The sequence below is a fragment of the Streptomyces sp. WMMC940 genome, assembly GCF_027460265.1.
GTDB lineage: Bacteria > Actinomycetota > Actinomycetes > Streptomycetales > Streptomycetaceae > Streptomyces.
The window spans coordinates 5378084-5490388 of record NZ_JAPZBC010000001.1; the positions used below are offsets into that span (position 1 = coordinate 5378084).

The following is a 112305-nucleotide window of genomic DNA, read 5'->3' on the forward strand; positions in this document are numbered from 1 at the left end:
GGCCGACGGGGAGGGGTTGGGGGCGGCCGTCGCTGCCGGAGCAGCGGCCACGCAGAACACGGCGGAAGCGGCGGCGAGCGCTGCTGCGCTGCGGCGAACGGACATGGCGGACTGGGCCTCTCCTGCGGGGAGCCGGGCACAGGCACGCTGAGGTACCAGGCTCCGGCCCCGTATTCCTCGACGGTGCCTGCCAGCGGGCCGGTCCCGATGGCACGAGCCGGTCACGGCCGGTCCGGGGCATTCCGACTCGCCGCCTGTGACGGCGGCTCACGGCTGCGGGTCAGTGCCGGATTCGCACCGGCTTCCCCCCGTACGGGTGTGATGACGACTCGCACACTCTACCGGCCCGTAATCCCGGCCCCTCGGGACGGGCGGCCGGGTACGGAGAGAGGCCCTCAGTGCGGCCCCGCCCACCGGGCCTCGCGCGGATCTCGGAGGGGCCGGGTGGCTTGTGCGGGGGTCCGGCTCGGGTGTCGGCGGGGCCGGGTGGCTTGTGCGGGGGTCCGGCTCGGGTGTCGGCGGGGCTGGGGGGTGGCTTGTGCGGGGGTCCGGCTCGGGTGTCGGCGGGGCCGGGTGGCTTGTGCGGGGGTCCGGCTCGGGTGTCGGCGGGGCTGGGGGGTGGCTTGTGCGGGGGTCCGGCTCGGGTGTCGGCGGGGCCGGGTGGCTTGTGCGGGGGTCCGGCTCGGGCGGGCATCGGCGGCGCGAACCGTGCTCACCGCCGTCCGCGCACCCCGGCTCAGCCCACCGCGGCGTACGCCACCGGGTCGCTGCCCGGCACCGCCTCCACGCGGCCCAGTTTCACCAGGCGGCGCAGATGGGCCTCGGCCTCCGAGACGGCGATGGTGCGGGAGCCGTACGCGATCTCGTCCCACGGCCGGTTCCACTCCATGCGCTCGGCCAGCTGCCACGGCGTGAGCGGTGCGGCGAGGAGGGACAGCAGCCCGGTCAGCCGCTCCTCGTGGTGGGTGAGGAGTTCCCGGACCCGGGCCGGGGCGTCGGTGAAGGCGTGCTGGTGAGCCGGGAGCACTTCGGCGGCACCGAGACGGCCGACGCGTTCCAGGGAGTCCAGGTAGTCGCCGAGGGGGTCGGTGACCGTGGAGTCGTCGGGGTCCTCGTACAGGCCGATGTGGGGACTGATGCCGGGGAGCAGATGGTCGCCGGAGAAGAGGCGGCCGTGGCCGGGGAGGTTCGCCGGATGCTCCTCCTCCAGGTGCAGGCACACATGGCCGGGCGTGTGGCCGGGGGTCCAGATCGCCCGCAGCCGCCGTCCGGCGAGGTCCAGGAGTTCGCCGGGTGCGATCTCGCGGTCGGGCAGGGCCGCCCGCAGCCCGGGAAGGGTCCGCATCCGGCCGCTCTCGCGGGCCGCGAGCAGCGGGGCGAGGTGCTCCTCCGGCGCGCCGACGGCGGCGAGCTTCCCGGCCAGGTAGTCGAGCCAGGCCCCGGGTCGGGCCTCCCGGGTGCGGCGGACGACGGCGATGTCGGCCGCGTGCATCGCGATCCACGCGCCGGACGTCTCGCGGACCCTGCCGGACAGCCCGTGGTGGTCCGGGTGGTGGTGGGTGACGAGCACTCCGTGGACGTCGGCCACCGCGAGGCCCAGTTCGGCGAGGCCGTCCGAGAGCGCCGTCCAGGACGCGGGGTCGTCCCATCCGGTGTCGACGAGGACGGGTCCGCGGCCGGTGTCGAGGACATGGACCAGCGTGTGGCCCAGGGGGTTGTCCGGGATGGGGACCTTGAGGGACCAGACACCGCCGCCGTGCTCCGTCACCCGCGTCATCGGCTCCCCATCCTCCCGGCCCGGGCCCGAACGAGAACCCGTTCCAATGGTCGCCCAAGTCGACTTCCTTGCAAAGGGCTCGGCGGTGTGCGGGGCCGGGGCCCGAGGCGTCGGTCCACGTCCGCGGCCGCCTCCCGGGACCGGGCCGGCGTCCGCGCGGCTGCCTCCCGGGAGCGGGTTCCGGCCGTGGACTCCTCCGGCGAGAACTGGTATCTGTTCAGGCGGTCGGCGTATCTGAAATGCCGTCAGAAAACTGGAGTGCTCGGAGAGCCGGGGCCGCGGGAGGCAGTCGTCATGTCCGAACTGGTGGAGCACGGGAAACTCTTCGTCGGCGGGGAGCTGGTCGATCCCCTCGGCACGGACACCATCGAGGTGGTCTCGCCGCACACCGAGCAGGTCATCGGGCGCGTCCCGCACGCCTCGCGGGCCGATGTGGACCGGGCGGTCGCGGCCGCGCGAGCCGCCTTCGACCACGGGCCCTGGCCGCGGACGCCGCTCGAGGAGCGCATCGAGGTGGTCGGCAGGATCAAGGACGCGATCGCCGTACGGCACGAGGAGATCGCCCGCTCGATCAGCTCCCAGAACGGATCGCCGTACTCCTGGAGCGTCCTGGCCCAGGCGCTCGGCGCCATGATGGTCTGGGACGCGGCCATCACCGTGGCCCGCGACTTCACCTACGAGGAGCGGCGCGCCGGAGTCCTCGCCCCCCTCCTCGTCCTGCGTGAACCGGTCGGCGTGGTCGCGGCCGTGGTCCCCTGGAACGTCCCGCAGTTCGTCGCCGCGGCCAAGCTCGCGCCCGCCCTGCTCGCCGGCTGCGGAGTGGTCCTGAAGCCCTCGCCCGAGTCCCCGCTGGACGCCTACATCCTGGCCGACATCGTCCGCGAGGCCGGCCTGCCCGAGGGAGTGCTGTCGATCCTCCCCGCCGACCGCGAGGTCAGCGAGTACCTCGTCGGGCATCCCGGCGTCGACAGGGTCTCCTTCACCGGCTCGGTCCCGGCCGGCCGGCGCGTGATGGAGGTCGCCGCCCGCAACCTCACCCGCCTCACACTCGAACTCGGCGGCAAGTCCGCCGCGGTGATCCTGCCGGACGCGGACCTGGAGACGGCCGTCCAGGGCATCGTCCCGGCGGCCTGGATGAACAACGGCCAGGCGTGTGTGGCCCAGACCCGCATCCTCGTCCCGCGCACCCGCTACGACGAGTTCGCCGACGCCTTCGCCGCCGCGGCCGGGGCGCTGGTGACCGGCGACCCGCTGGACCCGGCGACCCAGGTCGGTCCGCTCGTCGCCCGCCGCCAGCAGCAGAGGTCGCTCGGCTACATCGCGCTCGGCCAGGAGGAGGGCGCCAAGGTCCTCGCCGGCGGCGGCCGCCCGGCCGGCCTCGACCGCGGCTGGTACGTCGAGCCGACCCTCTTCGGCGGTGTGGACAACGCCATGCGGATCGCCCGTGAGGAGATCTTCGGACCCGTCGTCTGCCTGCTGCCGTACGGCGACGAGGGCGAGGCCGCCGCGATCGCGAACGACTCCGAGTACGGGCTCAGCGGCAGTGTCTGGACGGCCGACGTCGAGCACGGCATCGACTTCGCGCGGCGCGTCAGGACCGGGACGTACAACGTCAACACGTTCAGCCTCGACATGCTTGGCCCGTTCGGCGGATACAAGAACTCCGGGCTGGGGCGGGAGTTCGGTCCCGAGGGATACGGCGAGTACTTTGAGCACAAAATGGTTCATTTGCCGTCGGGATACGGGAGCGAGAGCTGATGGGTGACCGCTGGCAGGTCGAGGTCGACCGTGGTGTGTGCATCGGTTCGGGGATGTGTGTCAACAGTGCGCCGGACGGCTTCAAGCTGGACGCGGCCCGCCAGTCGCACCCCACCGAACCGGAGACCGACGCGAACGAGGACATCCTCAGCGCGGCGGAGGGCTGCCCGGTCGAGGCCATCTCGATCCGGCTGCCGGGGAGCGGAGAGGCGGTGTTCCCGCCCGAGGAGTAGCCTCCTGCGTCCGGTACCGGGAGGCGCACGGTCGCGGCGGTCCGCGACCGTGCGGAGTCGGCCCGGGGCTTCACACGGTGGGCCGGCGCTCCGGGGCCGTGAGGTCGATCAGGCGGCAGACCGTCTCGATGTCGATCTTCACCTGGGCGATCGAGGCGCGGCCGGACAGCCAGGTGATCAGGGCCGAGTGCCAGGTGTGCTCGATGACCCGGACGGCGGAGAGCTGTTCGGGCGTCGGGTCCTCCAGGCCCATCGCGTCCAGGATGATCGCCGTGGTCTGGCGGGAGACCGTGTCCACCTCGGGGCTGACGCTGCGGTCGGCGAAGGTCAGCGCACGCACCATCGCGTCCGCCAGGTGCGGTTCGCGCTGCAGCGCGCGGAACGCCCGCATCAGGGTCTCGGCCACCCGCTGCGCCGCGCTGTCCGCGACCGGCGGGCGCTTGCGCAGGGTGGTGTGCAGATGCTGCAGCTGGTCCTGCATCGTGGCCACGAGCAGGTGCACCTTGGAAGGGAAGTAGCGGTACAGCGTGCCGAGGGCTACGCCGGCGGCCTCGGCGACCTCACGCATCTGCACGGCGTCGAAGCCGCCCCGGCTGGCCAGCTGCGCGCTGGCGTGCAGGATGCGGCGGCGCCTGGCCTCCTGGCGCTCCGTCAGGGGCGGGGCCGCCGGAACGGCCGGCCTGGCTTCCGCGCTCATCTCTTTCGTCCCCGTCCCCGTCCCCGATCCAGGGGCCCTTCCCGGCCCGCTGTCCGGATCCGTGCTGCGTTCCCGTTCCGGGAGCTGCCGGAGGGCCAGCATGGCAGGGCTCCGCGCCGTGGCGCGAATCACCTGATCCAGGCCTTACAGCAGCGCTACCTGCCGGTAGATTCGATGCTCCTTGAGCGATCAAGAACGATCAAGTGTGGAACTTGTTCTAGATTAGCGCGAGCGGTTACGCTCCGGCGAAAGTGGAGTGAGAAGGGGGCCGTAGGTGACCGCTGAGGCCATAGCGGCCGGGCCCCGTCGGGGTGCGTCCGGTGCCGATGACCGACCGCTGCGCATCGCGCTCCTCACCTACAAGGGCAACCCGTTCTGCGGGGGCCAGGGCGTCTACGTACGCCATCTGTCCCGGGAGCTCGCCCGCCTCGGCCACAGCGTCGAGGTGATCGGCGCCCAGCCCTTCCCCGTGCTCGACGAGGGCGTGCCGCTCACCGAGCTGCCCAGCCTCGACCTGTACCGGCAGCCCGACCCCTTCCGCACCCCCGGGCGCGGCGAGTACCGCGACTGGATCGACGGGGTCGAGGTCGCCACGATGTGGACGGGGGGCTTCCCGGAGCCGCTGACGTTCTCGCTGCGCGCTCGGCGCCATCTGCTGGCGCGCCGGGGCGAGTTCGACGTCGTCCACGACAACCAGACCCTCGGGTACGGACTGCTCGGCGACCTCGGCGCACCGCTGGTCACCACCATCCACCACCCGATCACCGTCGACCGGCAGCTCGAACTCGACGCCGCGCACAACTGGCGCCGCCGGGCGTCGGTGCGCCGCTGGTACGGCTTCACCCGGATGCAGAAGCGGGTCGCGCGCCGGCTGCCGTCCGTCCTCACCGTCTCCGGCTCGTCCGAGCAGGAGATCGTGGAGCACCTGGGTGTCCGTCCGGAGCGGCTGAGGGTCGTGCACATCGGCGCGGACACCGATCTCTTCTCGCCGGACCCGTCGGTCGCCGAGGTGCCCGGCCGGATCGTGACGACGTCGAGCGCCGACGTGCCCCTCAAGGGCCTGGTGTTCCTCGTGGAGGCGCTCGCCAAGCTCCGTACGGAGCAGCCCGACGCGCATCTCGTCGTCGTCGGCAAGCGCGCCGAGGACGGACCCGTGGCCCGGATGATCGGGCGGTACGGCCTCGAGGACGCCGTGCGGTTCGTGAAGGGCATCTCCGACCAGGAGCTGGTGGACCTCGTACGCAGCGCCCAGGTGGCCTGCGTCCCTTCGCTGTACGAGGGGTTCTCGCTGCCGGCGGCCGAGGCGATGGCCACCGGTACCCCGCTGGTCGCCACGACCGGCGGCGCCATCCCGGAGGTCACCGGCCCCGACGGCGAGACCTGCCTCGCCGTGCCGCCCGGCGACGCCCACGCCCTCGCCGGCGCGCTCGGCCGGCTTCTCGGGGACGCGGGACTGCGCCGCCGTATCGGCACGGCCGGACGGGACCGCGTCCTGTCCCGGTTCACCTGGACCCGCGCGGCCCAGGGCACGGCGGAGCTCTACCGCGAGGCCATCGCGGCACGCGCGGCCGCGGCCGGTGCCCGATGAACACCCGGCGTTCCGCACCGCGGGCGAGGACCCGCTCCGCGGGTGCGGACGGCGGGTCCGCACCATCTGCAAGGCGCGCCCCCAGCGAGGGCGCCGTGACCCATCCGGAAGGGCAGACCTCGTGCTGACCGTCGACTTCACCCGCTTTCCGCTCGCCCCGGGCGACCGTGTGCTCGATCTCGGCTGCGGTGCCGGGCGGCACGCGTTCGAGTGCTACCGGCGCGGAGCCCGGGTCGTGGCCCTCGACCAGAACGGTGAGGAGATCCGCGAGGTCGCCAGGTGGTTCGCGGCGATGAAGGAGGCCGGCGAGGCGCCCGAGGGCGCGAGCGCCACCGCGATGGAGGGCGACGCGCTCAACCTGCCCTTCCCCGACGAGTCGTTCGACGTCGTCATCATCTCCGAGGTGATGGAGCACATCCCGGACGACAAGGGCGTCCTCGCCGAGATGGTCCGGGTGCTCAAGCCCGGCGGCCGGATCGCCGTCACCGTGCCCCGCTACGGCCCCGAGAAGATCTGCTGGGCGCTGTCCGACGAGTACCACGAGGTGGAGGGCGGCCACATCCGCATCTACCGGGCCGACGAACTCCTCGGCAGGATCCGCGAGGCGGGCCTCGAACCGTACGGAACCCACCACGCCCACGCGTTGCACTCGCCGTACTGGTGGCTGAAGTGCGCGTTCGGCGTCGACAACGACAAGGCGCTGCCGGTGCGCGCGTACCACAAGCTCCTCGTCTGGGACATCATGAAGAAGCCCCTGCTCACCAGGGTCGCCGAGCAGGCGCTGAACCCGCTCGTCGGCAAGAGCTTCGTGGTGTACGCGACCAAGCCGCACCTGCCCGGGGCCGACGCGTGACCGTGCCCTGGCGCCGTCAGGGGCGTACCGAGCACCTCGTCCTGCCCGGGGTCCTCACGGCCGAGCAGGCCGCCGAGACCGTCGCCGGCATCCTCGCCGTCCAGCGCGAGGACGGGGCGATCCCCTGGTTCCGCGGACACCATCTGGACCCGTGGGACCACACCGAGGCCGCCATGGCGCTGGACGCGGCGGGCGAGCACTCCGCGGCGGCCCGCGCCTACGAGTGGCTGGCACGCCATCAGAACGAGGACGGCTCCTGGTACGCCGCCTACCACGACGGCGAGGCCGACCGGCCCACCGACCGGGGGCGTGAGACCAACTTCTGCGCCTACCTGGCCGTCGGGGTCTGGCACCACTACCTGGCGACCGGCGACGACGTGTTCCTGGACCGGATGTGGCCGTCCGTGCACGCGGCGATCGAGTTCGTGCTCCGCCTCCAGCAGCCCGGCGGCCAGATCGGCTGGAAGCGCGAGGCGCCGGAGGACGGCGGGGCGGCGGTCGACGACGCGCTGCTGACCGGGAGTTCGTCCGTCTTCCACGCGCTGCGCTGCGCACTCGCCATCGCCGAGGAGCGCGAGGAGCCGCAGCCGGACTGGGAGCTGGCGACCGGAGCCCTCGGGCACGCCATCCGCCGCCACCCGGAGCGCTTCCTCGACAAGTCCCGCTACTCGATGGACTGGTACTACCCCGTCCTCGGCGGCGCCGTCACCGGCGACGAGGCGAAGGCCAGGATCGACGCGAGCTGGGACGCGTTCGTGGTCCCCGGGCTCGGCGTGCGGTGCGTACTGCCCAACCCGTGGGTGACGGGCGGGGAGAGCTGCGAACTGGCCCTGGCGCTCTGGGCGGTGGGGGAGTCCGACCGGGCGCTGGAGATCCTGCAGTCCGTCCAGCACCTGCGCGCCGAGGGCGGCATGTACTGGACGGGCTACGTCTTCGAGGGCGACCGCGCCGTGTGGCCGGAGGAGCTCACCACCTGGACGGCGGGTTCGCTGCTGCTCGCGGTGGCCGCCCTGGGGGGCGACGAGGCGACCACCGCGGTGTTCGGCGGGGAGCGGTTGCCGCGCGGCCTCGAACCGGAGTGCTGCCGATAGGTCCGTCACCGGCCGCGGGGGCGCCGCCGGCCGCGCGGGGAGAGGGGTCAGCCGTGGCGGCGCAGCCGGCCCGCCACGGCGTGTCCGACGAAGAGGTACACGACCGCGGCGAGACCGTAGCCCGCCACGACCCGTGCCCACGCCTCGTCGAACGTGAACAGATCGTGCGACCAGCCGGCGAGCCAGCCGGCCACGTCCCGGATCAGGATGACCAGGTCGTTGGCGCGGTTCGCGTCCAGCAGGTACATCAGGATCCACAGGCCGATGATGACGGCCATCACATCGGCGACCACCATGATGATCGTCGCCGCCTGGTTGCTACCACTTCTGCGGGGAGACATGGCAACCGGATTGCCGTTCTCCGTTGAACCAAACCCGGGCGGGATTCGCCCGAGTGGCGCAACGGACGCTACTGGGTGACGCTGGCGCGAGAGGCCTCCGGGCGGGGCGGTCCGGGGAGGCGAGGCGCGGGGGAGCCGGCTCGGGGAGGTCAGGGAGGACTGCCATGCCCACTCCGGGAACGACGACCGCCCGCCGGGCGCCCACCAGGGCGGGCCGGCGGCCGCGCCGGGCGGCCGTCGCCCTGCTGCTGTGCTGCGCGCTGCTGGGCGGGACCGCGGCGTGCGGCGGCGACGGCGAGGCGGGCGCCGCGGCCACGCCGACGGATGCGGTGGAGGCGCAGAAGTTCGCCAAGACCCGTTTCGTGGCGAACGCCGGGCTCGCGGCGGGCGCGGTCTACCAGTGGATCGTCAAGCCGTACCGCGCGGGGAAGTTCCAGAAGGGCGCCGAGGGCCGCAGGACCGCTTTCGTGAAGGCCGGTCTGGCGAGTGCGTTCGCGTACAACAGGCTCAAGGCGGCGGCGACCAACGCCAAGGGCGACCCGCTGCTGGCGAAGGCGATCGCGCCGGTCAGCGTGGGCATCGAGTCCCTGAAGGGCATCGGCTCCAAGATCCGCAAGGGGCAGGTGGGCGACGCCGACATCGGTGCCTTCGAGGACGTCGTCAACCAGGTCAAGGACGCCGGCCGGAGCGCCGGGGCGGTGGTGGAGGAGAAGGTCCCGTCGGCCACCCAGCTGAGCGGCGGCTGACGCGCGGCGGACCGGCTGCGGGGCCTGCGGACGAGCCCCCCGGTCGTGCCCGGTGACGGACGGGCGCGGCCCCGGCCGAACGGGGCCCGGTCCACGGTCCGTTCGGCGCCGCCCCGTTTGTGCCCGGCAGAAGCGGCAATTCGAACGCCATGACCAACTCAAGCGCGAACAACAACGGCAGCGGCACGACGACCCGTGCCACCAAGACGACCAAGGCGACCGCCGCCAAGGCCAAGGAGTCCTCGGCGAAGGCGGCGCAGAGCACCGCGTCGAAGGCGGAATCGGCGGGCAGCACGGCCGGCCGGGCCGCGGAGACCGCGGGCAGCGGCACGGCGCGTGCCGTCAAGTCGGCGGGCGACGGCGTCGGACGCGCCGCGACCACGGCGGGCTCCGTGGCCTCCAGCGCCCTCAAGGGGGCCGGTTCTGCCGCCGGGCAGGTGGCGTCCGTCGCCACGACCGCCTGGACGGTCCTGAAGGCCCGCAAGCTCATCGCGGCGGGTGCCACGGCCGGTGCCACGGCCCTGGGCGCGGTCTCCTACCTCGCGGGCCGGCGCTCGGAGCGCAGCAGCCACGGCCCGGTCACCCGGATGACCGGCGGGCGCTTCTAGCGCCGCGTCAGGCCGGGTTCGCCGTCGAGGAGCGGCGTCCGGTGCGCGCGGTCTCCCCCGGCCGTCCGGTGCGAGCACGGCCCGGGGCGTCCGGCACGCCCGTTCGCCGAGTCGTCGGGCCCGTCCGGTCACGCCCGGTAGGAGGGGGACCCTCCGAGAGCGATCATTTCGAGGCGGCTCCAGGCACTCCCGGGCGCTTCCGCCTCGCGAGCGCAGGTGCCCCGGAGGCGGCGCGCCCCGCCCTGCCGGCGGACGGAACCGCTCCGCGGGCAGCGGGCTCAGCCGTTCAGCTCCGCCAGGACCCTCAGGGTGCGGGGATCCGGCGCCGTCACCAGCAGGTCGGTGACCGGGCCCTTGCGCCATGACTCCAGCCGCTCGGCGATGCGTGCCCGTGGTCCGACGAGCGAGATCTCGTCGGCGAAGGCGTCGGGGACGGCGAGCACCGCCTCCTCGCGGCGGCCCTCGGCGAACAGCCGCTGGATGTGCCGGGCTTCGGTCTCGTAGCCCATGCGCGCCATCAGATCGGCGTGGAAGTTGCGGGCGGTGTGGCCCATCCCGCCGATGTAGAAGCCCAGCATCGCCTTGACCGGGAGCAGCCCTTCGGCGACGTCGTCGCAGACGTGGGCACGGGCCATCGGCGCGATCATGAAGCCCTCGGGCAGCTCGGTGAGCGACGCCTCGTAGACGTCCGTCCGCAACGGCGACCAGTACAGCGGCAGCCAGCCGTCCGCGATCCGGGTCGTCTGCGCGATGTTCTTCGGGCCCTCGGCCCCCAGCAGCAACGGCAGCCCGGCCCGCAGGGGGTGGGTGATCGGCTTGAGCGCCTTGCCGAGGCCGGTGCCGTCCTCCCCGGCGTAGGGGAGGGTGTGGAAGCGGCCGTCGAGTTCCACGGGGCCCTCGCGGCGCAGGACCTGGCGGACGACGTCCACGTACTCCCGGGTCGCCGTCAGCGGGCTCCTCGGGAACGGCCGTCCGTACCAGCCCTCGACGACCTGCGGCCCCGACAGCCCGAGCCCCAGGAGCATGCGCCCGCCCGAGAGGTGGTCGAGCGTGAGGGCGTGCATGGCCGTGGCGGTGGGGGTACGGGCCGCCATCTGCGCCACCGCCGTACCGAGCCGGATCCGGGTCGTGCGCGCGGCGATCCAGGTGAGCGGGGTGAACGCGTCCGAGCCCCATGCCTCGGCCGTCCACACGGAGTCGTATCCGAGCCGCTCCGCCTCCACGGCGAGGTCGGTCTGCGCGGGGTCCGGGCCGCGCCCCCAGTAGCCGAGTGCGAGTCCGAGCCGCACGACCCCAGCCCCCTCCCACAGTGCTGACGTCCCGTCAGTTCGCTCTTCGGGGGGACTGTACGGCAATGGCCCCCCGCCCGGAAGGGCGAGGGGCCGAGCTGTGCGCCGGGTGGACGGCGGGTCAGCCGCGCTGGATGCCCGTGGTGTCCTGCAGCACCCCGCGCCGGCCGTCCTGCGTCTGCGCCACCAGGGCCGGGCCGCGCTGGTCGACCGCGAGGTACCAGGTGCCGGGCGCCAGTTCGGCGATCGGCGTCGGGGAGCCGTCCTCCGCGTACAGCGGCCGGGCCACCGGCACCGCGAACCAGAACGGCGAGAAGTCCTGCGCCGGGTCGCCCTGCGGCTGTCCCTGCGCGGGGCCGGGCTGCCGGCCCCCGTACGGCTGCTGCTGCCCCGGCTGGCCGCCGTAGGGCTGCTGCTGGGCGCCGGGGTAGCCGTAACCGCCCTGCGGCTGCGCGCCGTAGGGCTGCGGGGTCTGCGGCCTGGGCGCGCCGACCAGGGGGGCCTTGAGAGCGGGGACGAGCGGAGTGGCGATCGCACCCGCGGCCAGCAGCAGGGTGCCGAGCAGGCCGAGGATCGCGCCCGCGCCCGCGTCGCCGTTGATGTCGAGGATCGTCCAGAACATCGTCCAGAGGGCGAAGACGCTCAGGGCGACGCCGAGCTGCGCGACGTCCAGGCCCACGACCTTGCGCCCCGGCATGGCGCGGCCGACGATGATCAGCCCCGCGGCGATGATCCCGCCGAGGTAGATGGACATCACCGTGCCCAGCGAGTCCCAGGCGTTGGGCAGGTCCGCCGAGGAGCAGTCGACGCCGCTCGGGCAGTCGACGCTGACGAAGTCGAGGAACGAGGCGATGAACAGCACCACCGCTGCTCCGATCACCACGCCATCGCCTCGAGTGAGGGAGCGGATGTTCACGTGTAGTCCTTAGTCGGTTGCGTCTCGTCGTGGCGGTCGTCGGTGCCGCCGGTCGGCGGTGCACGCGCGGAGGCTCGGGGGTGGCCCCATGGTACGGGTGCCGGCGAGAGCCGGTGTGAGACCCCCGTCCTCGGCGGAGACGAATCTATCGCCTGCCCCGTCCGCCCCGGGCAGTAGGTCCTGACGCCCTGGTCTACCCCAGCAGAAAGGTGCTGATGCCTTCCGCGATCCCCTGCGCCGCCCTCTGGCGCCACTGCGAACTCCTCAGCAGGGCAGCGTCCTTCGCGTCGCGCATGTTCCCGCACTCGACGAACACCTTGGGAACGGTCGACAGATTCAGCCCGCCGAGATCCCCGCGTTCGTCCAACCCCGTGGCACCGCCGACGTAGTTGGCGGGCGCGCTGCCGGTGGCCCGCACGAACTTCCCGGCGATGCGCTCCGCCAGTTCGCGGGACGGGCCGACGATCCCCGTGGTGTCGGCGGCACCGCGCTTCACCAGGGCGGGGTGGATCACGTGGAAGCCGCGGTTGCCGCTGCCCGAGCCGTCGGCATGGATCGAGACCGCCGCGTCGGCTCCGGCCTCGTTGCCGATACGGGCCCGCTCGTCCACACAGGGGCCGAAGGCCCGGTCGTCGTCCTGGGTGAATCGCACCGTCGCACCCTGCTTCTGCAGCAGGGTGCGAAGACGGTGTGAAACATCGAGGGTGAATGCGGCCTCGGTGTAACCGTCGTTGGTGGCCGTGCCCGTGGTGTCGCACTCCTTGCGGTTCGTCCCGATGTCCACGGGCCGGTTGATCTCGCGGGTGTGCCGGAAGTTCCCGGGGTTGTGACCGGGGTCGATCACGACGACCCGGCCCGCGAGCGGACCCCTGCCCGGAGTGGAGGGCTTGGCGTCCCCGGACGGCGTCTGCGGGGTGTCCGAGCCCCGGGGTGCCGGGGCGGCACCGGACGGCGCGGCGCCGGTCTCCTTCGGGCCTCCGGGGGCGGGCGCGGCCCCGGGCCCGCCCGAACCGCCGCAGCCGGTGAGCGTCACCGCCGACAGCGCGGCGACGGCGAGGACGGCTCCGCAGCGGGCTCCGGTTCGGGACGCGAGGAGGCGGGGCCGGGGCGAGGACGGCTGGTTCGGGTCGTACGGCACGTCGCGATGCTAGGGGATGACGAGGGCGGTACCTCAGATTCCGGCACCAGTGCGCCGCAGCACCCGCAGCGAGCCGGTGGCCGACACCTCGGTGAACGCGCCGGAGGCGAGCGCCCTGAGATAGATCCGGTAGGGCGCCTGGCCGGTCCACTCGTCGACCGGGTCGGGGAAGACGTCGTGGATGACCAGCAGGCCGCTCTCGGCCACGTGCGGGGCCCAGCCCTCGTAGTCGTTCGCGGCGTGCTCGTCGGTGTGCCCGCCGTCGACGAAGACCAGGCCCACCTCGCGCCCCCACACCTTCGCCACCTGGGGCGACCGTCCCACGACGGCGATCACGTGGTCCTCCAGCCCGGCCGCGTGCACGGTGCGGCGGTAGGTGGGGAGGGTGTCCATCCGCCCGACCTCGGGGTCCACGAGTTCCGGGTCGTGGTAGTCCCAGCCCGGCTGCTGTTCCTCGCTGCCGCGGTGGTGGTCGACGGTGACGGCCACGGTGCCGGCCTCGCGTGCGGCGTCCGCCAGCAGGATCGTGGACCGGCCGCAGTACGTCCCGACCTCCAGCAGCGGCAGCCCGAGCGCCCCGGCCTCCACGGCCGCCGCGTACAGGGCGAGGCCCTCGCCGACGGGCATGAAGCCCTTGGCGGCCTCGAACGCGGCGAGGATCTCCGGCTTGGGGGCGGCGGGGGCCATGGGACTCCTCCGGCGGCGGGGGCGGGCCTGACGTGGATGGGGCTGACGTGGGGCGAGAGCGAACGGGCCGGACGGCACGGGCTGCCCGGACGTCACATCGTAGGGTCCGCGGCGGGCCTCCGTCCGGTCGGGGGGCGGCGGTGCCGTTCCGGCCGTTCCCGGGTGAGGCCGGCGCGGGAGACCTGGGCGAGAGCCGGGGCGCGGGCTCCCGCCTCGGCCGCATGGAGGGTCATGCGGTGACGGACATGTCCATCCAGGGCGAGGGCTCCTTCCGCAGGCGCCCGCCGCCCCGGCGGGCTTCACCGCCACGTCGCACGTGTTCGTCGGGAAGTGGGCCGCGACCCCGGGCCACCCCGCGCCGGGCCTGTTCGCCGTGGGATGCCGACGACTGCTCGACGTGGGACGGCGTCGCCCTCCGCTGCTCGCGGCGGCGTTCGTGGTGGGCCTCCTGCGTACGGGAGGGCCGGCGGCGCCCCGACCGGCTGGGCGGGCCCCGTGTGCGGCGGCCGGGCGCCGGCGGGTGCTCGCGCCGGATTGGGGACACGATGGACACACGCACGAGAGCTGCCCGGCGACCGCCCGGGACGACGACTGCTGCGGAGGCGCCATGGACACCTGGGCGACGTGGACCACTCAGGGGATCATCGCAGGCACCGGCGGGGTCATGACCACGGAGGGTGGTCCGATCACGGGAGACGTGACCGTGCACACCACGTGGATCGACGGCCTGGCCCAGGTGACCGTGCAGCACACCGGGGCGACCGACTGGTACGCCGTGCAGGGCAGCCCCGTGCCCGCCGACGACGAGGACGCGGGCCGGGCCGTGCACCAGGCGGCCGTGGAGGCGGTCAAGGAGGGCGGCGGCAGGGCGTTCTCGTTCCCCGTCTGAGGTGCCGGCCGCTCGGCGCCGGTGGTCGGCACCTCGGACCCGGGGTGCCCGCGCCCGGCGCAGGTGGCCGCCCGCCGCGCCGGTGGCGCCGAGCGGGCGGCGACGTTCGAGCCGTCCGTTGGAACGCGCACGGAGGCGCTCGCTCCCGTCCGGTGCTTCCCGCACGGCGCCGTCGTCGCCGGCCGGATGCGGCACCGTCCTTCCGGCCGTACACCGGATTCCATCCCGCTTCTGACCTTCCGTCAGATTGGAACGTGTTCTACTCTCCGGCTCCATGGGGAGCGGAAGCATCGCGATCACTCATGAACAGCGCGCCCTCGCGGACTCCGTGCGCCGCTGGCTCGCACGCGCCGTACCGCCCGAAGCGGTGCGCACGCTGCTCGACGCGCCCGGGTCCGGCGGGGGGAGGCCGGCCTACTGGGACGGTGCCGCCGAACAGGGACTGCTCGGCGTGCATCTGCCGGAGGCGTACGGCGGCGGGGGCGGCACGCTCCTCGATCTCGCCGTCGTCCTGGAGGAGACCGGACGCGCCGCCCTGCCCGGTCCCTACCTGCCGAACGTGCTGACCTCCGCCGTACTGGATCGCGTCGGGCGTCCCGACCTGGCGGCGGCGCTCGCCGACGGCCGCCGCATCGGCGCCGTGGCACTCGGCCCCGGCGGCCTCACCGCGACCGCCGCCGCCGGGGGCGCCCTCCTTCTCGACGGGACCGCGCCCCCCGTACTCGGCGGTGCCGACGCCGATCTGTTCGTCCTCGCCGCCGGCCCGGGCCCGCTCCTGCTCGCCGTGGACGCCGCCGACCTCGCCGTACGCGGCCATCAGAGCGCCGACCCGACCCGGCCCACCGCCGAGGTCACCGCGCACGGGGTCCTCGTCCCCGCGGACCGCGTCCTCGGCGCCCGACCCGGGATCGTGCCGGACCTGGCGGCCGTGCTGTTCGCCGCGGAGGCCTGCGGCACGGCCGGGTGGGCGCTGCACACCGCCACCGAGCACGCGAAGGTCCGCGAACAGTTCGGGCGGCCCATCGGGCGGTTCCAGGCCGTCAAGCACCTGTGCGCGGACATGCTCGTCCGCGTCGAACAGGCCCGGGCCCTCGCCTGGGACGCCGCTCGCGCCGCCGGGGGCACCGGAGGCGGCACCGGAGGCGGCACCGGCAGCAGCCCCGGGGGCGGCCTCCGCGGAAGCCGCGGGGATGGGTTGGCCGCCGCGCTCGCCGCGGCCACCGCACTCGACGCCGCGTACGGCTGCGCCAAGGACTGCATACAGATCCTCGGCGGCATCGGGTTCACCTGGGAACACGACGCCCACCTCCATCTGCGCCGCGCCCTCGTCGCCCGGCAGCTCCTCGGGCCGGGCGACGCCCACCGCCTGCGCGCGGTACGGCTCGCCGTCGACGGCGTACGCCGTGAGCTGCGGCTCGAACTCCCCCCGGAGGCCGCGCCGTTCCGGGTAGGGGCCCGGCGGGCCGTCGCCCCCGCGCGAGGTCTGGACCCGGCGGCGGCCCGACGGCTCCTCACCTCCACCGGCCATACCGCCCCCCACCTCCCGCCCCCGTACGGCCTCGGGGCCGGCCCGCTCCAGCAACTCGCCGTCCAGGAGGAGCTGCGGGCCGCCGGGGTCAGCGTCGGGGACCTCGGCATCGCCACCTGGGTGGTGCCGTCCCTCGTCGCCCACGGCACCGAAGAGCAGAAGGCCCGCTATCTGCTGCCGACCCTGCGCGGCGAGCTCCGCTGGTGCCAGCTCTTCAGCGAGCCCGCCGCGGGCTCCGACCTCGCGGGCCTGCGCACGCGTGCCGAGCGCCTGCCCGACGGGCGCTGGCGGATCACGGGCCAGAAGGTGTGGACCAGTGCCGCGCGGAGCGCCGACCACGGCATCCTCCTCGCCCGTACGAATCCGGAGGCGCCCCGGCACAAGGGACTCACGTACTTCATCGTCGACATGAAGGGCACCACCGGCATCGACGTCCGGCCGCTGCGGGAGATCACCGGCGAAACACTGTTCAACGAGGTCTGGTTCGACGGCGCCGTGCTGCCCGCCGACGCCGTCGTCGGCGAGGTGGACGACGGCTGGCGCGTCGCCCGCAACACCCTCGGCAACGAACGCGTGCACATGGCCGACCAGTTGACCTTCGGCACGGGCCTCGAGGAGCTGATCGCGCGGAGTCCCGGCCTCGACGACGCCTCCCGCGCCCGGATCGGCGCCCTCGCCGCCGAGGCCCACGCGCTCGGCTGCATGGGACTGCGCACCGCACTGCGGCAGATCGACGGCCTGGAGCCGGGACCCGGCGCGTCGGTGCGCAAGCTCGTGCAGACCTCGCACCAGCAGAAGGTCGCCGAGCTGGCCCTCGAACTGCTCGGCCCCGAGGGCGCGGTCCGAGAGGGCCCGGGCGAACGGGCCGTCCACGAACTGCTGATGTCCCGCTGTCTGACGATCGCGGGCGGCACCACCCAGGTCCAGTTGAACGTCGTCGCCGAGCGCCTGCTCGGCCTGCCCCGGGACTGACGGCCCGGGACGGAGCTGCGAGACCGGCCGTCCTCGGGCCGGCGGCCCTGGGGCCGGCCGTCCTGAGACCCTGAGACTGAAGGAGTGCTTCCGGTGAAGAGCTACATCGTCGGTGTGGGGATGACGAAGTTCGAGAAGCCCGAGTCGAGGGACTGGCGATACCCGGACATGGCGAAGGAGGCCGGCACCGCGGCCCTCGCCGACGCCGGCATCCCGTACGAACTCGTCCAGCAGGTCCCCGTCGGCTACTGCTTCCAGCCCTCCACGGCCGGGCAGCGCGCCGTGTACGAACTCGGCCTCACCGGCGTCCCCGTCTACAACGTCAGCAACAACTGCGCCACCGGTGCCACGGCGCTGATGCTGGCGCGGCAGCTCGTCGCGGGCGGGCTGAGCGACTGCGTACTGGCGCTGGGTTTCGAGCAGATGAGGAAGGGAGCGCTCGGCGGGGGCGCGGACGGAGGGGACCTCGCCGGCTCACCGGTGGCTCGGCACTACGGGATCATGGCCGCGACCCACGGCTTCGAGCGGACCCCTCCCACCGCCCAGATCTTCGGGAACGCGGCCCGCGAGCACATGGAACGCCACGGCACCACCGAGCGGCAGCTCGCCGCCGTCGCCGCCAAGAACCACCGGCACTCCGCCGCCAACCCCTACGCCCAGTTCCGCGCGGTCCACGAGGTGGACGAGATCCTCGCCGACAAGCCGGTCCACCCCCCGCTCACCCGCCTCCAGTGCTCACCCACCTCCGACGGGGCCGCCGCGGCCGTCGTCGTGTCCGAACGGTTCCTCGTCGAACACGACCTCCACGACAAGGCCGTCGAGATCGCCGGACAGGCGATGGCCACCGACACCGCCGACTCCTTCACCTCGGGCTCCTGCGTCGACGTCGTCGGCACGCCCGTGTCCCGGGCCGCGGCCCGGGGGGCCTTCGAGGCGTCCGGACTCGGCATCGAGGACATCGACGTCATCGAGCTGCACGACTGCTTCTCGATCAACGAGTTGCTGACGTACGAGGCGCTCGGCATGTGCCCGGACGGCGAGTCCGGCAAGCTCGTCGAGTCCGGGGCGACGACGTACGGCGGACGGTGGGTGGTCAACCCCTCGGGCGGCCTCATCTCCAAGGGCCACCCCCTGGGCGCCACCGGCCTCGCCCAGGCCGTGGAACTGACCTGGCAGCTGCGCGGCGAGGCGGGCCCCCGCCAGGTCCCCGGCGCGCGCACGGGGCTCGCCCACAACATCGGCCTGGGCGGTGCGGCGGTGGTGACGATGCTGCGGAAGGCGTGAGGGGGCCGGGGCGGATCCGCGTTCCGTCAGGTGCCGCAGGGCGGTGTCCGCGGCGTGGCGTGCGACCTGCGGGGTTCACGCCCCGGGGCGCAGCACGCACTCCGGTGCGGCGCGCCGGGGCAGCGGCGGACTCACGGCCGTGCCGGCAGGGCCAGTAGCCGCTCCAGGACGGCCTCCCGCTCCGGCGGCTTCGGGCCGGGGCGGGAATCGGCGGACGCCCACCAGTCCGTGAGCACGGACGGGCGCAGCTCGCCCGCGACGAACCGGGCCAGAAGCCGGTGGGAGAGCTCGACTTCCCGCTCGGTGTAGGCGGGTGCTGCGGCCGAGAGAACGGCGTACTCGCTCCGCCCGCCGGTGTGGGTGACGGACACCGTCATCCGGTGCCCGCTGTCCGGGCCGCCGAAGCCCGCCATGCTCGTCGCCACGTCGATCGCGGTACGCAGGCCCCGCCGGAAGCCCGAGCGGGCGGGGGCGTCGGGCACGGTCACCCGCTCCATCCCGGTCCAGCTCAGCGCGCCGGCCGCCGGTGTGCCGACGGGCGTCAGCCCTTCGTCGGTCAGGCGCATGCCGGTTCCCTCCGCACCGGCCGGGGCGCCGAGCCAGCAGCCGTCCCGGTCGATCCAGAAGAGCCCGACCATCGTGCCCTCGACCGGTGACGCGTGAGGGGTCGTGCCGTCGACCGGTGACGCGTGAGGCTGTCCGTGCGGTGTCGTGGTCGGCCTGCTCCGTGTTGCCACTGATCGAACCCGTCTTCTCGGCGGTGTGTGTCAAGACCCCAGTGTCGCCGGTGTGATCGGCTGCGGTGGGTGGGGGGCGTCCCTTTCCGGCCACGCCGTCCGGTCCCGTAGGGCGCGGTCCAGCCGCCGTCCGGTCCGCACGGGCGGCCGTGGTCGCCGTAGTCGCCCGCCTCGGCCCGCCGGGGCAGCGCGGCCCGGTGCGGGACCGGAGGTCCAGGACCGGAGTCCCGGTCCCGTCCGTCGAAATCAGGATGTACGGATGAACAGGTGCCTGGGAGCATGACGCTCATGACCCACGCCCACCGTGCCCCGTCCGGCATCTCAGGCCCCGCCATAGCGGTCGCGGGGCGCACCGACCACACCGAGCAGCGGATGTGGGCGGTGGTGCTGGCGGCCTGCGCCGGGCAGTTCCTCGTCGTGCTGGACGTGTCCGTCGTCAACACGGCGCTGCCGTCGATGCGAGGCGACCTGGGGCTGAGCAGCGCGGGGCTGCAGTGGGTCGTCAACGCGTACTCGATCGTCCTCGCCGGGTTCATGCTGCTCGGCGGACGAGCCGGGGATCTCTACGGCCGCAAGCGGATGTTCCTGGTGGGGCTGGGGGTGTTCACCGTCGCGTCGCTGGCGGGCGGGCTCGCGCAGGAGGGCTGGCAACTGCTCGCCGCACGCGCCGGGCAGGGTCTGGGCGCGGCCGTCCTCGCCCCCTCGACGCTGACACTGCTCACCTCGGCCGTGCCGGAGGGCCCCGCACGGGCCCGGGCCATCGCCACCTGGACCGCTGTCGGCGCCGGCGGCGGGGCGGCGGGCGGACTCGTCGGCGGGGTGCTCACCGAGACCCTCTCCTGGCGCTGGACCCTGCTGATCAACGTGCCCGTGGGCGCGGCCGTCGTCGCCCTCGGCGCGTGGTGGCTCACCGAGTCCCGCGCGGGGGAGCATCGCCGGCTGGACCTGCCGGGCGCCGTGCTCGTCACGGCGGGACTCGCGACGCTCGCCTACGGCATCGTGCAGACCGAGCAGGACGGCTGGACCGCTCCCGCGACCCTGCTGCCTTTGCTCGCCGGACCGGCGCTGCTCGGCGCCTTCGTCGCGGTCGAGGCCCGGACGAGGACGCCCCTGATGCCGCTGAAGCTGTTCCGGATGCGGGCGGTGTCGGCGGCGAACGCCGCGATGTTCAGCTGTGGCGCGGCGATGTTCTGCATGTGGTACTTCATGACGCTCTACGCCCAGAACGTGCTGCACTACAGCCCGCTGGCCGCCGGACTCGCCCTCATGCCCAGTTCGCTCGCGGTCGTCCTCGGATCCAAGCTCGCCCCGCGGCTGATGCGCGTCGCCGGCGCGCGCCATGTCGCCGTCCTCGGGGTGCTGGTGTCCGCGGCCGGATTCGGGTGGCAGTCCACGATGGAGGCGCACGGCTCGTACCTGACCGCGATCATGCTTCCGGGCATCGTGATGATGGCCGGCGGGGGTCTGGCGGGCACACCGCTCGCCTCGCTCGCCACCTCGGGCGCCGCACCGGGCGACGCGGGCCTCGTCTCCGGCCTGATCAACACCTCACGGGTGATGGGCGGGGCGTTCGGCCTCGCCGTGCTCGCGACGGTGGCGGCGGCCCGTACGGGCGGCTCGACGACCCCCGAGGCGCTGACGGCAGGGTACGCCCTGGCCTTCCGGACCGGGACGGGCATCCTGCTGGGCGGTGTGCTGATGATGCTGCTGTGGCTGCCGAAGGACCGTGTGCGGCACGCCTGATCACCGAGTGGCGCGGGGACGCGGGCCGGCGCGGGGTGCCGCCCGCGGAGGCGCATGCGCGCTCGGGGCACGGGAACACGGGGATGCGGGCGTACGGGGGCGCACCCCGCAAGGGCCACGGCTCCCCTGCCGGTTCGTTCCGGTTCGGGCTTCGTGCGGTCGCCCCCTCAGGGGCAGCCGCGCACATCCCTCTCCCGCGGGGGTTGCGGAGTCGGCTCCGCGCCCGCCGCCGCGAGGGCCGGATCGACGACGGTCTCCCCGCGCAGCACCCGGCGGATCGCGTCCGCCAGTTCCTCCACCGGTCCGTCCTTGACGAGGAATCCCGCCGCCCCGGCCTCCATCGCCCGCCGCAGCGCGCCGGGGCGCGCGAACGTCGTCAGTATCAGCACCCGGCAGTCCGGCACCTCGTCCCGGAGGAGCGCCGCCGCGTCCAGCCCGCCGAGGCCGGGCAGTTCGATGTCCAGCAGCGCCACGTCGGGCCGGGTGACGAGAGCCGAGTCGACGATCGCGTCGCCCGCGGCCACCTGCGCCACGACCTCGATGTCCGCTTCCATCCCGAGCAGCAGCGCGAGGCCGCCGCTCATCCCCTGGTCCTCCGCGAGCAGAACTCTGACGGACTTGCCGGACCGCCGTTCGTGGGGCATTTCGTCCATCGCATCAGGATATGGCCGAAGTGCCCGTCGAGCGCCGGGTGTGGGCGTTCGGGTTCCGGTGGATGCGGGTGGGCTCCGTCCGGTGGGGCCCCGGAGGTCCCCGCGGGTGCGCCGCAGGGCGGTCCGAGGTTCCGGACGGCGACCTCGCGGACGCCCCCGTGAGCGGCCGGACACACCGATCTGACGCTGTGTCAGCAGGCTTCACAAGTGATGGGGCGTGCGTTATACATAGGGGCCAACCGGCCTAGAACGCGTTCTAGAACAGCCTCGTGCAGCGGCCGGCCCCGTACGGCCTCGGTGCGGCCGACGGTGCGGACGGCCGCACCGAGGTCTTCCACTCCCTCCCCGGGGAGCCAAGGAACCAAGGAGCAGCATCCCCATGCCCATCGATGCCGCCAAGGCGATCGCCGCGGAGCCCCGCAGTGCCGAGATCAGCTGGGACCACAAGGACGTCCAGCTCTACCACCTCGGGCTCGGCGCCGGCGTCCCCGCCGACGACCCCGACGAACTGCGCTACACCCTCGAGTCCCGGCTGCACGTGCTGCCCAGCTTCGCCACCGTCGCGGGAGCGGGTATGAGCGTGGTCGGCGGGCTCTCCGCCCCCGGCATCGACGTCGACCTCGCCGCCGTGCTGCACGGCGGACAGTCGGTCACGCTCCACCGCCCGATCCCCGTCGAGGGCCGGGCCACCAGCACCTCCCGCGTCGCCGCCGTCTACGACAAGGGCAAGGCCGCGGTTCTGGTGCTGCGCACCGAGGCGGCCGACGCGGACGGCCCCCTGTGGACGAGCGACGCCCAGATCTTCGTCCGCGGGGAGGGCGGTTTCGGCGGCGAACGCGGCCCCTCCGTCGGCACCGGGCAGCCGGACCGCGAGCCGGACCGGACCGTCGAACGGACCGTACGCGAGGACCAGGCGCTCCTCTACCGGCTCTCCGGCGACTGGAACCCGCTGCACGCCGACCCGGAGTTCGCGAAGCTCGCGGGCTTCGACCGGCCCATCCTGCACGGCCTGTGCACATACGGCATGACGCTCAAGGCGGTCGTCGACACCCTCCTCGGCGGGGACGTCACCCGCGTCCGCTCGTACGCCACGCGCTTCGCCGGAGTGGTGTTCCCCGGGGAGACGCTGCGCATCCGCACGTGGGCCGGGGAGGGGCGCGTCCAGGCGACGGTGACGGCCGTGGAGCGGGACGACGCACCCGTGCTCTCGGACACCGTCGTCGACCACATCTGACCCGTCGACCCGGCCCCGGCCTCCGTGCACGGGCCCCGGCCCTCGGCGTACCGGCCCCGGCCCTCCGTGCACGGGCCCCGGCCCTCCGCGCACCGGTCCCGTGAACAGCGAAAGCCCGAACCCGAAGCCCGACTCCCGAAGGGGGCGCACATGCGCGCTGCCGTACTGCACGAGATCGGCCAGGACAAGCTCGACGTCCTCGACGACGTCGAGGCGGTGGGCTTCGGCCCCGGCAAGGTGAGGATCCGGATCAGGGCGACCGGGTTGTGCCATTCGGACGTCTCCGCGATGAGCGGGGTGCTGCCGCAACCGGCGCCGTTCATCCCGGGCCACGAGGGCGCCGGGGAGGTGCTCGACGTCGGCGACGGCGTGACCGCCGTCAAGCAGGGCGACCGGGTGCTGATGTGCTGGCTGCCCGCCTGCGGGAGCTGCCCGGCCTGCCGGCGGGGTCAGTCCCAGCTCTGCCTCGCCGGGTTCATGAACGCGGGCACGCCCAACTTCAGGCGTCCCGGCGGTGATGTCTTCGGCTTCGCCGGGACCGGCACCTTCGTGGAGGAGGTCGTCGTCGACGCCGGCTGCGCGGTGCCGATTCCCGACGACGTCCCGTACGAGATCGCGGCGCTCATCGGCTGCGGCGTCACCACGGGGCTCGGCGCGGCCATCAACACCGCCCGGGTGGAGGCCGGCTCGTCGGTCGCCGTCATCGGCTGCGGCGGCGTCGGCATCTCCACCGTCCAGGGCGCCCGGGTGCAGGGCGCCGCCCAGATCGTCGCCGTCGACCCGGTGGCCTCACGGCGCGAGGCGGCGCTGGCCTTCGGCGCCACCGAGGCCGTCGCGCCGGACGCGCTCGGCGACGCCGGGCAGCGGATCACCGGCGGCGAGGGCTTCGACTACGTCTTCGAGGTCGTCGGCAAGTCGGCCACGGCGAGGACGGCGTACGAGACGACCCGGCGCGGCGGGACCCTGTGCATCGTCGGGGCCGGGGCCATGGACGACTTCCTCCAGCTCAATATGTTCGAGCTGTTCTTCGACGAGAAGCGGATCCTGCCGTCGATGTACGGAGGCGGCGATGTGCTCCGCTCCTACGAACGGGCCATCGCGCTCTGGCGCGCCGGCCGGATCGACCTGGAGTCGCTCATCACCCACCGGGTGCAGCTCGCGGAGATCAACGAGGCCCTGACCCAGATGCGTACGGGCGAGGCGCTGCGCACCTGCATCGAGATCTGAGGGGGACCGCGATGCCACTCCCACTGCAGGGCCTGTCCGCGATCGTCACGGGCGCGGGCCGCGGCCTCGGCCGGGCCGAGGCGCTCGAACTCGCACGGCTGGGCGCGGCGGTCGTCGTCAACGACTACGGGCAGCCGGGCCGCGACGGCTCGGGCGAGGCGTCCAGCGCGCCTGCCGAGCAGGTCGCGGAGGAGATACGGGCGGCGGGCGGGCGGGCGGTCGCCCACACCGGAGACGTCTCGGACTTCGAGGCGGCCGGGGCCCTCGTCGCGCTGGCCACCGGCATGTACGGCAAGCTCGACATCCTGGTGAACAACGCGGGTATCCTCCGGGACCGGATGGTCTTCTCGATGAGCGAGGACGAGTGGGACTCGGTGATCCGGGTCCACCTCAAGGGCCACTTCAACACCACCCGCTTCGCCTCGGCACACTGGCGCGAACGGTCCAAGGCGTCGGGCGGCCCGGTCTACGGCCGGGTCGTCAACACCTCCTCCGAGGCGTTCCTCGCGGGCTCGGCGGGCCAGCCCAACTACGCGGCGGCCAAGGGCGGCATCGTCGGCCTGACCACGTCGACGGCGTCGGCACTGCGGAAGTACGGCGTCACGGCGAACGCGATCTGCCCCCGGGCCCGTACGCGCATGACCGAGGACGTCTTCACGGGATTCGGCGAACCGGCCCCCGGCGAACTCGATCCGCTCGCCCCCGAGCACGTCGCCCCGCTCGTCGGCTACCTCGCCTCCCCGGCCGCGTCCCGCGTCACAGGACAGCTCCTCGTCGTCCACGGGGGCATGGTCGCGATCCTCGACCGCCCGAGGGTCGCGGCACAGTTCGACTCGGCCAAGGAGACCTTCTCGTACGAGGAGTTGGCGGGCGTCCTCGGCCCGTACTACGGGGACCGGTCGCCGGACGAGACCTTCGCGGCGACGGAGGTGCTGTCGCTGAAGCGGGCGTAGTGCCCGGACCGCCGCCCACCGGCACGGCCGGCGCTCAAGCCGCCCACCGGCACGGCCGGCGCCCCAGGGCCGGCCCCATCCGGCCCGGCCGATGCCACTCGGTGCGCCGGCCGGCAGTGCCGGCGCCGCCTGGTTCCCCGGCGCGGCCACCGGACCCCGAACCGAGCAGCGGCCTCGGTCATCGCCGTCGCGGAGATGGCCGGTGGACGTGAGCGAGGCCCCGCGGAGGCGGCAACGCGGGCCGGGTCATCCCCGCCCGCGGAGCGGCCGGTGGACGTGAGCGAGGGCGCCCCGCGGAGGCGGCCGTTGGTGTGGGTGAGGGCCGCCACGGGCTTCCCGCGGCGGCCCTCACCCACCCATGCGCCTCGCAGCGCTGCTATGCCGCCTCGCCCTTCGTCGGGCGGCGGTGGCGGCCGTGCGCCGGAGACTTCGTGTCTTCCGAAGCAGCGGCACCGCCCCGGTGCTTGCCGGAGCCGACGGCCTCGGCCTGGTTCGCGCCCGCTCCCTGCGGACGCGCCTGGGTCGTGTCGGTTCGGGCCTCAGACATGTGGGAAATTCACCCCGTTGTTCCATCGCCGATGTGGTGTCACCGGGGTAGCCGTCACCGTCGGCATCCACACGGTGCGGCTGTGTATCCCCCGGCCGCAGAGTCTAACCACGTGCCGCGCGCCCCGTGAGAGGCGCCTGCTGCAGGGGCACGGGCCTGCACGGGACAGGACTTCCCGTATCCCCGCACGGTTCCCCACCTGCGCGTTCCGGTTGTGCCGTCTCCGTGGCGGGTGCCGGTGGAAGGGGGTCCTGGGGAGGCTCCAGCCGCGCCACCCCGCATGCCACCGCCTCCGTCGTGCAGGGCAGTTGCAGCACCCCCTCCCGGCTCCACAGTCCGGAACCAGCCAACCACCCCTCCGGTGGCGGGAGTTGGTGCAGACGTCGCCCGGCAGGCCGCCAGACCCCCACCCATGTGCCCGCCGCCGCGTCGATCCGCAGCGCCACCGCGCAGCTCTCCGGTATCAGGACCCGGCCCGGCTCGATCGCGAAAGGCGTCACCGCCGCGTCGGGCAGACGCAGACACTCCGGGAACCGAGCCGGCCGCAGGCTTCCCAGCACACCCCACCCCAGCCGGTCGTGGCCCGCCGCGTCCGACCGGATCATCAGCAGCCCGCTCTCCGTGTCGGCGAGCAGCAGTCGGTCGTTGCTGTCCTCCGTGATCTGCAGCAGCGGCGTCACCTCGCCGCCCCGCTCCAGGTCGACGACCACCGCCTTGGTGATCCCGTCCCGCTCGCGGTCCAGTGCCAGCATCCGGCCCGTGCGGTCCAGCCACACCCCGCCCGAGCAGCGGCCGGGCACCTCCGCGACCCGCTCGGGCCCGAACGCCCCGCCCGTCACCAGCCACACGGCCGTCGAGCTCTCGCCCGGCGCCAGCGCATAGGCGCGGGTGCCGTCCGGCGACGGCGGGAGCAGTCGCAGCTCGGCCGACTCCACGGAGCCCAGCGGCAGTTCACCCGTGCCCGGACCCGTCGGGTAGAGCAGGGAGAACGAGCGGAGCCCCGCCACGCGCCGGTGGACCAGCACCCGTCCGTCGGCGAGCGGGGCCACCTCCGTGTCGGCCTCCTCGGGCTGGCCGAGCGGCAGCGGCACCGCGTACGGCTCCGGACCGTCGAGCGTCCAGCGCTCGGCGAACAGGGCGTCTCCGCGACCCGCGAGGCGCGCCGCATAGCTGCCGCCCGCGCCGACCGTGAGCGCCGCCCGCGGTGCGGGCCGTACGGCCTCGTGCTCCGCGGCTTCCTCGATGGCACACGCTGTCATCGGATGGTCACCTCCGGCCACCGAAGCTAGTTTTCGCACTTCCAGCCGAACACCGCGAGCCGGTTCACTTCACACATAAGGATGGCCGAATCCGGATTTGCCTGAGGGAGCGGTGGCGGTTGTGCTCCAGGGGGCGAGGGCCGAGGCGAGGAGCCCGGGCCGGACCTCCGCGGACCGCTCGTACGCCCGCCGCCCCGGGAGGCCCTCTCCCGGATCAGAAGCCACCTGGTCGTGTGCGTCAGGGGCCACCCGGTCACGTGGGTCCCCGTGGCACCCACGACGGACGTCGGGACACGGAGGGCAGGTAGCCTTGCCCCCGTGCCCCGTCTGTCTGAAGTCATCGCCGAGCTCGACGCCCTCTGGCCGCCCGAGCGGGCGGAGGAATGGGACGCCGTCGGCACGGTCTGCGGTGAGCCCGACGCCGAGATCACCCGCGTCCTCTTCGCCGTCGATCCCGTCCTGGAGATCGCCGAGGAGGCCGTCGCGCTCGGTGCGGACCTGGTCGTCACCCATCACCCGCTCTATCTGCGCGGCACCACGACCGTCGCCGCCTCCCACTTCAAGGGTCGGGTCGTCCACACCCTCATCAAGCACGACATCGCCCTGCACGTCGCGCACACCAACGCCGACACCGCCGACCCCGGCGTCTCCGACGCCCTCGCCGGCGCTCTCGACCTCCGCGTCACCGGTCCCCTCGTGCCCGAGAACGGCCTGGGCCGGATCTGTGAACTCGACCGCCCCGAGACGCTGCGCGAGTTCGCCGCCCGCGCCGCCGCGCGGCTGCCCGCCACCGCCCAGGGCGTCCGCGTCGCGGGAGACCCGGACGCGACCGTCCGCCGCGTCGCCGTCAGCGGCGGCTCCGGCGACAGCCTCTTCGGGGCCGCCCGGGCCGCCGGCGTCGACGCGTTCCTCACCGCCGACCTGCGGCACCACCCCGTGTCCGAGGCCGTTCAGCAGGCGCCACTCGGGCTGGTCGACGCCGCCCACTGGGCCACCGAGTGGCCCTGGTGCGAACAGGCCGCCGCCCAGCTCGACGAGATCTCCGACCGCCACGGCTGGAACCTGCGGGTCCATGTCTCCAAGACGGTCACCGACCCCTGGTCCTCCCACCACACCTCTGGAGCCCCCAACTGAACGCCGCGCCCGCCGACCAGATCCGACTCCTCGACGTCCAGGCCCTGGACGTGCGTTTGTCGCAGATCGCGCACAAGCGCAAGTCCCTGCCCGAGCACGCCGAACTGGAGTCGCTGAACAAGGACCTCTCGCAGCTGCGCGACCTGCTCGTCGCCGCGCAGACGGAGGAGAGCGACTGCGCCCGCGAGCAGACCAAGGCCGAGCAGGACGTCGACCAGGTCCGCCAGCGCTCCGTGCGCGACCAGCAGCGTCTCGACTCCGGCGCGATCACCTCTCCCAAGGACCTCGAGAACCTCCAGAAGGAGATCGCCTCGCTCGCCAAGCGCCAGGGCGACCTGGAGGACGTCGTCCTCGAGGTCATGGAGCGCCGTGAGTCCGCGCAGGAGCGCGTCGCCGAACTGACCGAGCGCGTCTCCTCCGTCCAGGCGAAGGTCGACGACGCGACGGCCCGCCGGGACGCGGCGTTCGAGCAACTCGACGGCGAGTCCGCGTCGGTCGGCAAGGAGCGCGAGGTCGTCGCCGGCTCCGTGCCCGCCGACCTGATGAAGCTGTACGAGAAGCTCCGCGAGCAGCAGGGCGGGGTGGGCGCGGCCCGGCTGTACCAGCGCCGTTGCGAGGGCTGCCACATCGAGCTCAACATCACCGAGCTGAACGAGGTCCGAGCCGCAGCCCCGGACGCGGTCGTGCGCTGCGAGAACTGCCGCCGCATCCTGGTCCGCACGTCGGAGTCCGGTCTCTGATGCGCGAGCTGGTCGTCGAGGCCGACGGAGGTTCCCGGGGCAACCCGGGACCGGCGGGGTACGGGGCCGTCGTCCGCGACGCGTCGAGCGGGGAACCGCTGGTGGAGCGGGCCGAGTACATCGGTGTCGCCACGAACAACGTCGCCGAGTACCGGGGCCTCATCGCCGGTCTGAGGGCGGCGAGGGAACTCGACCCCGACGCCCGGGTGCACGCCCGTATGGACTCCAAGCTCGTCGTGGAGCAGATGTCGGGCCGCTGGAAGATCAAGCACCCGGACATGAAGCCGCTCGCCGCCGAGGCCGCGGGGATCTTCCCGTCGGGACGGGTCACCTACGAGTGGATCCCGCGCGAGCGCAACAAGCACGCGGACCGGCTGGCCAACGAGGCCATGGACGCGGGGCGCCGCGGCGAGCAGTGGGAGCCGTCGGCGTCCTCGGCGGCGCTGTCGTCCTCCGCCGAGGACGTACGGGCGGCCCGGGTCGTCGGCGACGCGGCGGCGGGCGCGGCGAAGGCACGGGCGGCACTGGCCTCCCGCCCGGGGAACGCCGGGTCCGAGACGGGCGGGTCCGGTGCCCCGGCGCGCGCGGTGGCCGCGCAGGCGACGCTGCCCAAGAGCACCGAGGTGGAGGGCGCCGGCTGGGGCCCGGACCTCGGGCCGCCGGCGACGTTCGTCCTGCTGCGGCACGGAGAGACCGCGCTGACCCCGGAGAAGCGATTCTCCGGCAGCGGCGACCACGAGCTGTCCGAGGTCGGTCGGCGGCAGGCCGAGGCCGTGGCGGCGGCGCTGGCCGCGCGCGGCACGATCCAGGCGATCGTCTCCTCGCCGCTCAAGCGCTGCCGGCAGACCGCGGAGGCCGTCGCGACCCGCCTCGGGCTCGACGTCCGGATCGACGAGGGGCTGCGCGAGACGGACTTCGGCGCGTGGGAAGGCCTGACCTTCGCCGAGGTCCGGGAGCGGTACGGCGACGACCTCGACGCCTGGCTCGCGTCCCCGAAGGCGGAGCCCACGGGCGGCGGCGAGAGCTTCGCGACGGTGGCGCGGCGGGTCGCGGCGACGCGGGACCGGCTGGTGCGGGAGTACCAGGGGCGCACGGTGCTCGTGGTCACCCACGTCACCCCGATCAAGACCCTGGTCCGCCTGGCCATCGGCGCGCCCCCGGAGTCCCTGTTCCGCATGGAGCTCTCGGCGGCGTCGGTGTCGGCGGTGGCGTACTACGCGGACGGCAACGCCTCGCTGCGACTGCTGAACGACACGAGCCACTTGCGCTGACCACGGCGCCGCGCGGCCGCGGGCGTGGACCCCGGCCCTTCGGCACGGGACGGTGCCGGGGCCGGGGAACGTGTCCAGTGCGGGGCGTGATCGGGGCACGGGACGGGATTCATTGCGCCTCCCGCTCCGTGGCATCCCGCCAGTGCAGACACTCTGTGTCCCATGGGGTGCACTGTGTGCGATACAGGGTCGGTCGACGCACAGGGCCACCGGCGGACGCACGCCGGCCGACGCGACCGAGGCGGCGGGCGCGTCACCGGCGGACGGTCAGTGGATCTCCGTCACCACCACGTCGAGCGCCCACGCCTTCCCCGGTCGGCCCGGCGCCTCCGCCTCGACCGTGTATCCGAGGTCGCGCAGCACCCCGACCAGTCCGGCCGGGTCCTTCGGCGCGGCGCCGGCCTCCAGCAGACCGCGCACGATGCGGCCCTTGGTCGCCTTGTTGAAGTGGGAGACCACGGAGCGCTTCTCGACGCCGTCGACGGTCTGCGAGTGCAGCACCCGCACCGTGGCCGTACGGCCCGCGATCTCGCCCTTCGGCCGCCACGCCGCCGCGTACGCCGACGAGCGGAGGTCCAGGACCAGCCCGTCCCCGGCGGCCTCGGGGAGCGCGGTCGCCATCGGCGCCCGCCAGTGCGCGCCCAGCGCCCCGAGCCCGGGCAGCTTCACGCCCATCGAGCAGCGGTACGAGGGGATCCGGTCGTCGATGCGGACCGCACCCCAGAGCCCGGAGAACACCAGCAGCGACTTCCGGGCCCGCCGACGCGCGGCGGCGTCGAGCGTGGCCAGTCCGAGCGCGTCGTACAGCACGCCCGTGTAGATCTCGCCGGCCGGGCGCGCCCCGGCAGTGCGCAGCCCGGCGTTCTTCGCGACCTCGTCGCGCAGCCCCTCGCTCAGCCCGAGCACGTCGCGGGCCTTCTCCTCGTCCGCCAGGCAGAGTTCCACGAGCTCGTCGAGCACCTGCGTGCGCGCCTCGGCCAGGGCGGGCAGCGACAGGCCCTCCGGCTTGAGCGGCGCCCCCCGCCCCGAAGCGGCTTTGCCCTCGGACGGCGGCAACAGCACGAGCACGGCGTTTCTCCTCTGCGACGTACGGACACGGGGGTGCGGCCCCTCGCCAGCGTAGTCGGCCGCATCGGCGCACCGCCCCGGCCGTCCGGAGCCCGCCACGCCGACCGGAGCGAACAGCGGACGCCGCCGCCACGCCCGCCGTCGTCGCGGTGCGCATTCGTTCACCGGTCGTCGTCGCGGTGCGCCGTGGTCCATCGGCGGATCGGGCACGGTGTGCGGGACCGCGCCAGGGACCTCTGCCGACAGGGCTCGGGCATGGTCCCGGCCGGTCTGCGGGCGGGACCGGTCTGTGGCGAGGCTCGGGTACGGTCCCCGGCCGGTCTGCGGGCGGGACCGGTCTGTGGCGAGGCTCGGGTACGGTCCCCGGCCGGTCTGCGGCGGCGCCGCAGGTGTGCGACCGGGGCACGCAAACGCCCCGGTCGCACCCTCGTCGCCCGGGCCATACGCTCGGCACATGCCACGCCGTCGTATGCACGTGACCTGCGCGGCCGACGACCCGCTGCTGGTCTGTCTGTGCGCCCTGCGCGCCCGGCTCGGCGTGCCCGTCGGGTTCCCGGTCGAGGTGCTCGTCGAGGCGGAGCGGACGGCTCGGGACCCGCGGCTGCCGGAACGGGACGCGACGGATGTCCCGTTCTTCACCGTCGACCCGCCGGCGTCCGCCGACCTGGACCAGGCGATGCATCTGGAACGGCGGCCGGGCGGCGGCTACCGGGTGCGGTACGCCATCGCCGACATGGCCGCGTTCGTGCCGCCCGGCGGCGCGCTCGACACCGAGGCGCACCGGCGGACGCAGACGCTCTACTTCCCCGACGAGAAGGTCCCGTTGCACCCCCCGGTGCTCTCCGAGGGCGCGGCCAGTCTGCTGCCGGGCGGGACCGCGCCCGCGCTGCTGTGGACCCTCGACCTGGACGCGGACGGCCGGACCGTCGCCACCGACGTACGGCGGGCCCTGGTCCGCAGCCGGGCCAAGCTGGACTACGCGGGCGTGCAGCGGCAGATCGACGCGGGCGCGGCGGAGGAGCCGGTGGCCCTGCTCAAGGAGATCGGGCTGCTGCGCGAGCGGCTGGAAGTGGAGCGGGGCGGCATCTCTCTCAACCTGCCCGAGCAGGAGATCGTCACCCGGGACCACTCGTACGCACTGGAGTTCCGCGCCCCGTACCCCGTGGAGCGCTGGAACGCCCAGATCTCGCTGCTGACCGGCATGGCCGCGGCCGGGCTGATGGTCACCTCCGGGACCGGCATCCTGCGCACCCTGCCGACCGCGCCGGACGGAGCCGTCGCCCGGCTGCGCAGGACCGCGCGGGCGCTGCGCGTCCCCTGGCCGCACCATGTCCCGTACGCGCAGGTCGTCCGGTCGCTCGACCCGTCGAACCGCCGGCACGCCGCGTTCCTCCAGGAGTGCACGGCGCTGCTGCGCGGCGCCGGCTACAGCGCGTTCAGCGGCGGACGGCTGCCCGATCCCTCGGTGCACGCGGCCGTCGCCGACGTGTACACGCACTGCACCGCCCCGCTGCGCAGGCTCGTCGACCGGTACACGGGCGAGCTGTGCCTGGCCGCGTCCGAGGGCCGGGAGCCCCCGGAGTGGGTACGGGAGTCCCTGGACGTCGTCCCGCGGGAGATGGCGGAGGGGAACCGGCGCGCGAACACCGTCGAGCGCCAGAGCGTCGACACCGTCGAGGCGGCCCTGCTGACGGGCCGGATCGGCGATGTCTTCGACGGGTTCGTGGTGGATGTGCGGGAGCGTGAACCGGATCTCGGCACCGTCCAGTTGGACGATCCGGCGGTCGTCGCCCCGGTCGACGGCGACGGGGCTGAGCTCCCGCTGGGCGAGGCGCTGCGGGTGCGGCTCACGCTGGCCGACCCGGGGGCGGCGCAAGTGCGGTTCGCGCCCGCGTGACCGCCCGCAGCAGGTCGCGGGCGTCGTCGGCGTGGCAGCGAACGGTGTGAACCAGGCGCGTTCTGCCCAGCAGCCCCACCGCCTCGACGGGTTCCGACAGCGTGAGGGTGAGCGACGTCTGCGCACCGACGGGCAGGTTGAGCACGCCTTCCTCCTTCTTGTCGTGCGTGAACACCAACTCGTAGGAGGCGGAGGCGATCCGCTCCAGCGGGATCCGCAGGTCCACATGGGCGGCCTGGCGCAGCCGCAGCGTGTCCCCGGACAGCGTGTGCGGCCGGGTCGCGGACGCCGCATGCAGACCGACGACGAAGAGGACGGTGTAGACGTCGAGGACGAGCACCACGGCGTGGAGCACCGGCCAGGGGCTGAGCAGGTACGACATCCCGACGGCCTCGACGACGCAGACGAAGCCGAAGCCGAAGAGGAGCGCGGCCTGGTCCCGGGCGTGCCCGAAGGCCCGGTCGCCCGGCCCGACGCCGCTGCGCCGCCGGGCCACCCAGAGCAGCAGGCTCCACATGAGCCGCAGTTCGTGCCCGGCCAGCCGGAGCACCGGTTCCGGCACCAGCTCCCGCAGCGCCTCGCGCGGTGTCAGCCCCTCCCCACGCCACAGCCGCAGGAAGACGGACGCCTCGGCCAGCAGCAGAAGCAGGACGGCTGCCTCGGCGGCGGCCATCACCGGCGCGGGCGGCCGTAGCCCCGCCATCAGGCAGACCAGGAGCGCCAGTTCACCGGGCAGTACGAGATAGGCGACGCCTCTGAGCAGTCGCTTCACCCGCGTCACCGTGCCCGCTCCGCGACCAGGCGCAGCGCGCGGCGCACGGCCTCGGCCTGGGCCGGGGGGAACTCGGCGAAGAAGGCGTCCATGAACGTGCTCCCGCCCTCTCCCGCAGGTGAGCCGTTCTCCCCGAGTCCCTCCGCCACCTCGTCGGGCATGCAGTCGGCCAGCGCCCGGGCCGCCTCCTCGACGCGGGGATCGCCGGTGTCGGCGCCCTCGAGCGCGTCGAGCAGCCCGTACACCTCGTACGCGCGCTCCACCGCACCCGGAGCCTCGGTCATCCGCCGCATCGCGCCGAGCAGCCGGTCGCGCTCCCCGGCCGGGACGACCGTGTCCAGCAGGGCGAGCACCTCGCGGTCCTTCGCTGCCGTCGCTGACTCGGGCCGCCCGGCGGTCTCCGCGGTGAGACTGCCGAACAGCGCCGCCAGCTCCGGCGACACCGGCCCCTCGGCGGGCAGCCGCCCGCAGCGCGCCTGCTCCAGCACCGCACCCAGCCGTTCGCGCCGTTCGCGGAGCAGCTCCTGCTGCCGGGCGAGATCGTCGTCCAGCTCCTCCAGGACCTCCACGAGCTCCCGTCCCGCGTCGTCGGCGAGCACATCCCTGACCTCGTCGAGGCCGAGCCCGAGCTCCGTCAGCCGCCGGATGCGGGCGAGCAGCACGGCGTCGCGCACCGAGTAGTCCCGGTAGCCGTTGGCCCGGCGGGTGGGCTCGGGCAGCAGGCCCTGATGGTGGTAGTGCCGCACGGCACGCGGGGTGACCCCGACGAGTGCGGCGATCTCTCCGATCCGCATGGCCTCAGTAGAAACCCTGACGCTGCGGCAAGGTCAAGCGGGAACGAGCGGGCGGGTGGGGCGGCGGGGAGAGCGGACTCCGGCGAGGTCCGGGAGTAGCCGGGAGGGCCGGCGGGTTTGCGGGCTCGGCGGGAGCCGGTACGGCGGTGCCAGGGACCCGGACGCGCCGGGTAGCATGGTCATCACGGCAGACGAGCCGGGCGGACGGCCGCGTGGGGACCCCCAGGGTGCTCCCGAGGAACGTCCGGGCTCCACAGGGCAGGGTGGTGGGTAACGCCCACCCGGGGTGACCCGCGGGACAGTGCCACAGAGAACAGACCGCCGGGGACCTCGGTCCCCGGTAAGGGTGAAACGGTGGTGTAAGAGACCACCAGCGCCTGAGGTGACTCAGGCGGCTCGGTAAACCCCACCCGGAGCAAGGTCAAGAGGGGCCGCCGCCCGAAAGGGACGGTGGCCCTGCGCGGACGACCGAGGGCTGCCCGCCCGAGTCCGCGGGTAGACCGCAGGAGGCCGGTGGCAACACCGGTCCTAGATGGATGGCCGTCTCCCCGGCGACCGCGAGGTCACCGGGCGACAGAACCCGGCGTACAGCCCGACTCGTCTGCCCCCACCTGCGGCTTTGCCACGGAAAGGGCCTCTGACCTGCGTCGGAGGCCCTTTCCGGTCTTTCGGAGGCTTGCCGCGTTAGGCGGCGGAAAGTCCCTCGGAAGTCCCTCGGACAGCACTGAAAGTCCCTGACAAATCCCTGATGCGGAGGCGCGAAGGACGCCTCCGACCTGGGGTAATCAGTTTTCTCCTGGCCTCAGCGCGCGGCCTGGGGAGCTCGGCGGGAATGTACCGATGATGCGGCAGGTCGCAACGCTCGTCGAGATCACTGAGCCCCGGAGTCCTCGCGCCGGCCGAGCTCGTCGAGAGCGAACAGGACGCCATCCTCGGCACCGTCCCCGTCGTCCGGGTGGACGAGATCTTCCCGCCGCCCCCGGCCGCGCTCGCGGTCTGACACTCCAGCAGGTTGTCCTACGATCGGCCTCGGTCGCCATTCGGTGGCCGGGGCCCTCGTCGTCTCGGAAGGAACGCGCATTGACCACGCACACCCTCACCATCAACGGCGAGAAGGTGACCGTCACCCAGGAGGGTGTCCTTCTGGCCGCCGCCGACGCTCGCCCGAACGTTCGTCCCCGACGCCACGGCGTCCTCATCGGCTCCGTGCTCTGGGCGCCTAAGGACCTGCTGCGGACCGTCATCGGCAACGACGACCTCGGGAACGTCGACTCCCCGCGCGCCATGAAGGCGTTCGACAACCTCGGATTCCAGACCTTCACCGAGACCGTCTACACCGCGGACGGCCTTCCCTTCGTCCACCCTGAGAAACAGCTCCGCACACAGGAGGGCGTTCGATCGTGACCAGCCCAACCACCACGTCCGTCTCGCCTCCCTGGTGGCCGCGATCGAGGAGAAGAACGGAGTCCTCCAGGTCGACGTCCGCCGCCTGCGGGACATCCTCGGAGCCGGCCGCACCGGCAGCACGGTCGCCCGCACCATCGAACCGAGCTCGCCCGCGCGGGCATCCTGCACTTCCCGCCGACCATCCCCACCAGCCAGGACCGGCGCGTCGTCCTGTGCACCAACCCGATGGTGAAGCTGGTGATCGAGAACCTCCGTGCTGCTGACGCCGACGAACCGACAGACCCGCACATCACGAAGGCGCAGGTAACGCTCGAGCTCGTAGCAGCCGCGCTTAGCCCCGGCCAGAAGACTGAGGAGGCATGATGACCGACCTGAACACCGGCACCTGCCCCATCCCGGTGGATGCGAACCGCACCTGCGGCGCCACCCTCCGCTGGGAGGTCACCCCCGAGCGCGCCGTCGAGCCCTACGTCGCCTGCGGCCAGCACATCACCGCGCCCATCATGCGCTCGGGCGAGCTTGTGCCGTTCACCGCCCGGCCAATCTGAGCACCGCAGCTGGCCGTTGCAGCGCACGCGACCAACGAGATGCTCGTCAACGGCTGCTCCGCCATGCTTGCGGCGTCGAGGCCGTATCCGTCGACGGCCTGGCCCGCGGTCGAGACACCGCAGGGCTACGTAGTGGGCGAGGCAGCCATGCCATAAGTCACCGTCCATGAACACTGGCACGTCTTCGACGTCTACCTCGAGAAGAACTTCACCGGATCCACCGTGTGGAACGGGCCCGACGTCCCCGTTCATGCGCAGAGCTGCAATGTTCGCGGTTCGTCGCACAGACGGAGAGCAAGTCCGTGGAAGTGGACTAGCTCGGCGTGTTCGACTGATCGCTACCTGTAGCGGTAGTCGCCCGAGTTGTCAGGTGGGCATGCGTATCCTCGCCTCAAGCGAGTCGGGCACGACAAACGGAGAGCCCCACTGAGGCACCGATGCTTTCGCGGGCGCGGTGCAGCAGGGGGCTCGCCGGGATGGTGCAGCCGGGCTCATGTCCAGGGATGTGGAGGATGAATGGCAGCACCAGAGCACGAACGTACACCCTCGACGAGCGATACGCGCGATCGCGACGGTCTTCGAGGCGGTGATGCCGTAGGTCCCCTGCTCAGCATGCACGCCGCCCTCGTGCTCATGACCTCGGCGTTCATCGGCGTGGTCGTCGGCGGGCTGACGTACCTGAGTACCAGCGACGCGGCGGCGGCACTCACCGCTGGCCTAGTACTCCAGCAGCACTTTGACGTTTTCCCTGTTCAGGGGCGGTTTGGGTGAGTGTAGTGGGCTGCGTTCCGGCCCGTGTTCTCTTTCCCGGACTGCCCCTCGATCGTGTGCAGCCGCCGCTGATAGTGGCAGCAGTCCGGGCAGCCTCCTGACGTGATCGACGAGCGTGCAGTTGAGATCTGGAACGACGAACTCGAGGAACTGTTCCTGCGCACCGGCCATCGCTTCAGGCGCGTCGAGCCGCGTCGCAGGATGCGTGACTACATCCGTGGACTGCTGGGCCCGGTCGGCCGGAAGAACGGCTGGCAGCTGGCCGAATACGCCGGACACCGCACACCCGACCGACTTCAGCGACTCCTCAACGGCGCCCGCTGGGACGCCGATGAGGTCCGCGACGACCTCCAGCACTACGTAGCCGAACGACTCGGCGAGCCCGACGGAATCCTCATCCTCGACGACACCGGCTTCCTCAAGAAGGGCACCACCTCGGCCGGCGTGCAACGCCAGTACTCCGGCACCGCCGGCCGCACCGAGAATTGCCAGATCGGCGTGTTCGCCGCCTACGCCACCACGCAAGGACGCGCCCTGGTGGACCGAGAGCTGTATCTGCCCAAGTCCTGGACCGACGACCGCGACCGCTGCCGCGCCGCACACATCCCGGACGAGCGGACCTTCGCCACCAAACCCGACCTGGCCAAGGCCATGGTCCTGCGGGCGATCGCCTCGCCCCTGCCGATCGCCTGGGTGACCGCGGACGCGGCATACGGCCAGGAATGGCGGCTGCGCCGCATGCTGGAAGAGACCGGCCTGGGGTACGTGCTCGCAGTCCCCAAGTCCCAGCAGGTGCCGCACTTCGGACGCATCGACCACCTCTTCTCCCAAGCTCCCGACGAGGCATGGGAGAGACGTTCGTGCGGTGACGGCGCAAAGGGCCCGCGCGTTTACCACTGGGCCGCCCTGCAGATCACCGCCGCCGAGGACTTCGACGGCGAACTGCCCACCCACCAGCGGTGGGCACTGGCACGCCGCAGCATCAGCAGGCCCCAGGAGATCGCTTACTACCTCGCCTACGCACCGCTCGGCACCAGCGTCGAGCACCTGGTCCGCGTTGCCGGAACACGTTGGGCCATCGAGGAAGCCTTCCAGGCCGCCAAGAACGAGTGCGGGCTTGACCAGTACGAAGTCCGCCGCTACACTGGCTGGACGCGGCACATCACCCTGGCCATGCTGGCGCACGCCTTCCTGGCGGTCATGGCCGCCGACGCTGCAGCAAAAGGGGCAGCAGAAACGGTTCCTGCCTCGCGCCCCTCACCGTGGCTGAAGTTCGGCGGCTCCTGGCAACTGGCCACCCACCCGTCACACGCGCTCATCAGTCCCTCACCAGGTCACGCGCACTGAGATGGTCACACTGGCGCAGACGACGCCAAGCCGCCGCCCGCCGCTGCCACTATCAGCGGCGGCTGCACACGATCGAGGGGCAGTCCGGGAAAGAGAACACGGGCCGGAACGCAGCCCACTACACTCACCCAAACCGCCCCTGAACAGGGAAAACGTCAAAGTGCTGCTGGAGTACTAGGCCGTTTCTGATGGCTCTTGGTCGGCTGGGTGGATCTCGTGGTTGGCCGGGCAGGAGGCCCGTATGGTGCGGCGACACGAACTCACGGACGCGCAGTGGCAGAAGATTGAGCCCCTCCTGCCCGGCAACGGCAAACCGGGTGGGCAATGGGCCGATCACCGCAGAGTGATCAACGGCGTGCTGTTCCGGGCCCGGACCGGGGTGCCCTGGCCTGACCTGCCCGAACGGTACGGTCCCTGGCAGACCGTCTACGAGCGTCATCGCCGCTGGTCGGCCGACGGCACCTGGCAGGCCGTCCTTGAGGAGTTGCAGATCGAGGCGGATGCCGGCGACCCGGACGGGACGCTCGCCCGCCAGGCGGAGCGTCAGGAGTGGGCCGTGAACATCGACTCCACGTCCTGCCGGGCGCATCAGCACGCGGCCGGGGCGCCCCGCAAGCCCCCGGCCGACCACCCGCAAAAGGGGGCGGGGTGCGTGAGGAAGCAGATGGGCGCGAGGCGTTGGGGCGCTCACGGGGCGGGCTGACCAGCAAGGTCCATCTGCTCTCCGACGACCGGGCCCGCCCGCTGCACTGGCTGACCTCGCCCGGTCAGCGGGGTGACAGCCCGATGTTCGCCCCGGTGCTGGAGGGCTTACGCATCCGACGCCGCGGCACGGGCCGCCCGCGAAGCCGGCCGGACCGGGTGCGCGGAGACAAGGCGTACTCCAGCCGCGAGAACCGCGCCTACCTGCGACGACGCGGGATCAAGGCCACCATCGCGCAACCCGACGATCAGCGGGCTCGACGCAAGCGCCGAGGACGAGCCGGAGGCCGGCCCCCGGCCTTCGACAAGGCCCAGTACCGCCGTCGCAACGCAGTCGAGCGGTGCGTGAACAAGTGGAAGCAGTTCCGGGCGGTGGCCACCCGGTACGACAAGCGCGACTACATCTTCAACGGCACCCTGACCATCACCGCAATCGTCATCTGGCTCCGCGACACCGTCCAAGAGCCATCAGAAACGGCCTAGTCGCGGGAGGGGGGAGCGTGGTGGCCCTGCACCAGCTCGTCGGCTTCTGACGCGCTGCAGGACTTGCAGGACTGCAGCCCCGGACCGATCTGGTCCGGGGCTGCAGCACAACCTCTTCCGGCTGTCCTCCGACGCGTACGCCGAGGGCTGGCTGCAGAAGTGGCCCCGGATGGACAAGGAGACCATCGCCCAGTGGTCCGAGGGCCTGATCGCCTCCACCGGCTGCCCCTCCGGCGAGCTGCAGACCCGGCTGCGCCTCGGCCAGTTCGACGAGGCCCTGAAGTCCGCCTCCGAGTACCAGGACATCTTCGGCAAGGACCGGTACTTCCTGGAGCTGATGGACCACGGCATCGAGATCGAGCGCCGGGTCCGCGACGGGCTCCTGGAGATCGGCAAGAAGCTCGGCATCCCGCCGCTGGTCACCAACGACTCGCACTACACGTACGCGCACGAGGCCGGCGCCCACGACGCCCTGCTCTGCATCCAGACCGGCAAGAACCTCTCCGACCCGGACCGCTTCCGGTTCGACGGCACCGGCTACTACCTGAAGTTCACGGACGAGATGTACGCCATCGACTCCTCGGACGCCTGGCAGGAGGGCTGCGCCAACACGCGGCTGGTCGCCGAGCAGGTCTCCACCGAGGGCATGTTCGTCGAGCGCAACCTGATGCCGAAGTTCGACATCCCCGAGGGCTACACCGAGGTCACCTGGTTCCGTGAGGATACCCTGCGCGGCATGCACCGCCGCTTCCCCGGGGGCATCCCCGAGGACCGGATGAAGCAGGTCGAGTACGAGATGGACACCATCATCTCGATGGGCTTCCCGGGGTACTTCCTCGTGGTCGCGGACTTCATCATGTGGGCCAAGAAGCAGGGCATCGCGGTCGGTCCCGGCCGTGGCTCGGCGGCCGGTTCGATCGTCGCGTACGCCATGGGCATCACCGACCTCGACCCCATCCCGCACGGCCTGATCTTCGAGCGGTTCCTCAACCCCGAGCGCATCTCGATGCCCGATGTCGACATCGACTTCGACGAGCGTCGGCGCGTCGAGGTGATCAGGTACGTGACGGAGAAGTACGGCTCCGACAAGGTCGCCATGATCGGCACCTACGGCAAGATCAAGGCGAAGAACGCGATCAAGGACTCCGCGCGCGTCCTGGGCTACCCGTACGCCATGGGCGACCGGCTCACCAAGGCCATGCCCGCCGACGTCCTCGGCAAGGGCATCGACCTCGACGGCATCACCAACCCCTCGCACCCGCGCTACAGCGAGGCCGGCGAGATCCGGGGGGATGTACGAGAACGAGCCGGACGTGAAGAAGGTCATCGACACCGCCAAGGGTGTGGAGGGCCTGGTCCGGCAGATGGGCGTGCACGCGGCCGGCGTGATCATGTCCAGCGAGCCGATCGTGGACCACGCCCGATCTGGGTGCGGCACACCGACGGCGTGACCATCACGCAGTGGGACTATCCGCAGTGCGAGTCGCTCGGCCTGCTGAAGATGGACTTCCTCGGCCTCGGCCAGGCGGTCGAGGAGGTTGACGATGATCTCGTCGAGCCGGTGGGGCCTTCCCCCGGGAGCGGCCGTGGTGGTGAGCACGGCGATCTGGCTGAAGGACGGCACGCCGAGATCGACTGCGGTGCAATGCCGGGCAACCTCGGCGTCGAACTGCACCCAGGGGTGGGAGTGCTCGGATAAGCCCCCGGAGTTACGCCGATTCGACGGCCTTGCCTACGGCACGGCTGACGCGATCGCGGAGCGCGTCAGCGGAGACATACGAGAGTGCCTGGGCCAGCGAATCGATTGCGGAGGCGAACTGGCCCTCCTGCTGGCGCAGATGGGCGTCAAGAAAGGAGGCCACGGCCCCCGTGGCGCCGCGGCGGGCCTGCCGTGCGTACAGCACGGTGAGAGAGAAGGCCCAGCAGGCGTGAAGGAAGCCGTATACGGGGCGAGGAGTTCCCCGCCAGGGGGAGAAGAAGGTGACGTCGGCGGGAAGGCCCACGTCTTGCGCGGCCAGGGCGTCGTTGAGCCAGTTGTGGGCGGCCTCGTGGATCAGGTCGCGGGCCAGGACCTCGGGGTGGGCGGTGTAGTCGGTGAAGACGGTGCCGGGCAGGCGGGTGAGCGCCCAGCTGTGGAGGGTCTCGTCCAGTCGGCGGCGGTTGAGCAGGCAGACGACGGGGGCGTGCTGGGTGAGCAGTGTGCCGAACCCGTGCTCGGCGGCGGATGCAAGCGCGGCGCGCACGAGCGCTTGGGCTTCGGGCAGGGCAGGGCTGGTGTCGGGACGGATGAGGTAGTACGCGGTTTCGGAGATCTCCGAACGGAGCAGGTTCTCGGGTCGCGGGCTGAGCAGGATGTGCGGGCCGGTGGACAGGTGGGTCAGGTCTCGCGTCGTCGTCTTCCGGTACCAGGCGAGGAGGTCCGTGTTCCGGGCGCGCGCTGCGTGCTCGGCGCCTTCGAGCAGGTGGTGGGCCACGGCGTGGTCGAGGGCGGACGAGCCGATGCCGTTGCCGAGTACGGAGGCGATGCGGCTGGTCCGGAGGTGCTGGTGGCCGGCGATGCCATCGAGGGTGACCAGGGCTTCCGGGGACAGGGTGCTCATCTGGACTCCAGGTGTGGACCGGGGCCGGACCCCGGCTGGGTCCGGCCCCGGTAGAGGGTCAGGCCGTGGTGGTGGGCTCGGTGGCGTCGGGCTCCACCGTGGCGGCGAGCCAGGTCTCGGTGGCCGCGTTGGAGGTGTGCGCGGTCGTGCGCACTGTGTCGCTGTCACGCAGGGACGCGACGGCCTCCAGGAACTCGTCGAACGTCTTGTCGTCTGCCACTGCTCGCTCTCTCCTCTGATCGGGGCCGTGGGTTGGCGGTGAGGGGGCGGGAGGGACGGCGGACCACGGGGTCCGTTCATGGCGGGTTACCTGCTCACTCGGAGACGAAGAGCGTGAGGAACTTGCGCACACGGCCGGTTCGGACCGGCTCCGTGCCGTGGACGAGTTGGCTGCCGAAGACCACGAGCGTTCCCGGAGACGGGGCGACGTTCCATCGAGTGCGCGGCATGCTGCGGAACCAGGGGGAGGACATGTCCGTCCCCTCGTGTGCGAAGCGCATCCCCGGGGCGTAACCCGACCCGGTCGGCGCCTTGTCCGCGGTCCAGACGGCGTCGCTACCCGTGGTCTCCACGTAGAACGCGCCGCCGGTGTCCTGGATGTCCGTGAGTGTGACCGTCGCGGCGGCGATCTGGCGGGGACGGGTGAGGGGATCGGGGGCGATGCCGTCGGCATGGGGGGTGATGTACTGGTCGGAGCCGTACTCGAGGTAGATCCACGGCCGGTGGCCGGTGACCGATGGCAGGGTGCGCGTGATGGCGGCCATGCACAGTTCAAGGGCCTGGTCGAGCAGGGCGGTCGCCTCGTGCGGGATCTCGGTCATCTCGATTCGGCCGGCCGGCTCGTAGACGCCCTGTGCCTCGGCGGGGGAGTGACCGGGGATCTCGTGGATGGTGGTGTGGCGGCTGGCGCCGTAGCGGTCGCGTCCGAGGGGGCCGAGCGTGTCGTCCATGACGAGGTTGAGTCGCTCGATCTCGTCCGGCTTGATGAAGCCCTCCACAGTGCGGATGGACAGGGTCTCGGCGATGTGGATCACTGCTCGCCTCCGCACGCGCAGGGGGTGGACGGCGGGGCAGTGGCGGCTTCGGCCAGGGCCACCGTGAGTACACGCACCGCCTGGGCTAGGTCCTCGAAGTACTCGGCAGGCGTGGTGCCGGCCGAGGGTACGAGGTGGAGGTCGAGCGTCGGATACACCCGGCCGGTGGTGCGGCACGTGAGCTCGCTGCGACCGAGGACCAGCGAACACGCCTCGGGCAGGGAGGACTCGGCTCGGCTGGCGGTACGGCACAGGCGCGCCGCTGTGCGCGCGTACTCGGCGCGGTCGCGCGGCAGGATGCCGACCGAGAGGAAGCGGGGCTCGGCTCGGGGGAGGTCGGCGTAGGCGTGGCCCTGGCAGCTGTCGTAGGTGACGGCGTTCCAGCCCGCGGTGAGCGCGTCGACGACCGGGTGGACGCCGGGCTCGATGCCCTCGTGCCACTGGGGGTGGTGGGGGTCGAGATCGTCTGCCTCGTGGACGCCGGGGAGACCGACCGTGTTGATGTTCCCGCTGGCGCTGACCTGGAGACGCGCGGGCGTGCGGGGCACGGTGGGGTCGTCCCAGCGGGCCAGGAAGGCGGCGACCTGGTGCATGTCGTTGGGCCGGACGGGACGCCAGCGCAGCCGGGAACAGGAGGCACCGGGCGTGAGGTCCGGCTGGGCGAGCAGGGCGGCGACGCCGTCGATCAGGCGCATGCGGTGGTCGCAGTAGGCGTCTTCGTCGCCTGCGGCGGCGAAGCGGAGGCGGACCGCCGGGCAGCCCGCGCCGCAGGTGTCGCGGTAGTCGCAGGTCGTGCACTTCGCGACCAGGGAGCGTGCCTGCCGAAGCAGGGGAGAGCTGCTCTGGGCGCCGGCCACGTCCGTCTCAGCGTGTACGTCGCCGAGCGCGGCCAGGCCAGCCTGCGGCCAGGGCAGTTCGTCGCAGCTTCCCAGGCGGTCATCGGGATAGAGGGTGAGGACGTGGTCGCACTTCAAGTCGGAGAAGTGACAGGAGCGGGTCCGCAGACCCCTCAGACGGCGGATGACGGAGACGACGGGCTCCAGCTTGACGCGGCGGAACAGGCCGCTGGCGACCCAGTGGTGGGCGGCCTCCAGCACGAAGTCGGCGTACTGACGCGGCGTGACGGCCCAGGTCGGGCCGGTGGGGCCGATGGCCCGTCGCTGGAGTGCCCGGCTGGTCGGCGTACGGGATCCGGCCACCGTGGTCGACTGGGTGACCGCCGCGTCGAAGCACGGCACCAGGCTGACCGTCGTCACGGCGGGAAAGGAGGCGAGGTGCTCCATGACCTCGGAGGCCCGGCCGAGGACGTACGGGGTGACGGCGCAGATGACGCCGACGCGGCGTTCCCGACGCCCGAGGAGTTCCAGGGCTTCGACCACTCGCGGGTACGTGGGGCGGCCGTCGTAGCCGACGCGCCACGAGTTCCCGAGTGCGTCCCCGTCGAGGGAGATGCCGATCTCCAGCTCCGGGTAGTGCCGCTCGAACAGGTCTAGCCAGGCGTCGTCGAGCTGGAGCCCGTTGGTCTGGAGGCTCACGCGGATGACGTTCGGCTGTGCGGCGAGCGCGTCAAGGATCTCCGCGATCCGTTCCCGGCCGGCGGTCAGGGGCTCCCCGCCGTGGAGTTCGATGCTGAGCGGACGCCCGGAGAAGATTGAACCGAGGCGGTGGACCTGTTCCGCGCTGATCCGGGCGCCGCCCGGTGACTCCTTGCGCTTCTCGAAGCAGTACAGGCAGTCGATGTCGCAGGTCTCTCCCCGGAGTTTGAGGATGACAGAGACCGCCGTGTCCGGCCCGGTGTTCGACAGCGGGGCGTAGAGACTCTCCAGGTCCGTGGGGGCGGTGCGGGTGACGGGCATCAGAGGACTCCCGAGGAGGAGAGGCGCGGTCTACGCGCCATCGGTGGAGACCGTGGACAGCCACCCGAGGAGTTGGCCGCCGGTGACGGGGATGTGGACGTCGCCGCGGCGAAGGAACCATCCGTCGGCGTATCGCTGGGGCAGCCAGCCGGCGTCAGGGGCACCCAGGTTGGGAGGCGTCCGCAGCGGGTCATTGACGGGCCAGCAGTCCAGGAGCGCTCTGGTCACGCGCCGCTGAACCGGACGGAACCACTCCCACGTCTCCGCGTGGGCCGCGTCGATCGGTAGACGGGACGGAGCGCCGGCAAGAAGCGGCAGCCACTTGTCGCCCAGGATCGGATGCCCGGCCGCCGCGCACTCGAGCGCGGTGAGGCAGGTCTCCAGCTTCCGGCAGACGACGCCGACGGGTTCGGCCAGGCCGTCCGCGACGAGGCCGGTCAGGTCTTCGGCGAGGCTCGCCGCGACCTCCGCCTGGTCGGCGACCGCCCAGCGTCGGTAGCCCTGGCGCTCCTCGGGATCGAGCACCGGGCCCCAGCGTCCGGAGCCGTACGAGAGAGCGGTGCGCAGGCACATGAGGTCGTGCATCGAGGCGCGTACCCGTCGGAACGATCCGAGGTCGTCGCGGTGGACGTCGAAGGAGCGGAGCAGGTACCGGAGTTCCTCCGCCCGCTGCGGCGCTGTCGCTTGGAGGTCGACACGGACGCCATCCACGATGCGTGACTCCCACGCCGGCAGGGTGCCTTCCACGATGCCACGCAGGTCGATGTCGCTCGCCGCGTGGGCGAAGCCGCAGGCGAGGGCTCCCTCCAGCCAGACCTCGCGGGCCTCGCCGGACGCGACCAGCGCTCGGGCGACTCTGTCGGCGATCTCCCGGCGCAGTCGTGTCGATGGGTTCACCGGTGGCCTCCCTCGATCAGGATCTTGTTGTCAGTGGTGATCTCCCTGAGGAGATCTGTGGCCCATATGTCGAGCGCGCCGCGCACGTCGGACCGCTGGGCACCTATGTGAGGTGAGGCCAGGAGGTTGAGCGGCGTCGTGGAGTCGGTGAGGAGCGGCAGATGCTTCCGCTCGACCGGGTCGAGGGCGAGGCCCGAGAGCCTCCCGTCCGCCAGCGCCCGCAGGCAGGCGGCGACGTCGAGGGTCTCCAGCCGACCGGCGCAGATCAGCAGAGGCCGCTGCGGAGCGACGCGTGCGAGGAAGTCCTCGCCGATGAGCTGTTCGGTCGTGGGGCGCAGCGGCAGAGCGATCACGTGTACCTGCGACTGCTCCATGAGGGCTGTCGGCGACAGCTCCCGCAGACCGGGAGGGTTCGACGGCCACGCGGCGAAGGCCGTGTGGCTCATGAAGGGGGCGAGGGCCCAATCTGCGGCCAGCCCCACCGGACCCGCGCCCCAGATACCTGCGGCCAGGGTGCCGAGTGACGCACCCATGCATGCCTGCTTCTCGTGCCGGCCCAGCAGCAGCGCGTGCTGCCCCAAGGGGATCCGCCGGGCCAGGGCGAGAGCGGCGGCGAGCACCCACTCGCCCACGGCGTCCGCGCCGGCCTCGGCGTTGCGGTGCAGCGTGATCCCACGGTGCCGGAGGGTGCTCACGTCGATGTGATCGATGCCGGAGCCGGTCCGTACGACGTGCCGCAGGCGAGGAAGCGCGTCGAGCTCCCGCTCGCCCAGACGGACGCCGGAACGCAGGACGAGCACGGCCGTGTCGGCGGTCGGAGGCGAGTCCAGGTCCGGCAACTCGTGTACGAGGACATCGGGCAGGGCGCGGCGGATCGCGCTCGCGTCCGCCGCACCGCGTAACACCAGGACAGCGCTCATCGGATGAACTCCGGCTTCTCGTACCGGCCGAAGGCGAGATCGCCTTCGCCGACGATGACGGTCACCGGCGACGGCACGCCGAAGTACGCGTCGCAGGCGCGCTTCACCCCTGGGAGCCCGTCCCAGGCCCGAGGATTGACCACCGTGTCCGCGTAGTCGTCGACGAGCAAAACGCCCGTCGGCACCAGGCGGGTGACGCAGTGCGTGAGCCCCGTGAGGGTGGAGTCGTAGAAGTCGCCGTCCAGGTAGGCGAACGCGATCTCGTCGGGCAGCTCCTTGGGAAGGGTCTCGTCAAACCATCCCGGATGGATGACCGGCGCCGGCCTGCCCCAGGCCGCGTGCGTGGCGCGCACGTCGTCCGGGGACGACCGGAGCTCGCCCGCCGCCAGGTGGTCCGAGTCCTCGGCGCCGGGCGCGGGCATGCCCTGGAAGGAGTCGTAGACGTGGATCTCGCGGTCGCGGTCGCCCAGTGAGTCGAGCACGCTACGGATCCAGAGGGCCATCGCGCCCCTGTAGCAGCCGAGTTCCACCACAGGGCCCGGCAAACCGCGGGCGGTCAGGTCGGTGAGCTCGTCGGCGATCACGTGGAGCCGGTCGGCACAGACCGTTCCGGAGTGCTCCCGCAGCAGCCACTCCCGTAGATCCTTCAGTGTCGGATCCATGAAGGTCACCACCTGTCCACGAAGGGGTCGGCGAGCTCACCGCTCAGCGCCGCTGATAATGGGCGGTTGATCCGGGGCAGCAGGTACACGTCGCCGAGACGTTCCAGCGGAACCCACTCGAAGCCCACCTGGATGGGGTCCGGCGGCTCCGGCATGCGCGGCTCGGCGTCGTCCACCTGCTCGGCGAGGAAGTTGAACTGAACCTTCTGCACGTCCCCGAACTCGCCCTGCCACGACTCGGGGACGTACTCGACGACACACAGCAAACGCCGGGCCACGACCTGGAGGCCGGTCTCCTGCGCGACCTTGCGGTTCACGGCCTGGCGCAGGTCCTCGCCGACCTGGGCCTTGCCACCCGGGAGGTTGTAGTGGAACCCGGCCTCGTCGTCGTACGACAGCAGCAGGACGGCGCCCTCGCGTACGATCGTCGCCTTCACGGAGACACTGATCCGAGGCAGTTCGGGCGTCAGAGGCACGACAGCGCCTCCGGTTCGCCGACGCGCATCAGGTCTCCGACTTCCGCGAGGGACCCCGCGACGGTGGAGCGGAAACTCCCTCCGCGCCGGAACTGACGGGCGGCGGTGCGCATACCCGCGAGGGCGGCACGGCTGAGCTGGTTCGCGTAGATGCAGAGGCGGAAGCCGGCCTCGCCGAGTTCGGCGGCGCTCAGGTCGGGGAACGCCGTGGGCACGCTGACCAGCGGCACGCCGTGGTTCCACGTACGTCCGATGGCCCGCGCCTGGTCACCGGTCGCGTCCTTGGAGTGGATGAGTACCGCATCAGCCCCGGCCTCGGCGTACGCCTCGGCGCGGGCGATCGCCGTGGCCATGTCCTCGCCGGCGATCAGGGCCTCGGTGCGGGCCACGACCACGAGGCCGTCACCGGCGACCTTCCGTATGCGCCCCACCTGCTCGCACAGCAGGTCCCGGTCGGCGAGGTTCTGGGCCCGGTGGGCCGCGAAGCTGTTGCACTTCGGGTACGCGCTGTCCTCGACACACACCGCCGCGGCTCCGGCGCGCATCAGGTCGTACGCGAACCGCTCCGCTGTGCGCCCCGAGCCGCCCGCGTTGTCGATGTCCACGATGACGGGCAGTTCGGTGACACGACCGAGCGAGGCGACCACGTCGGACAGGTCCCGGGGGCCCAGGACGTTGGCGTCCGGTAGTCCGGAGGCCGCGGACACCTCCAGACCGCTCACCCACAGGGCGTCGAAGCCCGCCTCCGCCGCGACGTGCGCGGCGAGTGCGTTCACCGCACCGATCGCCAGGAGCGGGTGTTTCCGCTCACTGTCGTCGAGGGCCTCGCGCAGATGCATCGCCTTCGTGACGTCAGCCATGGGTCTCTCTTCCTTCCGCGTGGGCGGCGGGCGACGGCACCAGCTGCCGTTCGCGCAGTACGTCCCAGGCGGCGAGCAGCACCTCGGACCGGGGACGACGGGCGTCCAGACGGACCACGTCGCCGAGGAGCGGGAACTCGTCGGGCTTCGTGACCACGGCCTCGTAGGTCTCGCGAACCCGGCTCTGGACGTCGTGCACGTCCCAGTCGGCCCGGACGGCGTCGCCCTGCCGGGCCTGCGCCCGGCTCATCGAGGCGTCCGTCTCCAGGTCCAGGACGAGGGTGAGATCGGGGGCCACGGTGAGGTGCGCGGCCAGCATCTCGTACGTCTCCGATGCCCTCACGCCGTGCTTCACCGCGAAGAAGGCCAGCTCGCTGAGGAGCCAGCGATCCGCGATCACAGGCCGGGCCGACCGCTGGGGGAGCACGAGGCGATCCAGCGTGGCCCGCTTGTCCGCGGCGATCGCGGACAGGTAGGCGTCGCGGTTCCCGGCGTTCGGCTGGTACTTGCCGGTGACGATGGCGGCGGCCTGGTCGGCGGCGAGGAAGTTGGTGGTGAGCATGCACAGCGGGGTGACGCCGTAGAGCCCTTCCCAGAGCCGGAACAGACCCTTGCGCAGCGTCGTCTTGCCGGTGCCGTCGAGCCCCTCGATGACGACGAACGGATAGCGGTGGTTCATTCGACCTGCCCCGCTCCCGTGCCGCCGGCGTACTTGGTGAAGCGGCCCCGCCAGCGGGCCGTGGTGGATACCAGGTCCACGAGCCGGAGCTCCGCCAACTCGTCGATGAGGCAGGGCAGCTCGGGCTCCGTGCAGATGCCGGCCTCGATGGCCCGGCAGTACGCGGCGCGGAGGGCCGGGTCGTCGTCGGAGTCACGCAGTGCTGCCTCCAGCACCCGCGTGGCCAGGCCGTGGGCCACGACGCCCACTGCCGTGCCCAGGGCCTGCTCATGGAGCGGGCTCGGGTGCGGCTCCAGCGTGACGTGGTGCACCCCGCGGTGGCGGATGACCGTGAAGAAGCCCACCCACCACGCGGCGGCGGCGCTGACGGCGGTCACGGCGTCGGACCAGGCCGCCCCGGACTGCTCCGCGAGGATGCTCTGGGCAGCGGTGTCGGCGGCGCGGTGAAGCTCCCCGCGCTGGTTCCGCGACTCCGCTCCGTGTCGCTGGGGCAGCTCCCACCAGAAGCCGAGCCCGGCGTCCTCCAGCAACGCCATCGCGGACTCGTCGCCTGCCGGCAGCGGAGACGGGCGCTGGGCCAGCACGGAGACATCGGCGCCCGGCACGTCCGGCAGCGTCTTCCCCTCGGTGACGGCAGCCCGCCATTCGTCGAGATGGAGATGGAGCCGCTGGGTCAGCAGCCCGTCCGCCAGCGTCTGCCAGGCATGGGCCAGCGGCGGCGAACCGGGGGGCCGGGGTGGCAGGGTCAAGGAGGTCACAGGTCGGATCCTCACGTCCGGGGAGTCGCGGCACGCGGCTCCGGTCGGTGGTGCTCCACCACGATGGCCGCCACGAAGGCCCACGCTCATGAGTGTTTATGAGCGCCACCAGCGGAACGTGTCCGGGTGGTCGCAGAGCGAGGGAGAATGCCGACCATGGTCGACAGCGGACAGCGGCGGTGTACGCGCTGCGGTGCACTTCTCAGTCGCTTCAACGCCGGTACGAGATGCGCCTCGTGTCAGGACGGGCCCGCCGCCCGACGGGCCGACCCGGCCTTCTGGCGTGACCCGACGGTCCGGCGAGCCGTGGCCGCGTGGGAACTCGGCACCGTCGTCAAGCTGTTCAGGAAGCACACGGGCCTCTCCCAGGCGGGCGTGGCGCGGATGGTCAGCATCGACCAGGCCGAGGTCAGCAGACTGGAACGTGGGCTCAAACAGATCCGTGACCGGCGGCAGTTCGTCCAGTGGACCGATGCGCTGGGAGTTCCGGAGGAACTGCTCGGGCTCCTCCCCACGGCCGATCCGCACATCCCGGACTCCACGGGCCACCCGGGGACGGCGGACACCGGAGCCCGTGGATATGCGGCGCTTCCCGAAGGTCCGGGCCAGCTTCTGTTACCCGCCGGCAGGTCCGTCTCAACGACGGCGCTTCCTGTGCTGACCCTTCCAGCGGCCTCGTTCCTCGGGGACAGCCTGCGACTCGACTCCCGCCCGGAGCTGGACGCCTGGCGCACCATGCCGATGCGCGCGCTCGTCGTCGCGAACCGCACAGTGGGCGGGGCGGTACGGCAGTTCGTCACCGACGCCCGACCGAGCGGCGTAGGCGGCACCGCCTCCGACCCGGTCGACATCCCCGCCGCGTACGAACTGGACGACCTGACCTACGGCATCCTGTGGGCCGTGTCGGGATTCGAGGCGGCACTGCTCGGCGACGACCAGACCCTGCACACCTCGCTGGCGTCGCTCACTGCTTCCCCAGGCTCGCCGCTCGCCACCGACCACGGCCTGACCGAAGTCTCCCGGATGCTGATCGGCTCGGAGACCGCAGCCCGGTACATCCTGGGGAACCGTGACCACCTGGGCGACGCGCCCGTCTTCTGGACCAGGGAACAGCGCGGTGAGGAGGCCGCCACATGGCTGTTCTTCCGGCACAAGTACCGCTACCTCGAACGAATGGCCCCGCGACGTCCGGCCGGTACCAGCGGCCGGGGGTTCTGCGTCCCCGAGGCGGCGATCGCCTCCTCGCCGGCGTACGAGCGCGTTCTGCTGTTCCTCGCCATCGCACTCATGGAGTCCTTCGGCATTCGCACTTGGGTGACCGACGACGGAGGCTTCGCGCACACTGACGGTTTCGCCCTCTCTCCCGGGCGCCGGGCTGTCATCGCCTCTTGGGTACGGACCGAGGGGGCGTCCCACCTCGCGGTCACCGCGCGGCCGGGAGCCCTGCGGACGTTCGCCGATGTGACCGGCCACGTCAGCCACCACTCGGCCACAGCGGCTGAGCAGGCCGGACAGCGCCTCGCGGCGACGGCGGAGTACCTCGGCCTCGACGCCTCCTGGCTCGGTCGGCGGTGCGCACAGCTGTCGGCGGTCGGCACGGAGCGGCTCGCCCGGCCGCGCAGCCGGTTGCTCGGCCTCGAAGGGCTGGAGGCAGCCTGCCGGTTCGTGGCCGAGCAGCTGGTGATCATTCCGCGTACCCGGACGGCGCCGACCCGATAGCCTGCGTGAACCACTCGTGAGGCCGCGCTCGGCGGTGTCCGGACAGGGGAGCAGGGGATATGACGGAGTCGGTCAGGAACGTGGCGGTCTTCTCCCTCGGCGGCACGATCGCCATGACCACCGATCCCACCACCGGAGGCGTCGTACCCGCGCTCTCGGCCCACGAGCTCCTCGCCGCGGTACCCGCTCTGGCGACGAGCGGCATCGGCCTCAAGGTGCGCGACTTCCGGCGTTTGCCCGGTGCCTCCCTGACCTTCGAGGACCTCACCGCACTGTCGGCCGCGATCACGGCGGAGCTGGAGGCTGGTGACATCGACGGCGTCGTCATCACCCAGGGCACCGACACCATCGAGGAGACCGCCTTCCTCCTCGACCTCTACCACGACCACGAGCAGCCGGTCGTCGTCACTGGCGCGATGCGCAATCCCACCCTGCCGGGCGCTGACGGTCCGGCCAACCTCCACGCTGCCGTCCTGGCCGCCGCCGATCCCGGACTCAGCGGCGCTGGCTGCCTCGTCGTACTCGGCGACGAGGTCCACTCGGCACGCACCGTCCGCAAGTCCCACACCACCAGCCCAGCCGCCTTCACCTCACCGTCGTGCGGACCGATCGCGCGGGTCGCGGAGAACCGGGTGCGGATGGCGGGCGGGCTGCCGCGCCGCGGACCGCTGGTCGGCGCCCCCGACCGTGAAGCGCGCGTCGGGCTCTACGTCGTCACCCTCGGCGACGACGGTGCACTGCTCGACCTGTGGGACGGCAACTGCTGCGGGCTCGTCGTCGCGGCCTTCGGCGTCGGCCACGTCCCGGAGCGTCTCGTCGAAGGGCTCACCAAGCTCGCGTCCCGCATCCCTGTGGTCCTCGCCTCCCGCATCGGCAACGGCCCGGTCCTCTCGGACACGTACGGCTTCCCCGGCTCCGAGAAGGACCTCCTCGGACGAGGACTCATCGGTGCTGGAGACCTCGGCCCGTACCAGGCGCGGCTCCTGCTGCAGGCCCTGCTCGCCCAGGGCGCCGACGGGGCGGCGGTCCGCGAGACCTTCACCACCGCCTCCGCCCGCTGACCCCACCTCATCAGGAGACACCCGCACATGCGTGCTCACGAGCTGACCGTCGGCCGTACCTTCGGCGTCACCTTCGACCACGGAGAGGACTTCTTCGAGGCGCTGTCCACCTTCTGCCGGGACAACGGTGTACGACAGGGCTACATCCCCTCGTTCATCGGGGCCTTCGCGGAGGCCGAGATCGTGGGCGCCTGCGAGAAGCTCGCCGACCCGGACGCACCGGTCTGGGCGAAGACGTACGTCACCAACGTCGAGGCGTTCGGAGCGGGCACGCTTGCCCACGATCCCGCCACCGGCGGGATACTTCCGCACATCCATGTCTCCGCCGGCCTCAAGGCCCAGTCGGCCGACGGCAGGACGAGCCATCTCCTCAGCGCCAAGGTCCAGTTCCTCAGCGAGCTGTTGATCGTGGAGGTCACGTCGCCCACGATGACGCGGCCCCGGAACCCCGACCTCTACGACGTCCCGCTGCTCACTTTCGGCTGACCGGCAGGAGCCGCCGGAGCCAGGGGTGATCGGGCGCGATCACGCTGATCGCGTCCGCCAGCCAGGCGCGTGCCGAAGCGTCGAGGAGCGGCAGCACCGCTTCGAAGTCGGTCTCGTCCTTCTCCCGGGGTGCCTTCGCCTTGTAGAAGAGCTGCACCTCGGGCGCGAGATACGGAATGCCCGTCTCGCTCGTGCGCCCGAGCCGGTTGATCGGGAGCCGGATCTCCGGTGTGCGCCGCGTAACCCACTGGGTGCCCTCGGCCTCGTCCAGCATGAGCTGCACAGACCAGGGCGCCTCCGGCGTGCGGCGGCACCAGATGTCGTGGAGCGGTGGCCGAAGGACCTCTCCAGGACGCCACGGTCGCAACTCCCCCTGACCGGGCGGATCCGCCACGTACAGGTCCCAGTCGACCAGGAGATCCTGTACGCGGGCCTGGTCACGCCGGAGGACGAGGACGTCGAGATCGCCGTGTGCCCGTAGCTCGCGGCCGACCGCGAGTTCGATCGCGTAGCCACCGGCGATCCACCACGGGAAGTCCGCCTTGGCGAAGACCGCGGCCACATCCTCGGGACGATCCGGCACCCAGCGTCCCAACACGTCATCACTCACCTGCCCATACTCCCAGTGATCAGAGGGGCGGAGGCGAAGGCCGGCGGCGGGTCGGCGGTCTCGCTGGAGGGCCCTGCCGCCCGCTCGCACCCCCTGCTCTCATAAACGCCCATGAGTATCAGGGACACCGGCATCCATCGTTGAGTGCGTGACTCGTGACCGGCCTCGTGGCTGGTGCCTGAGCACGATCCTCCCGGGGTCGCGCCCGAAGCCAGGGTGATTCCTGCTGCCGTACGCCTCTCAGCGGCGTACTTGCCGCACTTCCACGACTACGTCGCAGCCCCGGGAGAAGGCCATCGCTGTCACCCACAGGAGGTCTGTCGCCCGATGATCAGCGCGCCATCCGCCGCTCTCGGCCTTGTGTACCGCTGGACCGACCACACCCTCAACCCGACCGGCGAAGTCCGCGCGGTTCTGCGACGTGTCCTCAAGGACCTGGGTCTGTCCGGGGACGTCGTCAGTGACGGGGTCCTGGCCATCTCAGAGCTCGTGGCGAACGCGCACGAGCACGCGTGTGGCCCGTACGAGGTGCACGTCCGCTCGGCCGCCGGGAGGTACATCTGTGAGATCCATGACGGGGATCCTTTGCTCCCCACGGGCCTCTACCGCGGTGCCACGTCGTCGCCGGATGCCGAACCAGCCGAGGGGGAGAGCGGGTTGCTCGTCGAGCGTGGACGGGGCCTGCGCATCGTGAACGAGTTGGCTCAGGGACAGTGGGGGTTCCACGTGACGGACCGCGGGAACAAAGCCGCGTGGGTCGTGCTGGCCGCGGCTTCGGGGCCGATGGCGACTCGCTGCAGCCAGACCTGATGGAGTGAGCTGTCTCGGCCACATCCGCGCCGCCTACGGCTACAAGAGCTCGGACAGCAGCTTGGATCCCTACGCCTCGGCGTTCGCGACCTTGGGCTTGCGCACAACGACCTGCCCCATGGCCCGGTCGATCGAGATCTCGATGACCACCCGCTCCGGGTCCGGTGCCGGCGTTCGCCCGTATCGCTTTCCGTAGCGAGCCACAGCATCGTCCACTGCGGCTGCGTCCGTGCGCACTTCGGCCGTGCCTTCCAGCGTCGCCCAGCGTCCTCCGTCCACCTGGCAGACGGCGACGCGCGCTTGGCCGGGAAGCGCCGCCTGCACGTTGGCGACTTTCCTGCTCGATTCGCGGGTGATAATCCGCGCGATGCCGGCGTCGGCGTCCAGGGTGACTCCGACGGGTACGACATGTGGGCGGCCGCCTGGGCGGAGCGTGGTCAGAGTGCACAGATGGTACTCATTCCAGAACTCCAGGTAGGCGGTTCCGTTGCGGCGTATCTCGGCGTGCATGCCCGGAAGCCTAATCGCGGATGATGTCCCGACTGTCCGAAAGTGGTCGGGGCCACACCCCTCCTCCCGCCATAAGGGGCAGGGTTTTTGGTGGTGGATATGCCTATTTGTCACATTTGCTCGCGATGAAGGTATCTCGGATCGGTAACGAAGGTGCCCATTCTCGAGGCGCTTGGCGCGGTCGCGTCGCTCGCGAGAACTGCCAGCTCAAAAGCATGATCTACAACTCCGTGTGCTGATTTAGTGCGATTTGGTGCGTCGGTGTAGCTGTGGCCCGGTAGGAGATTTCCAGCCGGATCTTGATGTGGCTTCGCGTAGTGTCCAATGAAGTCCCCAGAGCCTGCCCGGGGTGCTTTGCGTCGTGTCATTGCTCGTTCGCGTCAGTGACTTCGGTGTCTGAGGCGTCTTGGGCGCGCGCCTGTGTGGTTCACGGATCAGGTCCTTCGCGGCCTGGATCGACGTACTGCCTTCGATGCCGTGATCACTTTCGGCTGCGCCGTGCAGCGGGACTGGACATGGTCGGAACGGGCGCGGCCGTCGCCCGGCTTCGTGTCGGAGCAATCCACGGTTGGCGCGAAGGGGATTACTGATGTGGCCGGGAAGAACTGACCGCGGCGCGGCTGAACACAAGGTGCCTGTGCAGGGCGGACTGAGCCGCCGGCGCTTGGTGCGGTGGCGTACCGCGCAGAAGCGGACGGTGGAACGAGACCTGCACCGTCGACTGCGTCGCGAACTTCGGGACCTCGGCGTCCAGCCGCCGCTGGACGTGAAGGAGCTGTGCCGGGCGCTCGGCGAGAGGCGAGGTCGGCCGATTGTCCTGCGGCCCTTCCCGCTGGAGAAGCCCGGACCGTCGGGGTTGTGGGTCGACACGCCTCAGATGGATGTGGTGCTCTACCAGCAGGAAACGACCCCTCTGCATCAGGACCACATCATCCTGCACGAGGTGTTCCACATCATCGTGGCGGAGGACGAGCAGGTCGAGGAGGAGCAGGAAGCTCCGGACGACTTCGTCGAGGGCTGGGCCACGATGATCCCGGTGCTCGATCCCGCGCTGATCCGGCGTGTGGCCCGCCGATGCTCGTACGACGACGGGGAGGAGTGCGCCGTCGAGCTGGCGGCCACGATCATCCTGGAGTGGTCGTCGGTGCTCGACCATGTCGCCCCGATGACCGAGGACCCCACGGTGCAGCGAGTGCAGGCGGCCCTCGGCGACCGCCGAGGATGGCTGTAACCCATGACCGAACTGATCCTCCTGGGCCTCGCCGCTGCCGTGGCGTGGAAGCTCTACCAGTGGTCACGCGCCCCGCAGGACGCGCCGCTGCGTTCTGTCACCCTGTGCCTGCTCACCGCCCTGCTGTCCTACCCCCTGGCCATGCCGGGTGGTGCTTCGGGCGTCGACACCGTGGCCGGGCATGGCACGGCGAAGCTCATGCAGAACGTGCTGCTCCTGCTGACGGTCTATTTCCTGATGTGCTTTTACCTGTACTCCGCCGACGGGCCGACCGCCCGTCGACGGGCCCGACGAGAGGCCGTCGTCGTCGCGCTGGTGGCCGTGGCCATCGTCGTGGCCGCGGAGACGGTTCCCCATGACGTCTTCGCCGGCTCCTTCAGCACCGCGGACATGACGATCCCGCAGATCGCCTTCTTCTACGGCGTCACCGGCCTGTACCTCATGTACGCCCTCGGCGTCACCGGTCGGTGGACCCGCCAGTACGCCCGTATGTCGCGGCGCCCGCACGCGACGGGATTGTGGATGGCCGCTGTGGGCCTGAGCGCGATGGCGGTGGCCTGCGCAGTCCGCGCGGTCTTCGTGGCCGTCCGTTGGAGCGGCGGGACCGTACCGCATCCGCTCATGGCCGGCGTCGCGGTGTTCCTCGTCGTGTCCATCCTGCTCTTCGTCGCCGGTGTCACCTACGCGGGAGCCCGCGCGAGGGTCACCTCGGCGCGGCTCTGGCTGCGGCGACGCCGTGACCACCGACGCCTGGCCCCGCTGTGGCAGCTGCTCACCGACGCGTACCCCGAGAACGTGCTGCGGCCGGCCTCTCCAGCTCTTTGGGATCGTTGGAGGGCGCGTGGCGTGCACCGGCGCTACCACCGGCGGATAGTGGAATGCCGGGACGGGTTGGTTGACATCAGCCCGTATCTGGCTCACGAGGGTGAGGGCGCAGAAGTCCTTTCCCTCCCCCCTGCCGTGCTGGCGGACCGCCTTCGCCAAGCCGTGACCACGATCGGGAGGGACGCCCGTCCAGCGCGTCAGGCTGTACCCCTGGCAATGCCCCAGGCTGATGACCGGGAGGCGGACGTGCGTCAGCTGATCGCGGTATCGGACGCGCTGCGCCTGTCCGCCTGACCGTCGACGATCAAGGAGCCCAAGATGCTGATCACCGCCCGCCGAGTCCTCGTGGGCCCCGGAACGTATCTGGACGATGGTGCGGTCCTCGTCGAGGGGGACTCGATCACGGCGGTGGGGCCGCGCGCGCAGATCGCGTCGCGGGTCGGTTCGGACGACACGCACCTCGCGTTCGCCGAGGGCACGGTGGTGCCCGGTCTCATCGACGCCCACGTGCACCTGGTGTTCGACGGCGGCGCGGACCCGGTGGTCACGCTCCACGATTCGAGCGACGAGACCCTGCTGAAGGGCATGCGCCGCCGCGCGGAACAGCTTCTCTCCAGCGGCGTGACGACGGCGCGTGACCTGGGAGACCGCAACGGCCTCACCCTCCAGCTGGACGCGGAGATCGCCAGCGGCAGCACTACCGGTCCCCGGATCGTCTCCGCCGGCACACCCGCGACCCCGCCTGGAGGCCACTGCCACTTCCTCGGCGGTGAGGTCACCGGGGAAGCCGAGGTCCGCGACCTCGTACGGCGCAACGTGGAGGCGGGCGCCACCGTGATCAAGGCGATGGTGACCGGAGGCGGTCTGACCAAGGGCGGGCCGAAGAGCTGGCAGAGCCAGTTCTCCCCGGAAGAGCTCCAGGCTCTGGTGGACGAGGCCCACCAGGCCGGCCTGCCGGTGGCCGCCCACGCGCACGGTACGGACGGCATCACCGCGGCCGTCGAGGCCGGGGTGGACACGATCGAGCACTGTACGTGGATGACGAGCGACGGCTTCGACCTGCGGCAGGACGTCCTGAAGCAGATCATCGATCGGGGCATCGCGGTCTGCCCGGCTGTGAGTCCCCACTGGCAGATGCTCCCTCGCTTCTTCGGCGAGGAGCGGGCAGCGGCCATGTTCGACCTCGTACGGCAGATGGCGGAGGCCGGAGCCAAGCTCATCGCGGGAACCGACGCGGGAGTCCAGCGCACAGGGTTCGACGGACTGGTGCCCGCCCTGTCGTTCTACGCGCACCTCGGGCTGCCGAACGGCAGGATCCTCGACATGGCGACTGCCGACGCGGCCGATGCGCTCGGACTGGGCGGGACGACAGGTCGGATCGCTCCGGGGTTCCGCGCGGACCTGCTGGTGGTTGACGGGGACCCCCTCGAAGACCTCAGTGCCCTGAAGGCGGTCCGGGCAGTCGTCGCCGAGGGGCGTCTGCGCGAGCCGGGCAAGACGCCGGAGCATGAGTAGCCACGCCGCCTGCCCGCGACGCAGGAGCTGCGGACAGGCGCTTACTCGCCGGCGTCCGCTTCCTTCTCCTCAAGCTCCGCCACCAACTCGTTGACCAGCGCCATCGCCTTCGGTGACAGCCCCTGAGAGCCCAGCCCACGAGCCCTCACCCGGCCCACGGCCCCCTTTTTCGCGGCTGCGAGGAGTTGAAGACCCTCATAGACCTGAGCAGCCACGGCGGCGTCTGGCTCGAAGTACATCCGCGAGACGCCGACGACGGCTGAGAGCGCGTCCAGAACCGCTGGCGACGCGGTACTGGTGACGCCTGTACGGAGATCGCGGAAGCCCTCCTCGGTGATGATCTGCGCTCCGGCGTGAGCGTTCACCGCGCTCGCCATCTCCGCATTCGAGGGTGGTCCTTGGGGGCCGGGATACGAGCTGTTGAGGAGCAAGGTGATCTTCTGGGCCAGCGATTCGGGAGGGGTGCCGAGGGCCGAGGCGCTCCCGGTTCCCGACGGCGCGGGTTCGTCAACCTGCACACCCTGCGCCTTGGCGATCGACCGGGCTTCCGCTCGCCGCAGCTCCTCCGGGCTGACCCCGTACGCCGCCGCCAAGGCCGGGACGTACTTGTCCTTGAGGCGTCGCTCTCCGCGTTCGGCCGCCGCTACTGGTCCCGCGCTCTTGGTTCCGATCAGCTCAGCCGTCTCGTACTGGTAGTAGCCGGCATCGCAGCGCAGGTCAGTCAGATCGGGCGGCCCAGACCGCGGGAACAGGTCGTCTACGTCCCGTCCAAGCGCGCGCGCCAGCGCGGGCAGTTTCTCCGGATCGGGAGTCTGCGCGCCGGTCTCCCAGCCGGCGACCGCCGAGTCGGACACTCCCAGCGCCTCACCAACGGCAACCTGGTAGATCTCGGCGGCTCGCCGTACCGCGCGCAGTCGACCTCGATCGAAGTGACGAGCAGGCATCGGACCTCGATTTTTTGTGCAAACTGGAGTCGATCCAGTGCGTTGACTTTTTCTTCGGTCGGGAATAGTTTCAGCTTAGCGAAGAGCGGGGCGCGTTGCACGCTTGCTCGATCTTCGTCTTCGAACCCTTCCAAGGCTCTGGGTCGCGGGAGGGAGAGATCGGAGTCCCCTGCGACATCCAGTGCGCGGAGAACTCTCAGAACGGGATCGGTGTCGGGACTCGCCTCTCGGACTTTGGGAAGTGCTCGGCTTCGGCCCGGAGGGGCACGGAGCCCTCTTGAGCAGCCTGGGCGCCGAGCGGGGGTGCAGTGCCAGGGTGTGCCGTGAGTCACGAACCGCCCACCGACCTAGCGACATATGTCGAGTTGGCGTCGAATCGGCCCAGCACCCGCTGCCAGCTGGAGTGTTGACCGCCGTCTGCATATGTTGCTGGTCCCTCGGCGGGAAACGCCGACGTCAGGTCAACACGTGGGAGGGAAGTAGGAACCACCCCAAGCGCCACGGACGCGCTTCCTCGAGGGGAAATGAAACCGGCGCCCAGAAGTTAGCCGCTTCCGGACGCCGAGCCCGCCACCCGAAGGGGGCGGATCCATAACTGGAGCGGGTCGGCTGACCTTTTCGACGAGAACGGCCGTCTCACTTCACCTACGAGTGAGGAATTCTCGCATGCCCGAGTCACGGAACGGAAGGGCACACACCGCCCAGCCCGTCCAGGTCACCGACCCTGCCACCGGATCCCGCCGGCGTCGCCTGGCCACCCTCCTCGCGGACATGGTGCCCGGTGCTCGCACCATCCGCGTCTCGCAGCGTGAACCTGAGCGGACCTGGCCCAGCCCCCATGCTCGCGCCTACGACGAGCAGAGGCGCCCTGTCGCCCTCAACCGGGCCCAGGGTCTGACGGCCGCACGCTGCGTGATGCGCACCCACCCCGATGTGAACTGGAACGAGGCATACGACCTCGACCTCACCAACGGTGTCCTGCGTCCCGCCGCCGAGGCGTACGCGGTCGCGGACGGGAGGCGCTGACCGTGGCGAGGATCCGAACCTTCAAGCCCGAAGCCTTCACGTCCGAGTCCCTGGCGCAGGTGAGCGTCTATGCGGAGCGCACCTTCTTCGGACTGATCAGCCGCGCCGACGACCACGGCCGCCTCCGTGACCAGCCCGCCGCGCTCTGCGGAGAGCTCTGGGCAGTCCGGGGCGGGCGAACGCCGGTCGACGTCGAGGACGACCTGATCCAGCTCGCCGCCGCCAACCTGATCTGCCGCTACGAGGACGACGAAGGCAAGCGGTACTTGCACATCGTCACCTGGCACCGGCACCAGAAGATCAACCGCGCGAGCCGCAGCCGACTCCCCGAGTGTCCGAAACACGCCGCTGGGAAGCCGAAGCCGGATGCGCCGCAGACTCACGGAGACGTCCCGGAGTCTTCAGCGAAGGCTCACGGAGGACTCACTGAGGACGCACGAATCCCCGCCGAATTCTCCGGAGCGCACGAAACCGCAGGTCGCGATGCATTCAGTGAGTCCTCACTGAACACTCACGGAGGGCGCGCTGAACCCGACGTGAGCCCTCACGCCCTGGATCTTGGACCTAGGAACCTGGACCTAGGAACTTCCCCTTCGGGGGGCGCGAGCGCCCCTGCACCGGAGACCACCTCGGCCCAGCAGCTCATCGCCGAGTACGCCGCCGCCTGCGCACACCGCCCGCCCAGCGGCGTCCTCGGCCACCTCGGCCGCGAGACGGCCAGGCTCCTCGCTGAGGGCATCGACCCCGGCCACATCCGCGCCGGTCTGGCCCTCCACCGCGCCAAGGGGCTGCACCCCAGCACCCTGCCGAGCCTGGTCCACGAGGCCATGAACGCCAGCCGCGCCGGTTTGGTCCGGCCGGAATCCCGGCCTAGCGTGCCCGGTCACCGGGCCTGGGCGAATCCCGCCGACCCTGCCGCCGCCTACGCCGAGGAGCTGTGATGCGCGACTACGACGCCCAGCCCGTCGGGGGCATCGCCCGCCGACTGGCGCACATCCTCACCTCCCGGGGCATCGACCCGAACAGCAAGCTCACGGACGCGGTCGAGCCCGTCCCCGCCCTCCAGGCGGCGCAGGCCCGCATCCCGGCCCGGTACCGAGCCGCAGTCGCCGACCACCCGGCCGTCGCTGCCTGGGTCCGCGAGGTCGCCGAGCGGGGACGCCCCGGGCCCGAAGGCGCCCCGGGACTCGCCGAGGGCCGCTCGCTGCTGATCGTCGGCACCACGGGGACCGGTAAGACGTACCAGGCGTACGGGGCGGTCCGCTCACTCCTGATCGCCGGGGTCCGGCTGCGCTGGAAGGCGATCACGGCCGCCGACCTGTACGCCGAGCTGCGGCCCCGCCCGGGACACGACGGCGAGCGCGAGCTGATGGACCTGGCCCGCTGCCCGCTGCTGATCATCGACGACCTCGGAGCGGCGAAGAACAGCGAGTGGACCGAGGAGATCACGATGCGGCTCATCAACCGCCGCTACAACGCGATGCTCCCGACGCTGGTCACCACCAACCTCGGCATGGCCGACCTGCGGGCCCACATCGGCGACCGCGTCGCCTCCCGTCTCACCGAGATGACCGACCGGGTCATCCTCGACGGCCCCGACCGCAGACGAGCCCTCGCGGCCGAGCGACGCGCTCTCGCCGCCGCCAGCGCCTGACCCTGCCCCGTGACGGCCGACACCGGCCCGTTCTCATACCTGTACCAACCCCCAGGTCGCCCCTGCCCAAACGCGGCCCGGGGGGATACGGAGACACCCCCATGCATCGCACTGACACCGCGCAGCCCCGAGCCCTCGGCGACCACACCTGGCGCGACCGGGCCGCCTGCCGCTCGACCCCGCACCACCGGGTCGACCCCGAACTCTTCTTCCCCGAGCCCGACGAGGTAGACCGCATCGCCGCCGCCAAGGCCCTGTGCGCGCAGTGCCCGGTCCGCAGCACCTGCCTCGACGCCGCCCTCGAGAACGGCGACCGCGACGGCATCCGGGGCGGCATGACCGAAGAGGAGCGAGAGGCCCTGCACAGCAAGTTGGGGGGCCGTCTCAGCTACTCCCGTGTCAACGAAGCCCTGGCCGGCCGCGACATCCACCTCACCAGGGCCGAGCGCAAGGCAGTCGTCCGCGCCGCCTACCAGGCCGACATCCCCGCCGAGCAGCTCGCCCGGATGCTCAAGGTCACCGAGGCACACGCCGGGAAGCTCTACCGCCGCACCCGCCGCGAGATCCGCAACCGCGCCGTCGACCAGCAGAAGAAGGCGAACGAGGCAGCGAAGACACCCGACAACGCCCACCATGTCCTGAAGAATCCTGCCGCCAAACTCCCGGACCGCGACGACCTCGGGACGGCGGCGTGAACCACCTCGCGCCCGTACCGGCGCGGATCAACGGCTGGGACCGGGCCGCCGTCGTCGCCCTCGGAGGCGCGGGATGCGCGCTCTCGTACGACGCCCTGCAGCAGATGGCCACCGCCATCCACGTCCGAGGACTCCTGACCTTCGTCTTCCCCCTGGTCATCGACGGATTCATCGCCTACGGAGTGCGAGCCCTCCTGGTCCTGCGCACCGCCCCGCTCGCGGCCCGATGCTACGTGTGGACGCTGTTCGGAACGGCGACCGCCGCGAGTATCTGGGCCAACGCCCTGCACGCCGTGCGTCTCAACCAGCAGCGGCACGACGGTGCGGGCCTCCGGCTCGGCGACGTCACCGTCGGTGTCCTGTCCACCCTGGCCCCGCTCGCCTTGGCCGGTGCCGTCCACCTGTACATCCTGATCGCCCGGCGGGCCACCGAGGCCGACCTGTCCGGACACCAGGAGACTTCCGGTGTCCGGACGGAGCGGGTCACCGGTGACCGTCCGGATACCCACCTCGGCTGGGGCGTACGAGGTACAGCCCAGGTCGTGTCCGGACACCCGGCCGAGTTGCCCGGCCCGGACACCGGCCGCCCGGCGGTCACCCAGCGGCCGGAGACCTCGGAGACCACCCCGGACACCGTGTCCGGAGCGCGGGAGAAGCCGGTCGAACCGGAGCCCGAGCACGGTGACCGCGACGCTGACCAGGGCGGACACCCCGCTCCCAGACCCCGCCCGGTCACCCACCCCGCCGATCCGGCCAAGCGTCCGGACCCTACTTCGGGCCCGTCCCCGAAGGCCGGGCCCACCGACCCTCCGGACGCCGAACCCCGCAAGTCGGCCCCGGTCACCGACGAACAACTCCTCGCGATCGCCCGACCGGCGGTCACCGAGGCTGGCGACCTGACCCGCAAGGTCGTCGCGGACGCCATCCGCGGTCACGGACACGGTCTCGGCAATGACCGGTTGACCGTCCTGATGCAGCACCTCCGCAAGGAAGCGGACAAGGCTCCGGACACCCGGACCGGCTGACCGGACAGCCTGCTCGGCGGGTGTCCCGGCCCGGACATCCGGACCGGGACACCCGCCGAGCACACGACTCCCTCCCACCTCGCACACGCACCGGAGCCGCCACATGCGCACCACCACGGCCACCCGAGCCGAAGCCGACGCCTGGATCACTGTGCTCGGCCGGTACGGACACCTCCATCACGCCGAGCCCGGTCCCGGCGGAGCCTGGACCGTCCAGCGCACACCCACGAGCACACCCCGCACCCTCCACCACCCCGTCCTCGCCCTCGACTTCGTCGCCGAAGTTCTGCGCGACGTACGCCGGGACGTCACCGGACTGCCCCGATGACGCTCCCCGATCCGCTCGGCACACCCCCTGAACTGGGCGAAGACCACTGCCCGGCACGAGGCCGAGCAAGTTGTCGCATACGACGGTCCTACGGCCCGTCGTACGCACTTGCCCCCGCCCAGGGGAGCGGGGGAAGCCCGACTGGTCCCCGAGCGAGGGCGCACGGTGACCAACCGGACTCCCGGCACCAGGGGGCGCCAGTCGTGGGAGGAGAAGCAGACGACCGCGCCCCGCGCGAGCAGCAGAGCCAGGGCCAACCCGCGTTCCCCGACCGTAAGCCGCGCCGACGCACCCGCAACCCGAGCCAGCGCACCCACAAGACGACCACCCGCCTGTCCGACACCGAGAAGACCGAGATCACCGCCGCTGCCAGGCAGCGCGCCGTCACCGTCGCCCGTTTCCTCGCCGCCGCCGGCCTCGCCGTCGCCCGCGGTTCGACCACCGTGCACACCAACGAACAGCTCGACGCCGCCATCGACGAGCTGGCCGCCCTGCGCACCGCCATCTCCCGTGTCGGCAACAACATCAACCAGATCGCCTTCGTCTACAACGCCGGAGGACAGCCCCTCCCCGGCGAACTCGACCGCGCCCTGACGACCGTGAACCGCGTCCTGACCCGCGTGGACGACGCGGCCGACACCCTGGTGAAGAAGCGCCTCTGATGGTCCCCAAGATCCGACGCGGCTCGCGCACCCACGGCCTGCTCGTCTACCTGTACGGCCCCGGCAAGCGCGACGAGCACACCGCCCCCCACCTCGTCGGCAGTTGGGACGGCTTCGCCCCCGACCCCGGCCGCGACACCAGCCCCGACCCCGACCCCAAGGTCACCCTCGCCCGGCTCGCCGCCGCCCTGGACCTGCGGGTCAAACAGGCTGGCGACAAGGCCCCGGCCCAGCACGTCTGGCACTGCTCGGTCCGCACCGACCCCGGAGACCGGACCCTGACCGACGACGAGTGGAACACCGTCGCCCGCCGCCTGGTCCACGCCGTCAACCTCGCCCCCGAGGGCGATCCCGACGGCTGCCGCTGGGTCGCGGTACGCCACGCCGACGACCACATCCACATCCTCGCCACCATGGTCCGAGGCGACCTGCGCCGCCCGAGGATGAACTACGATTTCAAGAAGGCCCAGGCCGAATGCCGTCGCATCGAACAGGAGATGGGCCTGCGTCGGCTCAAGCCCGGCGACGGAACCGGAGCCAAGACACCCACCAGTGCCGAGCGCTTCAAAGCGGAGCGGGTCGGTCGACCCGAGACACCGCGCGAGACGCTTCGCGAAGCCGTCCGCCAGGCCGTCGCCGGAGCCGCCAGCGAAGCCGAGTTCTTCACCCGCCTTCGCGAGGCGGGCCTGCGCGTAAAGCTCCGGCACGCCCCCTCCGGGGACGTCCTCGGCTACACGGTCGCACTGCCCGGCGACCGCAACCGCGACCGCGAGCCGGTCTGGTTCGCGGGCTCGACCCTGGCCCCCGACCTCTCCTATCCCAGGATCCAGCGCCGCCTCGCCGACGGAACCCCCGACGAGGCCCCGCTGCCGGAAGCAGACAGCGGCCGGTCGAACTGGTCGCCTCCCGCACGGGGGCGACGCAACGCGACCGGGATCGCCGAGCGAGCCGCAGTCCTCTTGAACAGCGACGACGACGAAGCCGCAGCCCAACTCGTCGAAGTCGGCGAACTCCTGGACGCCGTCGCCCAGACCTCCCCGGCCGCCACCCGCGCCGAACTCGGCGCCGCCGCCCGCTCCTTCGAACGCGCCACCCGCAGCCACGTCCGAGCCGAACGCGCCGACACCCGGGCGATCCGCTCGGCAGCCCGGGGCATCATCCAGGCCGGAGGCGCGCTCGGCCGAGGAGAAGACGGCGGCACCACCGCCATGCTCGTCTCCACCCTCGTCCTGGTGGCGCTGGCCGCAGCACGCTGGCACTCCGCACGCGGTCACGCCCAGCAGGCCGAAGCCTCCCGACAGGCCGCCGAGCACCTTCGCGCCGCCTACAGCCAGGCCGCCGCCGCACCCATGCAGGCCCTGCGCGACCAGGGCCGAGCCTTGCCCGAAGCCCAGCGCCGCACCTACGAGACCACCATCCGCACCGCCCTGCCCGAGAACCACACCCGACCCGGCACGAGCACGAAGAACGACGCCCTGGCCGCCACCCTCGCTCAGGCCGAGCAGGCAGGCCACGACCCGAAGGCCCTCCTGCAGGAGGCCATCGCCATGCGCGAACTCGACACGGCCGAGGACATCAACGACGTCTTGGTCTGGCGACTGCGTCGCCTTGCCCAGCTCCCCGCGTACCCGGGCCAAGCCGCTCGACGCCCGCAGGCCGGCACCGGCCGCGCCGAGTCTGCGGTCAACCGGACCGGCGTTCGGACCGGACCTTCGGCAGCGACTCGGCCCGCCGTACCGGACCCGCGCAGCCGCCCGCCACGCCGTTGACCAGCAGTCCGGCACGCCCGCCACCGGCGTGCCGGACTGCTTGGAACCCCTGGACAACCGGCTCCACCGGCTGTTGCGGATGAACAGAGAAGGACCTCGACCGGGAGATGACGCTCGTGCTCAGAACGACCGACCACCACGTAGAGCCGCTCCCCGTCCTGCCCGCCGGAAGCGATCCGCTGCTGCAACTCCAGTACGAGACGCAGCCACCCAACGGACCCGGCGCGACGCGCTGCCTCAGCCACCCGCCGGAGTTGTCCCTGCGTGGGATCCCTGTGATGTGCTCGACCTGCCGGGCCCGGCGCGACTGGTTGCTCATCAACCACGGCCGCAACGTCTGGGTCCGCTGCCGCTGCGGCAACCAGTGGCTCGAGCCCGAGATCAGCCGCCCCGACTTCGACGCCATGATCGCCATCCCGGATGGGACGACGTACCCCAGCGTCGAACAGGGCCTGATCGCACTCGGTTTCGACGGCGCCTTCGCCGGCACCTACTTGGAGTAGGGCAGTGCAGCGCCGGTCTATTCATGAGTGGCGCGCGTTGTTTACGTAGCATGTGGTCGGCCCCCTGGAAGTATCCGATGAAGCCGACCGGCGCGGTGAAAGGGCAGCAACCTAGAGCTCATTGGTGCACAGGCGGAGCCGCCCGATAAGCAGGGGTATGAGGACTCAGTGGTCCCTCAGGGAGTGTCGCCGGGGTTGTCTGCCAGGGCGTTGCGAAGCCACTCGCGAGCCGTGTGGGCGGCGTCCTGGACGCCCGCCTCCTCAAAGGCGTCGATTGCCTCGCGGAAGCAGTCCACCGCCTGCGCGCGCCCGTTCAGCTGATGATGGGTGAGCCCGAGGTTTATCAGGGTCTCGCCCTCTCGGAACCGGTCTCCTTGGGCACGCTGAACCTCCAGGGCCTCCTCGTACAGTGCAAAGGCCTCGTCGAACTGCGCCAGTTCGGCGCACGTGTTCGCAAGGTTCTTTAGGCAGTGCCCCTCCAGCACGAGATCCCGGAACTCCCGGGCGACGGCCAGGCCCTTACGGAAGGCCGCTGCGGCTTCCTCGTACCGGCGCAGTTCGAAATACACGGAACCGAGAGTGTTCAGCGTACCGCCCTCGCCTGCCCGGTCGCCGAACTCACCGCAGATGGCGAGATCCCGCTCCAGGTGCTCCAGGGCACGCTCCGGGGTGTCGTTCCTGAGGAATAGGGAGGCGATGTTGTGGTGCATCATCCCTTCGCCCTGCTTGTTGCCCTCCTTGCGGAACACGGCCATGGCCAGCTGCATGGTGGAAAGCGCTTCTTGCAAGTTCCCCAGCTCCATCAGCGCTCCGGCAATGGAGTTGAGCACGGATGCCTCGCTGGGGTGTCCGCCGAGTTCCTCGATGAGTCCGATGGCTCGTGAAAGGAAGGAGAGGGCTCGCTCCGGCTGATGGGCAGTCCCGTACAGGACTCCGATGTTGCCCAGCACCTCCACGTCGAGTCGCGGATCCGCGATCCTGCCTGCGGCCTTCTCCGCCGTATCGAAGATATCGCGCCAGTCCATATGGGCCCGCTGCTCGAAACAGCCGACCATGTTCATGGCCAGGGACACGGACAACCGGTCGAACCCAGCACGGTACGCGGTGGCGACGGCCGCCATGAGGGTGCGGTGTTCGGCGTCGAACCAGTCCCACGCCTCGCCGCTTGATGCGAAGCGTTCGCTCTCCGGGAAACCAGCCCTCCATCGGATGCGCCGATCGGCCTCCCGCGAGCTCTGCTGTAGATGGAGCAAGATCCGCTCTAGGCTTTCCCTCCCCTCCTCACCATGCTGCGGCTCCTCCGCCTTCTCCTGCGCATAGAGCCGGATGAGGTCGTGCATCATCCAGCGGTCGGGAACCTGGCCGTCAAGGAGGTGGGCCCCCACGAGCCGACGTACGATCTGCCGGGTCTCAAGGGGAGTGGCACTGAGTAGGACACCAGCCGTCTCCATTGAGAAGTCGGCTCCCGGTGCCAGGGCGAGCAGCCGGAAGGCGCGGACATCCGCCGGTGCGAGCCGTCGGTAGGAGAGGTCGAAGGCGGCCCGTACGGCCATGGGGTTGCCCAGGGTGTCGACGTCTTCGTAGGCGAGACCATCGAGTCGGCTGCGGGTGTCCGCCAGCTCCTCGACGACGCCGACCAGCGGACGGTGAGGCTCCGTCTTCAGAATGGCGGCGACGATCTGGACGGCGAGCGGCAATCCACCACAGAGGTCGCCGATGCGCTCAGCGTGCTCGGGTGCATCGGCGATCCGGGAGTCCTCCGGGCGGGCGATGCGCAGGGTCTGGTCGAGGATCTGTGCCGAGCTCGACCGGGACAGTTCACTCAGATCGATGTGGCGACCCGGTACGGACGCCAGGATGTGCCGGGACGTGACGACGATCCGGTGGTGCGGACGGGCCGGAACGAGCGGCAGGATCTGACCTGCGGACGAGACGTTGTCCAGGACGACCAGCAGCGGTCGCCCGTGACCGGCCAGTTGGTCCGCCCGGGCCCGCCACAGTGCCAGGATGTCGTCGCTGTCGGGCGGGATGTCCCCCTCTACCGTGCCGAGATGTCTGAGCAGGAGCGTGGCCGCGTTTACGGGCCCGAGGTCGGCGCCGTCCCCGCTGTAGCCGCGCATGTCGACGAAGAACGTCCCGCCGGTGAACCAACCGAGATCCCTGGCGCGATGGGCTGCCTCGACGGCCAGCGTGGTCTTCCCTACGCCCCCCATGCCGGACACGAGGGTGACCACGGAGGACGGGAACGCCGTGTCCTGAGGCGCGAGCCGGGCGAGCAGGTTGTCCAGCGAGTCGTCACGGCCGACGAAGGTCACCGGGCGGGGCGGCACCCGGTCCACGATGGACGCGGTCTGCGGCATTTCGTGCCGATCGCTCCCGGTCGAGCCGGCCGCCGTACGCGGTCTGCCACCGCGGCGGACACTCCGTTCCTCGCGAGCAGTCTTGAGGAGGGCCGCCCAGGCGCCCTCGGGCCGCGTGGGATGTCCGCTCTTCGCTGCCAACCGGTTCAAGTACGCGACGAGCACGAGGAAGTACCTCTCCTTCGTGCCAGGCCCCGGCACGTGCCCCGCGTTCAGCCAGGCACTGAGCGTGGAGTCCGAGATCCGGAGCGGGGGGACCTGGTCCAGGCCGAGCCGGACGAGCCGACTCAGGGTTGGTTCACCCGCCGCCTCGTAAAGACTGCGCAGCTCAGCGCCGAACCGGTCGACCACCCCGCCCAAGGTTGTTCCCCCACCTGTCTTCCTGATTCATCGTGCGCCGGAATACTCGCATCTCCTGCCCCCACCAGCTTACTTGTGCCTTCCGGGCGCCGCCGGAGATCGATGGAAACCCTCTGGAAGGCGGAGATCTGGGGTGCGCCGGACGAACCACGGCCGGCATCCGACAGGAGGCACCCATGACGAAGAAGTCCGCTCCGAAGCGCCACCCGGCGGGCGACGGCGGGTCCATCGGGAAGGCGGTCCCGAACACCTCGCGCACCCGCTGGGCGCGGCTCGCTCGCACCTTGATTGAGGGCGTCTGTAAGGTCATCTGGGCGGCGGTCGCCCGCTCCGCGATCGAGACGCTGTGGTCATGGCTCTCCCCGTGACAGCGCGGCGGACCCTCTGGCGAGCCGAGCGCCGCAACCCTGGCAAGATCCGGAAGACACGACCAAAGCGGATGCGGTGAAGCGCGCCGCTGCTCACCCGCCGGTCGGCCTCGTAGAAGGTTCGGACGCCGAGAAAGATCAGCACTTGGCTTCGCCGTAGTCGCTTATCTCGCTCAGTCGCGGTTGCTGTGTTTGCGCAGCTCGCCCCGGAAGTCGCAGCCAGGGCACTCGTCCTCGCCCTGGACGTGGCCCTCGTACCAGCCGTGAACGGCTGCGTGGAGGATCGCCTCCTCCACCGAGGCTTCACCGCTGCGGACCGATGCGATGGCGTTGCCGACGACCACCCGAAGCACGGCGTTGTCGGGCGAAGGGAACGGCGGGGACGGCATCGGCGAGTCGGTCGTCATGGCCGCAGCCTATGGGCGGACCCGACCGCCAGTCAGCCGGATGCGGTGCTGTCGTGCTGAGTGGTGCCGTGCAGGTCGCTGCGGAATCCCCGGCCGACGGGCTGCCAGCCCTGGAAGGTGGCCGGCCTCCATCGCGGCCGGTCCGGCACGCTGGTGTCGTCGGGCTCGGGCAGGCTGCCCCGACTCTTGCGGCTACGGGCTGCTCGGACACTGATGCCCAGGTGAGCGGCGACCTCCGGGTACCCCCAGAGCTGCTGGTCGTCGGCCAACGTGTCCTCCTCGTTCATCGGTGATGAGGGTACGCAACGCGCCGGTGGGCGTACGGCAAGGCCGCCCCTGCCTGGTCGGCGTGGGGCGGCCTTCTGCGGTTGCGGTCAGACCTAGGCGAGGCGATTGGAGAGGTTGAGGGCGGCGGTGGCCACTGCGAGGGCGGCGCACAGGCCGTGTACCTCATGGATGGTCGGGCGGACCAGGTACGGCCAGTCGTCGGGGGCGGCGGGCCAGGAGGCGAGATGGACCTCGGTGTTGGCCAACCCGAGGTGGGCGGTGACGTCCCAGCCCGACAGGGAGGCGGGCTCCAGCGGAGGCGGATGCGGCCGAGAGGGAGTCGGGGGGCGTCGGCCGGGAGCCAGGAGACATCGAGCGGTCCGTTGGGAAGGGCGGAGACGCGGTGGACGAGTGCGCCGCGCACTCCGGACGGCATGGGCTGCAGAGCGAGGCCTTGCAGCGGGCGGGCGGCGAAAGGGTGGGGTCGCGGTGAGATGGGAACCTCCTGCCGGGACGAGAGAGCCGGGGTCAGGACCAGGCGAGGGCATCGCGGACCGCTCGCGGGAGGTAGTCCTCCTGACCGTCGTCGGCGATGAACGCGACGCCATCGCGCACGACGACGTCGGTGGCGAGGTAGTGGGTGAAGGGCCAGTCGGGGTTGACGGCGAGGCGGATTGGCAGGTCGGGGTCGAGGTTCTGAAGCTGGTGGAGCAGGTGGCCGACGGTCAGGTTGTGGGGCACGGGAACCTCCGAGCGTGAGATGGGTGGGTGAAGCGGTGCCGGAGGTGGAGCGTCAGTGGGCGTCGAGGCGGAGCAGGTCGCGCAAGACCTTCGGGCCGGTCGGGTTCGGCTTGGGGTGGCTCGCGAGGTGCCGCCTGCGGCACTCGTTGACGTAGCCCTTGCCGGGGTTCTTCATCTGCCAGTCGCCGCACGAGCAGGTGGCCTGGGTGTAGGCGCGGCCGGTGCAGCCGGAGTGAAGCGGCTTGCCGGAGCTGGTGTGCTTGTGCTCGGCTGGGCAGTCGGTGCCGTCGGCGTGATGGTTGGTCAGCGGTGCGCGGTGCTGCAACGGGTCTCTCCTGGTGGGGGCTTGCTTGCGGGGGTCAGGGGGTGCGGAGTTGTCGCCTCTCGGCGTGCCGTTGGGCGCGGTGGCGCAGGACCTTCGCTTTCGATCCGGTGGTGAAGGGGTAGAGGTAGCAAGTGCAGCCTCTCCGGGCGTAGCGGCAGGCCCGGCGGAAGTTGGGGCGGGCGGCGCTGAGCATGCGCGCCACGATGACTCCTTCGCGACTACTGAACGGTACGAGGAAGGGCCGCGACGAGCGCGGTGAGGAAACCGGCCACGGCCTCGGAAGGAGTGTCGGGACCGAACTCCTGGACCCAGGACGTGGCGTCGGCGGGGATGACCCGGACTTGCCAGACGACGCCGCGCTTCCAGGCGGCGGTGTCCTCGGGGAGCCAGCCGACGTAGACGCGTCCGTCCGGGCTGGTGCAGTGCACGTTGGCCTCCGGGGTGTCGACGATCGCCCAGCCGAGTGCGCCGAGTAGTTCGAGCACTGGACCCGCGCAATGGTCGCTGGAGAGCCAGGCGCGTTCCTCCACGGCGGGGCGGACGACAGCGGGCAGGAGGGTGCTGGAGGCGTTCATGGGTGGACGATCCCTTCGTTGACCTGCGGTTTTGCCGACCTCCGTACGTTGACATGCCGTGTGCCGAAGTACGTAGTCGTTTCCGGGAAGGTGGTGTCTGCCCTGGGCGAACTGGCCGCCGAGGGTGAGAGACCGGTGGGCCGGGGAATGGATCGGCGCGGCCGGTTGTAGTAGCCGGGTTACGGCGTCGGGCCGTACGGAGCCGGAGGGGGGAACAGGGGCGGCGGAGTCGAGCAGGCACTGGGACGGTGCCGGGCTGGAGCGCAAGATCCGTAGCGCCGGGCGGCCGTGGACGGTGGGCGACATCGCGATGGTGGCCGACGGCCAATGGACCGTGGGCACTCAGGCCGAGGGGCAGCGTGACGGGGAAGCCGTGGTGGAGCACCGGATCGCGGACGGGCAGCGGGTCGAGCTGACGGTGCAGGAGTTGGCCCGCGCGGTGGGCTCCTGGTACGGGGACGCCCACCGCGGCGAAGACGCGGACTGACCGATTACCGTCGGGGCCCAGTCACGGCCACCACCGGGCCGGCAGCGGCCGACGGAGCGGGCTGGTCGGGTTAGTTGGCCCAGGGCGCGCGGTGCGTGCGCGGAGCGGGCGACAGCGGCCTGGGCCAGGCGCAGCGCCGGTGCTCGGTCCGCGGTCACGGAGGTTTCGCGGGCCTCGATAACGTGGCTGATCGCCTGCAGGGCCGTGCGGCTCTCGGCTTGCGCGACCCGCAGGGCCACCGCCGAGCTGGTGATCCGGTCCAGGTCGTAGAAGGCTGGCACATGGTTGGACCGGGTAAGGGCGTGCAGACGGTCCTGGTGGACGGCGACCGCGTTGTTCGAGACGACGAGGTTCGATCGGATATGCATCGCCGAGCGCAGGAGCGGGTCCTCGACGGGGCGGCGGACCGCGAGGGTTTCCAGCGCGTCGATGGGGCGGCCCCAGGCTTTCTCGATCATCGCGTCGGCCTGGTTGAGGGCAGTGGCGTCGGACACGGGTGGCTCCGGAGGGTGAGAAGGGGAACGGTGGTCAGCGGCTGTGCCCCGGGCGCGGTATCTGCGGAGCCGACGGCGGGTGCGGTCCCGGGATGAACGGCCGTGCGCCGACAGGCGAAGGCGCCACGGTGGAACACGAGTTGGCAGCCTGGGTACGACGGACATCCAGAGGAGTCGGCACCGGGGGCTTGACCGGGGTCGCCGTTGCCTGCGGGGGAAGGCGGCGCAAGTCGTCGCCGTAGCGGATGACCGGTGCCGGATCAGTGAGCGCGGTGTTCATCGCGGCCACCAGGGCCTCCGGGGTGAAGGACGAGGCGGTCGCGTATCACTGGTTTCCAGGCGGTCCGGCCAGCATGAGCCACCGCTCTTGGTGGCCCGTCATCTCGGCGGTGTGGTCGAGGCGGGTCCGGCGGAGGTGGACCTCGGCCAGGCCGTCCGGAGAGTGGAAGGAGATGTCTGCCGCGCCGTAGCGGTGGCTCCAGCCAGCTGCCGCCAGCGGTGTGCCGACGTCGCGCGCCGCCAGGTTGCTGTTGCCGTAGTAGAGGTAGGAGTCGGGGCCCTCGGTGTAGGCGGCGGCGAGCGCGGTGGTGAATCCGGCGACGATCTCGGTCGGGGTGCTTTCCTGGAAGGTGACCAGCCAGCGGGGCATCGCGAAGGGGTCGGAGTACGCCGTGATTTTCCACAGCGCATCGTCCTCGCCTTCGGGCAGGTACCCCAGGCGGATGGTCTGCTCGGGTGCGTTGACGTACACATTGCCCATCTCGTCGTGATTCAGCTTCCAGCCCACGTCGAGGAGAGGCTGGAGGGCAGGATCGCCGGTGAAGGTCGATCCGGCCAGGTATCGCGGGGTGACGTGGTACTCGCGCCACCGCTCGTCGTTCAGGTCGTACAGCACGGCTTCTCCAAGGGCGTGGTCAGCGGCGGGGCGAGGGGCCAGGCGCGGGCATGCCGACGGTGGCTGAGGCAACGCGTGGAGTCGCTCCGGCCTGCGAGGTGTTGGGTGTGCGGGCGAGCGCGGCCGACTGGCGCGGGTTGGCGCTCGCGTGGGTGGGCGTGACGGTGACGTACGGCAGATTCCGTTCGGGGATGCCCGACAGTGGACGCTCGACGGGCTCGGTGCTGCTGAGCGCGAGCACGGCCTCGTGCACCAGGTAGAGCGGGGTGGCGCTGGTGAAGTCGGCGTGCCAGCGATCGCCGTTGACGTGGTCCACGCAGCCGTACATGGTCCACTGCGTCGGCCCTTCGCCCTCCAACTCCATGGAGTCGTCGAGGTGGCCCTTGCGCAGAGCGAAATAGGCGTGCCCGTCCGGGGAGCGCTGGTAGAGGTACATGGCGGTGTCGTCGGTCTTCCACTCGCGGTCTGCCAACGCCCCGGCGGGGCTGCTGGGTTGGTGGTGGGGGCCGCCGTGCAGGAAGTCGCGATGGTTGCTGGGCAGGCCCTCGGTGAGCGCGGTGGTGAAAGCGGAAGTGATCTCTGCTGGGGTGTTCCTGCTGAAGGTGGCCCACCAGAGAGGTGTGCCGAGTGGCTCGCGGTACTGGATGGCCTTCCATCCGCCGTACCGGCTCTTGGGCAGGTAGGCGACCTGCGCGTCCTGGCGCGGGCTGGTGAACATCAGGCCGGTGGCGGTGGTCGCCTTGCCCCAGCCCCGGGCGTCGCACAGAGCGTCGTAGACGGCGGCGGTGTCGCCTCGCCCGGCGAGATAGACGGGACGGACCAGCAGATCGGTGTCGGGCGCGAGGTCGCCCGGAGGAGAGGTCGCAATCACGGAGCGGCTCCTGGAGGAGGTGGGGAACGGGCCCGCGCGCGGCCGGAAGCGGACTGCTCGGGAGCGCGCGGGCACGGGGCGGCGGTGACGTGGATCAGTGAGGATCGCGATCGGCGCGGAGACGCTGGAGTACCGTGCCGAGGCGGCGGTTGCTGACGTGGATGCCGCGGGCGCGCAGGCCTTGCCGCAGGGCTTCGCGGTTGAGCCGGGGCAGACGGGCGGCGACCTGGCGGGCTACGGCTATAAGGTCCTCATCACCCGGCGCGGGGCCGGATCGCCGGGCGGCCGAAGGCCGACGGGCCGGCAGGCTGGTCCAGGAGGAGACGGACGTCCAGCAGGTCCCAGACCGCCTCGGCTTCCGACTGCTCCCGGCGTTCGAGGTCCACGACCTCGGCCGCGTACCGCAGCACGAGGTCGTCGAGGGTGTGTTCGCCGGAGCGGCAGCGCTGCCAGGCAGCGTCGAGATTGCGGCGGGCGGCACGGGCATGGGCGTTCGTCTCGGCCAGACCACCGAGCCGCCGCAGCACGATCGGCAGAACGGGATCGCCCGAGCCGCCGTGCGCGCCGTCGCGCCGGAGGTCCTCCAGCGGGCGGCCGTACCGGTGCTCGACCAAGTGGCGGGTGTAGATCGCGGTGGACATAGGGGACGTCCTTTCCGGGGGGAGAATCAGCGGGAAGGGGAAGGCTTGGTGGCAGCGCCTGTAGCGGGTGCTGCAACTGAATCGGCGACGACACCGGAGATCGCCGCAGTGTTGCTGCGGTTGAGGGCGGCGGATACGCGCGGCGTGGCCGTACGTGCATCTCGAAGGGCGGCCTCGCCCTGCGGCGTGAGCGAGAGGAGCTGTCCGGGCCGGTACAGTCCCTCGCTGGTGTCCTGGTCCAATAGCCCGTCGGCGACCAGCCGTCGGACGGTTTCGGGCCAGACCTCCGGGTTGGGGCGTTGGCCCCGTCCGTCGGAGAGATAGATGTAGCCGTAGGCCCCGCTCTGGTGAAATCGAAGCCCGCCCGCCTCTACGGCTTCAAGGGCTCCGAGCTGGCGATCACCCGCGACGGCCCAGTCATCGTCCGGCCCCGGCGCCTGCTCCGGGGCCGGGCCCAGGCCCTGGAGCGGTGCCTTCGAGGCCGGCTCGGCGTCGGACTCGGGCAGAAGACGGTGGTACCTGGACACGGCCCGGGTCAGTTGCTCGTAAGCCGCACCCCGGCGGGGGACGAGCAGCTCGATCTGCGGACCCGTGGTGCCGAGGATGCCGTACCAGCCGCGCATGCCGGCGTGATCGCCCCGTCCGACGGGCTCAAGAAGTTCGATCGCGGACTGGGCGGCGCGGGTCAACCGGCCGTGCAGCTCGTCGACATCGCGGGCGGCCTCGGCGACCATCCTGCCGACGAGGTAAAGCGGGTCGCGGGGCGGATGGTCGTCGCTCAGAGCCCAGGGGTCCTCGACGCCGAACTCCTCGGCGACCAGGTGCGCGCCGGGCCGTTTCGTCATGTCATGGGGGTTCATTCGGCAGCGTCCATCCGGGCGAGCAGGGAGCGCACCAGGGTGGGCAGGCTGTCGGGGCCCTCGCCGATGCAGACGTGATCGGTTACCTCGCCGAGGACGTACGCGGCGTCTTCGAGCAGGCCGCTGGAGATCTCCATGCAGGCGTCGGTGATCCGGGAGGCGGCGAGCAGGGACCGGGAGAGCACCTCGACGTAGTCGCCGGGGCTGAGGTCGGCAGCCTCGGCGGCTGTGCGGATGGCGGCCAACTCCAGCGCGCTGAAGGCGAAGTCGAACGCGTCGTCCTGGTCCGTTGGCGATGGCGCGACGAGGGCCGGGGCCGGCGGCTCGGCGGGGAGGCCGACGCGCGTGCAGATCTGGTCCACGGAGGCGGTCAGCTCGGCGAGGGACTCGGTGAGCCAGCCGAGCGCGGAAGCGTAGGACGCCAGGGTGAACAGACCGGCGGGGGTGGAAGGCAGCGGCTCCTCGACGACGAACTCTTCGAGCCGGTCGTTCAGTTCGCGGACCACCCGGGGGCCGGCGGAGAGCGCGCCGAGGACGGGATGCAGGTAGGAGCGGCCGGCGGAGGTGGGGTACTCGGTCGTGAGGACCTCCGAGACGCTCCGCGCGGCGTCGGTGAGCAGCCCGGCCAGTTCGGTGCGGTCGAGGGACGCACGGTCGGCGGTCATCGCATGGAGGCCTTTCGGGAGGCGGCCGGGGCGGCGGGGCTGGCTGCCGCCGGTGCGGTGGCCGGGATGGATGCGGTCGGGTCGATCGCGTGGGGGGATCGGGACCGGGCCGCCTGGACTCGGGCCTCGGCCGCCGCGTCGGTGCCCTCCTGCCGGTTGAGGCCGATGCGGTTGGTGCGGAGCTGGGCCGTGCGGTAGACCGCGTAGTCCTCCCGGGCACCGGCCGCTACGAGGTAGATCTCGCGCTTGTGGGTCGAGGTGGGCGGGGCCGGGCGGAACTGGATGACCATCCGGTAGGAGACGGCCGGGTCGACGTAGACCTTGTGGAAGCCCGCGAGGCGGCCGGTCAGCGGCAGGCAGTCGTCGCTGCCGTGGACCAGATTCTGCAGTTCAAGCAGCGCCAGGTCGCGGATCTCGTCGGGGAGTTGACCCAGGTCCGCGATGGCGTCCGGGTGGGCGGCGAAGGCGAAGCGGGCGCGGCTCACATCGGCCTCTGAGGGGTCGGGCGCTGGGCCGTTCCCGCCGACGGCGCGATGCTCGTGTCGAGGCCGGCTTTCGGGATCGCGGAGGCACCCGCTAACCGGGTGAGGGCGGCGAGGGTCAGCCGGGCGGCGGCCTCACCGCGGTAGTCCGGCGGCTGCGGCAGCGGACTGCCGCGGTGCTCCAGCCAGTGGCGGGCGGCGGCCTCGTCGGCGAAGGCGCCCTCGCGCATCGTGTATGTGTGGGCGTCGGGGTTCCCCTCTTCGAGGAAGACGCGAATCGGTGCCTGGGCGGCGCTGGAGTCACGGGTCAACGTCCACGTCTCGCACGGGGCGAAGTCCGAGGTCCGGCTGTCGAGGACCTTGTAACGAGAGCCCGACTCCCGGATCTGCCGCTCGACCCAGAGGGTGAGATCGTCGGCGGGCTTCAGAAAGTCCCCCTTGGCCTGGGCGATCCGCTCGGGCGGGCAGCCATGCTCGATCAGCCAGTTCTGGGCGAACGGCAGGCTGGCGTGGTTCGCGGTCTCGAAGGTGAACGTGCGCTTGCGTAGGTCCCGCGTGATCTTGATGGCAACGAGCGCCGGATCACCGGGAACGCCCCAGGTCATCGACCTGTCGTGGGCGACGAGGTAGCTGTGCGTCCCCTCCGGGGTGGTGTGGTGCTCGGCCAGCACGGTCAGGTCTCCGGCCCAGATGCTGCTCTCGGCCAGTTCGGAGGCGGCGTCGGCAGGCTCGAAGTCGGCGAGGCGGAAGTCGGGTTCGGCGATCACCGGGTGGCTCCCGTCAGCTCGAGTGCCGGGGTGGCCAGCACGCGGTGGTTGGGCCGGGTCGGGCTCGTCGTGCATGCGGCGAAGGGGCCGTCGGGGGCACGGAGATGAACCAGGGCCTGGTCGAGGTGGTCGCGGTGCCACGTCGAGGGACCGGACAGGCCGGCCTCGGCGTCGGTGAGCTGCTGCCACGCGAGCCAGAGCGCGTGCAGCCGGGCAACGGCCTCGGGGTGTTCGTGCCACTGGTCGCACCACGGTCGGGTGGTGCTGATCTCCCGTCCGTAGACGGGCAGGAACAGGTAGTTCACCCAGTCACTGAGCGCGGCCAGCTCGACGGCGTACGCCTCGCCGCCCAGTGCGAGGATGAACACCGAGGCCGGGGCGGCTGCCTTGTCGGCGTCGGCGGCGGCTGCGGTGGAGGTGCCCGCGGTGGGCTGAGGGGTGGGGACGGGCTCGGAGCCGAGGCGGTCGAGGATGACGCCGTGCTGGCGTACCTCCGCCATGGTCTTGGCGAGGGTGCTCGCGAGATCGTCGAGGTCGCCGTCGGGGACGCGGAACGGCTCGGGCTCGGGGGTGGCCTTGCTGGGGTCGGACATGGCGGATCCAAGGGAGTGAGCGAGCAGGGCGGGGGCGAGGTGCGGCGCGCTCTTCTGGAGGTCACGGCGGTGCTCCCTTCGCAGGTCGGCATGGGCAGGAGGATGCGGAGATTCCGCGATTTGGCGCGGCCGGGGAAACCGGGTAATGGGGCGCTACGGCGCGGTGCAGCGGGGATAGCTCGGGAAGGGAGGTGCCAGCAACTGCATGGCTCGGGTAGCCTGTTGGGGAACCACGCCGTTGCCGAGCGCGGTGAGCTGAGCCGGTCGGCCGAGTCCCGGAGTGGCGGTCACCCAGCCGGGGGCCAGGCCCTGCATCCACTCCACGAAGTCGGAGCGCAGGCGTCCGGCGGCGTCGGTGGGCGGCGGCGCGGGGCGGGTGACGTTCTCCCATCGGGCGATGGCGGAGGCGTACGCTCCCCATCGCCCGTCGGTCCCTCCGCCCACAGCGGCAGGACCACCGCCGACAGGGGCGGGCGCCAGCCCTTGCCCGGACGGCGGCCCGGGGTACCGGTGTCGCTCGCCCCCGGGGTGGGCAGCAGCGACGCTGCCGCGCTCGACAGCGTCATGTCCCCGTTGCCATGCCGCTGGTTCGGCGAGCCCTTGATCCCGTCCGACGCCTTCGGTGTGGGCAGCAGCCACTCCACCTCGTCGGCCAGGTTCGGGCCGTGGCCGCCGCTCTTCCTCTTCGAGGGATGCTGGGAGCTGCCGTTCTTGCCGATGTTGCTCGTCGGGGTCTTGAGCAGGGTGCTCGGCGGGCCAGGCGACGGAAGGTGCGCTCGCGACGATGGGGGGCTCCGACGTCGGAGGCACGAAGCACGAGCCACCTCGCGTCGTACCGGAGATCGGCCAGGGATCCGAGTACGGCACCAAGTGCCCGCACAGGAGGCTGGGTTGGGTCGTCTCCCAGACACCACGGACAGAATTCCACGTCGCCAGGGGAACCGGCGGGCGAGGTGAGGAGACCTCGGACATTCTCGATCACCACCAAGCAGGGGCGGAGGGCCTCGACCGCACGGGCGACGTGCAGCCACAGCCCCGAGCGGGTGTGGGGGTTGAGTCCGGCGCGGCGGCCGGCGACGGAGACGTCTTGGACAGGGGAAACGACTCTGCTGCTCAATTCGGCTGAGCAGCAGAGTCATGCCGGGAAGGCCGCAACGGTCACCGCGTTGTCGCAGGTCATGGTCCGCGTGTCGGAGTTGCCCCGGAATTGGGCAGCAGAGGTACGTCCAGCAGCTCGGGCGTCCGTAGAGGATCGAGGAGGTTGAAGGGATGTAACCGAGTGTCAAGCTCAGGGCAGCCAGCCGGTGGAAGTCCGGTCCGGGGAGACGCCAGGGTCCCCGGTAGCTGAGTCCCGGCGCCGATTGAGAGGCCGGCGTCGAAGTGGAGTGACAAGCGCCCTTCGGGGGCGTGCAACCGGCCGGTCCGCAGCATGAAGCGAAGCCTGCAGCGTCGTGACTTAATCCCGCCCGAGGGCGGCCAAGGAGGTGCCGAGCCCGTCTCTGTTGGGCGAAGGCCATGGAAGGCGTCCGGGAACCTGGAGCGGGCGCCGAGGAACCTCCCGGCGTAAGGGGCGTGGAACGGTTGGAGGGTTGTCCTGGGAACTGGAGAGATCCTCCTCGGCCCCGGGGGTTTGCGGCCCGGGAAGCGTGGCTCGCCTATAACCGGCGGAACCGGGAAGTGGCGGGCTGCCGAGAGGAAGTCGGAGGGGGCAGTAGTAGTGCCGATCGGCGGGACAACACAACCCGCCGGGAGCGAAGGGCCCCTGCTTCATCGATGCGTGACACGAACAAGGAGGTGCCCGGATGAGTGCCGTACCGGCTAGTTCCATCCGCCGGGAGGAAGGCGTCGCACGACCGGACAGCCGGCCTCTGGACAAGGTCCGAGCCTTGCAGTGGACGCTCTACCGCTGTGCCGAGCAAGAACCCGAACGACGGTTTCATGCCCTGTATGGCCACGTCCACCGTATGGACGTCTTGTGGCGGGCCTGGTCTGTCGTGTGTACGAACCGGGGTGCCCCCGGCGTGGATGGTGTGTCCGTCGACGCGGTGGCCGATGCCGGGGTGGAAGAGTTCCTCCAGGACCTGGCCGAGCGGCTGCGGACGCATACGTATTGTCCGTCAGCCCTGCGGCGGGTCATGATCCCCAAGCCGGGGCGGCCGGGGGAGTCTCGGCCGCTTTCGATCCCCACCGTGGCAGATCGGGTGGTGATGACGGCTGCGAAACTGGTGCTTGAGCCGGTGCTTGAAGCCGACTTCACCGAGGCGAGCTATGGGTTCCGGCCCAGGAGGTCCGCGATCGACGCGTGCGAGGCTGTGCGCATCGGCGTGAACCAGGGGCGGGAGTGGGTGTTCGAGGCCGGCATCCGGGACTGCTTCGGGACGATCGGGCACGATGCCCTGACCGCTCAGCTTGAGCGGCGGGTGGCGGACCGGTCGATGTTGAAGCTGATCCGGGTGTGGCTACGGATGGGAGTACTGGAGGGTGGGGTGACGTCCATGACCGGGGCGGGAACCCCACAGGGTTCACCGATTTCCCCTTTGCTCGCCAATATCGCCCTGCACGTTCTCGACGAGGCGTGGCAGGAACGCGGCGGGCGGCTGGGGAGGCTGGTGCGCTACTGCGATGACTTCGTGGTCCTGTCGCCGACCAGGCAGCGGGCCGACCAGGCGCGTGAGCTGGCGGCGGAGGTGCTGGGCGAGCTCGGGATGCGGTTGCATCCGGAGAAGTCCGGCATCGTCTGTCTCACCCGGGGCGGACAGGGCTTTGAGTTCCTCGGCTTCCACCACCGCAAGGTGGAGTCGTGGAAGTGGCGCGGCAAGTTCTACTTGCAACGCTGGCCATCGGCACGGGCATTGGGGGTGCTGCGGGACAAGATCCGCGCGGCGACCTCCCGGTCCCGGACCGAGCGGTCGGTGGCTGCCGTGGTGGCCGATCTCAACCCCGTCCTGCGGGGCTGGACCGGGTACTTCCGAAACGGGCATTCCAGTCGGAAGTTCAACGCGGTGGACCGCTACGTCCACGAGCGGCTGGCGATCTTCGCCAGCCGCAAACACGGCATGAAGGGCCGCAACTGGGCCACCCGCTACAACGGGGACTGGCTGACGCGGCTCGGGGTCTTCCGCCTCAGCGGGAACGTGCACTGGGTCAGAGCGCATGCCAGCCGGTGAACGATGTCGGAAAGCCGTGTGCGGGAGAACCGCATGCACGGATTGATGTGGCGGGGGCTGGAAACGGAGCGTCATACGCCACCGCGCCAGTCCCCGACCCTACTCGGAAACCGGCCGTCAGGACGCACACCCGAGGCACATCGGCCCAGTCGACGGCGGTGATGTCCCGCAGATTGGGCACGCCGGGCCAGCGCCGGGCCAGGATGCGCGCGGCGTCGGGGTTGATCTCGGCGTGCCAGGCCAAGGTGCCGCCGAGCGCGGTCTGGACCCCGAGGTCCAGACCGCCGTAACCCGAGCAGATCGAGCCGATCAACGGCGTTCGCGCGGTGGTGGGTTCCATGTCACCGGCCCAGCTTGTTGCTACACAGACCGTGTCCCCCGCAGGTCGTGTCGCATTACTTGGGGCCTGGCCGCCGTATCTGCTACGCCGCTATGGCGGGCGGCGCGTCTCTTTCAGCACGAGACATGGTGACGTAAGTCACGTCCTGGCGTGGTTCAGCTCAGGTCCTCAAGAACCTGGGACAGTGGCACTCTCCAGGTGGCCCATTCTTCCAGGTGGCGCGAGCCGATGAGGGCGATGCCCTGGGAGCGGGCGAATTCCTTCGCTGGTGCGGAGTAGTAGCCGTTGGTGATGGTGACGACCACATCGGCAGGGCTCCGTCAAGTTCCCCGGATGCGCGGGTGGTTGACGATCAGGGCTGGTAGAGGCGGGTAGCAGTGCAGGCACGGGGGTTCGTGATCATTGTGGTGACTAAGCCAGATGATCACGAGGATGTCCCGTGCCTGCCGTTGCATCTTCCCCTATCCCTGCCGTGCTGGAGAAGCTGGGTCCGCTGGATGCGGACCGGATCGCTGACCTGCGCCCCTACCTCGCGTCGGTGCCCGATCCGCGTTCACGCCGGGGCCGCTGGTACTCACTGGTGTCGGTCCTGCTGGTGTGTGCCTGCGCGGCCGTGTCCGGCGCGAAGAGCCTGGAGGAGATCGCCGAGTTCACCGAGCGGGCCACGAACACCCTGCTGGCAACCCTCGGGATCCGCCGTCACCTGCTCGGCTGGCGGCGCGGCCCGAAACCGGTCACCATCGGACGCGTCCTCATGGCGCTCGACGGCGACGCCTTGGACCAGGCCGTGGGCGCCTACCTCGCTGACCAGCACCGCAAGTCCGCGTGCGTGGATACGCCGACTGTCCGACGGCGGCGGGTCATCGCCGTGGACGGCAAGGCGCTGAGGGGCTCGGCCCGCCTCGATGCGCCGCGCCGGCACCTGCTCGCGGCGGTCACGCACCACCCCGTCGCCACACTCGCACAGGTCGAGGTCGGCGCGAAGACCAACGAGACGCGGCATTTCAAGCCCCTGCTGGCACCGCTCCACCTCGCTGACGCCGTGGTCACCTTCGATGCCCTGCACTCGGTGAAGGCCAACATCGCCTGGCTGGTCGAGACGAAGAAGGCCCACTACATCGCGGTCATCAAGACCAACCAGCCCACTGCGTACGCCCAGCTCGCCGCCCTGCCCCGGGCATCGATCACCGTCCAGCACACCGCCTCCCGCGCCGCCCACGGACGGCGCGAGTCCCGGTCGATCAAGACCTGTTCCATCGCCGACAGCCTCGGCGGGATCGCCTTCCCGCACGCCCGCCTTGCCATCCGCGTCCACCGCCGCCGCAAGCCCACCGGCAAGCCCGAGAGCCGCGAGAGCGTCTACGCCGTCACCAGCCTGGATATCCACCAGACCAGCCCCGCCGACCTCGCCGCCGCCATTCGCGGGCACTGGGGAATCGAAAATTCCTCCCACTACATCCGAGATGTCACCTTCGCCGAGGACGCCTCGACCGTCCACGCCGGCAACGCGCCCCGCGCCATGGCCACCTTCCGCAACCTCGCCATCGGCACCCTGAAGCTCCTCGGAGCCGACAACATCGCCAAGACCACCCGCGCCATCCGGCACGAACCCGAACGAGCACTCGCCATCCTGGGCATTACCAACAACCCCGGCACTCACGGAACTTGATCAAGCCCTGCCACATCGGCGAAGTGGACTTGTCGGGCCGGGCCGTTGAGCCGTTGAAGGGCAGGCGATCCGACCGTTGCGTTGCTGCGGGTGTGCTTGCACTGGATGACGACCCGGGTCTTGCCGTCCGGCTACAGTAGGTGAGCCCATTGAGTGGCATAGCGAATCCGCGCAGAGAGGGGCAGTGGGGAATGGGTGTGGTGGAGAGCTGGTCTCGTGTAATGAATCTCCTCCGGGAGCATGCTCCGGCCGATCACGCGGACCTGCCCGGCCCGGCCCCGGAGCGGATACTCGCGGCCGCCGAGGAGCGCATGGGTGTCTCATTGCCTCAGGAACTGCGGGCGTGGCTGCTGCAGAACAACCTGGATCTTCCCGAGGACGATGTGGACGACGACGTCGCCTGCTGCGGTTACGCCGGGTTCCCGGACGAGGGGAGCTTCTTTCTGGGCATCCGGGCGATGGAGAAGCTCTACGCGAATCACCCCTTGTCCGGTGGGGGCGAATGGCGCGAGGAGTGGATCCCGTTCCAGTCGGATCGGGACGGCTGGATGGGACAGTTCATCGACGCGAGGGACGGACGTATCGGCAGATGGTTCGTGGGTGCGCCCACGGTCACCGGCGAGTACGCGTCACTGGCTGACTACTTCGACTCCGTGGCGGAGATGCTGACGAGGATCGGCGCGGGGGACTATCCGGTCTGTTCCGTTGCCGAAGGGCGACTTGTCTGGTCGTGAGGCTGTGAGGTCGCGAAACGGAAGTGCCCCCCGGAACCGAAGAACGGCCGGGGGGCACTGCTCATTGTCCGGTTACGGAGTGGGTGCGGTGAATCCGTCGAGGTCGACCCAGTAGTCGTCGTCCTCCATCAGGCGCTGTTCCTTCATGAACTCGCCGAACGGCCGCATCGACTGGGTGTTCTGCCAGTTCGACATCGAAGACCGGCCGCAGAGCTCCTTCCACGTCGGTGCCGGGGCATCCGGGCGCAGGTGGAGCGTCATGGTGTCGTCGGCGTTGCGCCGGACATAGGTCTGCACGCATTCCGCGCCGCTGTAGGCGACGTGGGGGCTGGTGGTGCTGTAGAGGTTTCCGGCGCTCTGGTAGGCGTTGGCGAAGGCGAACTCGTCGCAGCTTTCCACGTCGGTACGCGGCTCGCCCGCGTCCAGGGTCCACATGTCACTGAACAGGCCGGTGCCCAGGTACTTCGTCCACTTTCTGCCGCAGATGACCTGACGGTTGCGGTACTGCTGCGTCTTGCCGGTGCCGTCGGCGGACAGCTTGTTGTCCAGGAAGGTGAGCGGATTTCCGCCGTTGCGGTTGCCCCACTTGACGTTGGTCTTGCGCCACATCATGTCGATGTGTGCCGCGGCCCCGGGGAACTTCTTGGAGTTCATGACGTACGTCGGCTTGTAGCCGGAGAACACACAGCCGGTACCCGCGTTGACGACCTCGGTGTCGCAGCGGATGTCCAGCTTGGCGCTCTCGAACTCGGACGGATTGATGACCGAAGAGCTGTTGACCCTACCGCCGAGGGACAAGTAGGGGGTGATCTTGTTCTTGGTGGTGCCGCTGGGCGTCCACTTGAACCGTGTGGTGACGGTCCGCTGGAGCGTGTCGCCCTTGGTGAAGGTCTTCGACCCGCTCCAGTCGGTGCTGGTGACGCTGCAGTAACCGCGGCACTTGGCCTCGTAGTCGAAGGTGGCGGTGTTCACCGCACCGTCCATCGCCTTCAGCCGGATCGTGGCGATCTGCGAGAACTCGGCACTCTTCGGGTCGAGGTGGTACGTGATGTAGAGGTCGAAGGCCGCGTTTCCGGTCGGGACGCCGTGCAACTGCTCCGTCATCACGTAGTCGCTGTGGATACAGGCGGTGGTGCGCTTGCGGGTGAGGTTGTGGTTGACCGTCGAGCAGGACGCGGTGCTCGTGGCGGCCATCGCCATCGGCGCCGCCGCGGCGGTGTCCGCCGAGGAGCTGTCGGCAGCGGAGAAGAGAGCGTTGGTGATGTCCTCGCCCGGCTCGACCGGCGCCGGGTCCGGAGCGGTCGGGTCGGCCGTCATATTGCCGGTCAGCTTCAGGCCGTTGTACGTGCCAGGGACGAACGCCAGAGCGTCGAAGGCGATGTCGGCGCTGCCGCTGCCGCCGTTGAAGTTGTCGAGCTGTACCTCGGGGATCTGGTCACCGAACTCGTAGGCGCCCAGGTCCACCCACTTGTTGGCCTGGTTCGCTGTCTGCGAGACCGGCGCCTCGACCTCCCCCTCGGGGGTCTGGATCCGGTAGACGGCGTTGGAGGTCTGCGCTCCGTGGTCGGGGATGTGCGCGAAGATCTTGGCCTGGCGGGTGGTGTTGGTCAGCGGAGCGTTCAGCTTCCACGTGCCGGTGACCTTCATACGGTTGGCGTTGGCCGGGTAGGACTCCGGGGAGCGGGTGTGCGTGAACCAGAAGTGGTTGCCGTAGCCCGCGCCGATCTGGTGCGTGTCGATCTTCCCCGGATACGTGGTGACGGTGGTCGGGTTGTCCGTACCGTCGTGAGTGAGATCCATCTGGGTGTCCCACGGGACGTAGCTGAGGCTGAACGTGCCGCTCGACTTCACCGCCCCGCAACCGCGGCTGGTATCGACTCCCGCGGGGATGGTGCCGTCGGGCAGGTCGTCGACCACCAAGGTGTGGGCGGGCAGGGACCCGATGGAGCAGTTCGGCGGATACGAGCCGGCGTCCGGCTGCTCGCCGTAGGACGTGGTGAAGCGGTGTACGCCGTTTCCGCACTCGGCGAGGCGTTCACAGTCCTTCCACTGGTCCTTGGTGATCTCCTCGTGCCACCAGCAGTGCAGCCAGTGCGGGTTGGTGTCGCTGTCACCGGAGTCCGCGGTGCAGGCACCCATGCCCTGGTCGTTGGAGTCGTTGTCACCGATCTTGGACGGGTCGCAGTAGTTCGACGCGTTGCAGAACAGGTCCACCGGCGGCTTGGCGTTGGAGCGGTCGAGGTTGCTGGTCCACCACGCGGCGCGGTAGCCGGCCTGGAAGTCGCCGGGCGCGAACATCGCCGAGATCGGGCGGGCCGCCCAGCCGATCACCTTCTCCTGGTACGGCCAGTCCTGCGGGTGCGCGGCGTGGCTGTAGTCGTCCCCGGCGGGGTTGGACGCGTTCTGCAGGAACGGGACGCGGTTGGCCTTCCACAGCGGGTTGGCCGGGTTGTTGGTCCAGCCGACGCCCCAGTGGCCCTGCGAGTCGGCGGTGTTGTAGAAGCCGGAGTTGTACGCCCACAGGGCGAAGAACCAGTTCTCGATCCACTTGGGGTGACCGCCGTTGATCTTCATTCCGGCGTTGTAGGTCTGGTTCCACTTCTCCGACAGGATGCGCACACCGGCGGCGATGTTCGCCGTGTAGTCCAGGGCGACGGCCTCCTGCGCGAGGGTGGACAGGGCGGTCTCGCCCGGCTTGGTCTTGCCGGCCAGGCGCATGCCGTCGGTGGCCTGGGTGATGCCGTAGCCGCAGTCGGCGTCGGCCCAGTTGATCCGCCACGGGTCGAGCTGCTCGCCGGAGGCGGCGTAGTCGACGCCGTAGTAGTTGCCGATCAGGGAGTTGGCGGTGACACCGGGCACGGCGAAGCGGGTGGCCTGCCACATGTTGGACTCCTGCGCGGTGATGCCGAGCATCACCTGCGCGGGAATGTGCCACTTGTCGGTGACGTCCGGGTCCTCGTTGTCGAGGGTGCCGTTGGGGTCACCGGCGAGCACGGTCGGCGGGAACAGGCCCTGGGGCTGGTAGCCGCCGGTGCCGGTGTTCTTCCAGTTCGGCGACCGGTAGAAGTTCAGCTCGCCGACGACGGCCTGGTCCACGGCCCATTCGACCTGGCGCGGAGTGGGCTGGAACGCTTGCTTCTTCACGTCGTTGCGGGCCACCGCGCAGTAGCGTTCCCCGGTGCCCTCGCTCGGGTTGTCGGCCTGCGCGGTGAGGGCCTGGGTACGGACGGTCTGCGTGGACAGGCCGTCTGTGCTCTCCTTGCCCATGTCGGGGCCGGAGTCGACCGGGCCGCCGGTGGGTAGAGCGGGGGACAGGGCGTGCCCCTGTGCCTCGTCGCCCACGCGGTGCGCGCCGGGGCGCAGGTCGAGGGCTACGGACTTGCCCGAGTCCAGCATGCGCAGGGCCGTACGGGCGGGGCGCGGCTTGGCGGCGTCCTCCGGGTTGACCAGGGTGGTCTTCCCATCGGACCAGGTGGTGGTCAGGGCCGCCTGGGCGTGGCTGGAGATCGCCGCGCCCTTGGGGAGCTTGCCGGGGTTGTGCACCCGCTTGGGCAGGGCCTTGGACGTGGCGTCACCGGTGACGAACACCTCGCCGCGTGCCGAGCGGGTCAGGTCCCAGGCGTGCAGCCCGCCGGAGGCGACGGTGACGGGCTTGGTCTTCTTGCCCTGCCTCACCTTCGTACGGTCCAGGTGCTTGGCCCAGGCGGCCGGCTTGTCGGACGCCTTCTTGTCCAACTCGCGGTCGATGAAGGTGATACCGCCGTCGGCGTCGGCGGTGATCTGGAACGGCACCGTGGTGGTGGACGCCAGGGTCTTCTCGGCCGTGCCGTTGATCCGTACCAGCTTGTTGCCGTGGGCGGCGACGATGCCCGCGTCGGTGGGGATCGCTGAGGTGATCTGGCCGGCGAGCGTGACCGGCTTCGACTCCTTGCCGGTGGCCGCGTCGACGGTGATCAGACGGGTCTGCTGCTTGTCGTCACCGTCATGGGTGAGCTGGGTGAACACCGCCCGATCGCCCTGGCCACAGCCGGGCGAGAAGTAGGCGAGCGACGACTGGAACGGCAGCTTGGTGACCTCGCCCGAGGCCAGGTCGACCACCGCGGTGAAGGCACCGCGCACCATCAGCTCGGGCTTGTTGGTGAACATCCGCGGCGCGTACGAGACGGCCGCGTACTTGCCGGACTCGGTGACGCAGTGGTTGCCGATCCAGGTGTCCGAGGCGAAGCCGTCCTCGAACAGACTGGCCACCGTATGGAGTTCGTAGCCGTCCTTCTCCTTGCCCGCAAGGATGTGGAAGCCGGTGCCGTCACCGGTCGCGGTGACCGCGGTGTCCGCGGACTTCTCGTAGCCCTTGCCAAGCAGGCCGGCGCGGTCCTTCGCGGGGATCGCGGAGGGCTTCAGGGAGAGCTTCTTCTGCTGCTGGGTGGTGTCGCTCCACCCCTGCGCCGCGCCCTTGGGTGGCCTTGGTGCCTCGGCCTGCGCGGGCAGGCTCAGCGGTATCGCCAGCGCGGTGGTCACCGCAAGGGTGACCGGCACGCGCAGACGGATACGTATCTGTCTCAACTGTGTTCCTTCTCTGGTTACTTGGTGACCTTCGCGGCCTCAAGGACCTCGCCCATGCGCTTCTTGATGGCGGCAAGCTGGTCCTTGTTCTCCTCGATCAGCCGCTTCTGGACGGCCGACTCCTCCTTGAACCAGACCTCGATCAGACGGGTCTGCTCCTTGCAGTCGATGTCGTCCAGCGCGAGCTCGATCGCGTTCTTGGTGGTGCCGTCGCCGTCGGCGTAGCCCTGCTCCATCGCCCGGTACGGATCGGCAGCCTTGCGGCCCTTGTCCTTCATGCAGGCCGACCAGCTCTTGAGAGCCTTCTCGACCGGCTTCAGCGGCCGGGACTCGGAGAGGCTTGTCGAGGCGAGCCCGGAGACAAAGCCCGCATCCTCCTCGTTCACCTTGAGCCGCCGCTTCGACCAGCCGGCGCAGCCGCCCTCGTGCAGCTTCTTTCCGTTGTGCTCAGCGCGCGCGGGCTCCGGGACCCTGCCGAAATGGCCGTCGCTGACCTTGGCGCCCTTGGGCGGGGCGAACTCGGGCTTCTTCCGCCCGGTCAGGACCTCCACCTCGATGCCTGAAAGCCCCTCCTCGACGGATTCGAGGCTCCGGGTCAGCTCCTTCGGCAGCCCGTACCCGTACTTCTGTGCCTGTGCGCGGTCACTGAGGCCGTAACGCCGCTCGATCGAGACGGCGTTGCTGTGGGGCGGCGGGTTCGCGCCGGGACGCGGCAGATCGACGGTCAGCCCGTACTCAGACATGCACCGCATCTGCAGGGTGCGCAGCGCGGTGTCGACGGCGACCTGATCCGCGTAGGAGGGCAGGTAAGCCTCGAGCGGCAGCTCCAGGCCCTTGACCAGTCCGGAAGTAGGCACCTCGGCAGGCCAGTTGGTTCGGTCGATCGGGGCCTTGTCCTTCGCCGAGTCGGAGGCTGATCCGGACGAGGAGCAGGCACCGAGCGAGATTGCCGCGAGCATGACAGTGGTGGCGACGGTCGTTCGCCTGAGGACGTGCATGAGTTTTCCTTCTCTACGTGACGTGAGGTGGTCCACGTGCGTGGCGCATGCCGGCCGCGCTCCTTACGCTCAGCGGCGCAGCGCCTCTACCGGCGTGATGCGGGAAGCTCTCCAAGCCGGATACAGGCCGGCCAGCAGACCAGTCGCCAGGCCGATGGCGGGCGCGGTTGTCACCGTCATGGAATGGATGACGGGCGTCCAGTCCCGGGCGATCGCGACTCCAACAACAGTCAGCGTGCCAAGGGAGGTACCAACGAGGCCACCCAGAGCCCCCAAGGTCGCGGATTCCGTGAGGAACTGAACGGTGATGTGCCTGCTGCGTGCCCCCAACGCGCGACGCAGCCCGATCTCACTCGTGCGTTCCAGCACCGCCACGAGTGTCGTGTTGGCGATGCCCACCGCTCCGATGAAGAGGCAGATCGCAGCGAGGAGGAGGAAGAGCTGGTCCAGGTCACTCGTGACCTTCGTACGCAGTGTTCTGGGATCGGGCGGTGCGATGGCATTGAAGTACTGCGGGTGAGCTGGGTCGAGAGCCACTGCCGACTCCTCAGCGACCTGCGTGGCCGCACCAAGGCGCGTCGATATCAGCATCCTGGCGCCCTCTTTCGGTGGCCCCCAGAGGCGTTGAGCAGTTGACCTCGGAACCACGATGGATAGCAGGAGGTCTGGCTTTCGTTCGACGTCGTCGATGACACCGATCACGGTGAAAGCCTCATCGCCGATGAAGACCGCGGGGTGTGCTTCGACGGTGGAGATGCCCAGCCGGGACGCGACCCCGGATCCGAGGACCGCGACGCGCTGCAGGGTTCGGTCGTGCCACCGGTCGAAGATCCTGCCCTGACCCACTGACGGGCCCGCAGCGTTGAGGACTCCAGATGAAGCGGCCACGACTTGGACGTCGTCTCCGGTGCGGGAGCCGCCAACGGGTGCGGAGCGAACAGTGTCGGTGTCCGACAGGTGAACGGGCCAGTACACGCCCGCGTGCTCGACTCCGTTGAGTCGTTCGACTCGCTGGTCCGAGTCGTCGGGAAAGCCCAGTTCGACGAACGGGTTCTGATCGTGAGCAATGTCCTCGACGGCTACTTCCGTCGCGCTCAGGGCGTTGAACCGCTCGTCGATCTGAGACGAGGCTGTCGCGGTCAGTCCGAGTACGGCCACGAAGGTGCCCACGCCCAAGACGGTTCCCACGGATGTCAACACTGAACGCGTGGGGCGCTGCAGCATCCCGGCAACGGACTCCGCCAGCAGGTCTCTGGCCGACAGACGGGTGATGGGCAGGATCCAGGGCATACGAGAGTCCTGCCGCACCCAGAAGCGTGCCACCTGACGGCGCTTCATATATGAGTTCCCTCGGTCAACTCACCGTCGCGGATGGTGATAGTTCGTTCGCCCGTTGCGGCCACCGTGGGATCGTGGGTGATGACTACCACGGTCATGCCGTCCGCGTGCAGCGTTCGCAACAATTCGAGGATGGAGAGCGCGGTGGACGTGTCGAGATTGCCCGTGGGCTCGTCGCAGAGGAGAAGGGACGGCTGCCCGACCAAAGCCCGGGCGATGGCGACCCGCTGACGCTCCCCGCCCGACAGGGTCGACGGCAGGGCGTCGACCCGGTGTGCCAGGCCGACGCGCGCGAGCGTTTCCTTGGCCTTTTGCCCTCGCTCCCTACGGCTCGTGCCACGGTAGACGAGCGCCAACGCCACGTTCTCCCAGGCCGGACGGTGGGGTAGAAGGTGGAACGACTGGAAGACGAAGCCGAGGCGATGACCGCGCAGAGCGGTCCGTTCGCTGTCGCGTAGTCGTCCTGTGTCGAGTCCGTCCAGCCAGAGTGTGCCCTGTGTGGGCGTGTCCAGAAGGCCGATTATGTTGAGCAATGTCGATTTCCCGGCGCCGGACGGCCCCACCACCGTGACGAACTCGCCCCGACGGACGACCAGGTCGCAGGGCCGCAAGGCCGTCACGGGCGGGGGGCCGTCGTATGTCAAGCCGGCCCCCACCAGGTGAATCACCGGCGGCTGCGTTTCCTCCGCGCGGGTCACTGGGGCATCGCTTGGGTAGGCGGAAGGTTGCGAGCGCCGATCACGACTCGCTCGCCTTGGGCCAATCGGTGGCCAGCGGTCGGACGGACCTCGACATGCCCGTCCCCGGTGGTTCCAGTCGTGACCGGGATCTTCCGGGCAGCACCAGCCGCAGCCATCACGGTCACCGATGTACTCCCGTCCACGCCCGCCGTGATGGCGGATACGGGTACCACGAGCACTTTCCCCTTGGTGGAAGCCGCGTGTACGGTCAGCCGCACATCCTGACCCGCCAACTCTGATGGCAATTCCTTCGTGGGCTTGACGACCACGAGATACCCGCTCGGGGCTTCTGGACCGCTTGGCGGCCCATCGGGGGCATTGGGCTGTTCCTGCTGCACGGTGTCGGAGACCGACGCGACGGAGGCAGAGGCGGTAAGGCCAGTGACCTCCGAAAGAATTTGCACCTGCATGCCTGGTCTCACCAGGCCCTTCTGATGGGACTGTAGGTAGCCGTTGACGACCAGCTTCCCAGCGGACACGGTGAGGATCTTGCCGGTGACCACGGCGCCGACCTTGGCGTTGACAATGTCGACCCGTGCGGGGAAGCCTGCGAGGAAGACGACCTCGGACGCGGGGAGCATCGGGCCGTTCGCAGCCTGCGCGTCGACCAGCCCCTCGCGCGCCTGGCGGAGGTCTTCCCGAGCTCGCTGAACCAGCCGGGCCGATGGGGAGGCCGCTTGCCCAGAATCAGGATTCGCTGAAACCTCGGTCTTGTCCGTGGCCCCGGGGCGGGGTGGCTGCCCCGTCCCGACTGCAGGAGAGGCGACCAGAGCCTGCGCGTCCTCCAGCGCCCGCTCCGCCTGGGTCACCGCTTCCCGCGCCGATTCGACTTCCGCCTCCCCCTCGGTATTGGCGGGCAGCGGATCGTATCCGAGGGATGCGTAGAGCGCGGAGAGAGCGGTCTTCGTGCCAGCGCCGAAATGTCCTTCTCGGTCCGTACCTGGGCGATGACCTATTCGCTGTAGAGCGGTCTGCAGTTGTGCGACATCGTCCCCGTCCATGCCAGGCTTGAGGTCTCTGTACACCGGAAGGCGTCCAGGCAGGGCGAAGACCGGACGACCCGAGACCTCCAACAGGATCCGACCGGCTTCGAATCGATTACCAGCTTTGACAAGTAGCTTGGTGACGACGGAGGTAGACGCTTCCGCCGATGATCCCGCAGGCGCCACCTCTACCGAGTGCTCGGCCGTCACCGCGCCACGGAGAATCACCGAGTCGGTGAGAACCCGGTACTCCACAGGCGCGGTGATCACGCTGGCGGGCGGCGCTGCCGACTCGACCGCGGCCTGTGCCGGCGACTTGACGATCTGAGCAGCTGCAAAGCCCGCCCCGGAGACAAGTACCGCCCCCACGGCGACGCCGACGACCCATCGGTGTCGGCGCCGAGTACCGGTGGCCGACATCTGTCTTTCGTTCGCAGGCACCTTGCATTCCCCCTTACGTTTCGCCTGCCGTGGCATAATCCGCTCACCACCGGGCTGGAACAGGGTGCACCTGCGATGAGACCCGGCAGCACTCGCCCGTTCCCTATCGGGCTCCAACTGCCTGCGAGACCCCGCAGCGACGCCCCTGATACAGGTCGGCCAGAGCCCGTGATGAATTGACCGCGCCATGGCTGTGCGCGCAACGCGACTGTCGTTAGATCGATGTATCCGAGGCGCCAAGCGACCGGCACACGTCAGCGAGCCAGCTCCGGATGCCGAGCCATCCAATCGTCAAGTGCAGAAACCGCCGCAAGAATAGCCGCCTTGGAGTGATTCAGGTCAGTACCATTTTCCTGAACCGCGTCCTCCGTATCGCGAATTATTTTGATCGGCTTGCCAAATTCGGTCCCAGCGGATTCCATGGAACTCCGCAAATCTTTGAGTGTCGCAAGTGTGTGGTCCAGGTAATCTGAGCAGTCACCCTTTCCGCACCCGGAGTACTTAGTAGCCTGAACCCGCGCCCACACGTCCCGGACAGGTTCAGCTGATGAGGCGACAGTGCTTGCCTCCGGACGCGACACTGAAGAGTCCGTGGTGCAGCCAGCCGTAATCAACACTGCCGCAAGAAGTGCAACCCGAAAAATGGGTGTCCATTTCATCGCATTTCTCCAGTGAGAACCCTCTCAGCGTTTCGTACGCGCACGCTAAGATTTCCCTTTATTCGACCAAGACGTAGCTGGTTCTTTTCAATCAAGACCGACTGGTAAGCCATTTCGACGGTAGACCAAACGCCAATGATATTGTTCTGACTCTTGCATCGAACGTCGGCAGAGGCCGTAGCCTTTTCTAGCAGGCTTGCTGCAGCATCGGTTGCGAATTTCGGATCTGACAATACGGCAGGCGGGTCGCGGTAGACGAATCCAGCGGACTTCATGCAGGCGCTCCACTTTTTGAAAACCTGCATGACGCGGCTATCGTTCTTGGTGCGCTCGCTAGCCTCTGCTATAAGCTCTTCGACGAGCCAACGATCTTGTTCCTCCAAGCCGGCCCCCGACTCTAGCTTCTTTACAGCTTCTCCAGCACACCCGTTGTTCGGCACCTTCCTTCCGCTATGAGTCTGGACTTCTCCCGTCAAAACCGATGCGGCCGCTTCCGTGAGCTGGCGATCCTGCGCGGATCCCTGTTCGGCTGAACCTGTACCTGAGCTGATGGGAGCGTGGTAGCCATAGACTTGAGCGGTGTTTGCATCGGTAACCCCGTACAAGCGCGCGTGCGTAATCGTCACAGGCTTGGGAGGCGTGGGGTCCGTATATTCGAATCCAAACCGCGCCATGCAGGAGCTCCTGAGGATCCGGAGCGCGGATCCGATTGCCCGCCGATCCTCGTTTGCAGTATCGATGCGATAAGCGTCGAGTGGGAATCTGATCTTGTCAGAGTGCTCGATGTGCGGGATAGATGCGATTTGAGGTTCAGGGAAGCCGTCCGAGCCACCATCCTGTTCTGAAGATTTTCCTGTCGAGCAGGAGGCAAGGTTCAAGAGCAGCGCTGAAATTCCAATGGCTATCGGGGCTCTACTTCGCATTCCATCCTCACCGTTGGGAATGCGGGCGGCTTCGGCCGTAAGCTGCGACGAAGCCGCCCGCGATCTTACGTGCCGTAGGGGCGATGACTATGGGAACTGATGGCGTTCTTGTACGCGCCGGGCAGTTCACTTACGCAGCAGTTCGGGTCACCGGAGGCGAGAAGCGTAAAGGCCCAACCGGTCCAGTTGTAGTACTGCCACCCGATCGCGTTGTATCCAGGGTTACGGTTCTTGCCGCTGGCTATATTGTTGTTGATCTGGCCGCCCGTTCCGTGAAATGTGTCGTTCTGATCGTACCTGGCATCCGCCTGCGTGAAATCTGCCACCCCACCGCGGTAACCCGAGTTGTAATACCAGCAGATTTCGTAGGTTTCGCATACGCCGTTGTCGGCCGTCGCGGCAGACGCCGGTGTCGCAGTGCTCAAACATGCTGCGATACTTACCGCAGCGACAGAAAGGGCAGTTTTGAAAGTCTTCAAGTTGTGTTCCTCGGGTCGTAGGAGATGCGAACAGAAAGACCAGTGAAGCGGTGGATCAGCTCGACTGACCGGGCGGAAAACGTGCCCCATGCATAAAATCAGTCGACCGCCTGCGGAGCAAGAACATTTCAGGACTTCCGAGGCCGCAGGACGACAGGAAAAGAGGGCCTGAGTGGGATCTGGCGCATTACGCCGAAAGTGAGCTTCAGTCGGCGCATGCGTGAGGTCCTCCCAGCTGGGCAGAGCCATGCGAGATGGCAAGTAGCCAGCCCCAGGACGACGCGGTCGCCACGGCTAGGAAGTCGGTGACCGTCCACTACTTGCAAAGCCGCGACCACTACCACGATGCCTAGCGACGTGACAACAAGTGCGCCCAAGGCTCCCAAGGCAGTTGGACTCGGCGGACCGTGTCGTGATTGGCATGCTCCGTGCGCCGAGAGGCCGCGCAGACCGACCTCACCGGTCGCTTCTACACCGTCCCATCGGAACGGTGATCCCCCTACGTGGCGCTGGAAGGAGCGCTCATCATGAGTAGCGACGACGCCGACGAGACAACGCCGCCTGAGCTCATGAGCACTGGTCAGACCCCCATCCATACACACAAGTTCACGCTCAAGGCTCATGACCGGAGGTCGACCGGTCGAGCTCCCAGAGCTCTGTCTGCGACGCCGTTGAATCGAGGGGAGGTGCGTACGCACTATGGCAAATCGGCTACGTGAACACGCCTGGTAGAGCGGTGCGGTGCGGCCCCTCATGCCCCCCTGGCCGGACCAACATCGTGGGTTCACTCTACGCAATAAGTATTCACGTGACGAATAGCGTTACCTGCTGGAGATCAAACGGAGATCCTGCGGAGACCCACCTCCCAACATCGCATGCCTCGCCGGGACCCTGGCCTGACCAAAATGCACACCGGGCCGACGGTCGATCCCAGTCTCGGGCTCGGACGCTACGTCAAGTCCGTTTGCGGCGTCGACGACGGACTCATTGTGAAGTGGATGTTGCCGCCGTGCCACTCGGCTCAGCTGGATCAACCGGCTCGGCCTCGCCTACGAGGTACGCGGCCCCGACATCATCGCCGCGCTCGGCCTCAGCACCTGCGGGGAGATACGCCCGTCCGCAATGGGACTGGGTCCCGGATGTAGTCGAAGTTCGGGGTGGAGCTTGCGGGCGTGGTCGATGGCATTGGGGTCGGTGACGAGGCGGAACGTGGCAGCCGTAACTGAAACGCGGTCATAGCCACGCAGCACTCCCCACTTGGATCTCGCCGAGCTGGCTGGTTCACATTCATAGGTTGCACCAGAGCCCCTGCTGGGTGAAGTCAGGCGCCCTTACACACCCAGGCGCTGCCGGTCTGGCGGTACTCCTCCACGGGAATCGGGTCGACCCCAGTCCTCATGCGGGCGGTGTACAGCAGCCCGTCGAGGTGGTCGATCTCGTGGTGGACGAGGCGGGCGAGGCCGCGGTCGTACTCGGTGGTCACGGTCTCACCGCTCAGGGCAGTGGTCTCCACGGTGATGTCCAGGGGGCGGGGGACGAGGCCGCGGACGTCGAAGAAGCTCAGGCAGCCTTCGTACTGCTCGTCCAGCTCGGCGGAGCGGTCGGTGATCTTCGGGTTGAGCAGGATGATGGCGGGCGCGTCGCCGGACGGCTGGACGACGGCAGCGGTGCGGCCGATGCCGATCTGCGGGGCGGCGATGCCCATGCCCTTGGCGAAGGGGTGGACCTGGCCGATCCGTTCCATCGCGGCGAGCAGCTCGTCGGTGATGCGTTCGGCCTCGTCGCGTTCGGCGGGCAGGTCGAAGGCGCGGGCCGGTTCGGCGAGGATGCCGGCGCCGTGTTGGACGACGCCGAGGTCCCGCATCTGCTGGCTGGGCCGCACGTCAATTACCTGAAGTCCCCTTGTGCCGTGTCGTGTTCGGGTCGCGCCCGGAACCTCCACTCAAGACGGTACCGAGCGTGGAGGGCGGGCGTGGTCGTGATCCATGTGAATTGCCTCAGTTCACCGTCGTCGCTGCGGACGGGCGGGGTCCGCAGCGGGGAGGCTTCGGCGGTCATGGAGGTCTCGGTGCCCCACACGACGGGGTCGAGAGCGGCGGGAAAGGCAAGCTGGACTTCGAGTTGCTCGGGGGGCAGGCGTACGGCTCGCTGGAACCAGTTGCCCCATTTGTTGTCGCCGACGGTGTAGGCGTACTCGATCCACACAGACTCGCCGGGGTAGAGCGGGAAGCGGCCGTGTTCGTTGTCGAACAGCAGCCAGACTTCCTTGAAGGCGTCGCGGTCGTGCTTGGCCTGCCACCGCATCGTCTCGCCGCGGCAGGTGGCGGTGAGGTCGAGTTCATCCCAGGTCAGCGGGTGGACTCGGTAGTGGGCGTTGGACCGCTCGGGGTCTCCGGGGTAGCGGTCGACGGAGATGCGGATCAGGTAGACGGGTGACCGGTTCGTCGCCGGTGTTCCACAGCAGCCGGCGCATGGTGAGCCGGTAGGAGCGACCGTCGTACTGGAGGCGGGCGGCGTCGTGTTCGACGACGAGGGCAGACCCGGTGGCGTATGGCTGCTCGTGCCTGCGCTGGGCCGGTGGGGCCGTAGGTTGGCGCCGGGACTTTGTCCGGGCTTGCTCGTGGTCGCACCAGCGCCGCCAGATCGCCTTGGCGGCGTTCAGGTGCTCGTCGGCGAGCCGGGCGAACTCCTCGGTGGGCTTGTGACGGCCGGACTCGACGTGGCTGACGTAGGACGGGTCGAAGCCCATGGCCAGCGCTAATGCCCGCTTGGACATGCCGCGTACTTCCCGCCATCTGGCCACCTCGGCCGCGAAGTCCTCGGCCGCCTGCTCGACGGTGATCTCCTCGCTGTGCGCGTCCATCGAAGCCCCGCTCCGCGTCACTTGTTGGTGAGCATGAATGAACCGTGAGTGATCCAAGTTCATCATCCCGTCACGGCGTGCGTCGCCGTTTTCCTTCCCTCAGCGGCCCGGATCGACCCCCGGGCGGATGAGGGAGGCGACGCAACCATGCGCGTGCTGTACCTGCTCAACATCTCCAACCCTGACCGGTTGTCGGCGGATTCGGGGTGGATCTTCGCGGACCTGTTGGCCCCAGCCCTGGCGGACGCCGGGGCGGAGGTGACGGTTGCTGCCCCGGCTGCGGCCGGGGATGCCCGCTGCGGTTTTCACCAGACGAAGGTGCCCGGGACGAAGTACCGGGCCCGGTTCTCTGCGGACATTGACGAGTTGGTGGTCCTGATCGGTGCGGAGAGGCCGGATGTGGTGGTGGCCAACCAGGTCGAGGAGGCCCCGGCCGTTCGCACGGCTCTGCTGGAGGCCGGCTCGGATGCGCTGCTGGCCGGGTACTGCCACTACCTGCCGATTTCGTTCGTGGGCGGTGGGCAGATGTTGCTCGACCCGTCGCTGGACGACGCAGGGCTCGGGCGGTCGGTGCTGCTGGCGTTCGCCGCGGGCCTGGCCGCGTGTGACCGGGTGATGGTCCACTCCTCCACGGCCGCCTCCTGGGTGTCGGCCGCCGCCGCCCGGATGACGGTGGATCTGGGCGAGAAGCTGCGGGTGGTGCCCGCACCGCGTGACGAGCGTCTGGTCCGCGACCCCGCCACGGTCCGGTCCACGGCCGGTACGGCGATCGGTGTCTACAACCACCGGCTGTACGCGCACTACGGCACCGAGCAGTTCGTGGATCTGGCCCGCCAGCTCAGCGACTCCGGCACGGTACGGCTGCGGGTCATGGACCTGTTCGGACAGCGCCGGGCCGAGCGCAAGGGCCTGGACGACAGTCCCGAGAAGATGCGTGGGAAGCTCGCCGCGCTGCCGCACGTACAGGTTGTCTCCGACCGTGGCGACCGCCGCTACAAGAACCTGCTGGCCGGCGCCCGCTTCGGCATCGCCCCGTTCCGGCAGGGCTGTCCGTGGTCGATGAGCGTCATCGACTGCCAGGGTATGGGCCTGCCGGTCATCTCGCCCCGCCTGGGCTGGCTCGCCGAACACATCGACCCCGAGCTGTGCTTCACCACCCCGGCCGAAGCCGTCGCCCTGGCCGAACGCCTCGCCACGGACGCCGAGTTCCACGCCGTCCACGCCAAGCGGACACACGCCTCCACCGCCGACTTCACCCCCACCATGGTCGCCGCCCGCTACCTGGAGGCGCTCTCGTGACCGGCATCGACGCCGTCTTCCTCTCCTACGACGAGCCAATGGCCAACTCCCTGCACTCCCGGCTCCAGCGGACGCTGGGCGGCACGGTCAAGCGCCTGCACGGGGTGCACGGGATGCGCCGGTCCTACCGGCTGTGCGCCGAGGTCGTCGAGCGTGAGCAGCTGGCCGCCTGGGCCCGCCACTACCGGTGGCTGGGCATCATCCCCACCGGCACCAGCACCGGCCCGTGGCACGAGCACACCAACACCCAGCTCCGCGATGCCCTGCGGCACCGGGCCGGTCCCGGCTGGCACCTGCTGGCCGACGCCGACGAGTTCCAGCAGTACCCCGCCCCGCTGAACGAGGTGATCGCCCAGGCCGAGAAGGCGACCCGAGAAAGATCGTCCTCCCCGCCACGACGTCACCGTCTCCTCCGGCAACCACCGCTCTCCGGGGCACCGGCCGGACGCGGACCGCATCTGTGCGGTTCACCATTTCAAGTGGCGCTCGGGCGTCCTGGACGACCTCCGCCGCCGCGTCCAGCACTTCAGCTCCGGCACCTGGCAGGAACACACCCCGGCCGTCCGCGACGAGTCCGGCCGTCTACTGGCCCAGGTCGGCCGGCACGGCGGTGTGATCAACACCAGTGATCCGCGGCTCGCCTTCCGCCGTGTGAGCCTGGACCGGATGCCCTTCATCTGGCCCTCCGAGGCCCGCAACATCTTCACCACCTGGCGTCCGCACGCCCACAGCAGCCAGGATTGACCCACGACGCTCTCGCTCGCGGACACCATGTCGCGGAAGGATGACCACGTGCCCCTCGCCGTACTCCTGGCCGGCCTCACCGGCTCCGGGAAGACCACCGTCGCCCAGGCCCTGGCCTACCGCGGCTACCTCCGGCTGTCCGTGGACGAGGAGGTCCACCGCCTCCACGGCCGGTACGGCGTGGACTACCCCGAGCACACCTACTTCACCTGCGTGCTCGGACTTCCCCGGCATCAGCCCGTGCGCGTCCAGATGCGGTGGGGGTCTCCCGGCACCGGCAGCTTGCCGCGCTGGGCGTCGAAGGCGAAGGGCCGTGGCGCGCAGGGTCAGAGCGTCGGAGAGTGGCGTGTTGTCCACGGGGCGTTCCAAGGTGGGGACGGTCGGATGGGCTGGGTTGGTGAGTGGGTGAGGACAGCTCAGCCGTGGACGCGCCAGGGCGGTCGTGCGGCTGATGGGGTGGAGGCAGGGCCTGGGCATTCCGAGGGCCGTGCGGCCGGTCGCGCCGTGCTGCGGGCGAGGGCGGCGTGGACCTGCGCCGTCGGGGGCCCCTCGGTCAGCGGTGCGGGGGGCGACGGCGCCGGAACGGGGTGACCGTTCGCGGTCTGCCAGCGGGCGCGCACCTCGTCGAGAGGCCCGAGCGCGTGCAGGGCGTGGCTGATGAGCCGTCCGGGGGCCAGGGTCTCGTTCTCGGCCAGGGCGCGGATGGCGCGGGCGGAGGCGGCGGCCGTACGGGCGACGGAGGAGCGCATGATCTGCTCGCCGAGCCACTCGGCGCTGCCGGCACCGACGCCGTCGCAGATGGCGGTGAGCTGTTCGGCGGTCAGCGTGCCGTCGGCGAGCAGACCGCGCCGCTGGGCTTCCCACAGCACGGTTATCCGGTCGATGGGTTCGCCGCGGTGGTGCAGCGCTCCTAGGCAGCGGTAGAGCTGGTCGTGGGCGGGGTCGGCGAAGTCGCCGGGTCGCAGCCAGCCGACGACCTCGTCCATCGCCTTCGGCTGCTCGACCAGGACCGCCAGCAGGAACTGCTCGTCCTCGGCGACATGGTCCGCTCGTGCCGGCGGCGGCGCGACGGGAGCTGTGGGGGGCGGTGTTGCCGGGGCGACCGGGCGCGGTTCGGACCCCCAGCGGCGCGCGAGGTCTTCGAGCACCCCGGCCAGGACGTCCGCGTGGTGCAGCGCTCCTTCCACCGCACCTTGGAGGGCGGCGGCGCGGGCTGCCTGGTGGAGGCGGATCGCGTGCGCGGTCACACTGCGGTGGATCGCGCCCTCCAGCACCATCCGGCCGTACACCGGGGCGTGCTCGGGGCGCGGGCAGGCCGAGATCAGGATGTGGGGATACACGGCGGTCAGCCCTCGGACGTGGTGACTGGCCTCAGCGACGGCGTCCGTCACCCAGGACAGCGGCACGCGTTCTCCGGTCGCCACGGCGGGATGGTTCTCGGTCCGGAGCTTGCGCAAGGCGGCGAACAGCGCTTGGTGGATGGGCCGGTAGAAGTGATCCGGCGCCAGCCAGTCCAGGTGCGCGAGCTGGCCGGGGTCGAGCAGCACCGAGCCGAGCACCGCCTGCTCGGCACTCAGCAGCGGGTTCATCGCCGCCGCCCGGGGCGGGGAGCCGGCGGGTCGTCCTGCTGCGAGCGGAGGCCGGCGACGGCCTGGTCGGCGGCGGTCATCGCGTCGGCGAAGCGGTCCAGCTCGCCGGTGAACGTCGGATCGGTGGCGAGGAGCGATTCGGAACCGGTGACCAGCCACCACTGGCCACCGTGTCGGACGACCGGTGACCGGGCGAGGCGTTCGGAACGCGTCGGAGGAGGGGACGGAGTGCGCGAGGACACGAGGGGACTCCTGAGCGGGTAGAGGGGAGGGGCAGGCCGTGAGGTCGATGTCGGCCTGGACGGGGGTGCCGGAGTGGCAGGACCAGGGCGGGCAGCCGTTCGGATCGCCGTTCCCGGTTCGGCGTTCGCGAGTGCGTCGAAGATGGCGCCCTGATGTCCGGACCACATGTGGGCGGTGACCCGGTCGATCGGTGCCTGGTCCAGAGGCCGGCGACTGCGGTGCGGATACGCCTGGCCGAGCAGCGGCGTGATCTTCGTCAGCGGCGACGGCCGCGGTCGAGGGCCGTCTGCGCGGACGCCGGGAGGGACGACGCGGTGGGCGGTGGGGTGTGCGGTGCGGGGCGGTGGGGTGTCGTGGTGCGTGTGGTTGCGGACCGGACTCGTGGGGAGGTGTCGTCGGTGTGCCGGAGGGCGTTGGCGGTGTCGGTGAAGCGGCGCCAGGCGTAGTCGGAGCGGTCCGCAGTCCAGGCCGGGGCCCGGGCGACGAGGGCTTCGGCGAGGGCGGCGACGTCGTTCTCCGGTGCGGTGCCGCGGGCGAGGAGGGGGCCGGCGGGGGACCACAGGTCGATGCGCCATTCGTCGCCGAGCCGGACGGCGGTGACGAAGCCGTCGTCGGGTGCTGGCTGGTAGGTCCACATGTGGGCGTGGACTGTCCAGCCGGGCCCGGCGAAGGCGGGTGGGGCGGGCTCGGGCAGTGGTTCGGGCGTGCCGACCTCGAACAGGTCGAGCAGCGGTCCGTCGTTGAGAGCCGCGTCCATGAGCCGCAGCGCGTCGTCCGTGGAGACGTCCCGGCGTCCCTTCAGCGCGGCGACGACGGTGCGCAGAGTGCTGAGGTGTTCCCGGGCGTTGCCGGGGTCGAGCCGGTCCTCGGCGGGCCCGTCCTGGCGTAGCCAGTGCCGCACCGACGCCGCCTGGAACCTCAGCGATTCGACGTCCCCGGTGGAGAGCCGTTCCGGCAGGTGCTCGACGCGGTGGACCAACTGCCAGTACGGCTTGAGATGTTCGTTGACGACGTGGCGGGCGATGCGGTCGATCTGGGGACGGAAGCCGGCCACGGCCCCGGCGCGGACCCGGTCGTCGTGGTGGCGTAGATCGGTGAGCAGGCACATGTAGGCGTCGCGGGTGTCGATCCGGTCGCGGACGACGGACTCGTAGGCCCGGTTGAGGAGTTCCAGATCCGACAGTTCCCGCGCTCCGGACTCGGCGTGGTGGGCTGCTTCGCGCCGGAGGGCGGCGACGCGTTCGGCGGCGGGGACGTCCCAGACCCCGCTCATGCCGCACGCCCGAAGCCGGAGTTGTTCGCCTTCGCGAGTGCGCGGTCGGTGATGGTGGCCGTGGCGGCGGCGGAGGCAGGCGCGATGGTCTTCGCCGACGGCTCCTTGTACCAGGGCTTGAGGTCGAGCAGCGCGATGCGTAGGCCGGTGGCCAGGAGGAGTGCCTTGCCCTTGGGCAGCGCACGGATCGCGTCGGGGGCGAGGATCCGCTCGGTGCGCATGGACACGGACGTCGACTTGCCGCTGTCGGAGTGGGAGACGGAGACGGTCCGTACCTCGTGCTCCCCGATCGCGCGGCTCAGCTTGTCGGCGAAGTCGATGTCGTCGATACCGGAGCCGACGATCTTGACCGTGGCGGCGCTCCACAGTGCGTCCATGCCAGCCTCGCCCCAGCACCGCTGACCCTGCCGGTAGGACTGCAGGATCGTCATCGGGATCACGCCCCGTGAGCCCAGGTGGCTGTACAGGTCGGGGAGATCGGAGATCTTGCACACGTTGGCGGCCTCGTCGAGGACGCACAGGGCAGGCGGGTCGAGCCGCCCGCCGGAGCGCTCGGCGACGACCACGGCCGCGCGCATCACCGCGTCGGCCGCCGCCGCGATGATCGCCGATGCCGAGCCGCCGCCGTCCTTGCTGAGCAGGTACAACGTGTCGCGGGAGGTGGCGAATGCGGAGGGCTTGAACTCGGGAAGGCGCTTGTCGGGTGTGACCCAGGCGGCGATGTCCGGGTCGAGCAGGCAGCTCGCGTACTGCCGCGCGGTCTCGTAGATGCCGTCCCGCGTTTCCGTGGCCCCGCTGACGGTGCCCTGGAGCTGGGCGGCGACCGCCTCGTGGCCGGCATCGGTGAGCAGGTCCACCGGAGTGCGGTCGGCGGGGGAGGCGAGCCAGGCCAGGACATCGGTGATCGGGCGCCGGTGGCTGGCGGCGGCCAGGAACAGTGCGCCCAGCGTGTTGCTCGCGGCGGTGGACCAGAAGTCGGCGCCGCTGGACTCGTCGACGCTGGCAGCGACGAAGTGCCCGGCAAGGCGTTTCGCCCCGGCCAGGTCGCGGGCGTCGGCCAGGATGTCCCACCACATCTCGCGCGGGTGGTGGGCGATCTGCTGCGGGTCGAGAGTCCAGATCGTGCCGACCTCGGCGCGGGCGTCCACCGTCGCGGTGAAGGCGTCGTTCGCCGCCTTGTTCGAGGTCAGCAGTACCGGGCCGGGAGCAGCGAGGATCGCGGGGATCGCCAGCCCGGACGTCTTGCCGGAGCGCGGGGCCATGATCGCGACGATCACGTCCTCCCAGGAGGCGCGGATCTCGGCCCGGCCCGGGGAGTGCGTGCCGACGAGGATCCCGCGGTCCGCGGGAGCGACCTCCTTCGGTGTGAGGCCGGACAGGCTCGGCCGCAGGCTCTTCGCCTTGGCGGCGATCTCCTTGTTCATCAGAGGGGCGAGATCCCGCCTGGGGGCGAGGCCGTTCCTCGCACCGCCGCGCAGCCGCAGCCACACCACCAGGCCGGTGACGGTGAGGCAGACGGAGAGCAGCCCGGGAACGAGCCGCGCGCCGACCAGCAGAGCGGTGGGGCTCAGGTGCGGCCACAGCACGTCGGGGTGCAACAGCGCGTCGGCGGCCTCGAACGGCGCCCAGGGGCCGGTGCCGACGAGGGAGTTGGTGAGGTTGCCGGTCAGCCAGGCGAGGGAGCCGAAGGCGATGGCGGCGCCGAGGACGCCGAACAGGAGGTAGAGGAGCGCGTCGGAGCCGGTGGTGGTCGGGGGCGCGCTGGTACGCGGTGCGGGCATGGCGGGTCCAAGGAGGGAGAGCGGACAAGGCGAGGCGGGGTGCGCGGCGCTCTTCTGGTGGTCATCGGGCAGCTCCTGTCGGGGCAGGGGACGGCAGTTGGGGGTCAAGCCGAGGTCATCGGGTGCGTGGCGACCGGGGCGGTAGGGCGCTGGTGGGTGGTTCGGATGCCGCGCCGACGGAGGGCGCGGTCCGCTGAGCGTCGGCGTGTGGGGAGGAAGCGCGGGCGGCTCGGCGTCGGTCCGCTTCCGGGTTCCGGGAGGCCGGCGGCTCGTTGTCCGCGACCGCGTCGTTGCCGACGACATCGCTGAGCGGCTCCCTGGTCCGCTGTGCAGGCACCTCGTCGCGGTACTTGGGGTCGCTGAGTTGAACAGGGCACGCGGCGATCATGTCCCCGGCGACCTCCAGCTCCTCCTAGACGTCCCGCAGCATGCCGGTGGCGGCGGCCAGCCGTGTCCACGTCTCGAAGGTCGGGTTGTGGTGCGGGCTCTCGAAGGTCAGACGGGCTCGGGTCCAGTCGGCCGCTGCGGCCACGAGTTCGGTCAGCTGGGGGAGTGCCCCGAGCGCTCCGTTGACCTCCTCGATGATTCCGGCGACCTCATGGGGAGTCGCTGTCTCCGTGAGCCGGGCGATCATCCCCGGGACGGAGTACGGGTCGGCCGACGGGTGGGGCAGGTGTCGGACCCGCGGGGGTGTGTCGGAGCCGGGCGCCTTGCCGCCGTAGGCAAGCCGGATGTTGTGCTGCATCGCGGCGCCTACGGCCTCGCTGATGCTCGGGTAGAACTCGGGCACTGTTCCTCCTTGGGTGGGGTGTGGGTCGGTGCCGGGTGGGTTGGACAGACCCCTCGTACCTTGGCCGGTTTGACGGCGGACGCGCTGGCCAGAGCGATGGCTGTCCGCATGGGGTAGGTGCGCTTCAGACCGCTGGAGAGGTACGAGAGGAGAGGATCGGGATCAACGGGTCCGAGGGCTGGCGACCTGCGGCGCACCTACGGCGGTACCGACCTCCGGGGACGGAGTTCCGAGCGCCGAAGACGCCTTGGCCCTGTCCGCCGCGGGGGATGTGGCGAGAGCCGCGTTTCGTGCGTCGGGCGGGGCTGGGGACTGCGTCTGCGCCCCGGTGTGGTCCTGGCGCGAGTCGTTGACACGGTGCAGTTCGCGTCCCGCTCCGACGAGTTCTGATTGCGCCGCGCTGACGAACTCCGCGGCGAAGCCGAACCGGTCGGCGAGCGCGTACGACTCGTCGTCGAGGTCGGTGATCTGTTCGCCTGACGTCTCCAGAGCTTCCCGGAGGCGTTCTAGGACGCCGTGTTCGGGATGAAGGAGGTGACCGACCGCCTGGGCAAGGTCGGCACCGTTCTCGGCGGCCCTGATCTGGTCGGTCAGCCGCAGGACTTCGGCTCCGGCGGTGTAGAGCCTGAGAGGGTTGGCCGGGCTGGTCAACCGGCTCGTGTCGAGGTCGGGGTCCAGATCGACGCTGTACCGGGCGGCGCGGAGCATCTCGGCTGCGTGGGAGGCGATGGCGACGCGCTCAGCCTGTGGGGTGGTGGTCGCCAGGCGGTGGCGGCGGCCGTACCAGTCCTCGATCTGCTGGAAACCGGCGTGCTTGAGGAGCGTGGCGGACAGGTCGTCGCTGGCGCCCTTCGCCGAGACGCTGCCGCTGGGCTCTGCGCTGATGGTGATGTAGGGGTCAGGCACGTGGTTCTCCTGGGCGCGGGGTGTCGGGCGCGGGGCCGGGGGCAGGTGGCCGAGTTCGCTGGCGATGCGATGGCACTCGGTCTGGAGACGGAAAGCGTCGCGGTAGGTGTTGTGGAGGCTGCCGTCCTCGCGGGCGAGGGTGGCCACGACGTGCACTTGCCGTGCCTGGTTGCGCACGGCGATCCACCGGCAGGCGTCCGGATCGCCCTCCGGGGCGATGCCGGTGGCCGCCACGATCCGGCGGGCCACCTCGGCCCACTGCGCGTCGGTCAGGTCGGGGTGCCGAGGAACGGAGCGGACCGAGCAGACCCACACCGGCCGCTCGGGAGCTCGGGCCCCGAGGCGCTCGACGGGTGCGTCGAGTGCGTGGGCCAGGTACGCCAGCGCGTCGGTCTGGGCGAGCATCTCGATCGGGGCACCGTGGCCGTCCCCCGCGATCAGGCGCGGGTTGGTGTGGTTGCCGCGCTCGCCTGGCCCGTACAGGTACTCAAGGAGGCCGGCGGTATGGCTGGCACGCTGCAGGTGGGCGATCACGGCGTCTACCTCGAAGGGGAGTGGTGAACGGGTGCCCGGGTGGTCGGGCCGTCGGGGAGAGAGGATCCGCAGAATCCGCGATTTGGCCCGGCCGGAGAAGGGTGGTAGACGCCTGAGGTCACTGCGGCTCGCCCTGGTCGTAGGCGGAGTCCGCGCAGGCCGAGCGCGCGAGGTACGCGTCGTTGTGGAGCCAAGCCCAGCAGCCGTCCTGGCGGATGACGATGGAGAAGGCCGCGTGAACTCCACCAGGTACCTTCTGCGCGAGGCAGGCGATACGGCATGATGCCGACATGTCAGGGACGAAGCCCAGCAACTCGCAGACCCACCAGGCAGGACGCCACCTTGCTGTTGCCGAGGCGTTGCTGCGCGGACTCCCAGCGAAGCCACGGGGAGCTCAGACCTACATTGAGGTCGGTGAACATGTTGCTCAGGTGATGGTGGCTGCCAAGGGCGCTTGGATCATCGCGGACATCGACAAGTTCACTGCCCTCACGTGCGACCGAGTGGTCTTGGTCGACGTCACCGATGGTCGCGACTTCTACATAGCTGACGGCGACAAGCTGCGGGCTGAGGTGCGTGCCCGCCACCGGGAGTTTCTTGAGCGGGTAGGAGGCACCCGTCCACGAAACCCCGATTCCAGGAACACCGTTATACAGCCCGAGCATGTAACCGAATGGCGTGATCGGTGGGAACTTCTCACGTAGCTCGCCGACTGTGCCAACGCCTGGTTGAGAGACCGGAAGCTGGTCGACCGTACCCGGGAGCGGAACGAGTTTGTGACGCGGCTACACATCCTGCCCACCTTCGGAGCGGGAACCGCTGCCGACGTCACCACGGCCTGAGTGCGGAGCTGGCGGGGCAAGCTTCTGGCGTCCGCTCGGCCTGTTACGGCAGGTCTTCTATCCGGGCGGGCAGGCCTGCGGCGGTGGCGACGGCGGCGGCGCGGTTTTCGCGTCCATGGGAACTGCTCCTTACAGGAGTTGGGTCAGCAATTGCGGGAGAACGCGATGCGTGGGACCACCGGGCGGGCCGCCGGGCCGGAGGCGGCGGGCGCGGCCACCGGCGCCTTTCCCAGCAGGCCGGCGCGGGCGGGACTGGCGGCGAGCGCGGCGGCGCTGATGGGGAACCTGTGAGTGGTGAAGCCCTGGACGTGCTGATGGTGCGCCGCCGTCGTGGGCGCGGGTGAGTGGCGCGCGGCAATGTCCTGGGCGAGGAGGGGCTGCACGGCCACCTGGAGGTCGGCCCGGTGCATCGCCAGCGTGGCGGTGGCGACCTTGTCGAGCGCCTCGCTGCGGTGCGTGGTGATGGGCAGCGTGTAGATGTCCAGGCCCGGGTTGTGCCGCCAGCCGTGCTCTTTCAGGATGAGCGGGCCGCCGAGAGCGGAGGAACCGTCGGCGGTGGTGGCGACCACGCCGAGCTGCGGGTGCTCGGCGAACGCGACGTCCGGCTCGACGCGCGGGGGCCGGTCGAGGGCGGGCGCTGGTCCGCAGGTCGGTGAGGGGTCGAACTCGGCGTCCACGTCGACCCGGTAGCCGGCCTTGCGTAGTAGCGCGACGGCTCGGGTGGTGCGGCCCTGCCCGTCACGCTGCTGGTTGGCCAGCGCGTACAGGTTGGGGTGGTCGGGGACGGGGTGGAAGTCGAATCCCTTCAACATCCACGTGCTCGCCGCCAGTTGCTTGGGATTGGCGGCGACGATGCCGAGGTCGGGGTGGCGGCCGACCGCGATGTCGGGAAGCGGGTCGTGCTCGGGGTGGGCATGGCGGATCCGTCCGATGGGCGCAGGGGGAGTGGGGCGGTCGTGGGCGGGGACGGTTCTGCTGGTGCGGGACATGGCGGGCTCCAAGCTGGGCGGCGGTCAGCGACCGGGTGCGGACGAAGGCGGGGCGGGAGGCAGTGAGGGAGGTGCGGCTGAAGTTGACGGCGGCGCGGCTTTTGTCGTTCGCCGTGCGGTCGGCGAGACCGCGAGAGCGGCGGCGACCCGGGACGCCGCCGGTTCGTCCGGGGCGACCTGGTCCACCCGGGCCTGGAGCCTGCCGGGGTGGTCGGTGTGCCGGTCGGCCAGCACGCCGCGCATGGACCGAATGTCCAACGCGTAGGAGTCGAGCTTCTGGGCGATGTAACGCAGCTGGTTCGCGTAGTGGGGATCGGCGGGTTCGCCCAGGCCTTCCCACCAGTCGGCCGTCGTGTTGAGGGACTCCACGACGCGCTGCAGAACACCGTCACCGGGAGCGGTCAGCTCGCTCAGTGCGGCGACGACCTCGCCCGTGTGCGGCGCCGACTGGATGGACTGGGTCAGGTGGCCGAGCCGGTCGCCGAGGCTGAGCCCCTGATGGCCAGGGGGCGGCAGGCTGGGGTCGAGGAGGCCGGGATCGCACGAGACGTCGAAGCCCTCGGCCTGAAGCATGTCGACGGCCCGGGTCACCATCTGTCGCTGCTCGACCGGGTCGGTCATGGCGGAGGGCAGCCGGTGGAAGCGCTCGCGGAACAGTACGACGGGGACGAAGCCCGCACGGTGGAGCACCGCGTCGGCGCCGCTCTCGTGGGCAGGTCGTCGTGTCTCCGGTCGGGGCGGCAGGCCGAGCTGGTCCAGGCGAGTGTCGATGGCGGCGAGCAGGCGGGGGATGCTGCCGCCGTGTCGGGCGTGGGGACCGTCGGGCTCCGAGTCGTAGATCACTTCGTGGAGCGTGGAGTCGTCGGGATGCCCGCGGGCCACCAACCAGCTCTCCGGATACCCGGGTGGGTGGTCGGTGGGCGGTTCCTGGGGCGGAGAGATGATCAGGGCGCTGCCGTCGGGGAGTTCGGCGTGGACGATGTGGTCGCTGAGGCCGTACTCGACGGTGCAGGACAGTCCGCGCTGCCGAAGCGGCGTGGTGAGGTGGCTGTACGGGTGGTCACGCTCCGACGTGCCAGCGGCGGCTTCCTCGATGAAGGGTTCGCTGGTGCGTGCCGCGATGTGTGTGCCCTCGCGTTGGAGGGTGACCAGGGTCTGATCGGGGCGCATGTGGGCTTCTTCGTGGCCGACCGTCCCCAGCGGTCGACGGCGGGAAGCCGCGACCGGGCGGGGCCGGTGGGGGTAATGGCGTTCGTCGAGGATCCGGCGATCGGACGGTTTGGCCTCGCCGGAGGTCGGTGCTAGAGGCTTCAGCGCGAGCGGCGCACGGCAGGAGGGTCGGACGGTGCCGAGGCGGGCGGCGAAGCAACAGAGGCACCGTGCTGACCTGAGGCGGACCGGGCCAGGGCCGCCTGGACACGTCCGGTGTGCGCGGACTGGTCATCGCCGATCTGGTCGGTCAG

118 protein-coding genes, 1 other RNA gene, 2 pseudogenes and 1 riboswitch (2 of these 122 only partly in view) are annotated in these 112305 nt (G+C 70.6%); of the genes and pseudogenes, 51 read left to right on the forward strand and 70 right to left on the reverse strand.

Annotation, left to right across the window (positions count from 1 at the left end; all coding sequences use genetic code 11):
- Positions 1-105 carry the 5' end (the start) of a prenyltransferase/squalene oxidase repeat-containing protein gene (locus tag O7595_RS23660; protein ID WP_269730617.1) on the reverse strand. The gene continues 1155 nt to the left of window position 1, outside the view, so the window shows 105 of its 1260 coding nt (coding positions 1-105); the start codon lies at positions 103-105; its stop codon lies off the left edge, out of view.
- Between the two features lie 130 nt (positions 106-235).
- A riboswitch (cobalamin riboswitch) is annotated at positions 236-308 on the reverse strand.
- A gap of 428 nt (positions 309-736) precedes the next feature.
- The gene (locus tag O7595_RS23665) at positions 737-1777 is read right to left on the reverse strand and encodes an MBL fold metallo-hydrolase (RefSeq protein ID WP_269730618.1); all 1041 of its coding nucleotides are present in this window, start codon (positions 1775-1777) and stop codon (positions 737-739) included.
- A gap of 294 nt (positions 1778-2071) precedes the next feature.
- On the opposite strand from O7595_RS23665, the gene O7595_RS23670 reads away from it, so the two are divergent.
- Both O7595_RS23670 and O7595_RS23675 read left to right on the forward strand, forming a co-directional pair.
- Positions 2072-3535 (forward strand): aldehyde dehydrogenase, encoded by a 1464-nt coding sequence (locus O7595_RS23670; RefSeq protein WP_269730619.1) that lies wholly within the window; start codon positions 2072-2074, stop codon positions 3533-3535.
- Positions 3535-3768 carry a ferredoxin gene (locus O7595_RS23675; RefSeq protein ID WP_269730620.1) on the forward strand — a complete coding sequence of 78 codons (234 nt, stop codon included), beginning with the start codon at positions 3535-3537 and terminating at the stop codon, positions 3766-3768. Before O7595_RS23670 ends, O7595_RS23675 begins: the two co-directional genes overlap by 1 nt.
- 70 nt (positions 3769-3838) lie before the next feature.
- Here the strand turns inward: O7595_RS23675 and O7595_RS23680 are convergent, their stop codons facing one another.
- Positions 3839-4465, reverse strand: coding sequence for a TetR family transcriptional regulator (locus O7595_RS23680; RefSeq protein ID WP_269730621.1), 627 nt, complete (start codon positions 4463-4465; stop codon positions 3839-3841).
- 274 nt (positions 4466-4739) lie between these two features.
- Here O7595_RS23680 and O7595_RS23685 point away from each other — a divergent pair, with 274 nt between their 5' ends.
- From O7595_RS23685 to O7595_RS23695, 3 genes are all read left to right on the forward strand, one after another.
- Positions 4740-6053 (forward strand): glycosyltransferase family 4 protein, encoded by a 1314-nt coding sequence (locus O7595_RS23685; RefSeq protein ID WP_269730622.1) that lies wholly within the window; start codon positions 4740-4742, stop codon positions 6051-6053.
- A 121-nt stretch (positions 6054-6174) separates the two neighbouring features.
- Complete coding sequence (locus O7595_RS23690; RefSeq protein ID WP_269730623.1) at positions 6175-6906, forward strand: class I SAM-dependent methyltransferase; 732 nt, start codon at positions 6175-6177, stop codon at positions 6904-6906.
- Positions 6903-7997 carry a prenyltransferase/squalene oxidase repeat-containing protein gene (locus tag O7595_RS23695; protein WP_269730624.1) on the forward strand — a complete coding sequence of 365 codons (1095 nt, stop codon included), beginning with the start codon at positions 6903-6905 and terminating at the stop codon, positions 7995-7997. Before O7595_RS23690 ends, O7595_RS23695 begins: the two co-directional genes overlap by 4 nt.
- Positions 7998-8044: 47 nt before the next feature.
- Here the strand turns inward: O7595_RS23695 and O7595_RS23700 are convergent, their stop codons facing one another.
- Positions 8045-8338, reverse strand: a complete 294-nt coding sequence (locus O7595_RS23700; protein ID WP_269730625.1) for a hypothetical protein — start codon at positions 8336-8338, stop codon at positions 8045-8047.
- 164 nt (positions 8339-8502) lie between these two features.
- Between O7595_RS23700 and O7595_RS23705 the strand changes: the two genes are divergently transcribed.
- Together O7595_RS23705 and O7595_RS23710 are read left to right on the forward strand one after the other, a co-directional pair.
- The gene (locus O7595_RS23705) at positions 8503-9084 is read left to right on the forward strand and encodes a hypothetical protein (RefSeq protein ID WP_269730626.1); all 582 of its coding nucleotides are present in this window, start codon (positions 8503-8505) and stop codon (positions 9082-9084) included.
- 149 nt (positions 9085-9233) lie between these two features.
- Positions 9234-9692 (forward strand): hypothetical protein, encoded by a 459-nt coding sequence (locus O7595_RS23710; RefSeq protein WP_269730627.1) that lies wholly within the window; start codon positions 9234-9236, stop codon positions 9690-9692.
- Positions 9693-9970: 278 nt separating this feature from the next.
- Here O7595_RS23710 and O7595_RS23715 read toward each other — a convergent pair whose 3' ends face one another.
- The 4 genes from O7595_RS23715 to O7595_RS23730 form a co-directional block, all read right to left on the reverse strand.
- Positions 9971-10981: an LLM class F420-dependent oxidoreductase gene (locus O7595_RS23715; RefSeq protein WP_269730628.1), complete on the reverse strand. Its 1011-nt coding sequence runs from the start codon at positions 10979-10981 to the stop codon at positions 9971-9973.
- A gap of 121 nt (positions 10982-11102) precedes the next feature.
- Entirely contained in the window at positions 11103-11864 is a 762-nt protein-coding gene (locus O7595_RS23720; RefSeq protein ID WP_443071709.1) for a hypothetical protein, read from the reverse strand.
- A 226-nt stretch (positions 11865-12090) separates the two neighbouring features.
- Complete coding sequence (locus O7595_RS23725; RefSeq protein ID WP_269730630.1) at positions 12091-13035, reverse strand: N-acetylmuramoyl-L-alanine amidase; 945 nt, start codon at positions 13033-13035, stop codon at positions 12091-12093.
- Positions 13036-13068: 33 nt separating this feature from the next.
- Positions 13069-13722 carry a class I SAM-dependent methyltransferase gene (locus O7595_RS23730; RefSeq protein ID WP_269730631.1) on the reverse strand — a complete coding sequence of 218 codons (654 nt, stop codon included), beginning with the start codon at positions 13720-13722 and terminating at the stop codon, positions 13069-13071.
- Positions 13723-14329: 607 nt separating this feature from the next.
- Between O7595_RS23730 and O7595_RS23735 the strand changes: the two genes are divergently transcribed.
- The 3 genes from O7595_RS23735 (at position 14330) to O7595_RS23745 (ending at position 18395) form a co-directional block, all read left to right on the forward strand.
- Positions 14330-14611: a hypothetical protein gene (locus O7595_RS23735; RefSeq protein WP_093659431.1), complete on the forward strand. Its 282-nt coding sequence runs from the start codon at positions 14330-14332 to the stop codon at positions 14609-14611.
- 274 nt (positions 14612-14885) lie between these two features.
- Positions 14886-17111, forward strand: a complete 2226-nt coding sequence (locus O7595_RS23740) for an acyl-CoA dehydrogenase (protein WP_269730632.1) — start codon at positions 14886-14888, stop codon at positions 17109-17111.
- Between the two features lie 93 nt (positions 17112-17204).
- Positions 17205-18395, forward strand: coding sequence for a thiolase C-terminal domain-containing protein (locus O7595_RS23745; protein ID WP_269730634.1), 1191 nt, complete (start codon positions 17205-17207; stop codon positions 18393-18395).
- Between the two features lie 131 nt (positions 18396-18526).
- On the opposite strand, the gene O7595_RS23750 is transcribed toward O7595_RS23745, so the two are convergent.
- Positions 18527-19033 carry a hypothetical protein gene (locus O7595_RS23750; protein WP_269730635.1) on the reverse strand — a complete coding sequence of 169 codons (507 nt, stop codon included), beginning with the start codon at positions 19031-19033 and terminating at the stop codon, positions 18527-18529.
- Positions 19034-19411: 378 nt separating this feature from the next.
- Between O7595_RS23750 and O7595_RS23755 the strand changes: the two genes are divergently transcribed.
- Positions 19412-20875 (forward strand): MFS transporter, encoded by a 1464-nt coding sequence (locus O7595_RS23755; protein WP_269730636.1) that lies wholly within the window; start codon positions 19412-19414, stop codon positions 20873-20875.
- Positions 20876-21060: 185 nt separating this feature from the next.
- On the opposite strand, the pseudogene O7595_RS23760 reads toward O7595_RS23755, so the two are convergent.
- Positions 21061-21528: pseudogene (locus O7595_RS23760) on the reverse strand (response regulator); the annotation flags it as partial.
- A 379-nt stretch (positions 21529-21907) separates the two neighbouring features.
- On the opposite strand from O7595_RS23760, the gene O7595_RS23765 reads away from it, so the two are divergent.
- The 3 genes from O7595_RS23765 (at position 21908) to O7595_RS23775 (ending at position 24942) form a co-directional block, all read left to right on the forward strand.
- The gene (locus O7595_RS23765) at positions 21908-22762 is read left to right on the forward strand and encodes a MaoC/PaaZ C-terminal domain-containing protein (RefSeq protein ID WP_269730637.1); all 855 of its coding nucleotides are present in this window, start codon (positions 21908-21910) and stop codon (positions 22760-22762) included.
- Positions 22763-22912: 150 nt separating this feature from the next.
- Positions 22913-23989, forward strand: a complete 1077-nt coding sequence (locus O7595_RS23770; RefSeq protein ID WP_269730638.1) for a Zn-dependent alcohol dehydrogenase — start codon at positions 22913-22915, stop codon at positions 23987-23989.
- A gap of 11 nt (positions 23990-24000) precedes the next feature.
- Positions 24001-24942, forward strand: a complete 942-nt coding sequence (locus tag O7595_RS23775; protein ID WP_269730639.1) for a 3-oxoacyl-ACP reductase — start codon at positions 24001-24003, stop codon at positions 24940-24942.
- A gap of 651 nt (positions 24943-25593) precedes the next feature.
- Here the strand turns inward: O7595_RS23775 and O7595_RS23780 are convergent.
- A complete protein-coding gene (locus tag O7595_RS23780; RefSeq protein WP_269730640.1) occupies positions 25594-26748 on the reverse strand; it encodes a hypothetical protein in 1155 nt (384 codons plus the stop codon).
- A gap of 318 nt (positions 26749-27066) precedes the next feature.
- On the opposite strand from O7595_RS23780, the gene O7595_RS23785 reads away from it, so the two are divergent.
- From O7595_RS23785 to O7595_RS23795, 3 genes are read left to right on the forward strand one after another with little or no spacing between them, the layout of a single operon-like run.
- Complete coding sequence (locus O7595_RS23785; protein ID WP_269730641.1) at positions 27067-27882, forward strand: Nif3-like dinuclear metal center hexameric protein; 816 nt, start codon at positions 27067-27069, stop codon at positions 27880-27882.
- Positions 27879-28622 carry a zinc ribbon domain-containing protein gene (locus O7595_RS23790; RefSeq protein ID WP_269732606.1) on the forward strand — a complete coding sequence of 248 codons (744 nt, stop codon included), beginning with the start codon at positions 27879-27881 and terminating at the stop codon, positions 28620-28622. The genes O7595_RS23785 and O7595_RS23790 overlap by 4 nt, the downstream gene beginning before the upstream one ends.
- Positions 28622-29893 (forward strand): bifunctional RNase H/acid phosphatase, encoded by a 1272-nt coding sequence (locus O7595_RS23795; RefSeq protein ID WP_269730642.1) that lies wholly within the window; start codon positions 28622-28624, stop codon positions 29891-29893. The genes O7595_RS23790 and O7595_RS23795 overlap by 1 nt, the downstream gene beginning before the upstream one ends.
- Positions 29894-30160: 267 nt before the next feature.
- On the opposite strand, the gene yaaA is transcribed toward O7595_RS23795, so the two are convergent.
- Positions 30161-30961, reverse strand: a complete 801-nt coding sequence (gene yaaA / locus O7595_RS23800; protein ID WP_269730643.1) for a peroxide stress protein YaaA — start codon at positions 30959-30961, stop codon at positions 30161-30163.
- Positions 30962-31415: 454 nt separating this feature from the next.
- Between yaaA and O7595_RS23805 the strand changes: the two genes are divergently transcribed.
- A complete protein-coding gene (locus O7595_RS23805; RefSeq protein ID WP_269730644.1) occupies positions 31416-32858 on the forward strand; it encodes an RNB domain-containing ribonuclease in 1443 nt (480 codons plus the stop codon).
- Here O7595_RS23805 and O7595_RS23810 read toward each other — a convergent pair.
- Complete coding sequence (locus O7595_RS23810) at positions 32809-33630, reverse strand: hypothetical protein (RefSeq protein WP_269730645.1); 822 nt, start codon at positions 33628-33630, stop codon at positions 32809-32811. The genes O7595_RS23805 and O7595_RS23810 overlap by 50 nt on opposite strands.
- A 5-nt stretch (positions 33631-33635) precedes the next feature.
- Positions 33636-34424 (reverse strand): MerR family transcriptional regulator, encoded by a 789-nt coding sequence (locus O7595_RS23815; protein WP_269730646.1) that lies wholly within the window; start codon positions 34422-34424, stop codon positions 33636-33638.
- Between the two features lie 192 nt (positions 34425-34616).
- On the opposite strand from O7595_RS23815, the gene rnpB reads away from it, so the two are divergent.
- Positions 34617-35028, forward strand: an RNA gene (gene rnpB, locus O7595_RS23820) — RNase P RNA component class A.
- Positions 35029-35295: 267 nt separating this feature from the next.
- Here the strand turns inward: rnpB and O7595_RS23825 are convergent.
- On the reverse strand, positions 35296-35427 hold the full coding sequence (locus tag O7595_RS23825; protein ID WP_269730647.1) for a hypothetical protein: 132 nt from the start codon (positions 35425-35427) through the stop codon (positions 35296-35298).
- Positions 35428-35504: 77 nt separating this feature from the next.
- Between O7595_RS23825 and O7595_RS23830 the strand changes: the two genes are divergently transcribed.
- From O7595_RS23830 to dnaE, 7 genes are all read left to right on the forward strand, one after another.
- Positions 35505-35828 (forward strand): hypothetical protein, encoded by a 324-nt coding sequence (locus O7595_RS23830; RefSeq protein WP_269730648.1) that lies wholly within the window; start codon positions 35505-35507, stop codon positions 35826-35828.
- A 240-nt stretch (positions 35829-36068) separates the two neighbouring features.
- A complete protein-coding gene (locus tag O7595_RS23835) occupies positions 36069-36194 on the forward strand; it encodes a hypothetical protein (protein WP_269730649.1) in 126 nt (41 codons plus the stop codon).
- Positions 36191-36379 carry a hypothetical protein gene (locus O7595_RS23840; RefSeq protein ID WP_269730650.1) on the forward strand — a complete coding sequence of 63 codons (189 nt, stop codon included), beginning with the start codon at positions 36191-36193 and terminating at the stop codon, positions 36377-36379. Before O7595_RS23835 ends, O7595_RS23840 begins: the two co-directional genes overlap by 4 nt.
- Positions 36380-36895: 516 nt before the next feature.
- The gene (locus tag O7595_RS23845) at positions 36896-37150 is read left to right on the forward strand and encodes a hypothetical protein (protein WP_269730651.1); all 255 of its coding nucleotides are present in this window, start codon (positions 36896-36898) and stop codon (positions 37148-37150) included.
- Between the two features lie 105 nt (positions 37151-37255).
- Positions 37256-38497: an IS701 family transposase gene (locus tag O7595_RS23850; RefSeq protein WP_443071813.1), complete on the forward strand. Its 1242-nt coding sequence runs from the start codon at positions 37256-37258 to the stop codon at positions 38495-38497.
- A 241-nt stretch (positions 38498-38738) separates the two neighbouring features.
- A protein-coding gene (locus O7595_RS23855; RefSeq protein ID WP_443071710.1) for an IS5 family transposase occupies positions 38739-39682 on the forward strand; the annotation gives its coding sequence in 2 pieces (ribosomal slippage) (positions 38739-39167 and positions 39170-39682; 942 coding nt in all).
- 100 nt (positions 39683-39782) lie between these two features.
- On the forward strand, positions 39783-41381 hold the full coding sequence (gene dnaE, locus O7595_RS23860; RefSeq protein WP_443071854.1) for a DNA polymerase III subunit alpha: 1599 nt from the start codon (positions 39783-39785) through the stop codon (positions 41379-41381).
- A 10-nt stretch (positions 41382-41391) separates the two neighbouring features.
- On the opposite strand, the gene O7595_RS23865 is transcribed toward dnaE, so the two are convergent.
- The 11 genes from O7595_RS23865 to O7595_RS23915 form a co-directional block, all read right to left on the reverse strand.
- Positions 41392-42282 (reverse strand): aKG-HExxH-type peptide beta-hydroxylase, encoded by an 891-nt coding sequence (locus tag O7595_RS23865; protein ID WP_269730654.1) that lies wholly within the window; start codon positions 42280-42282, stop codon positions 41392-41394.
- Between the two features lie 58 nt (positions 42283-42340).
- Entirely contained in the window at positions 42341-42502 is a 162-nt protein-coding gene (locus O7595_RS23870; protein WP_269730655.1) for a hypothetical protein, read from the reverse strand.
- 94 nt (positions 42503-42596) lie between these two features.
- Positions 42597-43316, reverse strand: coding sequence for a 2OG-Fe(II) oxygenase (locus tag O7595_RS23875; RefSeq protein ID WP_269730656.1), 720 nt, complete (start codon positions 43314-43316; stop codon positions 42597-42599).
- Positions 43313-45172 carry a radical SAM/SPASM domain-containing protein gene (locus O7595_RS23880; RefSeq protein ID WP_269730657.1) on the reverse strand — a complete coding sequence of 620 codons (1860 nt, stop codon included), beginning with the start codon at positions 45170-45172 and terminating at the stop codon, positions 43313-43315. The genes O7595_RS23875 and O7595_RS23880 overlap by 4 nt, the downstream gene beginning before the upstream one ends.
- Before the next feature lie 30 nt (positions 45173-45202).
- Positions 45203-46069: a hypothetical protein gene (locus O7595_RS23885; RefSeq protein ID WP_269730658.1), complete on the reverse strand. Its 867-nt coding sequence runs from the start codon at positions 46067-46069 to the stop codon at positions 45203-45205.
- Complete coding sequence (locus tag O7595_RS23890; RefSeq protein WP_269730659.1) at positions 46066-46989, reverse strand: NAD(P)-dependent oxidoreductase; 924 nt, start codon at positions 46987-46989, stop codon at positions 46066-46068. The genes O7595_RS23885 and O7595_RS23890 overlap by 4 nt, the downstream gene beginning before the upstream one ends.
- Positions 46986-47651, reverse strand: coding sequence for a TylF/MycF/NovP-related O-methyltransferase (locus O7595_RS23895; RefSeq protein ID WP_269730660.1), 666 nt, complete (start codon positions 47649-47651; stop codon positions 46986-46988). The genes O7595_RS23890 and O7595_RS23895 overlap by 4 nt, the downstream gene beginning before the upstream one ends.
- Positions 47652-47656: 5 nt before the next feature.
- Complete coding sequence (locus tag O7595_RS23900) at positions 47657-48088, reverse strand: NUDIX domain-containing protein (protein WP_269730661.1); 432 nt, start codon at positions 48086-48088, stop codon at positions 47657-47659.
- 29 nt (positions 48089-48117) lie between these two features.
- On the reverse strand, positions 48118-48987 hold the full coding sequence (locus O7595_RS23905; RefSeq protein WP_269730662.1) for an isocitrate lyase/phosphoenolpyruvate mutase family protein: 870 nt from the start codon (positions 48985-48987) through the stop codon (positions 48118-48120).
- Positions 48980-49666, reverse strand: coding sequence for a dTMP kinase (locus O7595_RS23910; RefSeq protein ID WP_269730663.1), 687 nt, complete (start codon positions 49664-49666; stop codon positions 48980-48982). Before O7595_RS23910 ends, O7595_RS23905 begins: the two co-directional genes overlap by 8 nt.
- Positions 49663-50424 carry a hypothetical protein gene (locus O7595_RS23915; protein ID WP_269730664.1) on the reverse strand — a complete coding sequence of 254 codons (762 nt, stop codon included), beginning with the start codon at positions 50422-50424 and terminating at the stop codon, positions 49663-49665. Before O7595_RS23915 ends, O7595_RS23910 begins: the two co-directional genes overlap by 4 nt.
- Positions 50425-50730: 306 nt before the next feature.
- On the opposite strand from O7595_RS23915, the gene O7595_RS23920 reads away from it, so the two are divergent.
- The 3 genes from O7595_RS23920 to O7595_RS23930 are packed head-to-tail and all read left to right on the forward strand — an operon-like array spanning position 50731 to position 53690.
- Positions 50731-52143: a helix-turn-helix domain-containing protein gene (locus tag O7595_RS23920; RefSeq protein ID WP_269730665.1), complete on the forward strand. Its 1413-nt coding sequence runs from the start codon at positions 50731-50733 to the stop codon at positions 52141-52143.
- A gap of 59 nt (positions 52144-52202) precedes the next feature.
- A complete protein-coding gene (locus O7595_RS23925; RefSeq protein WP_269730666.1) occupies positions 52203-53204 on the forward strand; it encodes an asparaginase in 1002 nt (333 codons plus the stop codon).
- Between the two features lie 27 nt (positions 53205-53231).
- Positions 53232-53690 (forward strand): PPC domain-containing DNA-binding protein, encoded by a 459-nt coding sequence (locus O7595_RS23930; protein WP_009311896.1) that lies wholly within the window; start codon positions 53232-53234, stop codon positions 53688-53690.
- Here the strand turns inward: O7595_RS23930 and O7595_RS23935 are convergent.
- On the reverse strand, positions 53677-54300 hold the full coding sequence (locus O7595_RS23935; RefSeq protein ID WP_269730667.1) for a nucleotidyltransferase domain-containing protein: 624 nt from the start codon (positions 54298-54300) through the stop codon (positions 53677-53679). The genes O7595_RS23930 and O7595_RS23935 overlap by 14 nt on opposite strands.
- Before the next feature lie 327 nt (positions 54301-54627).
- Between O7595_RS23935 and O7595_RS23940 the strand changes: the two genes are divergently transcribed.
- Positions 54628-55110: an ATP-binding protein gene (locus O7595_RS23940; RefSeq protein WP_269730668.1), complete on the forward strand. Its 483-nt coding sequence runs from the start codon at positions 54628-54630 to the stop codon at positions 55108-55110.
- Positions 55111-55179: 69 nt separating this feature from the next.
- Here the strand turns inward: O7595_RS23940 and O7595_RS23945 are convergent, their stop codons facing one another.
- Positions 55180-55620 carry a pyridoxamine 5'-phosphate oxidase family protein gene (locus tag O7595_RS23945; RefSeq protein ID WP_269730670.1) on the reverse strand — a complete coding sequence of 147 codons (441 nt, stop codon included), beginning with the start codon at positions 55618-55620 and terminating at the stop codon, positions 55180-55182.
- 697 nt (positions 55621-56317) lie between these two features.
- Here O7595_RS23945 and O7595_RS23950 point away from each other — a divergent pair.
- Genes O7595_RS23950 through O7595_RS23960 form a run of 3 tightly spaced genes read left to right on the forward strand, consistent with a single transcriptional unit; the run spans position 56318 to position 59191 of the window.
- A complete protein-coding gene (locus O7595_RS23950; protein WP_269730671.1) occupies positions 56318-56851 on the forward strand; it encodes a hypothetical protein in 534 nt (177 codons plus the stop codon).
- Between the two features lie 3 nt (positions 56852-56854).
- A complete protein-coding gene (locus O7595_RS23955; protein ID WP_269730672.1) occupies positions 56855-57970 on the forward strand; it encodes an MAB_1171c family putative transporter in 1116 nt (371 codons plus the stop codon).
- Between the two features lie 24 nt (positions 57971-57994).
- Positions 57995-59191 (forward strand): amidohydrolase family protein, encoded by a 1197-nt coding sequence (locus tag O7595_RS23960; RefSeq protein WP_269730673.1) that lies wholly within the window; start codon positions 57995-57997, stop codon positions 59189-59191.
- Between the two features lie 41 nt (positions 59192-59232).
- On the opposite strand, the gene O7595_RS23965 is transcribed toward O7595_RS23960, so the two are convergent.
- Entirely contained in the window at positions 59233-60135 is a 903-nt protein-coding gene (locus O7595_RS23965) for a helix-turn-helix transcriptional regulator (protein ID WP_269730674.1), read from the reverse strand.
- A gap of 666 nt (positions 60136-60801) precedes the next feature.
- Here O7595_RS23965 and O7595_RS23970 point away from each other — a divergent pair.
- The 9 genes from O7595_RS23970 to O7595_RS24010 all read left to right on the forward strand — a co-directional run bounded on the left by O7595_RS23970 (position 60802) and on the right by O7595_RS24010 (position 67797).
- Entirely contained in the window at positions 60802-61161 is a 360-nt protein-coding gene (locus O7595_RS23970) for a hypothetical protein (protein ID WP_269730675.1), read from the forward strand.
- A 2-nt stretch (positions 61162-61163) separates the two neighbouring features.
- The gene (locus O7595_RS23975) at positions 61164-62102 is read left to right on the forward strand and encodes a hypothetical protein (protein WP_269730676.1); all 939 of its coding nucleotides are present in this window, start codon (positions 61164-61166) and stop codon (positions 62100-62102) included.
- Complete coding sequence (locus tag O7595_RS23980; protein WP_269730677.1) at positions 62102-62815, forward strand: ATP-binding protein; 714 nt, start codon at positions 62102-62104, stop codon at positions 62813-62815. Before O7595_RS23975 ends, O7595_RS23980 begins: the two co-directional genes overlap by 1 nt.
- Positions 62816-62916: 101 nt before the next feature.
- Positions 62917-63510: a WhiB family transcriptional regulator gene (locus O7595_RS23985; protein WP_269730678.1), complete on the forward strand. Its 594-nt coding sequence runs from the start codon at positions 62917-62919 to the stop codon at positions 63508-63510.
- Positions 63507-64535, forward strand: a complete 1029-nt coding sequence (locus tag O7595_RS23990) for a DUF2637 domain-containing protein (RefSeq protein ID WP_269730679.1) — start codon at positions 63507-63509, stop codon at positions 64533-64535. Before O7595_RS23985 ends, O7595_RS23990 begins: the two co-directional genes overlap by 4 nt.
- A 103-nt stretch (positions 64536-64638) precedes the next feature.
- The gene (locus tag O7595_RS23995; RefSeq protein WP_269730680.1) at positions 64639-64863 is read left to right on the forward strand and encodes a hypothetical protein; all 225 of its coding nucleotides are present in this window, start codon (positions 64639-64641) and stop codon (positions 64861-64863) included.
- A gap of 203 nt (positions 64864-65066) precedes the next feature.
- Positions 65067-65525 (forward strand): plasmid mobilization protein, encoded by a 459-nt coding sequence (locus O7595_RS24000; RefSeq protein ID WP_269730681.1) that lies wholly within the window; start codon positions 65067-65069, stop codon positions 65523-65525.
- Entirely contained in the window at positions 65525-67294 is a 1770-nt protein-coding gene (locus O7595_RS24005; RefSeq protein WP_269730682.1) for a relaxase/mobilization nuclease domain-containing protein, read from the forward strand. Before O7595_RS24000 ends, O7595_RS24005 begins: the two co-directional genes overlap by 1 nt.
- Positions 67295-67401: 107 nt before the next feature.
- Positions 67402-67797 (forward strand): hypothetical protein, encoded by a 396-nt coding sequence (locus O7595_RS24010; RefSeq protein ID WP_269730683.1) that lies wholly within the window; start codon positions 67402-67404, stop codon positions 67795-67797.
- A gap of 176 nt (positions 67798-67973) precedes the next feature.
- Here O7595_RS24010 and O7595_RS24015 read toward each other — a convergent pair whose 3' ends face one another.
- Positions 67974-70508, reverse strand: coding sequence for an ATP-binding protein (locus O7595_RS24015; RefSeq protein WP_269730684.1), 2535 nt, complete (start codon positions 70506-70508; stop codon positions 67974-67976).
- Positions 70509-70693: 185 nt separating this feature from the next.
- On the opposite strand from O7595_RS24015, the gene O7595_RS24020 reads away from it, so the two are divergent.
- Entirely contained in the window at positions 70694-70885 is a 192-nt protein-coding gene (locus O7595_RS24020; RefSeq protein WP_269730685.1) for a hypothetical protein, read from the forward strand.
- 173 nt (positions 70886-71058) lie between these two features.
- Here the strand turns inward: O7595_RS24020 and O7595_RS24025 are convergent, their stop codons facing one another.
- The 18 genes from O7595_RS24025 to O7595_RS33950 form a co-directional block, all read right to left on the reverse strand.
- Entirely contained in the window at positions 71059-71292 is a 234-nt protein-coding gene (locus O7595_RS24025; protein WP_269730686.1) for a hypothetical protein, read from the reverse strand.
- A 32-nt stretch (positions 71293-71324) separates the two neighbouring features.
- Positions 71325-71579 (reverse strand): MarR family transcriptional regulator, encoded by a 255-nt coding sequence (locus O7595_RS24030; RefSeq protein WP_269730687.1) that lies wholly within the window; start codon positions 71577-71579, stop codon positions 71325-71327.
- Positions 71580-71672: 93 nt separating this feature from the next.
- Positions 71673-71825, reverse strand: a complete 153-nt coding sequence (locus O7595_RS24035) for a hypothetical protein (protein WP_269730688.1) — start codon at positions 71823-71825, stop codon at positions 71673-71675.
- Between the two features lie 262 nt (positions 71826-72087).
- The gene (locus O7595_RS24040) at positions 72088-72300 is read right to left on the reverse strand and encodes a hypothetical protein (RefSeq protein ID WP_269730689.1); all 213 of its coding nucleotides are present in this window, start codon (positions 72298-72300) and stop codon (positions 72088-72090) included.
- 52 nt (positions 72301-72352) lie between these two features.
- A complete protein-coding gene (locus O7595_RS24045; protein WP_269730690.1) occupies positions 72353-72625 on the reverse strand; it encodes a hypothetical protein in 273 nt (90 codons plus the stop codon).
- Positions 72626-72659: 34 nt separating this feature from the next.
- Entirely contained in the window at positions 72660-72827 is a 168-nt protein-coding gene (locus tag O7595_RS24050; RefSeq protein ID WP_269730691.1) for a hypothetical protein, read from the reverse strand.
- Positions 72828-72843: 16 nt separating this feature from the next.
- The gene (locus O7595_RS24055) at positions 72844-73200 is read right to left on the reverse strand and encodes a DUF317 domain-containing protein (RefSeq protein WP_269730692.1); all 357 of its coding nucleotides are present in this window, start codon (positions 73198-73200) and stop codon (positions 72844-72846) included.
- 342 nt (positions 73201-73542) lie between these two features.
- Complete coding sequence (locus O7595_RS24060) at positions 73543-74181, reverse strand: hypothetical protein (RefSeq protein ID WP_269730693.1); 639 nt, start codon at positions 74179-74181, stop codon at positions 73543-73545.
- Between the two features lie 325 nt (positions 74182-74506).
- Positions 74507-75076, reverse strand: coding sequence for a DUF317 domain-containing protein (locus O7595_RS24065; protein ID WP_269730694.1), 570 nt, complete (start codon positions 75074-75076; stop codon positions 74507-74509).
- Positions 75077-75095: 19 nt separating this feature from the next.
- Positions 75096-75947, reverse strand: a complete 852-nt coding sequence (locus tag O7595_RS24070) for a DUF317 domain-containing protein (RefSeq protein ID WP_269730695.1) — start codon at positions 75945-75947, stop codon at positions 75096-75098.
- 254 nt (positions 75948-76201) lie between these two features.
- Positions 76202-76588 carry a hypothetical protein gene (locus O7595_RS24075; RefSeq protein ID WP_269730696.1) on the reverse strand — a complete coding sequence of 129 codons (387 nt, stop codon included), beginning with the start codon at positions 76586-76588 and terminating at the stop codon, positions 76202-76204.
- Between the two features lie 26 nt (positions 76589-76614).
- Positions 76615-77433: a large ATP-binding protein gene (locus O7595_RS24080; protein ID WP_269730697.1), complete on the reverse strand. Its 819-nt coding sequence runs from the start codon at positions 77431-77433 to the stop codon at positions 76615-76617.
- A gap of 11 nt (positions 77434-77444) precedes the next feature.
- Complete coding sequence (locus O7595_RS24085) at positions 77445-78113, reverse strand: hypothetical protein (protein WP_269730698.1); 669 nt, start codon at positions 78111-78113, stop codon at positions 77445-77447.
- The gene (locus O7595_RS24090) at positions 78110-78598 is read right to left on the reverse strand and encodes a hypothetical protein (protein WP_269730699.1); all 489 of its coding nucleotides are present in this window, start codon (positions 78596-78598) and stop codon (positions 78110-78112) included. Before O7595_RS24090 ends, O7595_RS24085 begins: the two co-directional genes overlap by 4 nt.
- Positions 78595-79362: a glycosyl hydrolase gene (locus tag O7595_RS24095; protein ID WP_269730700.1), complete on the reverse strand. Its 768-nt coding sequence runs from the start codon at positions 79360-79362 to the stop codon at positions 78595-78597. Before O7595_RS24095 ends, O7595_RS24090 begins: the two co-directional genes overlap by 4 nt.
- Entirely contained in the window at positions 79359-79955 is a 597-nt protein-coding gene (locus O7595_RS24100; protein WP_269730701.1) for a DUF4913 domain-containing protein, read from the reverse strand. The genes O7595_RS24095 and O7595_RS24100 overlap by 4 nt, the downstream gene beginning before the upstream one ends.
- Before the next feature lie 153 nt (positions 79956-80108).
- Positions 80109-80399 (reverse strand): hypothetical protein, encoded by a 291-nt coding sequence (locus O7595_RS24105; RefSeq protein WP_269730702.1) that lies wholly within the window; start codon positions 80397-80399, stop codon positions 80109-80111.
- A 118-nt stretch (positions 80400-80517) separates the two neighbouring features.
- On the reverse strand, positions 80518-81072 hold the full coding sequence (locus tag O7595_RS33950; protein ID WP_443071713.1) for a DNA cytosine methyltransferase: 555 nt from the start codon (positions 81070-81072) through the stop codon (positions 80518-80520).
- 847 nt (positions 81073-81919) lie between these two features.
- Here O7595_RS33950 and ltrA point away from each other — a divergent pair.
- A complete protein-coding gene (gene ltrA / locus O7595_RS24110) occupies positions 81920-83122 on the forward strand; it encodes a group II intron reverse transcriptase/maturase (protein WP_269732607.1) in 1203 nt (400 codons plus the stop codon).
- On the opposite strand, the gene O7595_RS24115 is transcribed toward ltrA, so the two are convergent.
- The gene (locus O7595_RS24115; RefSeq protein WP_269730703.1) at positions 83100-83462 is read right to left on the reverse strand and encodes a DNA cytosine methyltransferase; all 363 of its coding nucleotides are present in this window, start codon (positions 83460-83462) and stop codon (positions 83100-83102) included. The two genes, ltrA and O7595_RS24115, sit on opposite strands and share 23 nt — an antisense overlap.
- 155 nt (positions 83463-83617) lie before the next feature.
- Positions 83618-83767 (reverse strand): hypothetical protein, encoded by a 150-nt coding sequence (locus O7595_RS24120; RefSeq protein ID WP_269730704.1) that lies wholly within the window; start codon positions 83765-83767, stop codon positions 83618-83620.
- Between the two features lie 167 nt (positions 83768-83934).
- On the opposite strand from O7595_RS24120, the gene O7595_RS24125 reads away from it, so the two are divergent.
- Both O7595_RS24125 and O7595_RS24135 read left to right on the forward strand, forming a co-directional pair.
- The gene (locus O7595_RS24125; RefSeq protein ID WP_269730705.1) at positions 83935-85131 is read left to right on the forward strand and encodes an ISAs1 family transposase; all 1197 of its coding nucleotides are present in this window, start codon (positions 83935-83937) and stop codon (positions 85129-85131) included.
- A gap of 221 nt (positions 85132-85352) precedes the next feature.
- The gene (locus O7595_RS24135) at positions 85353-85865 is read left to right on the forward strand and encodes an SMI1/KNR4 family protein (RefSeq protein WP_269730706.1); all 513 of its coding nucleotides are present in this window, start codon (positions 85353-85355) and stop codon (positions 85863-85865) included.
- A 72-nt stretch (positions 85866-85937) separates the two neighbouring features.
- Here the strand turns inward: O7595_RS24135 and O7595_RS24140 are convergent, their stop codons facing one another.
- The 10 genes from O7595_RS24140 to O7595_RS24185 form a co-directional block, all read right to left on the reverse strand.
- Positions 85938-90428 carry a hypothetical protein gene (locus tag O7595_RS24140; protein WP_269730707.1) on the reverse strand — a complete coding sequence of 1497 codons (4491 nt, stop codon included), beginning with the start codon at positions 90426-90428 and terminating at the stop codon, positions 85938-85940.
- 17 nt (positions 90429-90445) lie between these two features.
- On the reverse strand, positions 90446-91426 hold the full coding sequence (locus tag O7595_RS24145; protein ID WP_269730708.1) for a hypothetical protein: 981 nt from the start codon (positions 91424-91426) through the stop codon (positions 90446-90448).
- Between the two features lie 69 nt (positions 91427-91495).
- The gene (locus O7595_RS24150) at positions 91496-92716 is read right to left on the reverse strand and encodes an ABC transporter permease (RefSeq protein ID WP_269732608.1); all 1221 of its coding nucleotides are present in this window, start codon (positions 92714-92716) and stop codon (positions 91496-91498) included.
- A gap of 44 nt (positions 92717-92760) precedes the next feature.
- Positions 92761-93462 (reverse strand): ABC transporter ATP-binding protein, encoded by a 702-nt coding sequence (locus O7595_RS24155; protein WP_269730709.1) that lies wholly within the window; start codon positions 93460-93462, stop codon positions 92761-92763.
- On the reverse strand, positions 93459-94928 hold the full coding sequence (locus O7595_RS24160) for a hypothetical protein (RefSeq protein WP_269730710.1): 1470 nt from the start codon (positions 94926-94928) through the stop codon (positions 93459-93461). The genes O7595_RS24155 and O7595_RS24160 overlap by 4 nt, the downstream gene beginning before the upstream one ends.
- 655 nt (positions 94929-95583) lie before the next feature.
- Positions 95584-96261 (reverse strand): hypothetical protein, encoded by a 678-nt coding sequence (locus O7595_RS24165; RefSeq protein WP_269730711.1) that lies wholly within the window; start codon positions 96259-96261, stop codon positions 95584-95586.
- Between the two features lie 314 nt (positions 96262-96575).
- Positions 96576-96989 (reverse strand): peptidase inhibitor family I36 protein, encoded by a 414-nt coding sequence (locus O7595_RS24170; protein ID WP_269730712.1) that lies wholly within the window; start codon positions 96987-96989, stop codon positions 96576-96578.
- 1321 nt (positions 96990-98310) lie between these two features.
- Positions 98311-98871, reverse strand: a complete 561-nt coding sequence (locus tag O7595_RS24175) for a peptide deformylase (RefSeq protein WP_269730713.1) — start codon at positions 98869-98871, stop codon at positions 98311-98313.
- 5 nt (positions 98872-98876) lie between these two features.
- On the reverse strand, positions 98877-99293 hold the full coding sequence (locus tag O7595_RS24180) for a hypothetical protein (RefSeq protein ID WP_269730714.1): 417 nt from the start codon (positions 99291-99293) through the stop codon (positions 98877-98879).
- A 34-nt stretch (positions 99294-99327) separates the two neighbouring features.
- A complete protein-coding gene (locus O7595_RS24185; RefSeq protein WP_269730715.1) occupies positions 99328-99852 on the reverse strand; it encodes a helix-turn-helix domain-containing protein in 525 nt (174 codons plus the stop codon).
- A 147-nt stretch (positions 99853-99999) separates the two neighbouring features.
- Between O7595_RS24185 and O7595_RS24190 the strand changes: the two genes are divergently transcribed.
- The 4 genes and pseudogenes from O7595_RS24190 to O7595_RS24205 all read left to right on the forward strand — a co-directional run.
- Positions 100000-101151, forward strand: coding sequence for a glycosyltransferase family 1 protein (locus tag O7595_RS24190; protein WP_269730716.1), 1152 nt, complete (start codon positions 100000-100002; stop codon positions 101149-101151).
- Complete coding sequence (locus O7595_RS24195) at positions 101148-101780, forward strand: hypothetical protein (protein WP_269730717.1); 633 nt, start codon at positions 101148-101150, stop codon at positions 101778-101780. Before O7595_RS24190 ends, O7595_RS24195 begins: the two co-directional genes overlap by 4 nt.
- Positions 101764-101895 (forward strand): hypothetical protein, encoded by a 132-nt coding sequence (locus tag O7595_RS24200; protein ID WP_269730718.1) that lies wholly within the window; start codon positions 101764-101766, stop codon positions 101893-101895. The genes O7595_RS24195 and O7595_RS24200 overlap by 17 nt, the downstream gene beginning before the upstream one ends.
- A gap of 27 nt (positions 101896-101922) precedes the next feature.
- A pseudogene (locus O7595_RS24205) lies at positions 101923-102057 on the forward strand (zeta toxin family protein); the annotation flags it as partial.
- Positions 102058-102311: 254 nt separating this feature from the next.
- Here the strand turns inward: O7595_RS24205 and O7595_RS24210 are convergent.
- The 7 genes from O7595_RS24210 to O7595_RS24240 all read right to left on the reverse strand — a co-directional run bounded on the left by O7595_RS24210 (position 102312) and on the right by O7595_RS24240 (position 109303).
- Positions 102312-103484, reverse strand: coding sequence for a DnaB-like helicase N-terminal domain-containing protein (locus O7595_RS24210; protein WP_269730719.1), 1173 nt, complete (start codon positions 103482-103484; stop codon positions 102312-102314).
- Positions 103481-103726 carry a hypothetical protein gene (locus O7595_RS24215; RefSeq protein WP_269730720.1) on the reverse strand — a complete coding sequence of 82 codons (246 nt, stop codon included), beginning with the start codon at positions 103724-103726 and terminating at the stop codon, positions 103481-103483. Before O7595_RS24215 ends, O7595_RS24210 begins: the two co-directional genes overlap by 4 nt.
- Before the next feature lie 257 nt (positions 103727-103983).
- Positions 103984-105000 (reverse strand): hypothetical protein, encoded by a 1017-nt coding sequence (locus O7595_RS24220; RefSeq protein WP_269730721.1) that lies wholly within the window; start codon positions 104998-105000, stop codon positions 103984-103986.
- The gene (locus O7595_RS24225) at positions 104997-106781 is read right to left on the reverse strand and encodes a type IV secretory system conjugative DNA transfer family protein (RefSeq protein ID WP_269730722.1); all 1785 of its coding nucleotides are present in this window, start codon (positions 106779-106781) and stop codon (positions 104997-104999) included. The genes O7595_RS24220 and O7595_RS24225 overlap by 4 nt, the downstream gene beginning before the upstream one ends.
- Positions 106782-107193: 412 nt before the next feature.
- Positions 107194-107571 (reverse strand): hypothetical protein, encoded by a 378-nt coding sequence (locus O7595_RS24230; RefSeq protein ID WP_269730723.1) that lies wholly within the window; start codon positions 107569-107571, stop codon positions 107194-107196.
- 162 nt (positions 107572-107733) lie between these two features.
- Positions 107734-109011 carry a hypothetical protein gene (locus O7595_RS24235; protein WP_269730724.1) on the reverse strand — a complete coding sequence of 426 codons (1278 nt, stop codon included), beginning with the start codon at positions 109009-109011 and terminating at the stop codon, positions 107734-107736.
- Between the two features lie 118 nt (positions 109012-109129).
- Complete coding sequence (locus tag O7595_RS24240) at positions 109130-109303, reverse strand: hypothetical protein (RefSeq protein ID WP_269730725.1); 174 nt, start codon at positions 109301-109303, stop codon at positions 109130-109132.
- Here O7595_RS24240 and O7595_RS24245 point away from each other — a divergent pair.
- Positions 109302-109715, forward strand: a complete 414-nt coding sequence (locus O7595_RS24245) for a hypothetical protein (protein WP_269730726.1) — start codon at positions 109302-109304, stop codon at positions 109713-109715. The genes O7595_RS24240 and O7595_RS24245 overlap by 2 nt on opposite strands.
- A gap of 281 nt (positions 109716-109996) precedes the next feature.
- Here O7595_RS24245 and O7595_RS24250 read toward each other — a convergent pair whose 3' ends face one another.
- The 3 genes from O7595_RS24250 to O7595_RS24260 all read right to left on the reverse strand — a co-directional run.
- Entirely contained in the window at positions 109997-110842 is an 846-nt protein-coding gene (locus O7595_RS24250) for a hypothetical protein (protein ID WP_269730728.1), read from the reverse strand.
- 24 nt (positions 110843-110866) lie between these two features.
- The gene (locus O7595_RS24255; protein ID WP_269730729.1) at positions 110867-112012 is read right to left on the reverse strand and encodes a hypothetical protein; all 1146 of its coding nucleotides are present in this window, start codon (positions 112010-112012) and stop codon (positions 110867-110869) included.
- Between the two features lie 140 nt (positions 112013-112152).
- On the reverse strand, positions 112153-112305 hold the 3' portion of the coding sequence (locus O7595_RS24260) for a hypothetical protein (protein WP_269730730.1). 546 nt of this gene lie beyond the right edge of the window; the window shows 153 of its 699 coding nt (coding positions 547-699); its start codon lies off the right edge, out of view — the gene reads right to left on this strand; it ends in the stop codon at positions 112153-112155.

Excerpts from the sequence above, each read along its gene's own strand:
- O7595_RS24100 (WP_269730701.1), bottom strand. The coding sequence starts at position 79,955 with ATGTCCGACCCCAGCAAGGCCACCCCCGAGCCCGAGCCGTTCCGCGTC.
- O7595_RS23765 (WP_269730637.1), top strand. The coding sequence starts at position 21,908 with ATGCCCATCGATGCCGCCAAGGCGATCGCCGCGGAGCCCCGCAGTGCC.
- O7595_RS24025 (WP_269730686.1), bottom strand. The coding sequence starts at position 71,292 with ATGACGACCGACTCGCCGATGCCGTCCCCGCCGTTCCCTTCGCCCGAC.
- O7595_RS24245 (WP_269730726.1), top strand. The coding sequence starts at position 109,302 with ATGTCAGGGACGAAGCCCAGCAACTCGCAGACCCACCAGGCAGGACGC.
- O7595_RS23705 (WP_269730626.1), top strand. The coding sequence starts at position 8,503 with ATGCCCACTCCGGGAACGACGACCGCCCGCCGGGCGCCCACCAGGGCG.
- O7595_RS23710 (WP_269730627.1), top strand. The coding sequence starts at position 9,234 with ATGACCAACTCAAGCGCGAACAACAACGGCAGCGGCACGACGACCCGT.
- O7595_RS23840 (WP_269730650.1), top strand. The coding sequence starts at position 36,191 with ATGATGACCGACCTGAACACCGGCACCTGCCCCATCCCGGTGGATGCG.
- O7595_RS24030 (WP_269730687.1), bottom strand. The coding sequence starts at position 71,579 with ATGAACGAGGAGGACACGTTGGCCGACGACCAGCAGCTCTGGGGGTAC.
- O7595_RS23735 (WP_093659431.1), top strand. The coding sequence starts at position 14,330 with ATGGACACCTGGGCGACGTGGACCACTCAGGGGATCATCGCAGGCACC.
- O7595_RS24185 (WP_269730715.1), bottom strand. The coding sequence starts at position 99,852 with ATGGACGCGCACAGCGAGGAGATCACCGTCGAGCAGGCGGCCGAGGAC.
- O7595_RS24220 (WP_269730721.1), bottom strand. The coding sequence starts at position 105,000 with ATGAGCGGGGTCTGGGACGTCCCCGCCGCCGAACGCGTCGCCGCCCTC.
- O7595_RS24210 (WP_269730719.1), bottom strand. The coding sequence starts at position 103,484 with ATGAACCCGCTGCTGAGTGCCGAGCAGGCGGTGCTCGGCTCGGTGCTG.
- O7595_RS23730 (WP_269730631.1), bottom strand. The coding sequence starts at position 13,722 with ATGGCCCCCGCCGCCCCCAAGCCGGAGATCCTCGCCGCGTTCGAGGCC.
- O7595_RS23770 (WP_269730638.1), top strand. The coding sequence starts at position 22,913 with ATGCGCGCTGCCGTACTGCACGAGATCGGCCAGGACAAGCTCGACGTC.
- O7595_RS23910 (WP_269730663.1), bottom strand. The coding sequence starts at position 49,666 with ATGAACCACCGCTATCCGTTCGTCGTCATCGAGGGGCTCGACGGCACC.
- O7595_RS23680 (WP_269730621.1), bottom strand. The coding sequence starts at position 4,465 with ATGAGCGCGGAAGCCAGGCCGGCCGTTCCGGCGGCCCCGCCCCTGACG.
- O7595_RS23750 (WP_269730635.1), bottom strand. The coding sequence starts at position 19,033 with ATGGTCGGGCTCTTCTGGATCGACCGGGACGGCTGCTGGCTCGGCGCC.
- O7595_RS23925 (WP_269730666.1), top strand. The coding sequence starts at position 52,203 with ATGACGGAGTCGGTCAGGAACGTGGCGGTCTTCTCCCTCGGCGGCACG.
- O7595_RS23985 (WP_269730678.1), top strand. The coding sequence starts at position 62,917 with ATGCATCGCACTGACACCGCGCAGCCCCGAGCCCTCGGCGACCACACC.
- O7595_RS24180 (WP_269730714.1), bottom strand. The coding sequence starts at position 99,293 with ATGCGGTGGCAGGCCAAGCACGACCGCGACGCCTTCAAGGAAGTCTGG.
- O7595_RS24250 (WP_269730728.1), bottom strand. The coding sequence starts at position 110,842 with ATGTCCCGCACCAGCAGAACCGTCCCCGCCCACGACCGCCCCACTCCC.
- O7595_RS23890 (WP_269730659.1), bottom strand. The coding sequence starts at position 46,989 with ATGAGCGCTGTCCTGGTGTTACGCGGTGCGGCGGACGCGAGCGCGATC.
- O7595_RS23895 (WP_269730660.1), bottom strand. The coding sequence starts at position 47,651 with ATGGATCCGACACTGAAGGATCTACGGGAGTGGCTGCTGCGGGAGCAC.
- O7595_RS23930 (WP_009311896.1), top strand. The coding sequence starts at position 53,232 with ATGCGTGCTCACGAGCTGACCGTCGGCCGTACCTTCGGCGTCACCTTC.
- O7595_RS23865 (WP_269730654.1), bottom strand. The coding sequence starts at position 42,282 with ATGAGCACCCTGTCCCCGGAAGCCCTGGTCACCCTCGATGGCATCGCC.
- O7595_RS24010 (WP_269730683.1), top strand. The coding sequence starts at position 67,402 with ATGACGCTCGTGCTCAGAACGACCGACCACCACGTAGAGCCGCTCCCC.
- O7595_RS23945 (WP_269730670.1), bottom strand. The coding sequence starts at position 55,620 with ATGCACGCCGAGATACGCCGCAACGGAACCGCCTACCTGGAGTTCTGG.
- O7595_RS23905 (WP_269730662.1), bottom strand. The coding sequence starts at position 48,987 with ATGGCTGACGTCACGAAGGCGATGCATCTGCGCGAGGCCCTCGACGAC.
- O7595_RS24190 (WP_269730716.1), top strand. The coding sequence starts at position 100,000 with ATGCGCGTGCTGTACCTGCTCAACATCTCCAACCCTGACCGGTTGTCG.
- O7595_RS23880 (WP_269730657.1), bottom strand. The coding sequence starts at position 45,172 with ATGCCCGTCACCCGCACCGCCCCCACGGACCTGGAGAGTCTCTACGCC.
- O7595_RS24145 (WP_269730708.1), bottom strand. The coding sequence starts at position 91,426 with ATGCACGTCCTCAGGCGAACGACCGTCGCCACCACTGTCATGCTCGCG.
- O7595_RS24055 (WP_269730692.1), bottom strand. The coding sequence starts at position 73,200 with ATGAACGCCTCCAGCACCCTCCTGCCCGCTGTCGTCCGCCCCGCCGTG.
- O7595_RS24240 (WP_269730725.1), bottom strand. The coding sequence starts at position 109,303 with ATGTCGGCATCATGCCGTATCGCCTGCCTCGCGCAGAAGGTACCTGGT.
- O7595_RS23980 (WP_269730677.1), top strand. The coding sequence starts at position 62,102 with ATGCGCGACTACGACGCCCAGCCCGTCGGGGGCATCGCCCGCCGACTG.
- O7595_RS23805 (WP_269730644.1), top strand. The coding sequence starts at position 31,416 with ATGCCACGCCGTCGTATGCACGTGACCTGCGCGGCCGACGACCCGCTG.
- O7595_RS24225 (WP_269730722.1), bottom strand. The coding sequence starts at position 106,781 with ATGCCCGCACCGCGTACCAGCGCGCCCCCGACCACCACCGGCTCCGAC.
- O7595_RS23780 (WP_269730640.1), bottom strand. The coding sequence starts at position 26,748 with ATGACAGCGTGTGCCATCGAGGAAGCCGCGGAGCACGAGGCCGTACGG.
- O7595_RS24135 (WP_269730706.1), top strand. The coding sequence starts at position 85,353 with ATGAATCTCCTCCGGGAGCATGCTCCGGCCGATCACGCGGACCTGCCC.
- O7595_RS23955 (WP_269730672.1), top strand. The coding sequence starts at position 56,855 with ATGACCGAACTGATCCTCCTGGGCCTCGCCGCTGCCGTGGCGTGGAAG.
- O7595_RS23775 (WP_269730639.1), top strand. The coding sequence starts at position 24,001 with ATGCCACTCCCACTGCAGGGCCTGTCCGCGATCGTCACGGGCGCGGGC.
- O7595_RS23845 (WP_269730651.1), top strand. The coding sequence starts at position 36,896 with ATGGCAGCACCAGAGCACGAACGTACACCCTCGACGAGCGATACGCGC.
- O7595_RS23665 (WP_269730618.1), bottom strand. The coding sequence starts at position 1,777 with ATGACGCGGGTGACGGAGCACGGCGGCGGTGTCTGGTCCCTCAAGGTC.
- O7595_RS24255 (WP_269730729.1), bottom strand. The coding sequence starts at position 112,012 with ATGCGCCCCGATCAGACCCTGGTCACCCTCCAACGCGAGGGCACACAC.
- O7595_RS23965 (WP_269730674.1), bottom strand. The coding sequence starts at position 60,135 with ATGCCTGCTCGTCACTTCGATCGAGGTCGACTGCGCGCGGTACGGCGA.
- O7595_RS24080 (WP_269730697.1), bottom strand. The coding sequence starts at position 77,433 with ATGACGAAACGGCCCGGCGCGCACCTGGTCGCCGAGGAGTTCGGCGTC.
- O7595_RS23675 (WP_269730620.1), top strand. The coding sequence starts at position 3,535 with ATGGGTGACCGCTGGCAGGTCGAGGTCGACCGTGGTGTGTGCATCGGT.
- O7595_RS23970 (WP_269730675.1), top strand. The coding sequence starts at position 60,802 with ATGCCCGAGTCACGGAACGGAAGGGCACACACCGCCCAGCCCGTCCAG.
- O7595_RS23700 (WP_269730625.1), bottom strand. The coding sequence starts at position 8,338 with ATGTCTCCCCGCAGAAGTGGTAGCAACCAGGCGGCGACGATCATCATG.
- O7595_RS23960 (WP_269730673.1), top strand. The coding sequence starts at position 57,995 with ATGCTGATCACCGCCCGCCGAGTCCTCGTGGGCCCCGGAACGTATCTG.
- O7595_RS23755 (WP_269730636.1), top strand. The coding sequence starts at position 19,412 with ATGACGCTCATGACCCACGCCCACCGTGCCCCGTCCGGCATCTCAGGC.
- O7595_RS24150 (WP_269732608.1), bottom strand. The coding sequence starts at position 92,716 with ATGCCCTGGATCCTGCCCATCACCCGTCTGTCGGCCAGAGACCTGCTG.
- O7595_RS24020 (WP_269730685.1), top strand. The coding sequence starts at position 70,694 with ATGACGAAGAAGTCCGCTCCGAAGCGCCACCCGGCGGGCGACGGCGGG.
- O7595_RS24075 (WP_269730696.1), bottom strand. The coding sequence starts at position 76,588 with ATGTCCACCGCGATCTACACCCGCCACTTGGTCGAGCACCGGTACGGC.
- O7595_RS23740 (WP_269730632.1), top strand. The coding sequence starts at position 14,886 with ATGGGGAGCGGAAGCATCGCGATCACTCATGAACAGCGCGCCCTCGCG.
- O7595_RS23940 (WP_269730668.1), top strand. The coding sequence starts at position 54,628 with ATGATCAGCGCGCCATCCGCCGCTCTCGGCCTTGTGTACCGCTGGACC.
- O7595_RS24115 (WP_269730703.1), bottom strand. The coding sequence starts at position 83,462 with ATGGAACCCACCACCGCGCGAACGCCGTTGATCGGCTCGATCTGCTCG.
- O7595_RS23815 (WP_269730646.1), bottom strand. The coding sequence starts at position 34,424 with ATGCGGATCGGAGAGATCGCCGCACTCGTCGGGGTCACCCCGCGTGCC.
- O7595_RS24165 (WP_269730711.1), bottom strand. The coding sequence starts at position 96,261 with ATGGCGCGGTTTGGATTCGAATATACGGACCCCACGCCTCCCAAGCCT.
- O7595_RS23670 (WP_269730619.1), top strand. The coding sequence starts at position 2,072 with ATGTCCGAACTGGTGGAGCACGGGAAACTCTTCGTCGGCGGGGAGCTG.
- ltrA (WP_269732607.1), top strand. The coding sequence starts at position 81,920 with ATGGACGTCTTGTGGCGGGCCTGGTCTGTCGTGTGTACGAACCGGGGT.
- O7595_RS24085 (WP_269730698.1), bottom strand. The coding sequence starts at position 78,113 with ATGACCGCCGACCGTGCGTCCCTCGACCGCACCGAACTGGCCGGGCTG.
- O7595_RS23795 (WP_269730642.1), top strand. The coding sequence starts at position 28,622 with ATGCGCGAGCTGGTCGTCGAGGCCGACGGAGGTTCCCGGGGCAACCCG.
- O7595_RS24005 (WP_269730682.1), top strand. The coding sequence starts at position 65,525 with ATGGTCCCCAAGATCCGACGCGGCTCGCGCACCCACGGCCTGCTCGTC.
- O7595_RS23995 (WP_269730680.1), top strand. The coding sequence starts at position 64,639 with ATGCGCACCACCACGGCCACCCGAGCCGAAGCCGACGCCTGGATCACT.